The sequence below is a fragment of the Nocardia sp. NPDC057272 genome (genome assembly GCF_042668615.1).
Lineage (GTDB): Bacteria > Actinomycetota > Actinomycetes > Mycobacteriales > Mycobacteriaceae > Nocardia.
The window spans coordinates 1-82,158 of record NZ_JBHUYK010000030.1; the positions used below are offsets into that span (position 1 = coordinate 1).

At 68.3% G+C, this 82,158-nt stretch carries 74 protein-coding genes and 1 tRNA gene; 35 read left to right on the plus strand and 40 right to left on the minus strand.

From position 1 onward, the window contains the following. Nucleotides 1-149: 149 nt before the first annotated feature. From ACFULV_RS29235 to ACFULV_RS29245, 3 genes are all read left to right on the plus strand, one after another. Nucleotides 150-851, plus strand: coding sequence for an enoyl-CoA hydratase-related protein (locus tag ACFULV_RS29235; RefSeq protein ID WP_378635533.1), 702 nt, complete (start codon nucleotides 150-152; stop codon nucleotides 849-851). 49 nt (nucleotides 852-900) lie between these two features. After that, a complete protein-coding gene (locus ACFULV_RS29240) occupies nucleotides 901-2,103 on the plus strand; it encodes a M20 family metallopeptidase (protein ID WP_378635535.1) in 1,203 nt (400 codons plus the stop codon). A gap of 125 nt (nucleotides 2,104-2,228) precedes the next feature. Next, a complete protein-coding gene (locus tag ACFULV_RS29245) occupies nucleotides 2,229-3,392 on the plus strand; it encodes a M20 family metallopeptidase (protein WP_378662364.1) in 1,164 nt (387 codons plus the stop codon). A 90-nt stretch (nucleotides 3,393-3,482) separates the two neighbouring features. Here the strand turns inward: ACFULV_RS29245 and ACFULV_RS29250 are convergent, their stop codons facing one another. After that, nucleotides 3,483-3,944: a gamma-glutamylcyclotransferase gene (locus ACFULV_RS29250; protein WP_056819179.1), complete on the minus strand. Its 462-nt coding sequence runs from the start codon at nucleotides 3,942-3,944 to the stop codon at nucleotides 3,483-3,485. A 222-nt stretch (nucleotides 3,945-4,166) separates the two neighbouring features. Here ACFULV_RS29250 and ACFULV_RS29255 point away from each other — a divergent pair, with 222 nt between their 5' ends. From ACFULV_RS29255 to ACFULV_RS29270, 4 genes are all read left to right on the plus strand, one after another. After that, the gene (locus tag ACFULV_RS29255) at nucleotides 4,167-5,567 is read left to right on the plus strand and encodes an NAD(P)H-quinone dehydrogenase (RefSeq protein ID WP_378635538.1); all 1,401 of its coding nucleotides are present in this window, start codon (nucleotides 4,167-4,169) and stop codon (nucleotides 5,565-5,567) included. Between the two features lie 289 nt (nucleotides 5,568-5,856). Beyond that, nucleotides 5,857-6,885 carry a hypothetical protein gene (locus ACFULV_RS29260; RefSeq protein WP_378662251.1) on the plus strand — a complete coding sequence of 343 codons (1,029 nt, stop codon included), beginning with the start codon at nucleotides 5,857-5,859 and terminating at the stop codon, nucleotides 6,883-6,885. A gap of 69 nt (nucleotides 6,886-6,954) precedes the next feature. Next, nucleotides 6,955-8,412 (plus strand): hypothetical protein, encoded by a 1,458-nt coding sequence (locus ACFULV_RS29265; RefSeq protein WP_378662253.1) that lies wholly within the window; start codon nucleotides 6,955-6,957, stop codon nucleotides 8,410-8,412. 91 nt (nucleotides 8,413-8,503) lie between these two features. Beyond that, complete coding sequence (locus ACFULV_RS29270) at nucleotides 8,504-9,679, plus strand: PLP-dependent aminotransferase family protein (protein ID WP_378662255.1); 1,176 nt, start codon at nucleotides 8,504-8,506, stop codon at nucleotides 9,677-9,679. 42 nt (nucleotides 9,680-9,721) lie between these two features. Here ACFULV_RS29270 and ACFULV_RS29275 read toward each other — a convergent pair whose 3' ends face one another. Together ACFULV_RS29275 and ACFULV_RS29280 are read right to left on the minus strand one after the other, a co-directional pair. Then, on the minus strand, nucleotides 9,722-10,195 hold the full coding sequence (locus ACFULV_RS29275; RefSeq protein ID WP_378635547.1) for an NUDIX domain-containing protein: 474 nt from the start codon (nucleotides 10,193-10,195) through the stop codon (nucleotides 9,722-9,724). Then, on the minus strand, nucleotides 10,179-10,940 hold the full coding sequence (locus ACFULV_RS29280) for an XRE family transcriptional regulator (RefSeq protein ID WP_378662258.1): 762 nt from the start codon (nucleotides 10,938-10,940) through the stop codon (nucleotides 10,179-10,181). Before ACFULV_RS29280 ends, ACFULV_RS29275 begins: the two co-directional genes overlap by 17 nt. Nucleotides 10,941-11,081: 141 nt before the next feature. Here ACFULV_RS29280 and ACFULV_RS29285 point away from each other — a divergent pair, with 141 nt between their 5' ends. After that, entirely contained in the window at nucleotides 11,082-11,342 is a 261-nt protein-coding gene (locus tag ACFULV_RS29285) for a hypothetical protein (protein ID WP_378662261.1), read from the plus strand. Next, nucleotides 11,339-11,653 (plus strand): hypothetical protein, encoded by a 315-nt coding sequence (locus ACFULV_RS29290; protein ID WP_378662264.1) that lies wholly within the window; start codon nucleotides 11,339-11,341, stop codon nucleotides 11,651-11,653. Before ACFULV_RS29285 ends, ACFULV_RS29290 begins: the two co-directional genes overlap by 4 nt. Nucleotides 11,654-11,781: 128 nt before the next feature. On the opposite strand, the gene glpK is transcribed toward ACFULV_RS29290, so the two are convergent. Next, nucleotides 11,782-13,278: a glycerol kinase GlpK gene (gene glpK / locus ACFULV_RS29295; RefSeq protein WP_378635556.1), complete on the minus strand. Its 1,497-nt coding sequence runs from the start codon at nucleotides 13,276-13,278 to the stop codon at nucleotides 11,782-11,784. A 201-nt stretch (nucleotides 13,279-13,479) separates the two neighbouring features. Between glpK and glpD the strand changes: the two genes are divergently transcribed. Further along, the gene (gene glpD / locus ACFULV_RS29300) at nucleotides 13,480-15,270 is read left to right on the plus strand and encodes a glycerol-3-phosphate dehydrogenase (RefSeq protein WP_378662267.1); all 1,791 of its coding nucleotides are present in this window, start codon (nucleotides 13,480-13,482) and stop codon (nucleotides 15,268-15,270) included. Nucleotides 15,271-15,321: 51 nt separating this feature from the next. Here glpD and ACFULV_RS29305 read toward each other — a convergent pair whose 3' ends face one another. Beyond that, the gene (locus ACFULV_RS29305; protein WP_378662270.1) at nucleotides 15,322-16,095 is read right to left on the minus strand and encodes an Fpg/Nei family DNA glycosylase; all 774 of its coding nucleotides are present in this window, start codon (nucleotides 16,093-16,095) and stop codon (nucleotides 15,322-15,324) included. 4 nt (nucleotides 16,096-16,099) lie between these two features. Beyond that, on the minus strand, nucleotides 16,100-20,965 hold the full coding sequence (locus tag ACFULV_RS29310) for a DEAD/DEAH box helicase (RefSeq protein WP_378662273.1): 4,866 nt from the start codon (nucleotides 20,963-20,965) through the stop codon (nucleotides 16,100-16,102). 10 nt (nucleotides 20,966-20,975) lie between these two features. On the opposite strand from ACFULV_RS29310, the gene ACFULV_RS29315 reads away from it, so the two are divergent. Continuing rightward, a complete protein-coding gene (locus ACFULV_RS29315; protein ID WP_378662276.1) occupies nucleotides 20,976-21,650 on the plus strand; it encodes a histidine phosphatase family protein in 675 nt (224 codons plus the stop codon). 43 nt (nucleotides 21,651-21,693) lie between these two features. Here the strand turns inward: ACFULV_RS29315 and ACFULV_RS29320 are convergent. After that, a tRNA-Met gene (locus tag ACFULV_RS29320) sits at nucleotides 21,694-21,767 on the minus strand. Nucleotides 21,768-21,820: 53 nt separating this feature from the next. Continuing rightward, a complete protein-coding gene (locus tag ACFULV_RS29325) occupies nucleotides 21,821-23,338 on the minus strand; it encodes an aldehyde dehydrogenase family protein (RefSeq protein ID WP_378662279.1) in 1,518 nt (505 codons plus the stop codon). Nucleotides 23,339-23,456: 118 nt separating this feature from the next. On the opposite strand from ACFULV_RS29325, the gene ACFULV_RS29330 reads away from it, so the two are divergent. Further along, a complete protein-coding gene (locus tag ACFULV_RS29330) occupies nucleotides 23,457-23,909 on the plus strand; it encodes an Lrp/AsnC family transcriptional regulator (protein ID WP_056818059.1) in 453 nt (150 codons plus the stop codon). A 66-nt stretch (nucleotides 23,910-23,975) separates the two neighbouring features. Then, a complete protein-coding gene (lat, locus tag ACFULV_RS29335) occupies nucleotides 23,976-25,316 on the plus strand; it encodes an L-lysine 6-transaminase (RefSeq protein ID WP_378635569.1) in 1,341 nt (446 codons plus the stop codon). Between the two features lie 105 nt (nucleotides 25,317-25,421). Here lat and ACFULV_RS29340 read toward each other — a convergent pair whose 3' ends face one another. The 4 genes from ACFULV_RS29340 to ACFULV_RS29355 all read right to left on the minus strand — a co-directional run bounded on the left by ACFULV_RS29340 (nucleotide 25,422) and on the right by ACFULV_RS29355 (nucleotide 29,889). Beyond that, entirely contained in the window at nucleotides 25,422-25,766 is a 345-nt protein-coding gene (locus tag ACFULV_RS29340) for a hypothetical protein (protein ID WP_378635571.1), read from the minus strand. Nucleotides 25,767-25,795: 29 nt separating this feature from the next. Continuing rightward, entirely contained in the window at nucleotides 25,796-26,767 is a 972-nt protein-coding gene (locus ACFULV_RS29345; RefSeq protein ID WP_378635574.1) for a patatin family protein, read from the minus strand. A 243-nt stretch (nucleotides 26,768-27,010) separates the two neighbouring features. Next, nucleotides 27,011-28,810, minus strand: coding sequence for an acetyl/propionyl/methylcrotonyl-CoA carboxylase subunit alpha (locus ACFULV_RS29350; RefSeq protein ID WP_378662281.1), 1,800 nt, complete (start codon nucleotides 28,808-28,810; stop codon nucleotides 27,011-27,013). Nucleotides 28,811-28,998: 188 nt separating this feature from the next. Then, entirely contained in the window at nucleotides 28,999-29,889 is an 891-nt protein-coding gene (locus ACFULV_RS29355; RefSeq protein ID WP_378662366.1) for a sulfurtransferase, read from the minus strand. Nucleotides 29,890-30,037: 148 nt separating this feature from the next. On the opposite strand from ACFULV_RS29355, the gene ACFULV_RS29360 reads away from it, so the two are divergent. Continuing rightward, complete coding sequence (locus ACFULV_RS29360) at nucleotides 30,038-30,802, plus strand: helix-turn-helix transcriptional regulator (RefSeq protein ID WP_378635579.1); 765 nt, start codon at nucleotides 30,038-30,040, stop codon at nucleotides 30,800-30,802. On the opposite strand, the gene ACFULV_RS29365 is transcribed toward ACFULV_RS29360, so the two are convergent. The 3 genes from ACFULV_RS29365 to ACFULV_RS29375 form a co-directional block, all read right to left on the minus strand. After that, nucleotides 30,728-31,363 (minus strand): nucleoside triphosphate pyrophosphatase, encoded by a 636-nt coding sequence (locus ACFULV_RS29365; protein ID WP_378662369.1) that lies wholly within the window; start codon nucleotides 31,361-31,363, stop codon nucleotides 30,728-30,730. The two genes, ACFULV_RS29360 and ACFULV_RS29365, sit on opposite strands and share 75 nt — an antisense overlap. 64 nt (nucleotides 31,364-31,427) lie before the next feature. Further along, nucleotides 31,428-31,757, minus strand: coding sequence for an acyl-CoA carboxylase epsilon subunit (locus tag ACFULV_RS29370; protein WP_378662284.1), 330 nt, complete (start codon nucleotides 31,755-31,757; stop codon nucleotides 31,428-31,430). A gap of 129 nt (nucleotides 31,758-31,886) precedes the next feature. Beyond that, entirely contained in the window at nucleotides 31,887-33,527 is a 1,641-nt protein-coding gene (locus ACFULV_RS29375; RefSeq protein WP_378662287.1) for an acyl-CoA carboxylase subunit beta, read from the minus strand. A gap of 190 nt (nucleotides 33,528-33,717) precedes the next feature. Here ACFULV_RS29375 and ACFULV_RS29380 point away from each other — a divergent pair, with 190 nt between their 5' ends. Beyond that, entirely contained in the window at nucleotides 33,718-34,506 is a 789-nt protein-coding gene (locus ACFULV_RS29380) for a biotin--[acetyl-CoA-carboxylase] ligase (RefSeq protein WP_378662289.1), read from the plus strand. Between the two features lie 36 nt (nucleotides 34,507-34,542). Here the strand turns inward: ACFULV_RS29380 and ACFULV_RS29385 are convergent, their stop codons facing one another. After that, on the minus strand, nucleotides 34,543-35,511 hold the full coding sequence (locus tag ACFULV_RS29385) for an acyl-ACP desaturase (RefSeq protein ID WP_378662292.1): 969 nt from the start codon (nucleotides 35,509-35,511) through the stop codon (nucleotides 34,543-34,545). A 148-nt stretch (nucleotides 35,512-35,659) separates the two neighbouring features. Here ACFULV_RS29385 and ACFULV_RS29390 point away from each other — a divergent pair, with 148 nt between their 5' ends. The 3 genes from ACFULV_RS29390 to ACFULV_RS29400 are packed head-to-tail and all read left to right on the plus strand — an operon-like array spanning nucleotide 35,660 to nucleotide 38,248. Beyond that, nucleotides 35,660-36,193 (plus strand): PH domain-containing protein, encoded by a 534-nt coding sequence (locus ACFULV_RS29390; RefSeq protein WP_378635591.1) that lies wholly within the window; start codon nucleotides 35,660-35,662, stop codon nucleotides 36,191-36,193. Nucleotides 36,194-36,234: 41 nt separating this feature from the next. After that, the gene (locus ACFULV_RS29395) at nucleotides 36,235-36,933 is read left to right on the plus strand and encodes a response regulator transcription factor (RefSeq protein ID WP_056818039.1); all 699 of its coding nucleotides are present in this window, start codon (nucleotides 36,235-36,237) and stop codon (nucleotides 36,931-36,933) included. Nucleotides 36,934-36,940: 7 nt separating this feature from the next. Continuing rightward, nucleotides 36,941-38,248 (plus strand): sensor histidine kinase, encoded by a 1,308-nt coding sequence (locus ACFULV_RS29400; RefSeq protein WP_378662295.1) that lies wholly within the window; start codon nucleotides 36,941-36,943, stop codon nucleotides 38,246-38,248. 1 nt (nucleotide 38,249) lies between these two features. Here ACFULV_RS29400 and ACFULV_RS29405 read toward each other — a convergent pair whose 3' ends face one another. Next, nucleotides 38,250-38,792, minus strand: a complete 543-nt coding sequence (locus tag ACFULV_RS29405; RefSeq protein ID WP_378635597.1) for a GtrA family protein — start codon at nucleotides 38,790-38,792, stop codon at nucleotides 38,250-38,252. Between the two features lie 39 nt (nucleotides 38,793-38,831). On the opposite strand from ACFULV_RS29405, the gene ACFULV_RS29410 reads away from it, so the two are divergent. From ACFULV_RS29410 to ACFULV_RS29430, 5 genes are all read left to right on the plus strand, one after another. Then, entirely contained in the window at nucleotides 38,832-40,055 is a 1,224-nt protein-coding gene (locus ACFULV_RS29410) for a 5-(carboxyamino)imidazole ribonucleotide synthase (protein WP_378635599.1), read from the plus strand. A gap of 43 nt (nucleotides 40,056-40,098) precedes the next feature. Continuing rightward, a complete protein-coding gene (purE, locus tag ACFULV_RS29415) occupies nucleotides 40,099-40,605 on the plus strand; it encodes a 5-(carboxyamino)imidazole ribonucleotide mutase (RefSeq protein WP_378635602.1) in 507 nt (168 codons plus the stop codon). A gap of 56 nt (nucleotides 40,606-40,661) precedes the next feature. After that, on the plus strand, nucleotides 40,662-41,324 hold the full coding sequence (locus ACFULV_RS29420; RefSeq protein WP_378635605.1) for a TetR family transcriptional regulator: 663 nt from the start codon (nucleotides 40,662-40,664) through the stop codon (nucleotides 41,322-41,324). A gap of 169 nt (nucleotides 41,325-41,493) precedes the next feature. Next, nucleotides 41,494-42,654 (plus strand): acyl-CoA dehydrogenase, encoded by a 1,161-nt coding sequence (locus tag ACFULV_RS29425; protein ID WP_067447997.1) that lies wholly within the window; start codon nucleotides 41,494-41,496, stop codon nucleotides 42,652-42,654. Nucleotides 42,655-42,742: 88 nt separating this feature from the next. Next, the gene (locus tag ACFULV_RS29430; RefSeq protein ID WP_378662298.1) at nucleotides 42,743-43,234 is read left to right on the plus strand and encodes an SgcJ/EcaC family oxidoreductase; all 492 of its coding nucleotides are present in this window, start codon (nucleotides 42,743-42,745) and stop codon (nucleotides 43,232-43,234) included. A gap of 3 nt (nucleotides 43,235-43,237) precedes the next feature. Here the strand turns inward: ACFULV_RS29430 and ACFULV_RS29435 are convergent, their stop codons facing one another. Then, the gene (locus ACFULV_RS29435; RefSeq protein WP_378662301.1) at nucleotides 43,238-43,522 is read right to left on the minus strand and encodes a GNAT family N-acetyltransferase; all 285 of its coding nucleotides are present in this window, start codon (nucleotides 43,520-43,522) and stop codon (nucleotides 43,238-43,240) included. Nucleotides 43,523-43,542: 20 nt separating this feature from the next. Continuing rightward, nucleotides 43,543-44,916: an FAD-binding oxidoreductase gene (locus tag ACFULV_RS29440; protein ID WP_378662303.1), complete on the minus strand. Its 1,374-nt coding sequence runs from the start codon at nucleotides 44,914-44,916 to the stop codon at nucleotides 43,543-43,545. 339 nt (nucleotides 44,917-45,255) lie between these two features. Between ACFULV_RS29440 and ACFULV_RS29445 the strand changes: the two genes are divergently transcribed. Continuing rightward, a complete protein-coding gene (locus ACFULV_RS29445; protein WP_378662306.1) occupies nucleotides 45,256-45,567 on the plus strand; it encodes a hypothetical protein in 312 nt (103 codons plus the stop codon). Nucleotides 45,568-45,632: 65 nt separating this feature from the next. Continuing rightward, nucleotides 45,633-46,133, plus strand: a complete 501-nt coding sequence (locus ACFULV_RS29450; protein WP_378635617.1) for a GtrA family protein — start codon at nucleotides 45,633-45,635, stop codon at nucleotides 46,131-46,133. 24 nt (nucleotides 46,134-46,157) lie between these two features. Here ACFULV_RS29450 and ACFULV_RS29455 read toward each other — a convergent pair whose 3' ends face one another. Genes ACFULV_RS29455 through ACFULV_RS29465 form a run of 3 tightly spaced genes read right to left on the minus strand, consistent with a single transcriptional unit; the run spans nucleotide 46,158 to nucleotide 48,087 of the window. Further along, complete coding sequence (locus ACFULV_RS29455; RefSeq protein ID WP_378635620.1) at nucleotides 46,158-46,799, minus strand: Type 1 glutamine amidotransferase-like domain-containing protein; 642 nt, start codon at nucleotides 46,797-46,799, stop codon at nucleotides 46,158-46,160. Further along, nucleotides 46,799-47,638, minus strand: a complete 840-nt coding sequence (locus ACFULV_RS29460; RefSeq protein ID WP_378662309.1) for a maleylpyruvate isomerase N-terminal domain-containing protein — start codon at nucleotides 47,636-47,638, stop codon at nucleotides 46,799-46,801. Before ACFULV_RS29460 ends, ACFULV_RS29455 begins: the two co-directional genes overlap by 1 nt. Continuing rightward, nucleotides 47,635-48,087 (minus strand): HIT family protein, encoded by a 453-nt coding sequence (locus ACFULV_RS29465; RefSeq protein WP_378635626.1) that lies wholly within the window; start codon nucleotides 48,085-48,087, stop codon nucleotides 47,635-47,637. Before ACFULV_RS29465 ends, ACFULV_RS29460 begins: the two co-directional genes overlap by 4 nt. A 405-nt stretch (nucleotides 48,088-48,492) precedes the next feature. Here ACFULV_RS29465 and ACFULV_RS29470 point away from each other — a divergent pair, with 405 nt between their 5' ends. From ACFULV_RS29470 to ACFULV_RS29485, 4 genes are all read left to right on the plus strand, one after another. Beyond that, nucleotides 48,493-49,635, plus strand: coding sequence for a Re/Si-specific NAD(P)(+) transhydrogenase subunit alpha (locus tag ACFULV_RS29470; protein WP_378662312.1), 1,143 nt, complete (start codon nucleotides 48,493-48,495; stop codon nucleotides 49,633-49,635). Next, nucleotides 49,635-49,937, plus strand: coding sequence for an NAD(P) transhydrogenase subunit alpha (locus ACFULV_RS29475; protein ID WP_056818017.1), 303 nt, complete (start codon nucleotides 49,635-49,637; stop codon nucleotides 49,935-49,937). Before ACFULV_RS29470 ends, ACFULV_RS29475 begins: the two co-directional genes overlap by 1 nt. A gap of 17 nt (nucleotides 49,938-49,954) precedes the next feature. Further along, nucleotides 49,955-51,373 (plus strand): NAD(P)(+) transhydrogenase (Re/Si-specific) subunit beta, encoded by a 1,419-nt coding sequence (locus ACFULV_RS29480; RefSeq protein ID WP_378662372.1) that lies wholly within the window; start codon nucleotides 49,955-49,957, stop codon nucleotides 51,371-51,373. Between the two features lie 165 nt (nucleotides 51,374-51,538). Next, nucleotides 51,539-52,642 (plus strand): mechanosensitive ion channel family protein, encoded by a 1,104-nt coding sequence (locus ACFULV_RS29485; protein ID WP_378662315.1) that lies wholly within the window; start codon nucleotides 51,539-51,541, stop codon nucleotides 52,640-52,642. Between the two features lie 24 nt (nucleotides 52,643-52,666). Here the strand turns inward: ACFULV_RS29485 and ACFULV_RS29490 are convergent, their stop codons facing one another. From ACFULV_RS29490 to ACFULV_RS29505, 4 genes are all read right to left on the minus strand, one after another. Then, nucleotides 52,667-52,840 (minus strand): hypothetical protein, encoded by a 174-nt coding sequence (locus ACFULV_RS29490; RefSeq protein WP_378662318.1) that lies wholly within the window; start codon nucleotides 52,838-52,840, stop codon nucleotides 52,667-52,669. A gap of 105 nt (nucleotides 52,841-52,945) precedes the next feature. Next, a complete protein-coding gene (locus ACFULV_RS29495; protein WP_378662320.1) occupies nucleotides 52,946-53,614 on the minus strand; it encodes an isochorismatase family protein in 669 nt (222 codons plus the stop codon). 33 nt (nucleotides 53,615-53,647) lie between these two features. Further along, on the minus strand, nucleotides 53,648-54,781 hold the full coding sequence (locus tag ACFULV_RS29500; protein ID WP_378662323.1) for an isochorismate synthase MenF: 1,134 nt from the start codon (nucleotides 54,779-54,781) through the stop codon (nucleotides 53,648-53,650). 9 nt (nucleotides 54,782-54,790) lie between these two features. After that, nucleotides 54,791-55,576, minus strand: a complete 786-nt coding sequence (locus tag ACFULV_RS29505) for an SDR family oxidoreductase (protein WP_378662325.1) — start codon at nucleotides 55,574-55,576, stop codon at nucleotides 54,791-54,793. A gap of 87 nt (nucleotides 55,577-55,663) precedes the next feature. Between ACFULV_RS29505 and ACFULV_RS29510 the strand changes: the two genes are divergently transcribed. Beyond that, nucleotides 55,664-57,313, plus strand: coding sequence for a (2,3-dihydroxybenzoyl)adenylate synthase (locus tag ACFULV_RS29510; RefSeq protein WP_378662328.1), 1,650 nt, complete (start codon nucleotides 55,664-55,666; stop codon nucleotides 57,311-57,313). A gap of 115 nt (nucleotides 57,314-57,428) precedes the next feature. Here ACFULV_RS29510 and ACFULV_RS29515 read toward each other — a convergent pair whose 3' ends face one another. From ACFULV_RS29515 to ACFULV_RS29550, 8 genes are all read right to left on the minus strand, one after another. After that, nucleotides 57,429-57,644, minus strand: a complete 216-nt coding sequence (locus tag ACFULV_RS29515) for a phosphopantetheine-binding protein (RefSeq protein ID WP_358061797.1) — start codon at nucleotides 57,642-57,644, stop codon at nucleotides 57,429-57,431. A 3-nt stretch (nucleotides 57,645-57,647) separates the two neighbouring features. Further along, nucleotides 57,648-58,487 carry a siderophore-interacting protein gene (locus ACFULV_RS29520; RefSeq protein WP_378662330.1) on the minus strand — a complete coding sequence of 280 codons (840 nt, stop codon included), beginning with the start codon at nucleotides 58,485-58,487 and terminating at the stop codon, nucleotides 57,648-57,650. Continuing rightward, nucleotides 58,484-59,713, minus strand: a complete 1,230-nt coding sequence (entS, locus tag ACFULV_RS29525; protein WP_378662333.1) for an enterobactin transporter EntS — start codon at nucleotides 59,711-59,713, stop codon at nucleotides 58,484-58,486. The genes ACFULV_RS29520 and entS overlap by 4 nt, the downstream gene beginning before the upstream one ends. Beyond that, nucleotides 59,710-60,708 (minus strand): ABC transporter substrate-binding protein, encoded by a 999-nt coding sequence (locus ACFULV_RS29530; RefSeq protein ID WP_378662335.1) that lies wholly within the window; start codon nucleotides 60,706-60,708, stop codon nucleotides 59,710-59,712. The genes entS and ACFULV_RS29530 overlap by 4 nt, the downstream gene beginning before the upstream one ends. Before the next feature lie 56 nt (nucleotides 60,709-60,764). After that, complete coding sequence (locus tag ACFULV_RS29535; RefSeq protein ID WP_378662338.1) at nucleotides 60,765-68,084, minus strand: amino acid adenylation domain-containing protein; 7,320 nt, start codon at nucleotides 68,082-68,084, stop codon at nucleotides 60,765-60,767. Between the two features lie 96 nt (nucleotides 68,085-68,180). Next, nucleotides 68,181-68,987, minus strand: coding sequence for an ABC transporter ATP-binding protein (locus ACFULV_RS29540; RefSeq protein ID WP_378662341.1), 807 nt, complete (start codon nucleotides 68,985-68,987; stop codon nucleotides 68,181-68,183). A 12-nt stretch (nucleotides 68,988-68,999) separates the two neighbouring features. Further along, the gene (locus tag ACFULV_RS29545; RefSeq protein WP_378635657.1) at nucleotides 69,000-70,055 is read right to left on the minus strand and encodes a FecCD family ABC transporter permease; all 1,056 of its coding nucleotides are present in this window, start codon (nucleotides 70,053-70,055) and stop codon (nucleotides 69,000-69,002) included. Then, entirely contained in the window at nucleotides 70,052-71,050 is a 999-nt protein-coding gene (locus ACFULV_RS29550) for an iron chelate uptake ABC transporter family permease subunit (RefSeq protein ID WP_378662344.1), read from the minus strand. Before ACFULV_RS29550 ends, ACFULV_RS29545 begins: the two co-directional genes overlap by 4 nt. 156 nt (nucleotides 71,051-71,206) lie before the next feature. Here ACFULV_RS29550 and ACFULV_RS29555 point away from each other — a divergent pair, with 156 nt between their 5' ends. Next, on the plus strand, nucleotides 71,207-71,923 hold the full coding sequence (locus ACFULV_RS29555; RefSeq protein ID WP_378635661.1) for a hypothetical protein: 717 nt from the start codon (nucleotides 71,207-71,209) through the stop codon (nucleotides 71,921-71,923). A gap of 119 nt (nucleotides 71,924-72,042) precedes the next feature. Here the strand turns inward: ACFULV_RS29555 and ACFULV_RS29560 are convergent, their stop codons facing one another. Then, nucleotides 72,043-73,608, minus strand: coding sequence for an MFS transporter (locus tag ACFULV_RS29560; protein WP_378662347.1), 1,566 nt, complete (start codon nucleotides 73,606-73,608; stop codon nucleotides 72,043-72,045). Between the two features lie 97 nt (nucleotides 73,609-73,705). Between ACFULV_RS29560 and ACFULV_RS29565 the strand changes: the two genes are divergently transcribed. Then, nucleotides 73,706-74,863 (plus strand): DUF5925 domain-containing protein, encoded by a 1,158-nt coding sequence (locus ACFULV_RS29565; RefSeq protein WP_378662373.1) that lies wholly within the window; start codon nucleotides 73,706-73,708, stop codon nucleotides 74,861-74,863. Nucleotides 74,864-74,880: 17 nt separating this feature from the next. On the opposite strand, the gene ACFULV_RS29570 is transcribed toward ACFULV_RS29565, so the two are convergent. Beyond that, a complete protein-coding gene (locus tag ACFULV_RS29570; protein ID WP_378635667.1) occupies nucleotides 74,881-75,456 on the minus strand; it encodes a TetR/AcrR family transcriptional regulator in 576 nt (191 codons plus the stop codon). Between the two features lie 104 nt (nucleotides 75,457-75,560). Between ACFULV_RS29570 and ACFULV_RS29575 the strand changes: the two genes are divergently transcribed. Beyond that, nucleotides 75,561-77,255 carry a nitroreductase family deazaflavin-dependent oxidoreductase gene (locus ACFULV_RS29575; RefSeq protein ID WP_378635669.1) on the plus strand — a complete coding sequence of 565 codons (1,695 nt, stop codon included), beginning with the start codon at nucleotides 75,561-75,563 and terminating at the stop codon, nucleotides 77,253-77,255. Here the strand turns inward: ACFULV_RS29575 and ACFULV_RS29580 are convergent. Beyond that, nucleotides 77,245-78,498 (minus strand): MFS transporter, encoded by a 1,254-nt coding sequence (locus tag ACFULV_RS29580; protein WP_378662350.1) that lies wholly within the window; start codon nucleotides 78,496-78,498, stop codon nucleotides 77,245-77,247. The genes ACFULV_RS29575 and ACFULV_RS29580 overlap by 11 nt on opposite strands. A 65-nt stretch (nucleotides 78,499-78,563) precedes the next feature. Then, on the minus strand, nucleotides 78,564-79,409 hold the full coding sequence (locus ACFULV_RS29585; RefSeq protein ID WP_378662352.1) for an NAD(P)H-binding protein: 846 nt from the start codon (nucleotides 79,407-79,409) through the stop codon (nucleotides 78,564-78,566). 94 nt (nucleotides 79,410-79,503) lie between these two features. Between ACFULV_RS29585 and ACFULV_RS29590 the strand changes: the two genes are divergently transcribed. Continuing rightward, complete coding sequence (locus ACFULV_RS29590) at nucleotides 79,504-80,436, plus strand: AraC family transcriptional regulator (protein WP_378662355.1); 933 nt, start codon at nucleotides 79,504-79,506, stop codon at nucleotides 80,434-80,436. A 7-nt stretch (nucleotides 80,437-80,443) separates the two neighbouring features. Further along, nucleotides 80,444-80,860 carry an acyl-CoA thioesterase gene (locus ACFULV_RS29595; protein WP_378662358.1) on the plus strand — a complete coding sequence of 139 codons (417 nt, stop codon included), beginning with the start codon at nucleotides 80,444-80,446 and terminating at the stop codon, nucleotides 80,858-80,860. A gap of 67 nt (nucleotides 80,861-80,927) precedes the next feature. On the opposite strand, the gene ACFULV_RS29600 is transcribed toward ACFULV_RS29595, so the two are convergent. Beyond that, a complete protein-coding gene (locus tag ACFULV_RS29600) occupies nucleotides 80,928-81,143 on the minus strand; it encodes a hypothetical protein (RefSeq protein ID WP_358179757.1) in 216 nt (71 codons plus the stop codon). Nucleotides 81,144-81,269: 126 nt separating this feature from the next. Next, nucleotides 81,270-82,073 (minus strand): SDR family oxidoreductase, encoded by an 804-nt coding sequence (locus ACFULV_RS29605; RefSeq protein ID WP_378662361.1) that lies wholly within the window; start codon nucleotides 82,071-82,073, stop codon nucleotides 81,270-81,272. Between the last annotated feature and the right edge of the window lie 85 nt (nucleotides 82,074-82,158).

Below are 82,158 nucleotides of genomic sequence, written 5' to 3' on the forward strand. Positions count from 1 at the left end.
TTCGTCGCCTACGCAACGGCACCTGATCGTCGGGACGGCCGCGAACCGCCGCTACGCGGCGGACCCTCCTCGGGGTCGGGTCGTGCGGGGCGGGGAAGGTGCCTACCCGCGAGTAGGGGAGGGTTCAGGTGCGGACTATTCTCCCCTGCATGCCGTATTTGGAGCGCTCTGGTGATGTTTTCGTCCTGTACCTCGGCAACGAGGGTGAGACAGACAACGAGAACCGTTTCTCGCCGGGCTGGATCGATGCCTTCCACGCCGCACTCGACAAGGTCGAGGCGTCCGAGGGCGCTGCCGCGCTGGTCACCGTCGCGACCGGCAAGTACTACAGCAACGGCCTCGACACCGATTACGTCTTCGGCAACCTGGACAAGATCCACGGCTACCTCGACCGGGTGCACTCGCTCTACACCCGCCTGCTGACCTTCCCGATGCCCACGATCGCCGCGGTCAACGGCCACGCGTTCGGCGCGGGCGCCATGCTGGCCACGTCCCACGATTTCCGCGTGATGCGCGGTGACCGCGGCTTCTGGTCGCTGCCCGAGGTGCACCTCGGCATGCCGTTCACGATCGGCATGAACGGCTTGCTGAAGGGTCGCCTGAGCAACCAGGTGTGCGTCCAGGCGATGACCACCGGCCACCGTTTCGGTGCCGACGAGGCCATCGCCGCCGGGATCGCCGATGCCAAGGCCGACGCCGACGAGGTGCTGCCCGCCGCGATCGCTCGCGCCGCCGCGCTCACCAGCCTGCGCAAGCCGATCACACCGATCATCAAGACCGCGCTGCACGCCGAGACTCTCGCCGCGCTGGCCACGCCGGTCACCCCGGAGAACCTTCCCTTCGGCAACTGACCTCGCTCGCCGGTGCGCCGCTGTCGGGCACTGATGCAAGACTGGGGGTATGGCACCCTCGCGCACCGGCGAACTCACAGCCACCGCCTCCGACGCCGCGATCGTGGCTGCCTCGGACGAGCTGATCGGGCTCTCGCACGCGATTCACGCCGAACCGGAGCTGGCCTTCGCCGAAACGCGTAGCGTCGCCAAGGTCCTCGCGCCGCTGGTCGAGCGCGGATTCGCCGTCACCACGGGCGTCGCCGGGCTGTCGACGGCGTTTCGCGCGGTGTACGGCAGCGGCCCGCTCACCGTCGGCATCTGCGCCGAATACGACGCGCTGCCCGAGATCGGGCACGCCTGCGGGCACAACATCATCGCCGCGTCCGCTGTCGGCGCGGCCATCGGGCTGGCCGCCGTAGCCGACGCGCTGGGCCTGACCGTGGTGGTGCTCGGCACGCCCGCGGAGGAGAGCGGCGGCGGCAAGGTGCTCATGCTGGAAGCGGGCGCCTTCGACGACATCGCGATGGCGATGATGGTTCATCCTGGGCCCACCGACATCGTCGGCGCGCGCTCACTGGCACTGGCCGACCTCGCCATCGTCTTCCACGGCCGCGAGGCGCATGCCAGCGCCGCGCCCGAACTGGGCCGCAACGCCGGCGACGCGGTGACCCTGACCCAGGTTGCTGTCGGCTTGCTACGTCAGCATTTGCGTCCCGGCCAGCAGCTGCACGGTATAGTGTCCGACGGTGGCGTAGCCCCCAACATCGTGCCCGGACGCGCGGAGTTGCTGTACTACCTCCGCGCGGCGGATTCCGGCTCCCTCGACGACCTGATGCGGCGAGCGAAGGCGTGTTTCGAAGCGGGCGCCCTGGCGACCGGCTGCACCCACGACATACGGACGCTCGCGCCCACCTATACCGAGCTCACCCCCGATCCGGTTCTTTCCGCTGCCTACCGCGCGCAGATCACCGGACTGGGACGGGTGCCGATCGCGCCCGAGCTCGAGGTGTTGCGACCGCTCGGCAGCACCGACATGGGCAACGTCACCAACGTCATCCCCGGTATCCACCCGGTGATCGGCATCGACGCGGGCGGTGCGGCAACCCACCAGCCTGCGTTCGCCGCCGCCGCGGTGAACGCCTCGGCGGACCGGGCGGTGCTCGACGGAGCGCTGGCGCTGGCGCGTACCGCTGTCGCTATCGCGGGCGATGAAGTACACAGGGACAGGTTGTTGCAACGGCTGATCGAACGACAGGAGGACATTCGGTGACCATTTCCGGCCATCCGGGCACCGCACGCGCAGGCTCCGACGCGCTATCGATGGGTGTGGGTACCCACTCGATGGCGCGCGAGACCGCAGCGTGTCCGACCACGCCGGACACCGAACCAACTCTGATGTCGGGAACCGAGATCGTTGACGCATGGCTGGCCGAGCACACCGGCGACCTGGTGCAATGGCGCAGGCATATCCACGCCAACCCCGAGTTGTCGCGGGCGGAGTTCACCACCACCGAGTTCGTGTCGGGCTGGCTCACCAAGGCCGGGCTGACCTGGGAGGTGCTGCCGGGCGGCACCGGGCTGATCTGTGACTTCGGCCCCACCGATCGGCCGCGGATCGCCTTGCGCGCCGATATGGACGCGCTGCCGATGCAGGAGTTCACCGGTCTGACCTTCGCCTCGACGGTGCCTGGCGTGTCGCACGCCTGCGGGCACGACGCGCACACCACGGTGCTGCTCGGTGCCGGTCTCGCGCTGGCCGAGGCGCAGGACAGGCTGCCGGTCGGGGTGCGGTTGGTGTTCCAGCCTGCCGAGGAAGTGATGCCCGGTGGTGCGCTCGATGTGGTCGCGGCCGGTGGGATGACCGGGGTCGACCGGATCTTCGCGCTGCACTGCGATCCGCGTCTGGAGGTCGGCAAGGTCGGGGTGCGGACCGGGGCCATCACGTCGGCGGCCGACACTGTCGAGTTGGTGCTCGATTCGCCCGGTGGGCATACCTCGCGGCCGCATCTGACCAGCGACCTGGTCTACGCGATCGGAACTGTCATCACGGGGTTGCCCGGATTGCTGAGCCGCCGCGTCGATCCTCGAACCAGCACGATCATGGTCTGGGGTGCGGTGAGCGCGGGCAAGGCACCCAACGCGATACCGCAGACGGGCATGCTCACGGGCACCGTGCGTACCGGTGATCACGCCACCTGGCTGCTGCTGGAACCGCTGGTCCGCGAGATCGTCGACGGGTTGCTCGCGCCGACGGGCGTGCGCTACCAGCTCAACTACAAGCGTGGTGTGCCGCCGGTGGTCAACGATCCGACGTCGGCGCTGATGTTCGAGAACGCCATCCTGGGGTTGGGTGAGGACGCGCTGGCCGACACCCCGCAGTCGGGCGGCGGCGAGGATTTCTCCTGGTACCTGGAGGAAGTGCCCGGCGCGATGGCGAGGCTGGGTGTCTGGTCCGGCGTCGGCGAGCAGCTGGACCTGCACCAGCCGACCTTCGACATCGACGAGCGCGCTTTGGCTGTGGGTGTCCGGACGCTGACGAACATCGTTCTGCAGGCATAGCGGTACGGGCTGACCCAGCCGACTCACGGCCGCCGACATGATGTCGGCGGCCGGCGAGTCCGGCCTGAATATTCGGGGAGGCGGAACAGCTCAGGCGCCGGGCCCGACGTTCTTGCTGTTGCGGGTGCGGAGGGCGTGGACGTAGTCCTCTGGGGCGCCTGCCTTTTCGGCCGCGTCGGCGATGACGCCGATGTAGCGGGCCGACGGGAGGCCGCCTTCGTAGGCGTCCAGGACGTAGAGCCAGGCCAGGCGGGACTCGCCCTGGGTGCCGGTGACCCGGATCCGGATCTTCTTGTGGATTCCGAAGTCGGAGCCCTCCCAGCGGTCGAGGCTGTCCTCGTCCTCGGGGGAGACGTCGTAGAGCACGACGAACACCCGAGAGCCGGGATCCTCGACGACGGTGGCCAACGGCCCTTCCCAGCCGATGTCGTCACCGGCGAAGGTCAGGCGCCAACCCTCCAGCCACCCGGTCCCGGACATGGGCGAATGCGGGCAGCGTTCCAGCATCTGCGTCGAGTCCATGTTGGACCCGTAGGCGGCATAGATCGGCACCATGGAACTGTAGCCAATAACCACGGTGGAATTCCTGTCTCCCACCCAGATCGGCTGACGGTCACACTTGCCGGTGGTGCCGAACGTGGCACAGAACACGCGCACCGTTGTTCACCGATCCGACCCGGGCACGTCACAGAGCACCTGAAATGATGGGGCGACAGCACGGACGAGCCCTCACAAGGGGCAGGTCCGATCAGGCGAGCACAAGGAGCGTGACTGGTGGCACGGATTGCGATCATCGGCGGTGGACCGGCCGGATACGAGGCGGCGCTGGTAGCCGCTCAGCACGGGGCCACGGTGACCCTGGTCGACGCCGACGGTATCGGTGGCGCCTGTGTGCTGTGGGATTGCGTGCCGTCGAAAACCTTCATCGCCTCGACGGGCCTGCGCACCGACCTGCGTCGCGCGCGCGACCTCGGCATCAATATCGATGCCGACCAGGCCAAGGTGCATCTGCCCGAGGTGAACGCGCGAGTCAAGGCGCTCGCGCTGGCGCAGTCCTCCGATATCCGCGCCAAATTGCAGGCCGCGGGGGTGCAACTACTTCCTGGCTATGGCGAATTGGTCGGGCCCGCACCGGGTTTGGCGCATCGCGTGCGCGCGAACCTGGCCGACGGGAGCTCCGAGGAGTTCGAGGCCGAGGTCGTGTTGATCGCGACCGGCGCGAGCCCGCGGGTGCTCGCCGGCGCCGAGCCCGACGGCGAGCGGATCCTGAACTGGCGCCAGCTCTACGACCTGCCTGAGCTGCCCGAGACGCTGGTCGTCGTCGGATCCGGTGTCACCGGCGCCGAATTCGTGTCCGCCTACACCGAGATGGGTGTGCGGGTGAAGCTCGTGTCGAGCCGCGATCGCGTGCTGCCCGGCGAGGACGCCGACGCCGCCCTCGTGCTCGAGGAAGCCCTGGCCGAACGCGGCGTCGAGCTGGTCAAGCACGCTCGCGCCGACGCGGTGGAGCGCACCGCCGACGGCATCGTGGTGAAGCTGTCCGACGGCCGCACCGTCACTGGTTCGCACGCCCTGATGACCGTCGGTTCCACCCCGAACACCGAGAACCTGGGCCTGGACCGGGTCGGTATCGAACTCGACCGCGGCGGATACCTTCGTGTCGACCGGGTTTCACGCACGTCGGTGCCCGGTATCTACGCCGCGGGCGACTGCACGGGTCTGCTGCCGCTGGCTTCGGTGGCCGCCATGCAGGGCCGGATCGCGATGTATCACTCGCTCGGCGAGGGGGTGAGCCCGATCAGGCTGAAGACGGTGGCCTCGGCGGTGTTCACCCGCCCGGAGATCGCGACCGTCGGTGTCAGCCAGACCGCCATCGACAACGGTGAGGTCCCCGCGCGCACAGTGATGTTGCCGCTCAACACCAATCCGCGCGCGAAGATGTCGGGGCTGCGGCGCGGCTTCGTCAAGATCTTCTGCCGCCCGGCGACCGGTGTGGTGATCGGCGGTGTGGTGGTCGCGCCGATCGCGTCGGAGCTGATCCTGCCGATCGCGCTGGCGGTGCAGAACAATCTGACGGTCACCGATCTCGCGCAGACGTTCTCGGTGTATCCCTCGCTCACCGGCTCGCTCACCGAAGCCGGACGTTTGCTGATGCGCCACGACGACCTCGACTGAGCCCCTGACACCGTATTGTGAAACGAATCACAACGCGTTTCAGGTTTCGAATTGTGTTGTTCGCCAACGGCGCTCGTCGCTTCTCGGCAACCGCCACACCAGGTGTTTGCGCAGGCGGAGCCCGGTGAAAGCGAAACCTGGTGCTGCGTTGCCTGTCCCGCGCTCATGTGGTTGACTCACCGCCGAGGCGCGATCAGTTGTGATCGCGTGGTGGAGCAGTGGGGGATTCCCTCCGGGAAAGGGATTACGAAAAGTGAAGCATCGTAAGCCGAGTCGGGCGCAGCGAGCGATGGCAAGCACGTCGTTGCCTTTGGCCGCCGCGGCAGCCGTGGCAACCCTCCTCGCGGCTCCGGCCGGCGCGGTCCCCAGTGACCAGCCGACCACGCCCGCGACTCCGGCTCCTGCGCAGCCGGGCCAGCCTTCGGGTGAAGTAGAAGCTCCGGAGACCCCGGAAACGGAAACCCCGGAGAACGTCAAGCCGGGTCAGACGAAGCCGGGCGAGACCAAGCCGACGCCTGCCCAGCCGGGTGTCACCAGCCCCGCGCCCGGTCAGCCGGAGCAGGGCACCCCCGCCAAGCCGACGCCGAGCCAGCCGGGCGTCACCAGCCCCCGTGTCGCGCCGCTGCCGGTCCCCGGTCAGGCGCAGCCTGCGGTCCAGCCGGAGCGCGCGGGCGCGACGCCCGACCAGCCGGGCACCACCAAGCCGGAGACGGGCACCACGCCGACCCAGCCGGGCGCCACGCCGGGCCAGCAGCAGACGCAGCCCACCGTGCCGTCCGGTCAGGGCACCGGGACCGGCACCGAGACCGAGGTCGAGTCTCCGGACACCCTCGTCCAGGAGCCGAAGGAGCCGGCCTGGCAGGCGCCGCGCCTGGCCAACGCGCCCGCCGCGCCCGTCGTCGAGATGGAGGGCCCGCGTCAGGAAATCGGCGTCACCGTCGACGGTGCCGGAATCCTGGCGAACACCCACCACTACAACAACGCCTCGGGCTACGTCGGCACGGTCGGCTACCGGACGCCGGGTGGCGGTTTCGGTGACGCCGGTATCTCGGTCGAGTACGTCGGCGCGAACGAGGTCAAGGTCACCACCTTCAACGGTGGCGACGGCCGCAGCGACAACACCACCGTGACGGTGCTCGACACCACGCAGGCCAACCTGGCCAAGGCCGCGGTGGAGAACTGGATCAAGGCGCAGCCGGGCGGCAACGCCGCGCTCGATGCGGCCGCGAAGGCTACACTGCCCGTGCCGGGTGAGCTGCTTCAGACGGTGAACGTCGCGGGTGTGAACACCCAGTGGGGTGGCTCGATCCAGTACTGACACGCAGTATGTCGTGTGGGGCGGTCGCCTTCGACCGCCCCACACGTGTGTCCCGGGAAAGGATTGGACTTGGGCACCGAGGGCGACGAGAACGAACGCGGCGATCGACAACGATCGGCCGCGGATTTCGGCTCTCCCGTAGGAGATTTCGGGCCGCCGGTCGATGACGCCGGCTTCGGTGGGCCCGTTCCCGCCACGCCTCCGCCCGCGCCGTCCGGGGTTCCGGAGCGGGGTTGGCGACCGGCCGAACCGCCTTCCGGCGCACCCACGCCGGGCCCGTTCGGTCCGCCGGCCGGTGCGCCCGCGCCGGGTCCGTTCGGTGGGCCCGTCGCCGGTCAGCCGCCCGTCGCTCCGCCGCCTGCCGGTCCGTTCGCCGGCCCGGTGCCGCCCGGTCCGCCCGCGCGGCTCTCGGCTCCGCCTTCGGGCTCCACGCCGACCGATCAAGGCTCGATGCCGGGGAGCGGCCAAGCGCCGCCTCGCTTGCCCGACGGTCGCCGTTCCGCGCCGACCTCCGTCTTCGGTGACGCGGTAGCGACGCCACCGCCCGCTCGTCCGGGTCCTCCCGCGCCGTTCGGCGGACCCACTCCTGGTGGTCCGCCCGCCGCCGACCCGACTGTGCGTTTCGGTGGTGAGCCGCCGCGCGGTGAGAGTTCGGTCTTCGGCGACTCGGTCTTCGGTGATTCCGTGCCGGTGACGTCCGGCCGCGAACTCACCGAGGTGATCCGTCGCGGTCGCCCCGGCTCCAAAGAGCCTGCGCCGCAGCCGCCGTCACGCGACAGCGGTCCCGCCGCGGACACGGTGCGGCCGCCCGAGGGCTCCCGCACTCCGCTGGTTCCCGACAAGCCGAGGCCCGCCGCCGACAAGGCGTGGTGGGACAACCCCGACGATGACGGCGGGATTCCCAAGCCGCCGTCCGAACCCGGCCTGTCGTGGGCCGACGACCCGATCGCGCGCCGTCTCGCGCCGAAGACGCCGGCCACCCCGGCGCCGGTGGAGAAGGAACCCGACAACAAGCGCCTGCGCTGGATCATCGGCGGTGTGGCCGCGGCGGTTCTGCTCGTGGTGGCTCTGGTCCTGACGATCGGGCTGGTCAAGCGCGGTGGCGGCGCCGATCCCGGTGTCACGGCCGCGCCGGTTCCCTCGATCGCGTCGGGCACCGAGTGCCCGTCCGTCGCCGAACAGTCGGTGACCGTGGGCAACGGACCGGGCGACACCAGCACCGGCGCCAGGGCCATCCTCGGCTTCCAGTACGCCTTCTACACCGACCGTTCCGGGGCGAAGGTGCGTGAGTTCGTGGCGCCCGATGCCGAGAACATCTCACCCGCCGAGACCATCCAGCAGGCGATCGACGGTCAGATCCCCGCGGGCACCACGCACTGCGTGAAGATGCGCGAAACCAGCGTGGGCCGTTACGACGTCGAACTGCGCGAGATGCACCCCGATGGCTCGGCCGTGGTCTACAAGCAGGAGATCATCACCACGAACACCGACGGAAAGTGGCAGGTCAAGTCCATCACCGCGCGGTAGGGTCTCATTGTATGAGACAACAATTTCACATTCTGGTGGACGATATGCAATCGTAGGATGATTGCTTCTCTCGGCGTCCCCGGAGGTTCCCATGTCGCTGACAATTCCAGCATTGGCGGGCAAGCTCGCCGGTCTACAGAGCTCGGCGATCAGGGATCTGCTCAAACTCACGGCCCGCGACGACATCATCAGCCTCGCCGGCGGGCTGCCCGACGCGGCCCTGATGCCGCGTGAACGCATCGCCCTCGCCGCCGAGACCGCACTGAGCGACCCCGCCGTGCTGCAGTACACGGAGTCGTCCGGCTGGCCCGCGCTGCGCGAGGTGATCGCGGCCCGGGAATCCGCGGCGATCGGCCGCTCGGTGCCCGTCGCCGAAGTCTTCATCACCCACGGCTCCCAGCAAGCGCTCTCGCTCCTGGCCGAAGTGCTTCTCGACCCCGGCGCCCTCGTGATCGTCGAGGATCCCGCGTATGTCGGTGCGCTGCAAGTGTTTCGAGCCGCAGGCGCCCGAATCGTCGCCGTCCCTCTGGATTCCGGCGGCATGCGGCTCGACATCCTCGAGGACCTGCTGGCCGCGGGCGAACGTCCCGCGCTCGTCCACACCGTCTCGAACTTCCACAACCCCGGCGGCGTCACCCTCGCACCACAACGCCGCCGCCGGCTCGCGGAACTCGCTGAGGCGCACGGCTTCTGGGTCATCGAAGACGACCCCTATGGCGAACTGTGGTTCGACCAGCCCGCCCCCGCGCCGGTGGCCTCGTACTCACCCCAGGTGATCCGCCTCTCCAGCGTCTCCAAGATCCTGTCTCCCGCCCTGCGCGTCGGCTGGATGATCGCCCCCGAAAGAGTCTCCCGCGCAGTGGAACTCCTCAAACAAGGCGCCGACCTCTGCGGCTCGTCGCTCACCCAGCAGATCACCACCGACCTGCTGACCGACACCACATGGCTGGCAGCCCACATCGATGCGATCCGCGCCACCTACGGCACCAGAGCCCGCGCCCTGACCACCGCCCTCCGCGCCACCTTCGCCGACCGCCTCCAGTGCACCGACCCCACCGGCGGCATGTTCATCTGGGCCGAATTCACCGACAACACCAACACCGCCGCCCTCCTCCCCGCCGCCCTGGACTCCGGCGTCGCCTACGTCCCCGGCGCAGCCTTCGCCGTCACCGATACCGCCGACAATTCCCTGCGGCTGTGCTTCACCACCTCCGACGAGGCCACCCTGACCGAAGCGGTCGACAGGCTGTCGTCGGCGATCGGCTAGCGACCGGCGCGCACCGGAACAGAACTTCCCACACCCGGTGACTCAACCGAGGTACGGGCGTGGCCGTCGTTCGGCGAAATGCTCTAGTCGCAGGCGGACGGTGGGATGCATCGGTAGATCATTCAGCTCGTCCGGTCCGACGAAGCGGACCTCCGTCGATTCGCTGCTGACAGCGAGCTCGCCGCCCACCACTCGACCGAAATAGGTGACGGCGAACTCCTGTCGCACCTCGCCGTCCGAGTACTCGATGACATGCTCCGGGTCGGTGTAGATGCCCAGCAATCCTGTGATCTCGGTGTCGAGGCCGGTCTCCTCTTTCGTCTCGCGTACGGCGCACTCTTCGAGCGTCTCGCCGATCTCCATCACGCCACCCGGCAGTGACCAATTGCCGGAATCGCCTCTACGCTGCATCAGGATTCGGCCTTTGCTATCTGCGACAAGCATGGAGCCGCCGGGTGCCAGGCTGTTCGCTTTCGGCGCGCGGGGATCGCGGTAGTAGTCACGCCGAGAGCCCACGCGAGATTCCTTCCGGGTAATGGGTCGCCGAACCCCAGATCTGTTCGAATTGCTCGGCGAACGAGGTGAATATTCCGTGGGGGGAAAGCTTCCGCAGGTGTAGCGCCGGGTGTTGGTATCCGCGGGCTCGAATGAGATAGGGGGTCACGATCATCTGGTCGTCGAACCGGAATACCGAGTTGTAGAGATGGGCGGTGTGCAGACCGATATCGCACCCGGGGGTGTCGGTCAGCTCACCCAACATGTTCAGCGCATTGCGGATCCGGCCGGGGAGAGTCCCGCTCATCTGCTCCAGCGCATCGCGTTCGGCGACATGGGGGCAGTCAGGGTCTGCGAAGGCCATTCGAATACGAGTTCCGTTGCGGCACTTCGATGCGAGTATGTCCGCGGCATTCGGAAGGAGTTCCAGCACAAATGGGTAGGCGTACCCGGCTATGTCGATCTGTTCGTCGGCGCCGAGCAGCAACGAAGTCCACAGCTCGTTGGGAATGTCGGCCCGATGTGCGTAGGCAGACTGAACTTCGGCGGTGGCCGAGGCCCCGGGTGTGAGGTCTGGCCGTGTCTGCGGCCACAGGAGGTCTTCCGACTCGTTGAGAAGCCGCGCGACCGCTGCTCGCGTACGACGATGCGGAACCCTGCCCGACAGCCATCGGTTGACGGTCTTCGCGTCGACGTCGACGGCCTCGGCCAGCGCGGCCGAGTCCATCCGCGCGCGCAGCATCGCCGAGTGCAAACGCTGGGTCATTCCTGAACCATACGGCGCATTTTCGGGACGTGCAGGACCTTTCAAATGTCCACTGAACCGTCCTAGGCGTGGTTCAGGTGCGCACCGTATTCCCATAGTTTCGGCTTCAGCGCGGACCTGATCCCAGCGAAGGAATGACAGATGACTACATTGTTCGACCAAGCGCTCGTCCTGCGAATCCTGCACCCGGGCGGACAGCTCACCGACCGCCAGATCACCGCCGAGACCGCTGTCCCCCTCCGTCGAACACGACGCGCTTTGCGCACGTTGCACGGCAACGGACTACTCCGACAGGTCTCATACCGGCAGGCCTGGGAACTGTCGCCCTGTGGACGCGCTTACGTGACCACGCCTGCTGGTCGAGCCATGCTCGACGTTCCCCGCTCGGCGCTCGCCGAATGAAGGCAATCGCGATCGGATACCTACGCTCCGACATCTCCGGCCCGGCACAGAACTGGGACGAGATTCGAATCCGCTCACTGGCGAAGCGGTACGGCTACGACCTCGCGAAGACGATCGTGTTCAGCGGAGGGACCCAGAATCCGATCTCCCGATTGATCGACGTCGCACGGCGGGCCCAGGCTGAGGCTGTCATCACTCCTCGTCGAGATCATCTCGGTCTCGAGGTTCCTGAGCGTTTGGTTCGTATTTGCGACGTCATCACCGTCGATGACCAGAACACACTTTCGAGGTCCTACGTCATCGGAGAATGATCCCTCGGCGCGGTCTCCGGTCCGGTGATGGGCGCGAAGCCTGGATCGCGTAGCTCGATTCAGATGACCGGGCATCGGGCGGTGGCTGAAATTCGAGATTTCGCGGAAGTCGCGGTCGAGTGGAATCCTCAGACCCAGTTGTAGGTGCGTTCTACGGCCTTGTTCCAGTCGGCGTAGCGGTGGGTGCGTTCCTCTTCCGACATCGAAGGGGTCCAGGTCTGGTCGGCTATCCAGTTGGCTCGGAGGTCTTCGAGGTCGGACCAGTAGCCGACGGCCAGGCCGGCGGCGTAGGCGGCGCCGAGGGCGGTGGTTTCGCGGACCACCGGGCGGACTACGGGGACGTCGAGGATGTCGGCTTGGAATTGCATGAGGAGGTTGTTGCCGGTCATGCCGCCGTCGACCTTGAGGGTGGTGAGTTCCAGGTCGAGGTGCTGGGCGGCGGCGTCGGCGCGCATGGCGTCGACTACCTCGCGGGTTTGGAAGGCGGTGGATTCCAGTGCCGCCCTGGCCAAGTGGGCCTTGGTGACGAAGCGGGTCAGGCCCGCGATGACGCCGCGGGCGTCGGGGCGCCAGCGGGGGGCGAACAGGCCGGAGAAGGCGGGGACGAAGTGGGCGCCACCGTTGTCGTCGACGCTGCGGGCCAGGGGTTCCACCTCTTCGGCGGAGGAGATGATGCCGAGGTTGTCGCGCAGCCATTGGACCAGGGAGCCCGTGACGGCGATCGAGCCTTCGAGGGCGTACACCGCCGGCGTGTCACCGAGTTGGTAGCAGGCGGTGGTGAGCAGGCCGTGCTTGCTGAACACCGGCGTGGTGCCGGTGTTGAGCAACATGAAATTGCCTGTGCCGTAGGTGTTCTTGGCTTCGCCCGGGGACAGGCACGCTTGGCCGAAGGTGGCCGCCTGCTGGTCGCCGAGAATGCCCGCGACCGGGATGCCCTCGAACGGACCGGCGGTGATGTCGGCGTAGACCTCTGACGAGCTGCGGATCTGCGGGAGCAGCGACATCGGAATGTCGAAATCTGCGCAGATCTGTGGATCCCATCGCAGGGTGCGAAGATCCATCAGCATGGTGCGTGAGGCGTTGGTGACGTCGGTGAGGTGTTCACCGGTCAGCTTCCACAGCACCCAGCTGTCCATGGTGCCGAAACACAGGTCGCCTGCCTCGGCGCGCGCCCGTACGCCGTCGACATTGTCGAGGATCCAGCGCAGTTTCGGCCCGGCGAAATAGGTCGACAGCGGCAGGCCGGTGCGGTCCGCATAGCGTTGCGGCCCTTGCTCACCCGCGAGTTCGGTGCACAGCTGATCGGTGCGCGTGTCCTGCCACACGATCGCGTTGTACACCGGATCGCCGGTCGCCCGATCCCACACCACGGTGGTCTCACGCTGATTGGTGATCCCGACCGCGGCCAGATCGCCTGCCGAACACCGGCTGTTGCCCAGCGCAGCACCGAGCACCGACTCGGTATTGCGCCACACCTCCGCCGGATCGTGCTCCACCCAGCCGGGCTTGGGAAAGATCTGCCGATGCTCGCGCTGCGCGGTTCCGACGATCCGACCCTGCCGATCGAAGATGATGCACCGACTCGAAGTCGTGCCCTGATCGATGGCAGCCACATAGCGACGCATTGATGCAGGTTACCGAAAGCGGAGCCGGCGACCGCAAGATTTGTGGTCGGCGACGAATTTCGGGCCCACGCCTCGCCGCGCACGTCCCCAGCGACGAGTGCGGACTACGTTTAGCCTGTACGCAGCGGCGCCGGGAACGCGGCGTTTGCCCCAACTGTCGGCTGGGACCGGCCGGAATCGGCCGGCGGCGAGGAGTCGAGCATGTCGCAGACACCGGAGTTTCCGTTCCTGCACCCGGGAGAGCTGGTCGCGGGCGGGAAAAGGGATCGGCTCGGACCCGGCGATCTGGGGCCCGAACATCGGCGGACCGCCTGGGAACGGCTGGGTAAGGATCAGTTCGACGTCCTGGTCGTCGGCGGCGGCGTCGTGGGCGCCGGTATCGCGCTCGATGCCGCGACACGGGGTCTGTCGGTCGCGCTGGTCGAGGCCCGCGATCTCGCGTCGGGCACGTCGAGCCGTTCGTCCAAGATGTTCCACGGTGGCTTGCGCTACCTCGAACAGCTCGAATTCGGCCTGGTCAGGGAAGCGCTGAAGGAGCGTGAGCTGGCGTTGTCGACGCTCGCACCGCACCTGGTGAAGCCGCTGCGGTTCCTCTATCCGCTGACACATCGCGTGTGGGAGCGGCCCTACGTTGCCGCGGGCCTGACCCTGTACGACACCATGGGCGGCTCGAAATCCGTTCCAGGACAGCATCATCTGACCCGGCACGGCGCGATGCGGCTCGCCCCCGGCCTGCGCCGGGATTCGATGATCGGCGGCGTCACCTACTACGACACCGTCGTCGACGACGCCCGCCACACCATGACGGTCGCCCGCACCGCCGCGCACTACGGTGCGGTCATCCGCACCTCCACGCAGGTCGTCGGGTTTCTGCGCGAAGCCGACCGGGTCGTGGGGGTGAAGCTGCGCGACACCGAGGACGGGCGCACCGGCGAGGCGCGCGCGAATGTGGTGATCAACGCGACGGGCGTGTGGACCGATGAGGTGCAGAGTCTGTCGCGGCAACGCGGCCGATTCCATGTGCGCGCGTCCAAAGGTGTGCACATCGTGGTGCCGCGCGACCGCATCGTCAGCGATGCCGCGATCATCCTGCGCACCACCACCTCGGTGCTGTTCATCATCCCGTGGGGCGCGCACTGGATCGTCGGCACCACCGACACCGACTGGAATCTCGACCTCGCCCATCCCGCGGCGACCAAGGCCGATATCGACTATCTGCTCGACCGGGTCAACGAGGTGCTGGTCACCCCGCTCACGCACGCCGATATCGACGGCGTCTACGCGGGCCTGCGCCCACTGCTGGCGGGGGAGAACGACGACACGTCCAAGCTCTCGCGCGAGCACGCCGTGGCCAGGGTCGCGCCCGGACTGGTGAGCATCGCGGGCGGCAAGTACACCACCTACCGGGTGATGGCGGCGGACGCGATGGACGAAGCCGCACAAGACATTCCGGCACGCGTCTCGCCGTCGATCACCGAGAAGGTGGCGCTGCTCGGCGCCGACGGCTACTTCGCGCTTGTCAACCAGACCGTGCAGCTCGCCGAGCACTACGGCATCCACCCGTACCGGATGACGCACCTGCTCGACCGCTACGGCTCGCTGGTCGACGAGGTGCTCGCGATGGCGGCGGGCAAACCCGAACTCCTGCAACCGATTACCGACGCCCCGGCCTACCTCCAGGTCGAAGCGGTCTACGCCGCGGCCGCGGAAGGCGCGCTGCACCTCGACGACATCCTGGCCCGTCGCACCCGCATCTCGATCGAATATTCCGATCGCGGCGCGAACTGCGCCGAGCAGGTCGCCCACCTCGTGGCACCCGTTCTCGGGTGGGACGCGGAGGATATCGACCGCGAGGTGTCCACGTACCAGGCGCGCGTACGGGCCGAGATCGAATCGCAGACCCAACCCGACGACACATCGGCCGACGCGCTGCGGGCAGCCGCTCCGGAGCCGCGTCCGCAGTTGCTGGAACCGGTGCCGCAGGACCGCTGAGCCATCGGACCGGGGCGCTGCGGGCTGTGAGCAAACACGGGCGAGGTGAGCTCACGGGCTGGGCTGGCAGCGTGGGCAGAAGAAGATGCCACGTTCGCGCTGAGTGATGCGGTCGGCGGGGTCGTCTTCGCCGAGTAACTGGGACGCGATCGGAGTGCCGCAGCGGGGGCAGGAACGGCGAGTGCGGCCGTAGACCATGGCGCGCCATGGTGGTTGGTGTGCGGCTTTGCCGAGAACACGGTGAGCTTCGTCGACGAGCGCCACGAGATCGGGGATGTCGCCGACCGGGGTAACGGGGTGGACTTTGCGCAGGAAACAGATCTCGCTGCGGTAGATGTTGCCGATGCCCGCCAGATTCCGCTGGTCGAGCAGGGCCAGACCGACGGCGCGACGCGGGTACTCGGTGAGCCTGCGCAAAGCCTCGGCCGCATCCCAATCCGGGCCGAGGAGATCGGGGCCGAGGTGGTCGATGACCGTGTGTTCGTCGGCGCGCAGCAGCACCTGAACCTTGCCGAGCGAGAAGCCGACTGCCTCGACCTCGTCGTTGGCGAGCACCACTCGCGCGGTGACCGCGGGTTTGGTCCAGCGCTGGCCGCGGTGGAACACCCGCCACACGCCTTCCATCTTCAGGTGGGTGTGGACGCTCACGCGGTCGGTGCGGATGAACAGGTGCTTGCCGTAGCTCACGACCTCCTCGACCCGTTCGCCGACCAGATCCACGGTGGCGTACCGCGGAACCCGGAAATCGCTGCGGGTGAGCGTTTTACCGGCCAACGCCGTGCGTAGGCGCTGCGCGGCGCGGAAGACGGTGTCGCCCTCGGGCATTCGGCTACACCTGCCTGCGCAGCCGCAGACCGCTGGGGGTCATCGAGAAACCGGCTTCGATCAGTACTTCGGCGAAGAGGTTGCCGTGCACAGTGTCTCCGTTGATCTTGTCGATCACCAAGCTGTCGACCCGGCGATCGCGTACCAGCCCGGCCAGCGCGAACGCTGCCGCCCGGCGCAGGCCGACGTCCTCGGTGAAGCTGAGCAGAGTCTTGCCGCCGCGCTCGGAGTAGAGCACCAGTTCGCCGCCGACCAGAACCACCAACGCGCCCGCTTTGCGGCCCGGCCGGTGACCGCCCTCGGCGTCGCCCTTCGGCCACGGTAGCGCGGCGCCGTAGGGGTTGGCGGGGTCGCATGCCGCGAGGGCGAGCGCGACGCCCGCTCTGGTGGTGTCACGGTCGGTGTCGAACGAGCGCAGGCGGTCGACGGTGTCGGTGGTGGAGAACTGGGCGCCGCCGAGCGTGTCGACGAAATAGCCGCGCCTGCACCGGCCGCGGTCCTCGAACTCGGTGAGCACCCGGTACATCAGCTGGAAACCGCCGGATATCCCTTCGTTCTGTACCGAACCGCGAGTCAGCACGCCGTAGCGTTCGATCAGTTGATCGGCGGTGGCATGGGCGCGAACGGTGTTGTCCTGCACGCGTTCGGGCAGGATCGACCAGCGTCCCGCCAGTGTGGGCGGACCGGACCGGGTCGGCATCGCTGGTCGTGGCAGGTACGCGCGGCCGCGGGGCGAGCGGCGCGGGGTGCGGTGCGCGGTGGTGGCGCGGGCGGTGCCGGACAGCAGGGCGCGCACCGGGGCGAAGGTGTCACCGGAGACATAGCCGGCCCAGACCAGCTGCCACAGGGCCTCCCCGGCGACCTTGTCGTCGAGCAAGCCCGCGGAGTCGGCGAGTTGGCGAAAGAAATAGGCGCCGCCGCCGCGCAAGGTGGATGGCAGCCGCTGGACACGGTTCGCGGCGCCGGGATCGGGTGCGTCGAGATCGACCACCGGCCACGGTTCCAGATTCGCGCCGAGTGCGGCCAGGAGACCGAGCTGGATGTCGGTGGGGTCGATCTCGTCGGCGGGAGGCAGGGTGAAGGGTGCCTGGTCGGCGAGGTGGAGGGCGACCCAGCCGTCGCGGGCGGTGATCGCGCCGTGGCCTGACCACACCACCTCACCGGTCGCCATCAGCTCGTCCAGCATGGCGGGGGAGTAGTCGCGCACTCGGGTGGGCAGAATCAGTGACTCCCAGGCCGAGGCCGGGATCGGTACGCCCGCAAGCTGTTCCACCACTGTGGCCACGCCGTCGACACCGCGTAGCTCGCCGGACCCGACGTGTTGCCAGGACGGCAGGAACCGCGCGAACGCGGCGGTGGACACCGGCTCGACCTCGTGCCGCGCGGCAGCCAGTGAACGGCGGCGCAAACGGCGAAGGACCTGGGCGTCACACCACTCGCCACCGGCGGTGTCCGGCGTGAATTCACCTTCCACCACGCGTTTCTCGGCGAGCAGGCGGTGCAGCGCTGTCGCGGCGACGGCCGTTCCGAGGCCGAAGCGGTCGGCGACCGCGGCGGTGGTGAACGGTGCGTGAGTGCGCGCGTAGCGCCCGACGAGGTCGCCGAGCGGATCGGGGACCGGTTCGATGAACGCCGCGGGCACTCCGATCGGCAAGGGCACGCCGAGCGCGTCCCGCAGCCGAGCGGCGTCCTCCACCGCCACCCACCAGGTACGACCTGCGAACGAAACCTCCAGCGCCCGGCGCGAATCCCGCAGTTCCGCGAACCACGCCGGTGCGTCGGAATCGGCGAGCAGGTCGCCGCGGGCGGACTCGAGTTCCTCCTCCGGCGTGCTGTGTGAGGGTTCGTCGGGTGAGTGGGCGCCGGTGTCCATCGCTTCGGCGTGGCGCGCGGCGGATGCGGTGCCGGGGCGGGGAACGCAGCGTGCTGCGGCTTCGGTGGGCGTGAGGGGACCGAGTAGACGGAGCAGGTCGGCCAGACCTTCAGCATCGCGGGCCAGGCGCTCGGGGGTGAGGCGCTGGAGTTCTTGTTCGGTCAGGGTGATGACGGCGGGGTCGAGGAGTTCGCGCAGCTCGACGCGGCCGAGGAGTTCGGCGAGCAGGCTGGAGTCCAAAGCCAGCGCGGCTGCCCGGCGTTCGGCCAGTGGGCTGTCGCCGTCGTAGAGAAATTGGCCGATGTAGGAGAACAGCAGGGCGCCGGCGAAGGGCGACGGGCTCGCGGTCTCGACCTCGATCAGGCGGATCTCGCGACGGGCTACCTTGGTGAGCAGGTCGCGCAGGGCGGGCAGGTCGTATACGTCGCGCAGACATTCGCGGACGGTTTCCAGCAGGATCGGGAACTGCGGGAATTTGCGTGCCACGTCCAGCAATTGGGCCGAGCGCTGCCGCTGCTGCCACAGCGGTGCGCGCTTGCCGGGGTCGCGGCGCGGCAGGAGCAGCGCTCTGGCGGCGCATTCGCGGAAGCGGGACGCGAAAAGGGCTGAGCCGCCCACCTGTTCGGTGACGATGTCGTCGATCTCGTCGGGTTCGAAGGCGAACAGTTCGGCGCCGGGTGGTTGGTCGGTCGTATCGGGCAGGCGCACCACGATGCCGTCGTCGGAGGCGGTCGGGGCGGCGTCGATGCCGAACTGTTCCTGCAGGCGCGCACCCACCGCCAGCGCCCACGGTGCGTGTACCGGGGTGCCGTAGGGCGAGTGCAGCACCAGGCGCCAGTCGCCGAGCTCGTCGCGGAATCGTTCCACGACCAGGGTCCGATCGGTCGGCAATTGGCCGGTGGCACTGCGCTGTTCCTCGAGCAGACCGACCAGATTCGCTGTCGCGTTCTGATCGAGTCCGGCGGTGCGCACCAACTGCTCGAGCCGTACCGCGGGCTTGCTCTGCTCGGCGGTGCGCCCGGCCTTCTTCGAGCCCGGGGCCGGCTTCGTGGGTTCGGTCAGTGGCTCGGGCACTTCCGACGTGGCGTCGGCCGTGGTCAGTACGGCGCCGGACCCCATGTCCGCCACGATCCGAGACAACTCGTCGGCTGATACCTGACCGGCCGTGCGAACGAATTCGCCCAGCGCGGCGCCCAACTCAGCGGGCCGGCCCAACCCGTCACCGTGCCAGAACGGCAATCTGCCGGGCAGCCCGAACGCCGGTGACACCAGCACCCGATCGAAGGTGATCTCCTCGATCCGCCAACTGGTCGCACCCAGCGCGAACACATCGCCCACGCGCGACTCGTAGACCATCTCCTCGTCGAGTTCGCCCACCCGCGAAGCCTTTTCGCCCACCATGAACACCGCGAACATCCCACGGTCAGGGATCGCGCCGCCGGAGGTCACCGCCAGGCGCTGGGCGCCGGGGCGGCCGGTGATGGTGCCCGCGTCGCGGTCCCACACCACGCGCGGACGTAGTTCGGCGAACTCGTCGGACGGATAGCGCCCGGCCAGCAGGTCGAGCACCGATTCGTAGGCCGAGCGGGGCAGGTTCGCGTAGCTGCCGGTGGAGCGGACGAGATCGAACCAGGCGTCGACGTCGATGGATTCGAGCGCGCAGGCCGCCACCGTCTGCTGGGCGAGGATGTCGAGCGGGTGCGCGGGGATCTGGAGCTTCTCGATCTCACCGGTGAGCATGCGCTGGGCGGCGACGGTGCAGTGGATCACGTCGGTGCGGTGTTTGGGGAACAGCACGCCCCGCGAGATCTCACCCACCTGGTGCCCGGCCCGACCGACCCGTTGCAGACCACTGGCCACCGAGGGCGGCGCCTCCACCTGGACGACCAGGTCCACCGCGCCCATGTCGATGCCGAGCTCGAGACTGCTGGTGGCCACCACACAGCGCAGCCGACCGGTCTTGAGGTCGTCCTCGATGATGGCGCGCTGTTCCTTGCTGACCGACCCGTGATGGGCGCGCGCCAACAGGTGCTCGGCCCCGTGGATCACCTCGGTGGACGGCCCGAGCTGGGCGGGTGGCTTGTGCTCGGTCTCCACCGGCTCGCCGAGACGGGCGGCATAGGTCTCGTTGAGCCGCGCGGTCAGCCGTTCGGCGAGCCGCCGGGAGTTGGCGAACACGATCGAGGACCGATGCTCGAGCACCAGGTCGACGATGGCCTCGTCGACATGCGGCCAGATCGAACCCGGCTGATCGGAGTCGCCTCCCGGATCGGTCATATCGGCCACCGGCACCCGTACCGACAGGTCGAAGGTCTTCGGTGCGGGCGGCCGCACAATGGTGATCGGCGCGTTCCCGACCAGGAATCGCCCGACCTCCTCGGGCGGGCGCACCGTCGCCGACAACCCGATCCGTTGCGCGGGCTTGTCGGTGAGCTGATCCAGCCGGGCCAGCGACAATGCCAGGTGCGCACCACGCTTCGACCCGGCGATGGCGTGCACCTCGTCGACGATCACGGTGTTGACCTGGGCCAGCGTCTCGCGAGCGGCCGAGGTCAACAGCAGGAACAACGACTCGGGGGTCGTGATGAGAATGTCCGGTGGGGTGCGCAACATCGCCCGGCGCTGGGCGGGCGGGGTGTCGCCGGAGCGCACCCCCACCGAGATATCCGGTGGGTCCAGCCCCAGCCGTTTCGCCGTCTGCGTCACTCCTACCAGGGGCGCCCGCAGGTTGCGTTCCACATCCACAGCCAGCGCCTTCAACGGCGACACATAGAGCACCGACGTGCCCCGGGACGCTCCCGGCTCGGGTGGGTCCCGGTGAGCCAGCTGATCGATGGCCCACAGGAACGCGGACAGGGTCTTGCCCGACCCCGTCGGCGCGATCACCAGTGTGTTCTCGCCCGCGGCGATCGCGTCCCACGCGCCGAGCTGGGCCGACGTGGCAGCAGGGAAGGCGCCGTCGAACCACTGTGCTGTCGCGGGGGAGAACCGATCCATAGCACCAAGTGTGCACCGACCCACCGACAACTTCGTCGTCATCATGCGCCCCGACCAGCGCGAACACGCCGATGACCGGGGAGGCGCCCGGCCCGGGTTGTGGCGTGGATCGCATTCGTCGCTACCCTCGACTCTCGTGCAAACGGTGCTGAGAGTCGACCTTGTCGGCCATGGCCTTACCGAGGCGGTACGTAAGGCGCGATTTCCTGTCGATGAACCCCTCGACGAGTCGGGGCGGGCCGCTGTGCGTGCCTGCGTGCCGCTCGATGAAGCGTTGGTGCGGACAGGACCGGAGCGGCGGGCTCGCGAGACGGCGGAAGAATTGGGCTTGGTCGGCGAACAGGACGTGCGATTACGGGACCTCGATGCCGGGTCGTGGCGGGGCAGTGAGATGGGCAAACTCGCTCAGGACCAGTTGTTCGCCTGGCTAACCGATCCCGAATTCCGTGGGCACGGTGGGGAATCCATCACCGATCTGGTCGAGCGGGTGCGCTTCTGGCTGGCCGAGATCGCCTCGTCGGGTCGTAACACCGTGGCGGTGACGCACCCGGCCGTGGTGCGCGCCGCGCTGCTGGTGGTGCTCGACGCACCGGCGAAGTCGTTCTGGCGCATGGATGTTCCGCCCGCGAGCGTCACCCGGCTGCACTATCGGGGGAACTGGACCCTGCGACTCGGCAACGGATAACGAAGAAGGCCCCGGAGTCGAAACTCCGGGGCCTTCTTCGTAGTAGCGGGAACAGGATTTGAACCTGCGACCTCTGGGTTATGAGCCCAGCGAGCTACCGAGCTGCTCCATCCCGCGTTGCAAATACCACTTTACACGGGGTGGGTCGGAAGGCGAAATCGCCTGCCTGATCAGCCGAAATGGATGCCTTGCGCGAGCGGGAGTTCGGTGGAGTAGTTGACGGTGTTGGTGGCCCGGCGCATGTAGGCCTTCCAGGAGTCGGAGCCCGACTCCCGGCCGCCGCCGGTGTTCTTCTCCCCGCCGAAGGCACCGCCGATCTCCGCGCCCGATGTCCCGATGTTGACATTGGCGATGCCGCAGTCGGAACCGGCGAGGAACTGTTCGGCCTCGCGCTGGTCGAGGGTGAAGATCGACGAGGAAAGTCCCTGGGTCACATCGTTGTTCAAGGCGATGGCTTCGTCGAGTTCGTCGTAGGTCAGCACGTACAGAATCGGCGCGAAGGTTTCCTCGCGCACGAGCTCGGTCTGCGCGGGCATGCGGACGAGGGCGGGCCGCACGTAGTAGGCGTCGGGTCCGAGCGTCTCGACTCGCTCACCGCCGCAGATGATGTCGCCGCCCTCGGCCACCGATCCGACCAGCGCCTTCTGCATCCCGGCGAAGGCGCGCTCGTTGATCAGCGGCCCGACCAGGACGCCGTCGTCGAGTGGATTACCCACGGGCAGTTGGCTGTACGCCGCGGCCAGCCGTTCGACCAGCTGGTCGGCGATCGAACGATGCGCGATCAACCGTCGCAGGCTGGTGCACCGCTGGCCCGCTGTCCCCGCCGCCGCGAAGACGATGCCACGCACCGCCAGCTCCAGATCGGCACTCGGCGCGACGATCGCGGCGTTGTTGCCACCCAGCTCGAGCAGGCATCGACCGAAACGCCCGGCCACCCGCGGGGCGACGGTGGCGCCCATCCGCACCGAGCCCGTGGCGCTCACCAGGGCGACCCGGCCGTCGTCGACCAACGCCGAGCCGACGGTCGCGTCCCCTTGGATCAGCTGGTGCACTTCGGGATCCGCGCCCACGTCGACCGCCGCGCGACGCAGCAGCGTGTGGCAGGCCAGCGCCGTCAACGGCGTGGTCTCCGACGGCTTCCAGACCACCGTGTCGCCGCACACCAGGGCGATCGCGGTATTCCAAGCCCACACCGCGACAGGGAAATTGAACGCCGAGATCACCCCGACGACGCCGAGCGGATGCCATGTCTCCATGAGCCGATGGCCGGGACGTTCGGAAGGCATGGTGGCGCCGTAGAGCTGGCGCGAGAGCCCGATCGCGAACTCGCAGACGTCGATCATCTCCTGCACTTCGCCCAGCGCCTCGGGGCCGATCTTGCCCGCCTCCAGGGTCACCAGCTCCGCCAGCTCGTCCTGATGGGCCACCAGCAACTGGGCCAGCCTGCGCACCAGGCCCGCCCGCACCGGCGCGGGGACCGTGCGCCACGCTTCGAATGCGGTTGCGGCGCGGCCGATCGCGGCATCCACGTCGGCGGGGGCGTCGACGGCCAGCGGCAACAGGACACCGCCGGAGATCGGCGTGCGCGCCAGCAGCGGGCCGGGCTCCGGCGCAGCGGCGCCGAGGCCGTGCAGTAGCGCCCTGGCTCGCAGGGAGAGCTGCTCGGAGAAGTTCACGGTCTGCGTCATCGGTACTCTGCTCACCTTCTGCTGTTTGGTACGACTCACGGAAAAGTTCGGGAGAATTCGGTGGGGAACGGAAAGAAGTTTTCCCCGCGCGAGCCCCACGCTGCGTTAGCCTTCGCTGATGGCGGATACACCGGCTCGACCCCAGCTCGATGACATCGATCGACTATTGATCAAAGAACTGATGGCAGACGGCCGCGCCACATTGTCGAATCTGGCGGAGAAGGCCAGTCTCTCGGTCTCCGCGGTGCAATCGCGCGTGCGCAGGCTCGAAGCGCGCGGCGTGATCCGCGGATACGCGGCGCAGGTGGACCCCGAAGCGCTCGGGCACTTGTTGTCGGCGTTCGTCGCGATCACTCCTCTCGACCCGTCCCAGCCCGATGACGCGCCCGCCCTACTGCAGCACATCCCCGGCATCGAGGGGTGCCACTCGGTGGCGGGCGAGGAGAGCTACGTCCTGCTGGTGCGGGTGGCCTCGCCTCGGCATCTGGAACATCTGCTGCAGGAGATCAGGGCCACGGCCAACGTGCACACCCGCAGCACCATCATCCTGCAGACATTCTATGACAGGTAGTGATCTTCCGTAATTTGATTCGTGATTCCGTAGAACTTCCGTAAATATTTGCGTATCGTCGGTTTCATGACCATCGAACTGGAGCGCCCTGGCGCGGCGGTCATCCCCGCCGACCGGGTCCACGAGATCCTGTCCTCGCACATCCTCGCGGACGGTTTCGAGCTTGTGCTCGACCTACACGAATCGCACGGTCGCACGCTCGTCGACGAACGTGACGGCACCAGCTATCTCGACATGTTCGGCTTCTTCGCCTCCAACGCACTGGGGATGAACCATCCCGCGCTGGCCGGCGACGAGGGCTTTCTCGCCGAGCTGGCCAACGCCGCACTGAACAAGCCGAGCAACTCCGATATCTATACCGTCGAGATGGCACGCTTCGTCGACACCTTCGCTCGCGTGCTCGGTGATCCGCGCTTGCCGCACCTGTTCTTCGTCGACGGTGGCGCGCTCGCGGTGGAGAACGCGCTGAAAGTCGCTTTCGACTGGAAGAGCAGGCTCAACGAATCGCACGGCCGCGCACCGGAACTCGGTACCAAGGTGTTGCACCTGACCGGCGCCTTCCACGGGCGCAGCGGTTATACGTTGTCGCTCACCAATACCGACCCGGTCAAGACCGCGCGATTCCCGAAATTCGATTGGCCGCGCATCGACACACCGCACACTTTCGCGGGTGCCGACATCGCAGCCCTCGAAGCGCGGGCGCTGGCCCAGGCCGAACAGGCCTTCGCCGACAACCCGCACGACATCGCCTGCTTCATCGCCGAACCGATCCAGGGCGAAGGCGGTGACCGTCATCTGCGGCCGGAATTCCTCGCCGCCATGCAGCGGCTGTGTCACGCCAACGACGCGCTGTTCATCCTCGACGAGGTGCAGACCGGCGTCGGCCTGACCGGAACCACCTGGGCCTTCCAGCAATTGGATGTCGCGCCCGATGTGGTGGCCTTCGGCAAGAAGACCCAGATCTGCGGAATCATGGCGGGCGGCCGGGTCGACGAGGTGGTCGACAATGTCTTCCGGGTGAGCTCACGGCTCAACTCCACCTGGGGTGGCAACCTCACCGACATGGTGCGCACCCGGCGCATTCTCGAAGTGCTGGAACGGGATCGGCTGATCGAGGGTGTGGAACCGCTCGGCGCGTTCCTGCTCGACCGGCTCGGCACACTGGCCGTCGCGCACCCGGACATGGTCAGTGAGGCGCGTGGCCGTGGGCTGATGTGCGCGGTGACGCTGGCGACGCCGGAGCTGCGCGATCGGGTGGTGACGGAACTGCGCGAACGTGAGCATGTGCTGCTGCTCGGCACAGGAGAGCGCGGCATCCGTTTCCGTCCGCCGCTGACTGTCACCGAGGACGAGCTGAGTCAGGCCGTCGACGCCCTCGACGCGGTGCTCACGCGAGAACGCCGGTAACTCACCGGATTTCCGGGCTGGGCCGCCGGCACGATTGCCGTCGGCCCACTTCCGTCTTCACTCGTCCGTGATCGCAGGACCCGGTCGGCAGATGCGGCGCAGTGATCAGGCGGACACGGCGGTCAGTCCGAGCGCGCCCGTGACGAAGCGGTGGACCGAGGCCAGGCCGGCGGCCAGTGCCTCGTCCTCGCCGGGACGAGCCCAGCCGGTCACCGCCGCGGTGGCGTCGGGGCCGGGCGTCACACCGATCTCGGCGACCATCTCGGCCGTCGTCGGAACGCAGACCGCCCAGGAGAAGTGCGACTCATCCGCCCACTGCGCCGACCGGGTGGCCACGTAGCCGGGATCGGTGATGCCGCCGTCGGCCAGCGCGGGTCGGTCGTCGATGCGCTCGTCGGCGCGCAGCGCGCGCAGATACCAGGACCCTGCGTTGATCTCGATCGGTTCCACGCGAGCAGCCTAGTGGTTCGGCCGCCGGGTCATGCCGTGCGGAGGGTGCCGCCACCGAGCAGGGAATGAACGGCCGTGCGGCCGATGTCGAGGGCGCGGGTGAGCAGGTCGGTGTCGCGGGCCGCGCTGTCGATGGCCGGGGAACCGGCGGGTGGGTGGATCTGGAGGACGTGGTCGCCGAGGCCGTCGAGGTAGCTGTCCTCCATCGCCTGCTGACCCGGCCGCTTGTTCCACGCCCGGAACGCACCGGGGGCGATGGCACGCATGTACCCGCCGCCGACCACCCGATGCAGCAGCGGCGCGGGCGGGCGGACCTCATCGGTCCGGCGGGTGCGCAGGACCAGGGCGTGGGTGGTGCCCGCGGCCACGGCGGTGCGGATCGGGACGGTTTCGGTGAGGCCGCCGTCGAAATAGCTGCCACCCGCGAGGGCGACCGGTGGTCCCGCCAGCAGGGGAAGGCCCGCAGAGGCCCGTAGCGCCGTCATGAGGCTCTGTTTGTCGGTGATGTAGGGCCCGAGGTCCACCGACTGCCCGGTGCGGATATCGGTCGCGATGGGGTGGAAGGTGGTGGGGTTCGCCAGAATCGCGGGGAAGTCCATCGGTTCGATGCCGTCGTACACGCGATGCACGAGATAGTGCAGATCGAAGACGGGGCGACCGCGGAAGATGCGTACCGGATCGACCACGCGGCGCATGATCGCCGGATCGGTCCACGAACGCATCCCCGTCGCCGCGCGCCCGCACAGCAACCAGGCGCCGTTGATCGCCCCGGCCGACGTGCCGTACACGGCGTCGAACACCTTCGCCAGACCCAGCTCCTCGAGCGCCTGCACCATGCCGCTGGAATACACACCGCGGCTGCCACCGCCCTCGATCACCAGCGCGAGACGATTGCCGTCGGTGCGGCTACCGGTTTCCCGGCGAGCCTGGATGACCTCGGCCACCGTTGCCGAACCCGGCGTCGAGAGCGGGTCCAGATCGGTGTGCGCAGTACTGGTCACCCGATCCACGATACGACAGAAGCCGGTCGCTCAGCCGGGCGAGACGCATGATCTTCCGCGCCCGTTCACCGATCCGTCTCCCCGCTGCCCGGACGGGAATCCGTCAGCTCGGTTCCGCGCCCGTTCACTGATTCGTCTCACGCTGCCGGGCGGTAATCCGTCAGCTCAGTTCCTCGGGCCGCTCGACGAACGACAACGGACGCCGGTCCGTGGAGACCGACGCCCGTTGTGTACAGCTGTTACCTACTTGATCTCCGCCAGGACCGTGCCCTGGGTGATCGCCGCACCCGCCGCGACGGCGAGCCCGGTGACGACACCGGCCTTGTGCGCGTTGACCGGGTTCTCCATCTTCATGGCCTCGAGCACCACGATCAGGTCACCCGCCTCGACGGTCTGGCCCTCTTCGACCGCGACCTTCACGACGGTGCCCTGCATCGGCGCGGTGACCGCGTCACCCGACGCGGCGCCCGCACCGGCGCCGCCACGCTTGCGCGCCTTCGGCTTCTTGCGCACCACACCGTTGCCGGCCGAACCGGCCGCACCGCCACCGAGGGTGAACTGACCGGGCAGCGACACCTCGACGCGACGTCCACCGACCTCGACGACAACCTTCTGCCGGGGCAGATCGTCGTCGTCATCGTCGGCCGCGCCGCCGGCGGTGTACGGCTCGACGGTGTTCTTCCACTCGTTCTCGATCCACTTGGTGTAGACGTCGAACTTCTCACCGTCGCCGATGAACGCAGGGTCCTCGATCACCGCGCGGTGGAACGGGATCACCGTCGCCAGGCCCTCGACGTCGAACTCGGCCAGTGCGCGGCGGGCACGCTGCAGCGCCTGCTCACGGTTCTCGCCGGTGACGATCAGCTTGGCCAGCATCGAGTCGAACTGACCACCGATGACACTGCCCTGGACCACACCGGAGTCGACGCGCACACCGGGGCCCGAGGGCTCACGGTAGACGTTCACCGGGCCGGGAGCGGGCAGGAAGCCACGACCGGCGTCCTCACCGTTGATCCGGAACTCGAACGAGTGGCCACGCGGGGTGGGGTCTTCCTTGATCGACAGTTCGTCGCCGTTGGCGATCGCGAACTGCTGACGCACCAGGTCGATGCCCGCGGTCTCCTCGGTGACCGGGTGCTCCACCTGCAGGCGGGTGTTCACCTCGAGGAAGGACACGGTCTCGCCCTGCACCAGGTACTCCACGGTGCCCGCACCGTAGTAGCCCGCCTCGCGGCAGATGCGCTTGGCCGACTCGTGGATCGCGGCGCGCACCTTGTCGGACAGGAACGGCGCGGGCGCCTCCTCGACGAGCTTCTGGAACCGGCGCTGCAGCGAGCAGTCACGGGTACCGGCGACGACCACGTTGCCGTGCTGGTCGGCGATGACCTGCGCCTCGACGTGGCGGGCCTTGTCGAGGTACTGCTCGACGAAGCACTCGCCGCGACCGAAGGCGGCGATGGCCTCACGGGTCGCCGACTCGAACAGCTCGGGGATCTCCTCGATGGTGTGGGCGACCTTCATGCCGCGGCCACCGCCACCGAAAGCGGCCTTGATGGCCACCGGGACGCCGTATTCCTTGGCGAACGCGACGACCTCGTCGGCGTTCTTGACCGGGTCCTTGGTGCCCGCGGCCATCGGCGCCTTCGCCTTCTCGGCGATGTGGCGCGCGGTGACCTTGTCACCGAGGTCGCGGATGGACTGCGGCGACGGGCCGATCCAGATCAGCCCGGCGTCGATGACGGCCTGGGCGAAGTCGGCGTTCTCGGAGAGGAAACCGTAACCGGGGTGGATCGCGTCGGCGCCGGACTTGGCCGCGGCGTCGAGGATCTTGTCGAACACGAGGTACGACTCGGCAGAGGTCTGACCGCCGAGGGCGAACGCCTCGTCGGCGAGCTTCACGAAGGGAGCGTCGGCATCGGGCTCGGCGTACACCGCGACGCTGGTGATTCCCGCGTCCTTGGCAGCCCGGATCACGCGAACCGCGATCTCGCCGCGGTTAGCTACGAGTACCTTCGTGATCCGTGCGCTGGCATGGCTGGGCACTGAGCCTCCTGTGTGCAATCTTTGGTCGCGTCGGGGAACGGGTCGCCGGTTAGGCCCCGTGCCCGGTATCGACAACTTTCGTCTCGGGCGAGTGTAGGCAGTGTGCCAACCCTGCTCGAACTCGGCTAGCCCTACTGTCGAGTAGGTCGCAGGTCACACTACGCGGCGTCCAGTGATGTGAACATGTTTCAAATGATCCGATTCGCGACACCTGGTTCGGTGCCCGTCACGATCGGTACCCGCACCGAGTTGCCCCATTCGATCCACGATCCGTCGTAATTACGCACCGACCTGCGGCCGAGCAGGAATGTTAGGACGAACCAGGTGTGGCTGGACCGCTCGCCCACCCGGCTGTACACGACCAGGTCGTCGGCGGGAAGCGCGCCGTAGACCTCGTCCAGGTCGGCGCGTGAGCGGAAGCGGCCGTCGTTCGTGGCGGCCTCGGTCCACGGGATGTTCACTGCCGTCGGCACGTGCCCGCCACGCAGGGCGGCGTACTCCTGGTTGAGCGGCTTGTCCTCGAGTTCGCCGGAGTACTCCTGCGCCGAGCGCACATCGAGGAGGGGTTTGCCGAGTCTGGCGAGTACGTCCTCGCGGAACGCGCGGGCGGTCGTGTCGTCGCGCGTGACCTCGGGGTAGTCGCTGGGCGTGGGGTAGGGCTGGTCGAACGTGGTGTCGCGCTCCTCGGAGATCCAGGCGTCGCGGCCGCCGTCGAGCAGGCGTACGTCCTCGTGGCCGAACAGGGTGAAGATCCAGGCGGTGTGCGCGGCCTGGGCGTTGCCGCGGTCGCCGTAGATCACGATCGTGTCGTCGCGCTCGATACCCTTGGCGCGCATCAGCTCGGTGAAGTGCCTGCCGTCGACATAATCGCGGGTCACGGGGTCGCTCAGGTCGCCGCGCCAGTCGATCTTGACCGCGCCTGGAACATGGCCGATGTCGTAGAGCAGGATGTCATCGTTGGACTCGATGATTCGTAAACCACGCACGCCGATGTTTGCGGACAGCCATTCTGTGGTTACCAATCGATGCGGGACTGCGTAGGAACCGAAGGCGGGGTGCGGATCCGGGGCGACGGGCACGTTGTGGTCCTTCACGCGAGTTGGGTGGGTGCGACCACTGTGTGGTCGCAGCCGATGGTAAGTGTGTGGTGGCACATCACGAATCGACACAATGGGCGAATAAAGCGCACGGATGTCCGATAAAGTCTCTGGAGAGGAGGGGTGAGCTATGTCCGATTCTTGGCCGCGACGGCGACTGCTCGCGATCCTACGTGGCGCCACCGAGCCCCTCGATGCCCAGGAACTGGCCCGCATCACCGGACAGCACGTCACCACCGTCCGATTCCACCTCGACGTCCTCACCCGTGAATCGCTGGTTCGTCAGTTCCAGCAACCGCCACGCGGCCGCGGCCGCCCGCGCATCGGCTATCGCGCGGTGCAGCGCTCGGTGGGATATCAGGAGCTCGCGCAGGTACTGGCCGACCATCTCGGTCCCGACCCGGTCGCCCGTTCCGCCGCCGCCGTCGCCGCTGGTCGCGCCTGGGGTGCCCGGATGGACATCGGTACCCAGCCGGTGGAAACCCTCGCCGACGCCAGGGACATCACCATGTCGCTGATGTCGGAGCTCGGGTTCGCACCCGAGAAGGAACCCGCCGGTGAGACCTCGGAGCACGTCCAGATCAACCTGACGGCCTGCCCGCTGCGGGAACTGGCCCGCTCACACGCCGAGGTGGTGTGCGGTGTGCACATGGGCCTCATGCGGGAGGTGCTCGAACGCAACGGCGCCCGTGGCCGGGTGGACGTGCAGCTGCACCCCTTCGTCGAGCCCGAGCTGTGTACGGCCCGGCTCGATCTGACGATGACCGCGCCCGACCGCACCCCGGCCGTGGAGCCGGGGGATCAGCACGTGGTCGCGCCGTCAGTCCCGCGGGTCCCGCCACAGTTGCGTGACACCGACGCCGACGTCTTCGAGCAGTCGGCGCAACAGCGGTAATCCGATCCCGATGACGCTGGACGGATCGCCTTCGATCCGGTCGACGAACCAGCCGCCCAGCCCGTCCAGGGTGAACGCGCCGGCGACCTTCAGCGGCTCACCCGACGCGATATAGGTATCGAGCTCATCCGGCGTCGGCTTCGCGAAATGCACCGTGGTGCTGCTGCATTCGGCCGACTCGGCGACGATCTCGCCGTCACGCAGCCGCAACACGCAGTGCCCGGTGATCAGATCCGCGCTGCGGCCCGCCATCGTGGCCCAGCGCTCGCGCGCCACCTCTGGGGTGTGCGGTTTGCCTTGGAGCTGCCCGTCGACGAGCAGCATCGAATCGCAGCCGACGACGACACAGTCGGCGCCGAATTCGGGAATCGACGCGGCTACGTCGGCCGCCTTGGCGCGAGCCAGGGCGACGACGACATCGTGCGAGGAGGTACCGGCGGGCAGTGCCGCCGACACCGCGTCCTCGTCTACGCCCGAGACCCGCACCACGGGATCGATGCCCGCGGTGCGCAGGATCCCGAGCCGGGCAGGCGAGGCCGACGCCAGAACCAGCCTGGTCACCACAGCATCAGCTCCGGTGACCGCCGCACCAGCTTCGGTCACCGCCGCACCAGCTTCGGTCACCTCAGCGCAGGTGCGACAGCATCGGGTACACGTACGGCGAGAACGGGTTGGTGCCCCGATGCATCATCGTCGATGTGCCCCACGCGTCGGCCGGTTCGTTCGATCCGCCGACGGGTGCGCTGGCGGCCGCCGCGCTCAGGACGGCGACCAGCGCCGCGATGTCCTGATCGGTGGGCGAACCCTTGAGAATGCGGAACAGCGGTTCCCCCGCGGCATCGACGGGGGCTTGCGCCACCGTGCCCGCCGGCAGTTCGACCTCTTCGACGAGCGGTTCGACGACGAGCTCGAGCTCGGCGACTGTCAACACGTCTTCTTCTGCCACAGTTGTCACAGTGCCAGATCCTTCCTGCACTTACTTCGCTTCACAGCGCGGTTGCCGCGATCATTCCCGGTGCGGCCGCGCCGATCAATAGTTGTGTTCCACAACAAGTGTGCGCGGCCTATCCGGGATATCGCGTTTTCAGAGCGGAATGTTGCCGTGTTTCTTCGGCGGCATGGTCACCATTTTGCGCTCGAGGAGCCGCAGCGCCGATACGATCTGGCCACGGGTGTGCGAGGGCGGGATGACCGCGTCCACGTAACCGCGCTCGGCGGCGACGTACGGGTTCACGAGAGTGTCCTCGTACTCGTTTTGCAGCTCGAGGCGCAGCGCATCGACGTCGTCGCCGTTCTTGGCGGCTTCGAGCAGCTGCTTGCGGTAGACGAATCCGACGGCGCCGGAGGCACCCATCACGGCGATCTGGGCGGTGGGCCATGCCAGGTTCACATCGGCACCCATGTGCTTGGAACCCATGACGTCGTAGGCGCCGCCGTAAGCCTTGCGAGTGATGATCGTGATCTTGCCCACAGTGGCCTCACCGTAGGCGTAGAGCAGCTTCGCGCCACGGCGGATGATGCCGTTGTATTCCTGGCCGGTGCCGGGCAGGAAGCCGGGCACGTCGACCAGGGTGATGATCGGGATGTTGAAGGCGTCGCAGGTGCGCACGAAGCGCGCGGCCTTCTCCGAGGCGTCGATGTCGAGGCAGCCGGCGAACTGGGTCGGCTGGTTGGCGACGATGCCGACGCTGCGCCCGTCCACCCGGCCGAAGCCACAGATGATGTTCATCGCGCGCTCGGCCTGGACCTCGAGGAACTCGTCGTCGTCGAGCAGACGACGGATGACCTCGTGCATGTCGTAGGGCTGGTTCGGCGAGTCCGGGATGATCGTGTCGAGCTCGATGTCCTCGTCGGTCAGCGAATCTTCGATCGCCCCGTTGATCGGGTCGGTGGGCGCGTGGCGCGGGGACTCGGCGCGGTTGTTGCTCGGCAGGTAGCTCAGCAGGTCCTTGACGTAGTCGAGGGCGTCCTGCTCGCCGGAGGCGACGTAGTGGGCCACACCAGACTTCACCATGTGGGTGTGCGCGCCACCCAGGTCCTCCATCGAGACCTCTTCACCGGTGACGGTCTTGATCACGTCGGGCCCGGTGACGAACATCTGGGAGGTCTGATCGACCATCACCACGAAGTCGGTGAGCGCGGGGGAGTACACGTGACCACCGGCGGCGGCGCCCATGATCAGCGAGATCTGCGGGATCACGCCGGAGGCCTGCACGTTGCGGTGGAAGATCTCGCCGTAGAGGCCGAGGGAGACGACGCCCTCCTGGATGCGCGCGCCCGCGCCCTCGTTGATGCCGACCAGCGGACGGCCGGTCTTGATCGCCAGGTCCATCACCTTGACGATCTTCTCGCCGTAGACCTCGCCGAGGGAGCCACCGAACACGGTGACGTCCTGGGAGAAGATGCACACGTCGCGGCCGTCGATGGTGCCGTAGCCGGTGACGACGCCGTCGCCGAGCGGGCGGTTGTGCTCGAGGCCGAAATTCACGCTGCGGTGCTTGGCGAGGGCATCGAGTTCGACGAAGGAGCCTTCGTCGACCAGGGCGAGGATGCGCTCGCGCGCGGTCATCTTGCCCTTGGCGTGCACCTTGTCGACCGCGGCCTCACCCATCGGGTGTTGCGCTTCTTCCAGCCGATTCCGCAGATCAGCCAGCTTCCCGGCGGTGGTGTGGATATCGGGGGCGCCCGCCGATTCCGATGCGGGCTGCTGCTGGACACTCGTCATGGGTTGCGAGTGTAACGAGTGACACCTCCGCGCACCACGGCAGTCTCGCTTACCGGCCAGTAGAGAAACCCCAGCTAGGCGTACCTCCGCATTCGCTCCGGCCATGCGCAGTCTGAGGATGGGCTACGCCCACAGCGCCATTTCGGTACGGTCATGATCGTTCACAGAGAACTCCAGTAACGTGCCGAGAATGAACAGGCCACCCATCGATGTACCGCGTCTGCGCAGCTCGCAGGGACTGTCGTTCTACGACCGGATCGATGTAGTCGAATCGACCGGATCGACCAACGCCGACCTGGTCGCTCGCGCCGCCGACCCGTCCGCCGACCGTCAGGCTCTGCTCGCCGAGGAACAGGTGAGCGGTCGCGGCAGACATGCCCGCGCGTGGGTGAGTCCGCCCCGGGCGCAGATCTCGTTGTCGATCCTGGTGCGCCTGCCCGGCATCGATCCCGCCGCGCTCGGCTGGTTGCCGTTGCTCACCGGCATCGCGGTGGTCGACGCGCTGCGCGGCACGGCCGGTGTCGCACCGGAATTGAAATGGCCCAACGATGTCCTGCTCGACGGCCGCAAACTCGCGGGCATCCTGGCCGAGGTCGCCGCGACCGGAATCGCGCCCGCGGTGGTGGTCGGCATCGGGATGAACGTCGACCTCGCCGAATCGGAACTGCCTGTCGCCCACGCGACTTCGCTGAGCTTGGCCGGTGCGCAGAACGTCGACCGCACCGCGCTGGTCGCGGCGATCCTGGCCGAGTTCTCGCGCCGCTTCACCGCGTGGGAGCGGTCGGGCTGGGACACCGTCGATCTGGTGGCCGAATACCGTGAGCGGTGCGCCACCATCGGCATGGAAGTGCGAGCCGAACTCCCCGGCGGGACGGTGCTCACCGGGGTGGCGAGCGATGTCGACGACACCGGGCGGCTGCTCATCGGTGAGCGGGCGGTGTCGGCCGGCGACGTTTCCCACCTGCGCGGACAGTACTGACGACGGGCCCGCAGCCGGGCCCGTCGCCGAGACGGATCAGTGTGCGCCCGCACCCGCGGTCGCGCGCTCGGCCACCTCGCGCTCGCGCGCCAGCAGCCGGTCGCGCTGCTCCTCGAACCGCAGCACGTCCTTCTCCAGCTTGTCGATGAACAGCGCGAGTTCATCGCGCGCTGCCTCACCACGCGCACCGAAGTCGTTGCGGTCGAAGACGTTCCACTGCTTGAGCACCGGGCGTACCACCTCGTCGAGGTGCTGGCGCAGGTCGTAGATTCCGTGCTTGGCCATCAGCACGCCGTTGCGCCGCCAGTTGGGCATGCCCGCGCCCGGCATCTGGAAATTGGTGAGCACCTTGGTGATCGCGGGCATCGCCTGGTCGGGAGCCAGGTCGAGGGCCGCCGCGCACAGGTTGCGGTAGAAGATCATGTGCAGGTTCTCGTCGGTGGCGACGCGGGCCAGCATCTTGTCGGCGATCGGGTCGTCGCACACGCGACCGGTATTGCGGTGGCTCACCCGGGTGGCCAGCTCCTGGAACGTCACATACGCGACGTTCACCAGGAATCCACCCCAGTTCGCCGGTGCGTGCGCGCCCTGGGTCATGTGGACCATCCGCGCTTCCTCCAGCGCCACCGGGTCGACGCCGCGGGTGACGACGAGGTAGTCGCGGATCACGATGCCGTGGCGGTTCTCCTCGGCGGTCCAGCGGCCCACCCAGGTGCCCCACGCGCCGTCGAGGGAGAAGTTCTCGGCGATCTCGCGGTGGTAGGACGGCAGGTTGTCCTCGGTGAGCAGATTGGTGATCATCGCCGCCTTGGCGACATCGGTGAGCCTGGATTGTGATGGCTCCCAATCGGTTCCGCCCATCGCGGCGAAATTGCGGCCTTCCTCCCACGGGACGTAATCGTGCGGATTCCAGTCCTTGGCGATGGAAAGGTGCCGGTTGAGGTTCTGTTCGGCCACAGGTTCGAGGGCCGTGAGGATTTCGAGCTGAGTCAGATCTTCGGTCACGCGTGCCTCCACTGTCGGTGTCGAGCAAGCAGATAAGGACAAAACCTGGCATCTAGCGTGTAATCCACAGTATCGCCTCGGCAGTGGCATCGAGAAATGCGGTGTGACTGTCACCGGACTCGATGTGCCAGCGCGGTACTGTCGCATCATGGGTTACCCGGAGGATGTCCTCGCGCCCGACGAGCAGTTGATCCTGCACCGCCACCCGCACTGGAAAATGTTGGTGTGGCCCATCGTCACTCTCATCGTCGTGACCGCGATCGCCGGTTTCCTCGGCGGCCTGGCCTGGCGCAACACCACCGGTCACGTGCGCACGGTGTTGCTGATCCTGATCGGGCTGGCCTGGCTCGGGCTGGTCGCGTGGCGGGTCGTCGCGCGCGTGATCGCCTGGAAGTCGACGCATTTCATCGTCACCGGGCGGCGGGTGCTGGTGCGCCAGGGTGTGCTCACCCACACCGGCATCGATATCCCGCTCAGCCGGATCTCCAGTGTGCAGTTCCGCCACGGTCTGCTGGACCGGGCGCTCGGCACCGGCACCCTGATCATCGGCTCCTCGTCGGAGGAGCCGCTCGAGTACGACGACGTGCCCCAGGTCCAGCAGGTCCATTCGCTGCTCTACCACCAGGTCTTCGAGGCGGGACGTTCCGCCAACGAGCAGCACTGGGGCGGCGGCTACCGGTGAGCTGCCCTTCCTCGCTGATCAGAAACATTTAACCTGTGCAGATGACCGCTGTTCTGCTGGCCGAAGACGACGAGGCGATCGCCGCACCCCTGTCGCGTGCACTGGGGCGTGAGGGCTACACCGTCACCGTCGAACGCTTCGGCCCGGCGGTGTTGCGCCGCGCCCTCGAGGGCAACCACGACCTGCTGATCCTCGATCTCGGCCTGCCCGGCATGGACGGGCTGGAAGTGTGCCGGCAGGTGCGTGCGAGCGGGGCCGATCTGGCCGTGCTGATGCTCACCGCCCGCACCGACGAGGTCGACTTCGTGGTCGGTCTCGACGCGGGCGCCGACGACTACGTGGGCAAACCGTTCCGGCTGGCCGAACTCCTCGCCCGCGTGCGAGCCCTGTTGCGGCGCAGCGGGATCGGGGACGACGCGGTGGAGGTCGGCGCGATCCGGCTCGAACCCGCGGCGCGGCGCGTGCTGGTCAACGGGGCCGAGGTGAATCTGGCCAACAAGGAGTACGAGCTGCTCAAGGTCCTCATCGACCGGGCGGGCCAGGTGGTGGCGCGCGAGACCATCCTGCGCGAGGTCTGGGGCGACGCCGACCTGCGCGGCTCCAAGACGCTCGACATGCACATGTCCTGGTTGCGTCGCAAGATCGGCGACGAGGGCCCGATGGCGGAGCGTCGCATCGTCACCGTGCGCGGTGTGGGGTTCCGGCTCAATACCGACGGCCCCACCTCGCACCGAGGCTGACGCCGCAGTGCGCCGTCGCATCCTGCGCTCGATCCTGACCGTGCTGACCATCACCACGGTGGTGCTCGGCGTGCCGCTGATCTACACCGCGTGGCTGTGGGTCGAAGACATCACCCGCAACGATCTGCAGAGTCGCCTCGACCGGATCTCGACCGAGGTGATCGCCCAGGAACGGATCGACGGGACCGTCCACGACGGTCTCGACGTGCGCGCCATGAGCGCGCTGGTGCCCGAGGGCGGCAAGCTCACCATCGTCTATCCGGCGCCGCACGACAATGCCGCGCGCACCGATATCGGCGTCGCCGAGGTGGCTGATCCGCTGGTCGAATCGCTGTCGATGGGCACGTCCGGTTCGCTGCGGCTCGAGGTGCCCGCCGGGCCGATGCATTCCCGCCAGGAGCAGGCGGTGGCCGCGGTGGCGCTGGCCGTGCTCGCCTCGCTGGGTGCGGCGTTCTCGGTCGCGGTGGTGACCGCGCGCCGCGTCGCCGACCCGCTGCGCGATGTGGCCGCCAGGGCGGCCCGGCTGGCGATGGGTGACTTCCGGCCCGATCCGCGCCGCCACGGCATCGCCGAACTGGACCGGGTCTCCGATGTGCTCGATTCGGCGACCGTCGAGATCGCGGGCCGCCTGCAACGCGAGCACGCGCTGGTGGCCGACGTTTCCCACCAGCTACGCAGCCGCCTGACCGCCGTTCGCCTGCGCCTGGACGAGTTGTCCACCCACGCCGACCCGGAGGTGGTGCACGAGGCCGAGGAGGCGATGGCGCAGGTCGACCGGCTCACCGATGCCATCGACGACCTGGTCCGCGCGTCCCGCGACGAAGACGCCACCGACCGCGATCCGGTGCCGGTGATGGCGGAACTGCGCGGTGTCGTCACCGAGTGGACCCACCCGTTCCACGAGACCGGGCGCGAACTGCTGTTGCTCGGCGACGAGTCCCTGCAGGCCCCGATCACCGGTTCGCGGCTGCGCGAGGCCGTCGCGGTGCTGGTCGACAATGCCCTGATGCACGGCGGCGGCACCTGCACGATCTCGGTGCGCACCGTCCCGACGATGAGCTCTCGCGACCCGCTGATCTGTGTGGAGGTGTCCGACGAGGGCGAGGGGGTGCGCGACGAACTGGCGCCGCACATCTTCGATCGTGGTTTCTCCGCGGGCGGTTCGACCGGTGTCGGTCTCGCGCTGGCCCGCGCGCTGGTCGAGGCCGACGGTGGTCGGCTCGAGTTGCAGCGTCGCCGTCCGGCCCTGTTCGCGGTGTTCCTCGGTTCCAAGCTCAAAGGCCCGCAGAACGCGACCCTGACCGAGCCGCGCTGACTCAGGATTGACCGAGGGGCTCTTCTTCGATCAGTTCCTCGAACTCGGCGACGATCTCGTCGATCTCGTCGGGGAACACCCAGCGCCGCATCGCCCAGAAGCGGAACGCCATCTGCAGCAGGTTGCCGATGATGAACGCGCTGAAGAAATCGGCCACGTTCGCGACGACGAAGCTCACATGCGGTTCGCGGAGGTCGAGTCCATAGATCGAGATCCACAGCGGGATATTGGCCAGAACCACCCCGATCCCGCTCACCGCGAAGAACAGCAGCGCCTCGTGATGCTTCTCCCGGCCGCCTCGATTCTTGAACGACCATTCTCGGTTGAGGATGTAGGAAGCGATCACCGCCACCACGCCCGAGATGATCTTGGCGGTGAGCGGTTTGTCGGCGAGAATCGTCCATTTCAGGAGGTAGTACAGGCCGCTGTCGATCACGAACGTCGTGGCGCCGACGAGGGCGAATTTGATCAGCTCTTTATGCCTGATCGCGATTTCTCGCAGGCGCGGGGGAAGGACGCTGACCACGTCGTCGACGATTGACACGAGTTCTGAGTGTACCGGTCGCGAACATTCGCATTCGACATGACAACATTGCACGACGTGAGTGCACGTTCATTCGATCCGTCAGCCATGCCCACCGTCACGATGGTCGGTGGGGGCCAGCTCGCGCGTATGACGCACCAGGCCGCGGTAGCCCTGGGCCAGCGTCTACGGGTGCTCGCCGAGCGGCCGGACGACCCCGCCGCCCAGGTCACCCCCGACGTCGTGCTCGGCAGCCACGACGACCTGTCCGCGCTGCGAAAGGCCGCGCGCGGTTCGCACGCGCTGACCTTCGATCACGAGCACGTGCCGACCGAGCACCTCGACGTGCTGGTCGCCGAGGGCGTGAACGTGGCGCCGCCGCCGCAGGCGCTGATCTTCGCCCAGGACAAGCTGGCCATGCGGACGAAGCTGTCCGCGCTGGGTCTGCCGGTTCCGGCGTTCGTCGAGGTCGCCGCGCCCGCGGACGCGGTGGCCTTCGGTGACGAACACGGCTGGCCGTTCGTGCTGAAGGCCGTGCGCGGCGGGTACGACGGTCGTGGCGTGTGGATGCCCGCCGACGCGGCCGAGGCCACCCAGCTGGTCACCGACCAGCTCGCGCACGGCGTCCAGTTGCTGGCCGAGTCGAAGGTCTCCTTGAAGCGGGAGCTGTCGGCGATGGTCGCGCGGTCGCCGTTCGGGCAGGCCGCGACCTGGCCGGTCGTGGAGACCGTGCAGCGCAACGGTCAGTGCGCCGTGGTGATCGCCCCCGCCCAGGACCTGGACGAGGACCTCGCCGCGCGCGCCGAGACCATGGCGCTGGAGCTCGCCGCGGGTCTGGGTGTGGTGGGAGTCATGGCCGTCGAGCTGTTCGAGACCCACGACGGCGAACTGCTGGTGAACGAGCTCGCGATGCGCCCGCACAACTCGGGTCACTGGGGCATGGACGGTGCCTGCACCGGCCAGTTCGAGCAGCACCTGCGCGCGGTCCTGGACTACCCGCTCGGTGATACGACGCCGCTCGCCCCGGTGACGGTGATGGCGAACATCCTCGGTGCGGCCGAGGCTCCCGAGATGTCGATGGACGAGCGCCTGCACCACCTGTTCGCCCGCCTGCCCGAGGCCAAGGTGCACCTCTACGGCAAGGGCGAACGGCCCGACCGCAAGATCGGTCACCTCAATATCCTCGGTGACGACGCCGTCGAGGTCCGCGAAAAGGCCGAGCGGGCGGCGCACTGGATGTCGCATGCCGTCTGGACCGACGGCTGGGATCCGCACGGCGCGTGACACCACCTCCGCCACCACAGTTCTCGACCCCTAAGGAACCCACGTGAGCACCAACGGACCCCAGGTCGGCCTGATCATGGGCAGCGACTCCGACTGGCCGACCATGGAAGCCGCCGCCGAGGCCCTCGCCGAATTCGGCATCCGCTTCGAAGTAGGCGTCGTCTCCGCCCACCGCACCCCGCAGCGCATGCTCGACTATGCCCGTGAAGCCGCAGGACGCGGCCTGAAGGTGATCATCGCGGGCGCGGGCGGCGCGGCCCACCTCCCCGGCATGGTCGCCTCGGCCACCCCCCTGCCCGTCATCGGCGTCCCCGTCCCCCTGAAGTATCTCGACGGCATGGACTCCCTCCTCTCCATCGTCCAGATGCCCGCAGGCGTCCCGGTAGCCACCGTCTCCATCGGCGGCGCCCGCAACGCGGGCCTGCTGGCCGCCCGCATCCTCGGCACCTCCGACGACTCCCTGCGGACCCGCATGGAACAGTTCCAGGCCGGCCTCGAGAAAATGGTCCTCGACAAGGACGAAGCCCTGCGCACCAAACTCCTCGGCTGACGAGGTTCCCGACGTCAGGTGAGGCGCTTGCGGAGCAGTGACTACGGTTGACCCCCGTGGCACACGATGATGCGGCGCAGTTTCGGCTCACGGTGGTTGATCAGGCGTTGCGATTGTTCGCCGAGCGGGGGTACGAGGCGACGACGGTGGATGAGATCGCGGTGGCGGCGGGGATCTCGCGGCGGACCTTCTTTCGGCAGTTCCGGTCCAAAGAGGATGTGATCTTCGCTGATCACGAGTTCCAGCTGGCCTCGGCGCAGGAATTTCTCGAGGGGGTCGGCGACGGGGATCCGTGGGAAGCGGTGTGCGAGGCCGTGATCGGGGTGTTCGAGCGGTTCACGCAGTGGCGCGACATCGCGGCGCGGCGGTATCAGGTGGTGCGGCGGGTGCCCGCGTTGCGTGAGCGCGAGATCGTCACGGTGTTCCGGTACGAGCGGCTGTTCACCGAGTTCCTGCGCGGCCGGTTGCCGGAGGTGCCCGATCTGGTTCGGGTGCAGTACACAGCCGCTGTCACCGCCACGCACAACTACTTGCTGCGGCGGATGGTGCGCGGCGAATCGGGGGCGGCGGTCGCCGATCTGCGCACTGAACTGGCCATGATCCCGCGCGGCCGCAGGGCGCCGAGCGAGTCCGACGACATGGTGCTCGCCGTGTTCCCCCGCGACATGCCGCCGCGCAAGGTGGCCGATCTTCTCACCGCGCGCCTCGGTAACCTGTGAGCGCCACCCGAGCCGAAGCGCTCGACAGTGACACTGAGTGCCAACCATATATCCGCATGTAGCGATAGAGTGCCGCGCGTATAATCCTCGGTAGATTGGCACTGCGTGCCGACGCCACACGCGCTGTGAGACCGCAGCGATCACGACCACGACCAGGAGTGTGCCCCCGATGGCTGGTAACCCCGATTTCGATCTGTTCAAGCTCGAGGACTTCCACGACGAGCTGCGCGGCGCCATCCGCGGCCTCGCCGAGAAGGAAATCGCTCCTTACGCCAAGGACGTCGACGGCAACGCTCGCTTCCCGGAGGAGGCGCTCACCGCGCTGAACGCCGCGGGCTTCAACGCCGTGCACGTGCCGGAGGCCTACGGCGGCCAGGGCGCCGACTCGGTCGCCACTTGTATCGTGATCGAGGAAGTCGCCCGCGTCTGCGGCTCGTCCTCGCTGATCCCCGCCGTGAACAAGCTCGGCACCATGGGCCTGATCCTCAACGGCTCCGAAGAGCTCAAGACCAAGGTCCTGGCCGATATCGTCAACGGCGAGATGGCCTCCTACGCGCTGTCCGAGCGTGAGGCCGGTTCCGACGCCGCCGCGATGCGCACTCGCGCCAAGGCCGACGGCGACGACTGGATCCTCAACGGCTCCAAGTGCTGGATCACCAACGGCGGCAAGTCCTCCTGGTACACCGTGATGGCCGTGACCGACGCCGACAAGGGCGCCAACGGCATCTCCTCGTTCCTGGTCCACAAGGACGACGAGGGCTTCGTGGTCGGCCCGCTCGAGCACAAGCTGGGCATCAAGGGTTCGCCCACCGCCGAGCTGTACTTCGAGAACTGCCGTATCCCCGGCGACCGCATCGTCGGCGAGCCCGGCACCGGTTTCAAGACCGCGCTGCAGACCCTCGACCACACCCGCCCGACCATCGGCGCGCAGGCCGTCGGCCTGGCCCAGGGCGCGCTGGACGCCGCAATCGCCTACACCAAGGATCGCAAGCAGTTCGGCAAGACCATCGCCAGCTTCCAGAACACCGAGTTCATGCTGGCCGACATGGCCATGAAGATCGAGGCCGCCCGCCTGATGGTCTACACCTCGGCCGCCCGCGCCGAGCGTGGCGAGAAGAACCTCGGCTTCATCTCCGCCGCCGCCAAGTGCTTCGCCTCGGACGTGGCCATGGAGGTCACCACCAACGCCGTCCAGCTCTTCGGTGGCGCCGGCTACACCACCGACTTCCCGGTCGAGCGCATGATGCGCGACGCGAAGATCACCCAGATCTACGAGGGCACCAACCAGATCCAGCGCCTGGTGATGGCTCGTAACCTGCTCAAGGGCTGATTCCCGCACCGACCGGGTGTTCCACATCGCCTGCTCCTCCTCGTCCAGGCCGTTACGAGGGGCAGGCCGGAACACCCGGTCGATTGCTGTGCGGGGCACGCGGATTCGGGTCGGCAAAATACGACATACGTATGTTGGAACGATGACTGTTGACGCACCTGGCGCGCGCCCGAGGGCTGCCGTAGTCGCACAGGATCAGGACATCGCTCTAGCCGCGATCACCGGCGTGTTCGGAAGTCTCGAAGCCGCCCTCGCGGCAAAAGATGCCGACGCCTTCGACAGTGTCTTCACCGCCGACGTGGTTTTCATCAACCCGGCGGGCACTGTCTTTTCGAGCTGGGATGAACTGCACGCCTACCACCGGACCGCGATGCGCAACAGCCCGGACGCCGAAGCGAACTACACGATTCTCGCCGCGCGCTTCCTTTCCGGTGGACACGCGATCGTCAACGTGGAGCAGACACTACGCACCCCGAATTTCTCGGTAACCAACCGCGGCACATGGGTTTTCACCGAATACAACGACACCTGGTGGGTCAGTTCGGTACACAACACGAATGTGGCGGGCAGCGTCGAATAGCTGTTACGGGACGAGTTCGGCGTATTCGGGGTGTTCGGCGATGTATTTTTCGACGTACCAGCAGGTGGGGATGATCTGGTAGCCGTGTTCGCGGGAGTCGTCGAGCCCGTATTTCACTACTTCGGCAGCTACTCCTCGGCCCCGGAATTCGGGGAAGGTCATGGTGTGATGGAAGTCGCGGACCTTGGGGTCTTCGCGTTCGGCGTAGTCGGCGTATCCCGCGAGGACATCGTCGTGGTAGATCTCGTAGCGGGTGTCGGCGACGTTGTGCTCGAGCCTGGTGGTCATGCCTGGAGATGCTAACCCGGTCAGAGGACCGCGCCGGGGTTGAGGATGCCTTCGGGGTCGAGTGCGTCCTTGATGCGGCGGGTCAGCGCCATCACGTCGGGGCCGACCTGGTCGGGCAGCCAGGCCTTTTTCAAGCGGCCGACACCGTGTTCGCCGGTGATGGTGCCGCCGAGGGCGATGGCCAGGTCCATGATCTCGCCGAAGGCGCGGTGGGCGCGTGCGGTGTTGTCGGGGTCGGTGGGGTCGTGCACGATCAGCGGGTGGGTGTTGCCGTCGCCCGCGTGCGCGATGAGCGAGACGAGCACATCGTTGCGTTCGCCGATGGCGGTGACGCCGGCGATCAGGTCGCCGAGCCGGGGCAACGGCACGCCGACGTCTTCGAGCAGCAGCGGCCCGATCTTCTCCACGGCGGGAATCGCGAATCGTCGGGCGGCGGTGAAGGCCTCACCTTCGGTGGCATCGGCGGTGTGGAAAACCTCGGTCGCACCGGCCTTCTCGCACAGCCCCACCATCATCTGCGCTTCGTGCCCGGCGAATTCGCCGGGGGCGTCGGAGCGGGCGACCAGCAGCGCGGCGGCGGTGCGGTCCAACCCCATCCGCATCTCGTCCTCGACGGCGTTGATCGCGACGGTGTCCATGAATTCGAGCATGGCGGGGCGCAGGGTCGAGGTGATCGCCAGGATCGCGTCGGTCGCCGCGGTGAGCGAGCCGAAACTCGCCACGACGGTCGACTGCGGAGGCTGCGCCGGCAGCAGGCGCAGGGTGAGTTCGGTGATCACGCCGAGCGTGCCCTCGCTCCCGACGAACAGTTTCGTCAGCGACAACCCGGCCGAGTCCTTGAGTCGCGGGCCGCCGAGCCGCACCACGGTCCCGTCGGCCAGCACCACTTCCATGCCGAGCACATAGTCGGTGGTCACGCCGTACTTCACGCAGCACAGCCCGCCGGCGTTGGTCGCCGCGTTGCCGCCGATCGAGCAGATCTCGAACGAGGACGGGTCCGGCGGATACCACAGCCCCTCCGCGGCGACGGCCCGCTTCACCTCGGCGTTGAGCAGCCCGGGCTGGGCCACCGCGATCCGGGTCACCGCGTCGACGTGGATCTCCCGCATCAGCTCGGTGCTGAGCACGATCCCGCCGTCCACCGCGGTGGCCCCACCGGACAGGCCTGTCCCGGCCCCCCGCGGCACCACCGGGACCTTGTTCGCGTGCGCCCACCGCAGCGTGGCGGCGACATCGGCGGTGCCGCGCGCCCGCACCACCGCGAGCGGCGTGCCCGCGTCGGGATCGCGCGCCCAGTCCTGTCGGTAGCCCGCCAGCAGATCGGGGTCGATGACGACCGCCCCGTCCGACAACGCCGAAATCAACGAATCGAGGTCACCGCTGCGCTCGTCCACCTGTTCACGCTAACCCGCGCACCCCGTCCGTCGCGGGCAGTTCGTCCTGGCCGATCGCGGACCGGGCGCGCACGTGACCCACGCCAGGGCAGAAGAATGCCTGGTGATCGACCGGATGTGATGTGGGCCCGAACAAGGAAATCCACGCATAGGTGTGATCTGGCGCGCCCCGTTGGTATATACGCCGTCCAATCCGTCACAATGCCCTGACAGGGTGTGTTCGACGGTGAATCGCCTCGCCGCCCAGCGTGTTTCGAGTTCTGCTCCACGGGTGCGCTCCGCGCGCATCGATCATGCGACGTTGTTGCGCCGCACCGCTTTTCGTAGGGAGGACTGGCGATGATGAGGGAACCGCAGGACCGCGGCGAGCTGGTGGGTGCTCTGCTGGCCGCGGAGTTCGCCGACGCGGGCATCGACATCGAGGTGATGCGTTGTGTGCACACCGGCGCACATCACGAATGGCTGTCCGCGCTGGAATCGACCGGGATGTTCGATGCTCGTGCGCTGGCCGAGATCGCCGCACGCTGGGCGGCCGACCCCGCGTTGCTGCGGGACGCTCTGCTCGCCGAGGCCGATGAGCTCACCCGCCGCCGCTGCCTCGCCGCGTGGGCCTCGTTCGATACTCGCCCGATCGCGGCGGTCAGCCGCTAGCTGCTCGGCCCACCCGTTTGCCGGTTGCTCACCCTGGCTTCATCTGCCGCTGGCAGGCTGGCCGCGTGGAGCATCAGGCGAGCGTCACCGAATCGGTGGCCGATCGATTCACCCGTTGGTGTGAGGCGGTCGTCGCCCGGTTGCCGTGGGGGCTCGACCGGTATGTGCCCGCGACGTTCCTGGGCTTCGCGCTGATCAACAGCTTCACCTTCGGTGTCGACCTGCTGTTGCTCACACTGCTGCACGGCGGTTTCGGTGTGCCCGTCTGGCTGTCGATCACCCTCGCCTACATCGTGGCGTTCGGGCTGAGCTTCCTGCTCAACCGCACGTTCAACTTCCACTCCCATGCGCCGATGGGCAAGCAGGCGGCGGTGTACGTGGTCGTGGTCCTGGTGAACTACCTGGCGTTCATCCTCGGCGTCGGCTCTGGTCTCACCGCGCTCGGCCTGGAATATCACCTGGCCAGGTTGCTCGCGGGCGGTTGCGAGGCCGTGTACATGTACTGCGCGATGCGCTGGCTCGTCTTCCGCCGCCGGTCAGCGGTGGCGGCGACGACCGCCGCGTGATCGCGCGTCGGTGTGCCCGCGGCGTCAACCCCGGAGCACCTCGGTGCGATCGCCGTCGACCAGGACGACGTCGTTGTCGGTGAGCGCCCAGTGCGGAATGTCCTCGGCGACGCAGTGGGCCAGCATCGCGGCAGAGTCGCCATCCGGGTCGGTGGGGGAGTCGAGGTGGACGATCAGGCGACGATCGACCAAACCCAGTCCGTCCCACTGTGGTTCGATGCCGGTGGTGGGTAGCACCTCGGCGGGGTCGTCCATGGTTTCCAGCCCGTGCAGATCGGGTCCGAGCAGGCACGCGCCCGCGCTGTAGCCCGCGTAGACCAGCGCGTCCTCGCGCAACAACGCGGGCAGCACGGAATCGGCTCCACTGCGGGCGAATTGGGCGCGGAGAACGAATGTGTTGCCGCCGCGCACCCAGACCATCGGGAACCCGCGCAGATGCCGTTCCAGCCGCTCCGGCTGCCCGGCGTACTCGCGCAGATCCAGCACGTCCGGCGAATAGCCTTGTTGCTCCAGCGGTTTCACATCGCTCGTCACCGCCGACGACCAGGCATCAGGCCACGCGTCACACGCGTTCGGAATCACCGCGACGCGTCCCGGCGCACCGACGAGCCCGACGAGCCGATCGGCGAAACCGCCGAACCTGTACGACGCCAGGAAAAGCCGCATCAGATGGTGAACGCCAGATTCCGTACGAGCCGCTCACCGAGCGCGGTATCGCCCTCGACGACGACTTCGCCGGGGTGCCGGTCGGCGGTGGTGCGCCCACCGCGCAGTCGCGCGAAAAGCCCGGAGTTCACGCGGATCACGGTGGTCGGCTCGTCGGAAACCTCGTCGAGAACCGATCCGCGCCCACCGGCGACGGACAGGTGCACCTGCCTGGTCACCGGACCGGTCAGGTCCAGCCTGATCAGCGAACCATCCGGCGCCTTGGCGCCTTTCACCACCGCGCGGCCGAGACCGATGGTCAGTTCGGCGAACGCGGCCTCGGCCCGCGCGCCACCCTCGGCCACGCTGCGCCCGATCCCGTCGGCGAGGTCGAGTTCGTGCATCCAGCAATCGAACAGCCGCACCCGCATGAACCGCCCGTAGGGGACCTGCCCCACCGGCGAGACGGTCGGCGCCTGCCAGGCGTCGTCGTCCATGGCGGCCAGTGCCGCCCGGCGACGCTCGGTGGTCTCGTCGAACAGCGCGAGCAGCCGCTTGCCGGAGAGCGGGCGCAACCGGTCGACCCAGATCTCGTTGAGCACGGCCACTTCGTTGCGGACATGCGGCAGGGTTCGCACGTCGGTCTTGGGACGCAGGGGATCGTGCGGCGGCGGTGACTCGCCGAGTAACCACGACTCGGTGCCGATCACGTGCGCGACCACGTCGAACAGGGTCCAGCCGGGCAGCGGAGACGTTCGGCGCCAAGCCTTTTCGTCGAGGTCGGTGACCAGCAGCGCGATGGCTTCCCACTGCTCGGCGAGCAGGTCGGTGAGTTGTTCGCGCCCCGGCGTCTCGATCATCCCTGTGCTCCTTCTGCTTCGCTCTGGTCGAGCGCGGTGAGGCCGGCGCGGATCGCCGCTGCGGTCGAATTCGGTTCGTGCGGGCGACGCAGCAGGAAACCCTTGGCGAAGGTGAGTTTGTCACCGTGCTTGCGGGGGACCACGTGCAGGTGGACGTGGCCGACGGTCTGGAACGCGGCGGTGCCGTCGTTGAGGATGAGGTTGGCGCCGTCGCTCGCCAGCCCGCTCAGGCGCAGGGCACGGGCCAGACGGTGGCCGGTGCGGAAGATCCGGGCGCCGAGGTCGGGGTCGAGATCGTCGAGTTCGGTCGCGTGGACCTTGGGAACGATCAGGGTATGGCCACGGGTGATGGGACGGATGTCGAGGAACGCGCAGACCGCGTCGTCGGAGTAGACCATGGTTGCCGGTGCGGCACCCGCCACGATCAGACAGAAGGCGCAGTCGTTCACGGCCTCGACCCTACGGTGTGATCTGGGTCGCGCAACAGCCCGAACGGGTCACTACCATGACGCGCATCACGTCTCGTCGGATGCGCGGGCGTCCGGCCCGGAGTCGGACGTCGAGGTAAGTAACCGACGTGGATGTGCGCTCTTGCGTGTCCCACCTGCGGCGACGAATCTCGGTGCGGGCACCGACCGGTGTCTGCCGGGCCGGGAGCTGGTTGTCACTGCTGACGAGGGCCGCGGTGTCCGTTTTGTGGTCGTCAGTCCAGTTCTCCGTTGTGACGGGCATCTCCGCTAGGCTCACCGCGAGCCGAGTACAGTTGCCAGGATTTCAGTCGAACTTACTCACAGGTAACTTCGGCGCCCCGTTGTTCCCAGGCTCGAAGCCAGCACGAAAAGGAAGTCTGACTAGTGGAGACAACGCAAAACGTGGGCGAGGGTTCGCCGCGCGGAGCGCGTGTCGGAGTCGTTCGCGAGTCCGGCCCGGGTGAGCGGCGAGTCGCATTGGTGCCCAAGATCATCCCCGCCCTGTCCAAGCAGGGTGTCGAGGTGATCGTGGAAGCCGGTGCCGGCCTCGGCGCTCTCATTCCCGACGCTGCCTATGTAGAGGCAGGCGCGACCATCGGTGACCCATGGTCGGCCGAGGTCGTCGTCAAGGTCGCCCCGCCCAGTGATGCCGAGGTGGGCAAGCTGTCCTCCGGGCAGACCCTGATCGGTTTCCTGGCGCCGCGCAATGCCGAGAATCAGATCGGCGCGCTGAAGTCCGCCGGTGTGCAGGCTTTCGCCGTCGAGGCGATTCCGCGTATCTCGCGCGCCCAGGTGATGGATGCCCTGTCCTCGCAGGCGAACGTGGCCGGGTACAAGGCCGTGCTGCTCGCCGCGTCGGAGTCGACCCGGTTCTTCCCGATGCTGACCACCGCCGCGGGCACCGTGAAGCCGGCCACCGTGCTGGTGCTCGGTGTCGGTGTCGCCGGTCTGCAGGCGCTGGCCACGGCCAAGCGGCTCGGCGGCCGGACCACCGGTTACGACGTGCGTCCCGAGGTCGCCGATCAGGTGCGCTCGGTCGGTGCGCAGTGGCTGGATCTGGGGATCGACGCCGCCGGTGAGGGCGGGTACGCCCGCGAACTCACCGACGAGGAGAAGGCCCAGCAGCAGAAGGCGCTCGAAGACGCCATCAAGGGCTTCGATGTCGTGATCACCACCGCGCTGGTGCCGGGTCGCCCCGCACCGCGCCTGGTCACCGCGGCCGCTGTCGAGGGCATGAAGCCCGGCAGCGTGATCGTCGACCTGGCCGGCGAGACCGGTGGCAACTGCGAGCTCACCGAGCCCGGCGAGGTCGTGGTCAAGCACGAGGTGACCATCGCCTCGCCGCTGAACCTGCCCGCCACGATGCCCGAGCACGCTTCCGAGCTGTACTCGAAGAACATCTCGGCGCTGCTGGAACTGATGCTGGTCGACGGCAAGCTCGCCCCCGACTTCGAAGATCAGGTCCTGGCGGATTCCTGCGTCACCCGTGAGCGCAGCGAAAAGATCGAATCGAGCGTGGAAGCCTGATGTACACCGAACTTCTCGCCAACATCGCGATCCTCGTGCTTTCCGGCTTCGTCGGTTTCGCGGTGATCTCCAAGGTCCCCAACACCCTGCACACCCCGCTGATGTCGGGCACCAACGCCATTCACGGCATCGTCGTGCTCGGTGCGCTGGTGACCCTGGGCAATGTGAAAGACCCCTCGCTGCTCGTACAGGTGATCCTGTTCGTCGCGGTGGTGTTCGGAACACTGAACGTCATCGGTGGCTTCGTGGTCACCGACCGCATGCTCGGCATGTTCAAGGGTAAGAAGAAGGCGGCCGAGTGATGCACGCAGTCGACAACATGACCTACCTGGTCAACGGCCTCTACATCGTGGCCTTCTCCATGTTCATCTACGGTCTGATGGGCCTGACCGGCCCGAAGACGGCCGTGCGCGGCAACCAGATCGCCGCTGTCGGTATGGGTATCGCGGTGGTCGCCACCTTGATCTCGGTGCGGCACGCGGCCCTGCTCAACTGGATTCTCATCGCCGCCGGTCTGATCGTCGGTGTGGCACTGGGTGTTCCGCCCGCCATCCGCACCAAGATGACCGAGATGCCGCAGCTGGTCGCGGCGTTCAACGGCGTCGGTGGTGGCACCGTCGCGTTGATCGCGTGGGCCGAATTCGTCGACAGCGCGGGCTTCTCGCAGCTGCACGAAGAGCCGACCATCCACATCATCATCGGTTCGCTGTTCGCCGCGGTGATCGGCTCGGTCTCCTTCTGGGGCTCGATCATCGCCTTCGCGAAGCTGCAGGAACTCCTGTCCGGCAAGCCGATCAGCGTCGGCCGCTTGCAGCAGCCGCTGAACCTGATCCTGCTCGTCGGCGCGATCGTGTGCGCCGTCGTGATCGGCCTCGGTGCCGACAACGGTGGCGTTTCGCAGCTGTGGATGATCGGCCTGCTCGTGCTCGCCGGTGTGCTCGGCCTGATGGTCGTGCTGCCCATCGGTGGCGCGGACATGCCGGTCGTCATCTCGCTGCTCAACGCCCTGACCGGTCTGTCGGCCGCGGCCGCGGGTCTGGCGCTGAACAACACCGCGATGATCGTCGCGGGCATGATCGTCGGCGCCTCGGGCACCATCCTCACCAACCTGATGGCCAAGGCCATGAACCGCTCCATCCCCGCGATCGTGGCCGGTGGCTTCGGTGGCGGCGGCGCTGTGGCGGGTGCGGGTGACGGTGAGGCCAAGACGGCGAAGGCCACCTCCGCCGCCGACGCCGCGATCCAGATGGCCTACGCCAACCAGGTGATCGTGGTCCCGGGCTACGGCATGGCCGTGGCGCAGGCCCAGCACGCGGTCAAGGAGATGGCGCTGCTGCTCGAGGGCAAGGGCGTCGAGGTCAAGTACGCGATCCACCCGGTCGCCGGTCGCATGCCCGGTCACATGAACGTGCTGCTGGCCGAGGCCGAGGTGTCCTACGACGCGATGAAGGAAATGGACGACATCAACGGTGAGTTCAACCGTACCGATGTGGTCCTGGTCATCGGCGCCAACGACGTCACCAACCCGGCGGCCCGCGACGACAAGTCCAGCCCGATCTACGGCATGCCGGTGCTCAATGTCGACCAGGCCAAGAGCGTCATCGTGCTCAAGCGCTCGATGAACTCCGGCTTCGCCGGTATCGACAACCCGCTGTTCTACGCCGACCACACCTCGATGCTGTTCGGTGATGCGAAGAAGTCCGTCGGTGCGGTCACCGAGGAACTGAAGGCGCTGTAAGACAGCCGAATACAACCGCAAGAGGCTCCGCTGTTCGCGTTGAACAGCGGAGCCTCTTGTCGTTGTGCCGACCCTACGACTCGCAATCAGACGGTCATGTCTGTGGCCGGCGGGTGTGGGTATGCCGCAGCTGAGGCAAGCCGGCAACGAGAGGAGTTCGATCTCGTGGAGGAGATATTACGGCCGATCATCGTGCTGTTCGCTACGGTGGCGATCACGGTGTCGGTGGGTTTGCTGGTAGAGCGGGTGCTGCGCTACGCGGCGCGCCGCAGTCCCAGCGTCCATCTGCCGTCGCTGCGGCGACTGCAACTGCCGCTTCAGGTTCTGCTCGGGACGGTCACCCTGCACGCGGTCTACCCGCTTGCCGAGCTCGACCTGCGCCAGGACGTGGTGATCCGGAGCTTCCTGGCGACGGCGGCCATCATCGCCGCGGTGTGGTTGGTCATCCGGGCCACCGATGTGGTCGCCGAAAGCCTGCTGGGCCGCTATGCCCAACGCGCCAGCGAGGTTTCGCGCGTGCGCCAGTTGCGCACCCAGCTCGGGCTGGTGCGTCGCATCGTCACCTCGGTGCTGGTGGTCACCACCGCCGCGGTGGCCATCCTGCTGCTGTTCCCGAGTCTGCGGACCCTCGGCACGTCGATGTTGGCCTCGGCGGGCGTGATCGGCATCATCGTCGGTGTTGCCGCCCAGTCGACATTGAGCAATCTCATGGCCGGGTTGCAGATCGCCTTCGGCGACTCGGTCAAGATCGGCGATACCGTTGTCGTGGAAGGGGAGTGGGGAACTGTCGAGGAGATCACCCTGGCCTTCCTGACCGTGCGGATCTGGGACGACCGCAGGCTCACCATGCCGGTGTCCTACTTCAACAGCCAGCCCTACGAGAACTGGTCGCGGGGCGGCTCGCAGGTCACCGGCACAGTACTGCTGCACCTCGACCACAGCACCCCGGTGCCCGCGCTGCGCGAGCACCTGCACACCTACCTGCGCGAGTGCCGGGAATGGGACGGCCGCAACTGGAATCTGCTGGTGACCGACAGCACGCCGACCGACATCGTCGTCCGTGCGACGATGTCGGCCGCCGATGCCGACGACGCGTGGACCCTGCGCTGCGCGGTCCGCGAGGAGCTGCTCACCTGGATCGGGCGCCACCACGCCCACGCGTTTCCCAAGATCCCGACTTCGATCACCCACTCTGCCGAGCAGGCGGGTGATCGCGTCGACGACCAGACGGTGCGGGCCACCGAGCCCTGGGCTTCGTCGGCGCGCTAGGTCAGCGGGCCGCCGACGGCTGTCTCACTCGAAGCGCTCGGCCAACAGGTCGAGGGTCGCCATGGCGACCCGGTAGTCCGGCCGTTTGCTGTCCGCGGGCAGCTCGTAGACCTGACCCTTCTGGAAGGCCGGGAGTATCGCGAGCGCCGGATCTGCCTTCAGCTGGGCGATATCGCGGTCGTTGTCGACCGAGATCACGAACAGCACCGGAGCGTCGACGTCTCTTGGGCAGGTTCAGGGGTGACTCGGCGGGCAAAAGGCCCTGCCGTTGATCGGAACGGCAGGGCCTTTGGTCGGTACCGATCAGGCGGATCGGCGTTCAGTGGATTCCACCTTCGTGGCGTCGAGCTGACGGATCAGATCGTCGGTGCTGGTGACGGCACCGCAGCGGCGGGCGACGTAGTTCAGCGCCATGATGTGTTCGTCGCGGCTGAAGTCGGCGGTGGCATCGTGGACGAGGAAGGGGCGCACGTCGCCCATGAACGCTTCCGCGGCACTGAGCATGCAGCCCATGTGGGTGTAGACGCCGGTGATGAGGAGTTGATCGCGACCGTAGTAGCCGAGTAGCTCACGCAGATCGGTGCGTTGGAAGGCGGAGTAGCGCCACTTGGTGACCTGGATGTCCTGCGGGTCGGGGGCGATGGCGTTGATCACCTCGGTATCGGCGCCCTCGGACATGCCGGTGCCCCAGAAGTCGGCGAGTATTCCGCGCCGTGACGGATGCTGGTCGCCGGGCTGCATCGTGTAGATGACCGGGATGTCGAACCGGTGGCAGTGATCGCGCAGAGTGGCGATGTTGGCGATGAGGGTGCGCGCGGGATCGCGGTAGAGGTCGTAGGCGTCGAGGAAGTACTGCTGCATGTCGTGGATCAGCAGTGCGCTGCGGCCGGCCTCGGCGGTCCAGTCGACCTGGTCGGCGGTGAACTCGTCCGCGGTCGGCATGGGATAGGGCGCGATCGGGGGAATGGGCATGGGGAGTCTCCGTTGAGCGTTGGGTCGGCGGGGTCAGCCGACGGTGACGGGCAGGTCGGCGATACCGAGCGGCCCGAGGATGCGCTGGAATTTGCCGGTGGTCTCGGCCAATTCGGCGGCGGGGTCGGAGGCGGCGACGATCCCGCCGCCCGCGTGCGCGAGCAGGGTGGTGCCGTCGGCGGACAGCTCGGCGCAGCGAATGCTCACCATCCACTCACCGTTGCCGTCGGCGTCGCACCAGCCGACCGCACCGGCGTAGAAGCCGCGTTCGCCCTCGAGTTCGGCGATCACGCGGGCGGCCGCCGCGGTGGGTGTGCCGCAGATCGCGGGGGTCGGGTGCAGTGCTACTGCCAACTCCAGTGCCGATGGCCCGGCGAGCGGGACTGTCGCGGTGATCGGCGTGCCCAGATGCCACATCGCCGGTGTGGCCGTGAGTTCTGGTGCGGGAGTCTGTACTTCGGCGCACCGGTCACGCAGGACGGCGGAAACCTGGTCGGTCACGAAGCGGTGTTCGGCATGGTCTTTGGTGGAGGCGAGCAGTGCGTCGGCGGCGGCGCGGTCGGCGCCGCTGTCGTCGAGGATTCGCCGGGCCGAGCCTGCCAGCGGGTGGCTCAGGACCTGACTTCCGGTGCGGCGTACCAGGATCTCGGGGCTGGAGCCGACCAGGTGGCGGCCGGGATAGCGCCCGCCCGCGGCGGAGAGGTCGACCAGGAATCCGTTGGACATCGGGTCCGAGGCGACCATCAGGTCCAGGATATCCAGTGCTCGAACAGTTTTCGGCGCCCGAGCGCGAACAGCGCGGGCCAGCACAACCTTTCGCAACGGATGCGCGGGATCGGCGAGCAGTTCGACAGCGGTAGCGACGCGCTGGCGGTGCTCCTCCGGCGCGGGCAGCGCGGCATCGAGGTCGAAGCGGGGGAGCGCCCGGGAACCGGGCTGGTGCGGCGCCTCGGTGATCGTCACCGAGTCCGGCGCCCACAGCGCCGTCGGAGCACCGGGGGTGAACGGTAGCGCGCCGACGATGTGGCTGATCCGGCCGCTGCGCAGTGCGGTGATCGCGTCGTGTGCCGAGCGGAAGACGGTCCCGCCCGCGGTGGCGGACACGGTCCGCTGCGGGCGGGACAGCAGGAAAGCGGGGTCTGAGCTGTCGATACTGATGGTGATCATTCCTCTCGGTCACATGTCGAGCGTTGCGCCACCGTCGACCCGCAGGTCGTGCATCGTGATGTGGCGGGCGTCCTCGGACGCCAGGAAGTGGACTGAGCCCGCGATATCGGCGGGAGTGGCGATGCGGCGCAACGGAATTCCGAGGCGGTAGACACTCGGATCGCCGTCGAGCAGCGCATTCTCGGCCGCGTCGTCGACGGGGCCGCCGAACATCTCGCGCAGCATCGGGGTATCGGTGGAACCGGGCGAGACCAGGTTCACCCGCACGCCGAACGGCGCGACTTGCAGAGCCAGCGAGCGGGTGAAGGCGGTGGCGGCGGCCTTGGCGGCGCCGTAGGCGGCCATCGCGACGCGTGGCGTGGCGGCCGCGTTCGAGGAGACGACCACGATCGCGCCGCGACCGGCGCGGACCATTTCGGCGGCCGCGCGCTGGGTGACCAGCATCGTGCCGGTGGCGTTGACGGTCAGGCAGCGTGCCCAGTCCTGGGGGTCGAGTTCGAGTGCGGAGCCGCCGACCATGAGCCCGGCCGCGTGCACGACGACATCGGGGGTTCCGAATTCCGTGGTGAGCCGGTCGAAGGCGGCCTGTACTTGGGCGCCGTCGCTGACATCCAGTTCGATGCCATGAGCCGATCGTGCCGTCAGTTCGGCGGCGACCTTGTGGACGGCGGGGTCGCGGTCCCACAGTGAGAGAACTCCTGCTTCGCCGGCGAAACGGGCGGCGATCGCGGCGCCGATTCCCCCGGCGGCGCCGGTGACGACAACGATTCGCCCTCTGGACTCACCACTATGCATGAGGTTAGCCTAACCTGATTTCGTCGTCGGTTGGTTAGCTTCCCTTACAGCTTCCGGCGAGGAACTTCGACGATCCGCTGGAAAGAGGTGCTCGACTTGACCGATCCCGTGCTCCCCGGATTCACTCCGTGGCCCGCTGAGCTGGCACAACGATATCGAGAGCAGAACTGTTGGACCGGTGAGACATTCGGCGATGTGCTCACCGCGCGCGCGGTCGCGGTGCCGGACCGGATCGCGGTCATGGACGACGCGAACAGCTGGACCTACGCCGAACTCGAGCATCGTTCCCGCTCGCTCGCCACCGGTTTGGCCCGCCTGGGCATCGCGCCCGGTGACCGGGTGCTGGTGCAGCTCCCCAATCGCGCGGAGTTCGTCGAGGTGATCTTCGCGCTGTTCGAGCTCGGCGCGCTGCCGGTGTTCTGTCTGCCCGCCCATCGCAAGGCCGAGCTGGTGCCGATCGCCGATGCCGCCGCGGCGAAGGCCATGATCACCTGCGGCACTCACCAGCGTTTCGACTACGCGGCGCTGGCCGCCGAGGTGCGCGGCGAGGTCGAGAGCCTGCGTCACCTGGTGCTGGTCGATTGTGAGTCGCTGCCCGAGGACGCGCACGACATCGACGAATTCCGCGACACTCCCACCGAGTTGGCGGGCCCGTCGCCGAGCGATGTGGCGTTCCTGCAACTGTCCGGCGGGAGTACGGGTATCCCGAAGCTCATCGCGCGTACCCACGACGACTACCTCTACAGCGTGCGCCGTAGCGCCGAGATCTGTGAACTCGACAGCGCCACGGTCTATCTCGCGACACTGCCGGTCGCGCACAACTTCCCGATGAGTTCGCCGGGCATCCTCGGTGCGCTGTGGGCGGGTGGCGCGGTCGCGATGACGCCCGATCCGACTCCGGCGACGGCCTTTCCGCTGATCGAGCGATTCGGCGTCACCATCACAGGTCTGGTCCCCCCGCTGGCGCGGCTGTGGACCGAGCGCGCCGAGGCAGGCGAGACCGCGGATCTGTCCAGTCTGCGGGTACTCCAGGTGGGCGGGGCGCGGTGCCAGGACGAGCTCGCCCGGCGGATCGGTCCCGCGCTCGGTGTGACCTTGCAACAGGTGTTCGGCATGGCCGAGGGGCTGGTCTGCTACACGCGGCTCGACGACCCGATCGACGTGGTGGTCAGCACGCAGGGCCGGCCGATGTCGGAGTACGACCAGCTCGCCGTCGTCGACGACAACGGCGCCGAGGTGGCGCCGGGGTCCACCGGCAACCTGATCACGCAGGGCCCGTACACCATTCGCGGGTACTACGACAACCCCGACGCCGATGTCCGCAGCTTCACCGCCGACGGCTGGTACCGCACCGGCGACATCGTGTCCGTGCGCCCCGACGGCAATCTCGTGGTCGCGGGCCGCGCGGGCGACTGGGTGAACCGGGGCGGCGAGAAGGTATCGGCCGAAGAGCTCGAGGCGCACCTGCTCGAACACCCCGCGGTCCGCGACGCTGTCATCGTGGGAACGCCGGATCCTGTGCTGGGTCAGCGCATTTGCGCCTTCGTTCAGCCGATCGACCCGGCGCAGCGGCCCACGCTGATCTCGGTGCGCAAGTTCGTCCGCTCGCGCGGCGTGGCGGCGTGGAAGATGCCCGACACGGTCGTGGTCGTCGACGAATTCCCGGAAACCGGCGTCGGCAAGACCAGCCGCAAGGATCTGCGGCAGGCACTCGCCGACGGTGCGCACGGACCCTGACGGCCCCTGGCCTCGCGCGGGTGGAGCGTTCTCGCTGACGAGGCGCACGACATCCGGCCGGGCCCGCGGTGGCGCAGACGTACTGCCACCGCGGGCCCGGATCCGAACAGCGCGATCAGGCCAGCAGTTCGATCCACGACCCGAGCACGGGATCACCTGCGAGCGTGGGGAAGTCGATGTCTGCATGTCCGGCCGACCGCCATTTCTCCACGAGCGACATGATGCGAACCGAGTCCAGGCCCGCGTCGAGCAGGTCGGTGTCGGTGGCCAGTTCCGAGCGGTCGACGCCGAGCGCCGTTGCCACATCTGTGATGACTTGTTCGTCGGTCATCGCTCATTCCTCTCGATCGAAGTCGGCGACGCCGCGCTTCCAGTACCCGGCGATCAGTGAGTCCTTCGGCCCGATCCCGAGTTCGCCGCGCACGACCTTGCGGATGCCGCGCAGGCAGCCGGCCTCGCCGGCAACCCAGGCGTAAACCCGCTGTCCAGCAGCTACTTCCACACCACGTACGGCCTTCTCCAGTGCGTCACCGGTGCCCGGCTCGAGGTCGCCGCGGTGCAGCCAGCGCACCTCGATACCCGCGGGCGCATCGATCTCGATCTCTTCCTCTGGCCCGGTCACCTCGATGAACGCCCAGCCCTGCGCGCTGCGCCGCAGTCGTTCCAGCCAGCGCGCGATGGCGGGCAGCGCGGTGATGTCACCGACGAAGAGGAACTTGTCGTAGGACTCCGGGACGACGACGCCACCGGGAGGGCCCGCGATGTGGATCTTGGTGCCCGGGGTCGCCGCGCTCGCCCACTCCGAGGCCAAGCCGCCGGGGTGGATCGCGAAATCGATATCGAGTTCGTTGTCGGCGACGCTGTGGCGGCGCACGGTGTACTCGCGTGACACCGGGCGCGGGTTGCCCCATTCGAGCGACTGACCGTCGCGCGCGGGCAGTCGCAGTACCCCGTCCTCGCACGGAAAGACCAGGCGCACATGCTCGTCCGGCACATAGCTGTGGAAGGACGCGATATCGGGCCCGCCGAAGGTGATCCTGAGCAGCCCGGCCCCGACCGCGACCGTGCGGATCACCTCCACTTCCTGCAATCCGATCGGGTACGGGACCTTCGCGCCGTGCCCGCCGGCGAGCACTTCGGCGATGCGCGCGGCATAGCCACTGCGATCTGTCACTGCTGTTCCTTTCCGTGCAGCGGCCCGGCGGCAAGCGCCACCACGCCGGTGAGAACCAGGACCGCGACGCCGTAGAACACGAGCGCGGAACCCGGTGCGAAGAATTGGCCGACGAGTCCGGCGGCCATCGAACCGATCGCGGTGCCGGTCACCGACTGCACCATGAGAAGTCCGGCCATCCGGCCGCGCAGTTCCTCGGGCGCCTGCTGTTGCAGCAGGGTGTAGCGCAGCACGATGTTCACCGCCCTGGCCAGGCCGAAGCCGGCCAGTCCGAGGAACACCAGCGCCGCGTGCGACCACAGGCCGGCGGCGATCACACCCAGCGGCATGAGGGCCAGCGAGATCAGCAGGGCGAGCCCGTTGTAGCGGGTGCGGCTCATCCAGCCGCTGGTGAGCGAGCCGATGACCGCACCGGCGCCCGGCGCGGCGTAGAGCAGGCCGAGGGTGCCGGGGCCCGCGCCGAGTTCGACTTCGGCGAAGGCGGGCAGCAGCACCAGCGGGCCGCTGACCAGCATGGCGAGCAAGCCGGTGAGCAGGATGATGCGAATGGTTTTGTGCTGCACCGCGAATCGAATGCCGATCGCCAGCTCGCGCACCGGGTTCTGCAGGTCGCGGGCCGGTGGCGGCGCGGGCCCGATCGCGGTGATCAACCCGACCGTGGCGACGGTGGCGCCCGCGCACAGGAAGAACGCGGCCGACACCCCCGCCTGCGCGACGAGCACACCGGCGATCGCGGGCGTGATCATGGTGCCGAGGTCGGTGGTGAGCGCGGTCAAAGCGCCTGCCGCCGCGATCTTCTCGCGACCGACCAACATCGGGACCAGAGCCATCAACGCGGAGCCGCTGACGCCGCCCGCGAGTCCGTCGATGACGGCGGCCAGATAGATCACCGACAGCATCGGATCCGGCAGCACCGCGTTGATACCGAGGATCAGGAACCCGAAACCCGCGGCGCTGCGCGACCATTGGATCACGTTGCGCCGGTCGTAACGGTCGGCGATCACACCGCCCGCGAGGCTGCCGGCGAACAACGCGGCAGCGGTGGTTGTCGCGATGCCGGCGACCTGCAGGGTCGACCCGGTCAGTTGATAGACCTGCAACGGCAGGGCCACCATGAGCAGCCCGAGCCCCAGCACCGACACCAGCCGCGCCGCGAACGCGCACCGGAACGGACGCGAGGTCCGCAGCGGGCTGATGTCGATGAGCAGGCCGCCGACCGCTGTCACTTGAAGCGTTCCACGAGCAGATCGAGCGTGGTCATGACCGTGCGGTAGTCAGGACGTGAGCTGGTCGCGGGCAGCTCGAAGACGGTGTTCGCCTTGAACGAGGGCAGCGACGCGTACATCGGGTCGGCCCGCAGCTCGGCCAGGCTCCGGCCGCCGTTGAGCGGGATCATGAACAGCACGGGCGCGTCGACGGCGGTGTTCAGCAGCTCCGGGCTGAAGCTGATGAAATCGGCGCTGCCTTCGCGAGCGGGGTTGCCCGCCTTGGCTTCGAGCTGCTGGTCCAGGGTGAACCCGACCTCCGAGAGCAGCGTGGGCAGTGCGGCGGTGGGCACGAACGCGGTCGGCTTCTGGCTCTTGAGCGACTGCATGATGACGGTGTTGCCCGCGGGCGCCTTGATGGCGGCCTTGGCCTTGGCCAGCTTGTCCTTGTAGTTGGTGATCAGCTGGTCGACCTTGGACGGCTTGCCGACCACGTCGGCGATCACTCGCAGCTGGTCCTGCCAGTAGGTGGTCTCGGTCGGCACCAGCACGGTCGGGGCGATCGCGCTGAGCTGGTCGTAGGCGTTCACCGACTGCTGCGCCGGGTAGCCCTGGCCGCCGCCGATGATCAGGTCGGGGCGCTGGGCGGCGATGAACTCCAGGTTGATGTTCTCACCGGTGGGCAGGGCCTTGGTGCCCTGTTTCGCCGCGTCCTCGGCCCAGCCCGTCGGGAACTCACCCGGCTTGCTCGCGACGCCGAGCAGACGCGGGTCGGCGGCGACGACCGGCGCCTCGAGGTCGTAGAGGTAGCCCGCCAGGGTGCCGTTGAGCACGACGATGCGTTGCGGATCGGCGGGGACGGAGACCGGGCCCTTCGGGGTCTGGACCTCGCGGGGGCCGCTGGGTGCGGCGGTGTCGTCCGAAGAGGTGCCGCAGCCGGTGAGCGCTGCGATCAGCGCGAGAACCAGCAGGGCGAGGGTGGCGCGGAGCCTGCCCGATGATCGTGTGGTGAACATGGAAGGAGTTGTCCTCATCTTTCTTTTCGAACGGTGAAAAGCGGTGCGCTGCATGCTCAGCCGCCGATCACCGGGTCTGTGTCGAGAAGTGCCGCGACCTCGGCCCAGCCGGCGGGCGACACGATCTCGAAGTGGGAGTAGGGCAGTCGGCGCACCACGAGCCGGGCCCGTGCGGACCGCCAGCCCGCCAGTTGCGCCTCGGTGCGGCCCGGTGTGGTTCCGGTGTCGGCGGCGTAGAGCGCCATCGGGCCGTCGTAGTCGGCCGCGGTCGACGCGGTGACCATGCCGAGCAGGGTTGTGGCGGCCTCGCGGAGTTTCGTCGCCAGTTCTGGTGCGTCGTCCGGGATGCCGGGCAGCAACCGGTCCAGATCGGCGGGGTCGGTGAGGGCGCGGGTCGCCTGTTCGGTGAGATCGGACAGGGCGAACGCGTCGACCAGTCCGGTGAAGTCGACCTGCTCGCCCGCCGCGGTCAGTGCGGCGGCCATGGCGTGGGCGACGGTGCCGCCGAGGGAGTAACCGAGCAGGTGGTAGGGGCCGTGCGGTTGGATTCGGCGAACGGTGGCCACGTAGTACGCGGCCAGGTCGTCGATGGTCTCGGCACGGAAGGTGGTGTCGCTCAGCGTCGGGAGCTGTAGGCCGACGATCGGGCGGTCGGCTCGCAGCAGTTTCGCGAGCGGGCCGAACTGCCAGGCGGTACCGCCGACCGGGTGAACGCAGAACAGTGGCTCGCGCGATCCGGTGGTGCGGAGTTCGAGGACATGATCGAGTCGAGAGCCCCAGGCGTTGTCGGCCGTCGCGTCGTGTGCTCGGGAAGTCGTGCGAGAGGCATTGTCGCTCTGGGTGATCCGATCGGCGAGCGCCCGTGGGGTCGGTGCCTCGAAGACGTCGTCGAGGACGACCGCGAGACCTGCCCGCCGGAGCCTGCCCATCACGCGGACGGCGGTCAGGGAGTGGCCGCCTGCCTCGAAGAAGTCGGCGTCGGCACCGATGTCGGTGGTGGACAGGACGGCTGCCATCGCCGAACGAATGGCGCTGATCAGCTCGGCGCCCTGGTGCGGGCCGCTACCGGTCGCCGTCGCGGTGCCGACCGCGAAGTGGGAGCCGACGGCACCGTTGGCCGTGTTCGTTTCGGCTACCGGCCCACTGCTCGGGTCGGCGTCGTAGGCCGGGATCGGCAGGGCCTTGCGGTCGATCTTCTCGCTGGTCGTGCGGGGGATGTGGTCGAGCACGACGAACGCGGCCGGGACCATGTAGGCGGGCACCCGTGCTCGCAAGCCGGAACGGACCGCGACGATGTCGATGCCGGTGTCCGCCTTGGCCACCAGGTAGGCGGCGAGGCGCTGATCGCCGGGGGTGTCTTCGCGCAGGATCACCGCCGCGTGGGCGACGCCGGGGCAGCTCAGCAGGGCTGCCTCGATCTCGCCGAGTTCGATGCGCTGACCGCGTAGCTTCACCTGGCTGTCGGCGCGGCCCACGTAGTCGAGTTCGCCGTGCGGGCCCCAGCTCACGAGATCGCCGGTGCGGTACATGCGTTCGCCGTGTCCCAGCGGGTCGGCGACGAACGAACCCGCGGTCCGGGCCGGGCGGGCGAGGTAGCCGCGCGCCAATTGCGTTCCCGTGAGGTACAGCTCGCCGATCACACCGACCGCGACCGGGCGCAGTTCGGGGTCGAGAACACGCACATCGGCGCCGGTGGCGGGCAGACCGATCGGGACATTGCCGCGGTCGGCGTCGGAGGTCTCGTGGTGGGTGATGCAGACCGCGGCCTCGGTGGGCCCGTACAGGTTGTGGACGCGGGCGCCGGTGAGCGCTCTGATCCGCGCCGCGGTCGGCGGCGGTAGCGGTTCGCCGCCGGTGATCACGCAGCGCAGCGCGGTGCAGCCGCTCAGGTCGGCTTCCTCGGCGAGCACGGTGAGCATCGACGAGGTGAGCTGGACCATGCCGACCCGCTCGGTGGCCATCAGTTCGGCCAGGTAGTGCGGGTCGCGGTCGAGTCGACCCGACACCGGTGCCGCGACGACGCGCGCACCGACCAGCAGCGGCAGGAACAGCTCGAGCAGGGAGGCGTCGAACGTCGCCGCGGTGCGGTACAAGACGGTGTCGCCCGCGCCGAACCGGTGCCGTCGCTGCATCCACTCGAAGGTGTTGGCGATGGCCTCGTGCGAGACGCTCACGCCCTTGGGTTCGCCGGTGGAGCCCGAGGTGAACAGCAGGTACGCGGCGTTGCGGGGGAGCAGTGGCGCGAGTCGGTCGAGGTCGGAGACCGGGGTATCGGCGAAACCGGACAGATCCAATGTTTCGACCTGCGCCACAGGTGCGCGATCGGTCGTGAAGCCGTCGGCCGCGGTGGTGAGAACCAGCGCCGCGCGCGATGTTCCGAGGATCCTGTCGGCGCGCTGCGCGGGACTGAGTGGATCCAGCGGCAGGTAAACTCCGCCGGCCCGGCACACCGCGTGCGCGGCGACGATGGACTCGATGCCACGCGTCATCGCCACCGCGACCACGGTTTCGGGCCGAATGCCCTCGTCGATGAGCCAGCGCGCGAGCCGATGGACCCGGCTGTCGAATTCACCGAACGAGAGCGTCACGCCGTTCGCGGTGACGGCGGGCGCGTCGGCGGAGATCGTCGCCGTCACCGACCAGTCGGCCAGCGTGCTGCCGCGTGTTTCCGACGGCATCGCGGCAGCCATGGCTTCCTCGACGGAACCGTCGAGATCGGTCGCCAGCGTGGACAATACGGCGCCGAGGCGATCACTGAGCCGGGTGGCGACCGGGCCGGGCACTGCGGCCGCATCGTGGTGCAGCATCAGCGCGAACTCGGCGCCGGGCAACGCGGTCACCGTGACCGGGAAGTCGGTCAGCCCGTCCACATCGACGTCCACCACCTGAACACCACCGGGATCCGGCTGCAACAGACCGGCTTTCGGGAAGTTCTGGAACACGACGAGCGAATCGAACAGCCGTCCGATTCCCAGCGCCCGCTCGATGGTGGCCAACCCGAGGTATCCCCGGGCCTGGCCGTCGAACGAGGTCTGCTGCAATCGCCCGAACTGCTCGGCCACCGGCCGGCCGGCCGCGAGCGACACCCGCACCGGCACGGTATTGCTGAACAATCCGACCATCCCGCCGACTCCGGCGAGATCAGCGGGACGCCCGGAAACCACGGTCCCGAACACCACATCGGTGCGCCCGAAGTGATCCGCGAGCACCATCGCCCACGCGCCCTGCAGCACGGTATTCACGGTCAGCCCGTGCCGCCGGGCGTTCTCGGCCAAGGCTGTCGCCACGTCGGCGGCGAGCGGAACCCGCAGTCCGACCGGACGCTGTCGCTGGGCCGTCGTCGAATCCACCGGATCGGTTGCGGATGTAGGGGTGGCGGCGAGCAGGGTCGGTGTGCGCAGGCCGGTGAGGCTTTCGGTCCACCAGTGCAGGGTCGCTGTGGTGTCGCGGGTGGCGAGCCAGGTGAGGTAGTCGCCGAAGTAGACGGGGGGCGAGAGGGTCTCGCCGGTGTAGAGGGCGAGGGTTTCCCGGACCATCGTCGGTACCGACCAGCCGTCGGCCAGGAGGTGATGGGCGATCAGAACCAGCCAGTGCGAGGTGTCGGTGAGGCGGATCAGGAGGCCGCGGATCAGCGGCGGCTGATCGATGTCGAACGGTTCGGAGCCGGCGCGCCGCACCGACAGCCGTGCTCGTGCTTCGGGATCAGGTGTCTCGCGCAGATCCTCGACCTGCCACGAGACCCCCGGTACCCGCGGCACGATCTGCACCGGCTGGTCGAACTGTTCATAGCTGAACGCCGCGCCGAGGTTCGGATGCCGCCGCATCATGCTCGCGAACGCCGCACCCATGCGCTCCGGATCGACGACGCCGTCGAGGCTGAAGCGGGCCGTCATCGTGTACACGTCGTCGGCGCCGTCGCGCAGTGCGTGGAACAGCAATCCCTCCTGCAAGGGGGACAGCGGGAGCACGTCGGCGACCGGTCCGTAGGTAGCGCTGAACTCGTCCACGTCGCTCTGCGCGAGCGCTGCGATCAGGCGGCCGGGCGCTGTCGGGAGCGACGACGAGACAGCGGGTGCCGACTCGAATCCCACGGCGGTCGTGGGATGGTGCGGCTCGGGGGCCGCCTCCGCGGCCAGCGCGGCGAGGCTGCGCCGGGTCAGTAGTTGCTGGGGGAGGAGGGTGAGGCCCTCGGCGCGCAGGCCGCTGCTGACGGTGATGGCGGTGATGCTGTCGCCGCCGACGGCGAAGAAGTCGTCGTCCATGCTGACGGTGTCGAGGCCGAGGGTGGTCGAGATCGCCTGGTGGACAGCATGTTCGGCAGCGGTAGCCGGCGCGCGTCCGGACTCGTCCGTTGCCGGGTCCGGGAGCGCCGTGCGGTCGAGTTTGCCGTTGACCGTGGTGGGCAGGGCGTCGAGGACGACGAGTCGCGCAGGCACCATGTGCTCGGGGACCAGGTCGGCCAGGCGGGTCCGGGCGGCCGAGGTATCGAGCTCGCCGGTCGCGGCGACGACGTAGCCGATCAGGGTGGGGCGCCCGGCGATGTCCCGGATATCGGCTGCCGCGGTACGGATCTCGGTCAGACCTTCGAGTGCCGCAGCCACATCACCGAGTTCGACGCGGTGGCCGCGGATCTTCACCTGGTTGTCGACCCGGCCCAGGTATTCGTAGCCGAGCCCGGGAACCCAGCGCGCCCGGTCGCCGGTGCGGTACATCCGCGCTCCCGGCGGACCGTACGGATCGGCGACGAAAGATTGCGCGGTAGTGGCGAACCGGCCGAGGTAGCCCCGCGCGATCTGCGGACCGGCGAGGTACAGCTCGCCGACCTGTCCGTCGGCGACGATCTGCAATCCGTTGTCCAACAGGTGAGCCCGTGAGCCCGCGACCGGCATCCCGATCCGTGGACCAGCGCCGTCGATCGGCGCCCCGATCACATCCACCGTCGCCTCGGTCGGGCCGTACAGATTGACCGCCGCGAACCCGCCGCGATCGATCGCGCCCCACAGCTCCGCCGAGCAGGCATCGCCGCCGATCACCAGCGTCAGTGGCGGGCGCGCTGTCTCATCGGCGCTGTCGGCGGTCGCGAGATCGGTCGCTGTCGAGATCTGCCCGATCCCCTCGGTGCTCGCTGTCGCCGACTTCCGGCCGACCGGGCTCGACTGTGCCGACGACGGTAGTTCGCTGGTCAAGCCGTGTGCCAGCAGGGCGGCGACCAACGACGGAGTGCCGTCGACGACGTCGATACCGTCCTGGGCGAAAGCCTCGACCAAGGCGGCCGGGTCACGCCGGGTATCGCTGTCGTACACGTGGATTCGATGTCCGGCGGTCATCCACAGCAGTGGGTCGAGCGAGGCGTCGAAGGCGAAGGAGGTGGTGTGCGCGATGGTCAGCTGACGGTCGCCCGCGCGCCTCGCGGCGGCGGCGTGGATCCCGGCGCGGTGCGCGGCGACGAGTGCGGCCAGGGAGCCGTGCTGTACGACAACGCCTTTCGGCTGTCCGGTCGAGCCCGAGGTGTAGATCACGTAGGCCGCGTGCTCGGGCCGCACCGCGAGAGCGAAATCGGTGTCCGCGTTGTCGTCGAGCCGCGCACGGAAGTCGGCGTCGTCGATCGCGATGGCGTCGGCGCCGAGCTGGGCCGCCAACTCACCGGCGCTGAGCACCACGGCGGGGCCCGCGTCCGCGATCGTGGCGCGCAGCCGGGCGACCGGATGTTCCGGATCCAGGGGCAGATAGGCGCCGCCGGCTCGCCAGACGGCGAGCACCGCGACGACGAATTCCACATCGCGGGGTAGCGCGAGGCCGACGATCACGTCCGGCCCGACCCCGGCCTCGCGCAGCAAGCGCGCGAGCCGGTTCACCCGGAGCCGAAGTTCGGCGGCGGTGTACTCGGCCTGCGCCGAACTCAGCACCACGGCGTCTCGTTGCTCGGTGAGCACCTGTTCGAGAAGGTCGGGGACCATCGCGACCGACTGCTCGTCGTCGTGAAGAGCCCGGGTTTCGGTGTCCGGCAGCTGCATTGCCGTCGAGCGCGCGGCCAGCAGCCGCGTGCGCTCGGCCGGATCGAGCAGTTCGAGCGCACCCACCGCGATCTTGTCCGACCCGGTGAAGGACTCGATCACCCGGGCCAACCGGCCGATCCGCCCGCGCACCGTGTCCGCGTCGTTGGTTCGCGCATCGGATTCGAATCCGAGCAGCACCGTGCCGTCGGGCAGCGGAGTGACGGTCAGCCCGAGGTCCTCCGGGGGCCCGCCTGCCACATTGCGCAGCACACCACGCGCGCCGTCGAAATCGAGGGTGAAGTCGAAAACCTTGAGGTTGATGCCGATTCCGTGCAGGAGTTCGCCCGCACCGTGGCCGTGGAAGTCGCGGGCGAGGTCGTCGCCGCTGTAGCGCTGGTGCTTGCGGACCTCGCGCAGGATGTCGGCGATGCGGGGACCCAGCTCACCGAGCCGGTCGCCCGCGCTCACCGTGACCCGTAGGGGAAGCACGTTCACCGCCATGGCGGGTGTGCGCAGGGCGGCACGGCCGACCCGGCCCATCAGCAGCATCGACACCACCACATCGGCGGTGCCGAGCTGGCGGTGCAGGAACGCGGCGTAGCAGGCGACGAGCGCGTCGGCCCACGTGATGCCGTGCCGTTCGGCGCTTTCGCGCAGTGCCGCGAGCAGTTCGGTGGACAGGGTGGCTTCGGCGCGGATCGTCCGCTCGACCGCACCGCCCAGGTGGCGACCGCGACCGTCGAGATCCGGCCACGGGGTGAGCTGGTCGCGCCAGTAGGCGCGGTCGGCCTCGAATTCGGACCCGGCCCGGTAGGCCTGCTCCTCGGCGACCAGCTCGGCGATGGTTCCGAAAGTTTGTTTCGGCGACGGCGTTCCGCGTCGGAGGGAGGTGTAGTGGGCGGCGACCCGGCGCGAGAGCAGCGCCGCGCTGTAACCGTCGACGATGAGGTGGTGGTAGAGCTGCACGCACCAGACCACGCAGTCGGAGATGCGGATCAGCGTGTAGTTGTAGAGCTGCCGGTCGACCATGCCCCGGCACCGTTGCGCGGCCTGCTCGCGCTCCAGCGCGACGGCCTCGTAGGCCAAAGCCATCGGCTCCGCAGCCGCCCGGAGATCGACGGTCGGTCGCAGCACCGCTTCGGCATTGCTCACGAATTGCCTTGGCCCGTCAGCGGTTTCGGTGAACCGCAGCCGCATGTTCTCGGCCTCGGTGACGGTGCGACGGATCGCCTCGCTCAGCAGGCCGACATCGATCGGAGCGTCCCCGGTGATCTCCAGGACCTCGCCGACCAGGTAGCGCCCGGACTCGGGATCGAAGCGCTGGGCATTCCAGATGCCGAGCTGCGGTCCGGTCAGCGGCAACTCGAGACCATCTGTCACGGCAACTCCCTCCCTCGTCACATTCACAATCAGTTAGGTTAGCCTAACTTAACTAATTGCGGAATACCTATGTTCGGCTGCCGCATCGCCGCAGGTCTAGCGCACCTTGGCGGCATCCTTCGCCAGCGGAATCACCAGTGGCGTACCGGTTTCCGGGTCGTCGACGATTCGGCACCGCAACGAGAAGACCTCGTCGACGAGCTCGGCGGTCACGATGTCGGCGGGCGCACCCGTCGCGACCACCCGCCCGTCGCGCATGGCGACGAGGTGATCGGCGTAGCGGAAGGCGTGGTTGAGGTCGTGCAACACGGCCACGACGGTCCGCCCGGATTCGCGGTTCAGTGACCGGCACAGATCGAGCAACTGGATCTGATAGGCGATGTCGAGATAGGTCGTCGGCTCGTCGAGCAGGATCAGCGGGGTGTCCTGGGCGAGCACCATCGCGATCCACACCCGCTGGCGCTGACCGCCCGAGAGCTCATCGACCATCCGCGCCGACAACTCGGTGACACCGGTCGCCGCCATCGCCGAGGTGACGGCTTCCTCGTCGGCCTTGGACCACTGCCGCAGCAGCGTCTGATGCGGATAGCGGCCGCGGGCAACGAGATCGGCGACCCGGATGCCGTCCGGCGCGGTGGAGGTCTGGGGCAGCAGACCGATCTGCCTGGCCACCTGCTTCGCCGGGTAGGAACTGATCGGTTTGCCGTCGAGCAGCACGGTTCCGGACTCGGGGGTGAGCAGCCGGGCCAGCGCGCGCAGCAGCGTGGACTTGCCGCACGCGTTCGGGCCGATGATCACCGTGAACTTGCCGTCCGGGATATCCACCGACAGCTGGTCGCTGATCGTGGTGCCCTTGTAGCCGAGGCGGACCCGGTCGGCGCGCAGCCGTGAAGTGTCGTTCATCTTTTCGCTTTCCTAGTTCCGTCGCGCCTCGGCGACCAGCAGATATGCCAGGTACAGGCCACCGACCGAGACGGTGACGAGGCCGACCGGCACGGTGGTCGGGGCGAACGCGTGCTGGGCGATCCAGTCGCAGGTGATCAGCAACATCGCTCCCATCGCCGCCGAGGGCGCGAGCGCGATCGACGGTGTGCGGGCCAGCTTGCGCGCCAGATGCGGTGCGGCGAGGGCGACGAACGCGATCGGGCCCGCGACCGCCGTCGCCACCGCGGTGAACGCGACGCTGAGCACGATCAGCCACAGCATCGCCCGGCTGACATTCAGACCGAACGCCCGGGCGGTGTCGTCACCGAGTTCGAGGATCTGCAAGCGGGGTGCCGCCGGGATCAGCGCGATCGCCAGCAGCGCGAGGATCACCACCGCAGGACCGACCTGCGGCCACGAGAGTCCGTTGAGCGTGCCCGCACCCCAGGCCGCCGCCGACATCGCCGCGTCCAGGTCGGCGCGCAGGATCAGCCAGGTGTTGATCGAGGCGAGCATGGCGCTGACGCCGATGCCGACGATGATCAGCCGGAACCCGGCCACGTTGTGCCGGAACGCGAGTAGGTGGATGACCAGGGCAGCGCCGAGCCCGCCGATCACCGCACCGGTCGCGGTCTGCAGGTGCCCACCGCCCAGGGTCAGGATGGCGATCAGCGCGCCGGTGTAGGCGCCGGTGTTGAACCCGACGATGTCCGGGCTGCCCAGCGGATTCCTGGTCACCGATTGCAGAATGGCGCCGCTCACGCCCAGCGCGGCGCCGAGGATCAGGGCGAGCAGGATGCGCGGCAGCCGCCAGTCCCACACCACCAGCCGGTCGAACCGCTCGTCGCCGATCACCAGCGCGCGCAGCACCCGCAGTGGCGGGATCAGGTAGTCACCGCTGCCGAGGGCCAGCACCGCCGTCACCACCGAGATCGTGAGCAGGACAGCGCAGACCACCAGGGTGCGCACGCCGATCCGGGCGGAGAAACGTGTTCCGCGCGGCCGGACCACCAGCATCGCGCGGCCGAAATCGATCGTCGAACTCATGCGGCGGCACCTACTCTTGCGCGACGGGCCAGCCAGATCAGTACCGGCGCCCCGAGGAACGCGGTGACCAAGCCTGCGGGGACTTCATCGGGACGAATGACGAGGCGGCCCACGATGTCGGCCGACAGCACCAGGATCGGTGCGAGCACCAGCGAATAGGCGAAGATCCAGCGCTGGTCGGGTCCGATCAGCCAGCGGGCCACATGCGGAACCGCGAGACCGACGAACGCGATCGGGCCCACCGCGGCGGTGGCGGTGCCGCACAGCAGCACCACCGCCAGCGCGGTGAACAGGCGCGTGCGGCCCACGTGCACACCCAGCGAGTGCGCCAGATCGTCGCCGAGCGCGACCGCGTTGAGCGAGCGCGCGCACAGCGCCGCGATGATCAGACCCGCCGCGATGAACGGGGTTGCGCCGTAGAGGATCTCGAATCCGCGTCCGGTGAGTCCGCCGGAATCCCACTGACGCATTTCGTCGAAAGCCTTGGGGTGCATCAGGATCAAGCCCCTGGTCAGGCCGCCGAGAACCGCGGTGGCGGCGACGCCGGCCAGCGTCAGCCGCACGGGGTCGGTACCGGATCGGCCGGCGGTGCCCACGCGGTAGACGACCACCGACACCAGGGCGGCGCCGAGGAATCCGAACCAGACGTACGAGGTGATCTCGCTCACGCCGAACATCGCGACGGCGATCGTGATCGCGAAGGCCGCTCCCGCGTTGACGCCGAGCAGGCCGGGGTCCGCCAGCGGGTTGCGGGTCAGGCCCTGCATCAAGCAGCCCGCGACGCCGAGCGCGAGCCCGACCAGCAGCCCGAGCAGCGTGCGTGGCACGCGGTACTCGGTGACGGTCACGTGATCGGGAGTAGTGCTCACGCCGAACAGTGCCTGCCAGACATCGCCGATCGCAATGGCTTTCGTGCCGACCAGCAGGCTGAGAGCACATACTGCGACCAGCGCGAATGCGGCAAGAAGCCACCCGCACCAACGCGGATTTCTCATCAGGTGTTCTCTCTCGCGGCGAAACTGGGTCGTCTTGGAGGTTAGCCTAAGCAAGGTCTTGATAGGTGAGGCTTACCTCGCTATGGTCACATCTCGCCCGGACCGCAGCTTGTGCGCCGCGCATCTCACCACGAGGAACACGAAAGGTTCACCCCCGTGAAAATCACCAAGTTCGCCCTGCTGGCCTCCACCGTCAGCGTTGCCCTCGGCATCGCTGCCGGAACCAGCCACGCAGCACCTGCCGCGGATGAGCCGATCAACTTCACCTCCACCACCACCGAGACCTCGACGATCATCGGCACCGACGCGGGCTCGATGGTGGTCGAGGACGGCGTCTTCAAGATCAAGGCCGCCAACGGCACCACCGTCGCGGGTACCGAATTGGCCTTCCGCGTAGACGAATTCGTGTTCCCGATCGCCGCCGACATCTCCGGCCGCACCGCCACGCTGACCCCGCAGTTCGACCTGGCGCACGCCACCTACAAGCCGGTCGCGCTGCCCTTCGAGGACAAGGCGCCGTGGAAGAGCGAGTACGACCGTGAGCAGGCCGCCTGGAGCCGCATGACCGGCACCATCTCCCTGGGCGCCAGCATCGCCACCCTGGTCGGCGGCCTCGGCGGCGGCGCGGTCGGTTGTGTGCTCGGCGGCATCGCGGGCGCCACCATCGCCTCGGCCACCATCGTCGGCATGTTCGGCCCGTTCATCCCGGCCGCAGCCGTGGGCTGCGTCGCCGGCATCATGGCCATCGGCGCGCTCGGCACCCTCGCGGGCCAGATCTTCATCACCGCCCCCGTCGCGATCATGGCCGCGGTGCAGTACTTCACCACCATCAACTCGCCGATGCCGAACAACCCCGCCCCGGCTGCCAAGTAGGCGATCAGGACCTCGGCCGAATCGGCCGAATACGAACCTCGCGGAGGGGACAACTCAGCGAGAGACAAATCCCGCCCGGTCAGCATCGGGCGGGATTCGTTGTGTCCGAACCACTTCGGTCAGTTGGTCTCGGACGTCTTCTCGTTCGGCGCGGGGATCTGCCGCAGCAGCCCCATGACCAGCCCGGCGGCGATGGCGGTGAGCCCGATGCCGACCACCGAGTTCACCTGCAGCGCTTGGGTGTAGGCCTCGCGCGCCACGGTGGGCAACTCGGCGCCCAGCGTTTCGGGCAGTGTCGTCGCGACGTGCAGGGCGCCCGCGAGGGTGTCCTCGGCCACCTGCGCGACCTCCGGTGGGAGTCCGGCGGGCAGCTGCTCCGACATCTGCCCGCGGTAGACGGCGGTGCCGATGCTGCCGATCACCGCCACGCCCAGCGCCGCCGACAATTCCTGACCGGTCTCGGAGATGGCCGAGGCGGCACCGGCGCGTGCCGGGTCGACCGCGCCGACGATCAGGTCGAGGCCGAGGACGAACATCGGGCTCAGACCGAGGGAGAACACCACCATGCCGGTGACGATCAACGCCAGGTCGTCGGCGCCGGAGAGCTGAGTGAACAGCGCGTACCCGGCCATGGCGATGATCAGGCCGCCGGTCATCAGGTAGGCGGGCCGGATCTTGGGCGCGAGCACGCTCACCACACCGGCCGCCACCACCATCGCGGCCGCTTGCGGTACGGTCCACAATCCGGCCTCGAATGCCGAAAGGCCCAGCACCAGTTGCAGATACTGCGAGAGCAGCAGGAACAGCCCACCCATCGCCAGCATGGCCACCATCAACGCGACCAGCGAGCCGCTGAACCGGACATTGCCGAACAGGTGCAGGTCGATCAGCGGGTTGGTCAGGCGCTTCTGGCGCAGGACGAACACCGTGCCGAGTACCAGACCGCCGACCAGCACGCCGATGGCCTCGATCGACCAGCCGTCCTTGGCCAGCTCCTTGATGCCGTAGATGACGCCCATCACCGACAGCAGTGACAGGACCGCGCTGAGAATGTCGAGCTTGCCCGGATTCGGGTCCTTGTACTCGGGCAGCAGGAACGGGCCGGTCGCCAGCAGCAGCACCATCGCGGGCACCGCCACCAGGAATACCGAACCCCACCAGAAGTTCTCGAGCATCGCGCCACCGACGAGCGGTCCGATCACCATGCCGACCATGAAACTGGTCATCCACACACTGATCGCGGCGGTGCGCTGGCGGTCGTCGTGAAACATGTTGCGGATCAGCGCCAGCGTGGACGGCATCAGCGTCGCCCCCGCGATGCCGAGCAGCGCGCGGGTGCCGATCAGCATGTTGGCGCTGGTCGAATACGCGGCGATCACGGAGGCGACGCCGAAGGCCAATGCGCCGATCATCAGGAGTTTGCGCCGGCCGATGCGGTCGCCGAGGGTGCCCATGGTGATGAGGAAGCCGGCGACCAGGAAGCCGTAGATGTCGAGGATCCACAGCAATTGGGAGCTGCTGGGTTCGAGTGCTTCGCTGATGCGCGGGATCGCCAGGTAGAGCACGCTCAGGTCCATCGAGATGAGCAGTGTCGGCAGGGCGAGGACGGCCAGTCCGATCCACTCCTTGATCCCGGCCGTCGTGGTGGATTCCGGCGGGGACTGGTCGCGCTGGGTGGACGTCACCCTACGACCGTACCGACGGATTCGCCTTCGGTGCCAGCGAGTTTTCCGGCGGTGCGCCCCGTAAGTCATTGGACATTCCGGACCGATGACCACGATCATGGGCTCGGTGTCCACACGTAATGAACAGCTCAGGCTCGTCGATTCGCCGCGTCAGCCGCAGGATCAGGGCGAGCCGTTTCCGTGGTCGGCGACCATCGACTCGACCTATTCGACCCGCGACGCGATCGACGCGCTCGCCCTCGCCCCGTTCCTGCGCGGCGACCAGCCGTTCGCCCGCCAGGCCCACCTCGACCGGGTGCGCCCCGACGCGGCGCTGCGGCCCACCGACTCGCGGATCGTGCGCTCGGTCGCCGACGACGACAGCAGTGCCTTGCTCGCGGCCGGTGACGGCTGGGCATTGCGGGCAGTGCGGTGGGCGAGCGGTTCGGCCACGATCGAGGTCACCGCGGTGAGCGACGAACTCGCCGTCGACGTGCTGGCACAGGCCACCGATGGGGCTTCACTGTCACGTGACAGTGAAGCCACGGTCGAGATGGGATTCTGGCACATGGACGTCCGGCGCCCCGCGCGCAGACGACGCCAGATCGCGGCGCCCGCGTGGGCGGAGATCCGTGGCAACTACACCGGCTCGGTGTCGGCGAGCATGGAGCGATTGATGGGGCTCGGCGTCGCCGATATCAAGGGACGGCTGGTGCTGCTGCACGGTGAGCCCGGTACCGGCAAGACCACCGCGCTGCGTGCGCTCGCGCGGTCGTGGGCGCCGTGGTGTCAGGTCGACTGTGTCGTCGATCCGGAAGAACTGTTCAGCAATCCCGGCTACCTGATGGAAGTCGCGGCGGGCGCCGACGGCGACGACGAGGACGGCCGCTGGCGGCTGCTGGTGCTGGAGGACTGCGACGAACTGATCCGCGGCGAGGCGAAAGAAGCGGCGGGGCAGAAGCTTTCGCGTCTGCTCAATCTCACCGACGGCATGCTGGGCCAGGGCCGCAACGTGTTGATCGCGATCACCACCAACGAAGACCTCTCCCGGCTGCACCCCGCCGTGGTGCGGCCGGGCCGTTGCCTGGCCCAGCTCGAGGTCGGCCGCCTCTCGGCGACGGAAGCCGACGAGTGGCTGGCCCGCCACAACGGCGCTCCCGTCGAGTCGAGCTTCCCGGACGGTGCGACCCTCGCCGAACTGGTCGCCCACCGCGACGGCGGGATCCAGATCCGATCCACCATCGACCACTCCACCGACGTCGGCATGTACCTCTAGCGCTGCGGGCGTGCTGGTCAGGGCGTGCCGACCGGGCGGATGTGCGCCCTGACCAGCTCGGTGAGGTGACGGCCGACGCGGTCGAGCGGCTCGGTGCTGTGCTTGGCCAGCGACATCACCACCGCGCCCTCGATCGTGGCGATGACGGTCGTCGCCAAGGAACTGGCGGTGTCGGGGTCGATGTTCTCCGCGCGCAGCCGGGTCTCCAGTGTCCGCTCCCAGTCGTCGAACGCCTCGCCTGCCGCGTCGGCCGCGGCGGGTGACTCCGAGCGTCCGAGTGCCGCGGCCACGATCGGGCAGCCGGCGAGGAAGTCGCTGGACTCGACGACCTGTTTCCACGCGTCGGCGAACGACGCGATGGTCTCCTCCGGCTTGGTGTTCTTGCTGAAGGTCTCGATCAGCGTGGTCATCGCCCGGCCCGCGACCCGGGTGGCCTCGGTGATCAACTCGGACTTGCCGCCGGGGAAGTTCAGGTAGATCGTCCGGCGGGAGAGCCCGCTGTGGTCGAGCAGGTTCGCGACACCGGTCCCGGCCACGCCGTTGCGGCGCACGAGATCGATCGTGCTCTGGACGAGTCCGTCGCGTGCTGCCATCGACATCCTTTCGATCGGTCCGATTGAAGTATACCGATCGGTGTACTACCGTCGGGTAAGTACACCGATCGGTGTACTCGACGTGATCCGCGGAGGAGCCGACGATGACAGCCCTGAGCGATCCGCTCGCCCTGCCGTGCGGCCAGGTACTGCCCAACCGGCTGATGAAAGCCGCGCTCAGCGAGGGGCTCGGTACCGCCGCCGGCGCGCCGGACGAACGGCTCGAGCGGCTCTACAGCCGGTGGGGCACTGGCGGTTTCGGTCTGGTGGTCACCGGCAACGTGATGGTCGACCACGACCATCTCGGTGAGCCGGGCAATGTCGTGATCGCCGACGAACGCCACCTCGACGACCTGCGCCGCTGGGCACGAACCGCCAAGGACGGTGGCACCCGGCTCTGGATGCAGATCAATCACCCCGGGAGGCAAGCTAATCCGCTCGCGACCCGGTCGCAGCCGGTAGCGCCCTCGGCGATCGGGCTGGGTCTGCCCGGTATCCCGGCGCCGCGCGCGCTCACCGACGCCGAGATCGTCGACATCGTGCACCGATTCGCCACCACCGCGCGGATCGCCGAGCGCGCGGGCTTTGACGGCGTGCAGATCCACGGCGCGCACGGCTACCTCGTCTCACAGTTCCTCTCGCCGCTGGCCAATCAGCGCGACGACCGCTGGGGTGGTGACCCGCAACGGCGCGCGCGATTCGTGCTGGAGGTGGTGCGCGCGATCAGGGCCGAGGTATCGACGTCGTTCGCCGTCGCGATCAAGCTCAACTCCGCGGACTTCCAGCGCGGCGGCTTCACCGAGGACGAGTCGCGCGAGGTGGTGCGCCGCCTCGCCGCCGAGCAGCTGGATCTGATCGAGATCAGCGGCGGCAGTTACGAATCGCCCGCGATGATGGGCAGGCCTGCGGCGCGTTCGGCGAGCACCGTCGCGCGCGAGGCGTACTTCCTCGAGTACGCCGAGTCGGTCCGGGCGGCCGCCGGGTCGGTGCCGCTGGCCGTCACCGGCGGATTCCGTTCCCGCGTGGCCATGGTCGACGCGGTCGAGTCGGGAGAATGCGATGTCGTGGGCCTCGGCAGGCCCAGTGCGGTGTCACCCGACGCCGCGGGCGACATCCTGCACGCGCGCACAGCCCGGCTGCATTCGCCGCAGATCTCGCTGCGCCTGCCCGCGCGCGTATCCACACTGTCCAACGTCAAGAGCCTCGAAGGTGCCCTCGACCTGCAGTGGCACACCGATCAGCTGCATCTGCTCGGGGCGGGCGACGAGCCCGACCCCGACCGCACACCGTGGCTCACGGTAGCGGCCATGCTGAAACATCACGGCGTCGACGCGTTCCGTAGCAGAAGGGGATCGACAATGAACAACAAGGACCCGAAGCGGCGCAAGTTCGAGGTCGAGCGGGCGGTGGGTCGCTATGTCGCCAACCCGGCGGTCCGCGCGCTGAGCCGGATCGGCATCCGCACCTCGTTCGCGACCGAGCTCGAGACGATCGGACGCAAGTCCGGGCAGGCCAGGGTGGTGCCGGTCTCGGTGGCGTTCGACGACAGCGGCGCGTGGGTGATCAGCCAGCACGGGACCAGGTCGGGGTGGGCCGCCAATATCGGCGCGGAACCGAAAGTACGCGTCCGCCAGGGGAAGCGGTGGCGAACCGGGACCGCTGAGCTGCGCCCGGACGACGATGTCGTCGCGCGGGCTCGCGCCTTCGCACCCAATCCGGTGTTCGCCGGGCTGACCGCGGCGAGCTTCCGCGCGTTGCAGAGCACGCCGGTCTCGGTCCGGATCACCTTCACCGACTGACGACCTTCGCCGTGGCCGCGCAGGCCAGGGTGAGTACCAGCGGAACGGCCAGTGCCGCGGTGAGCGGGATCACGGCGGTGAGCCAGCCGATCATCGCGGGGCCCGCGAGCAGGCCGAGGTAGCCGATGGTGAAGACGCGCGACATATCCGTGGCCGCTGTCGTGCCGCCGAGATTGCCCGCGGTGGAGAAGATCTGGGGGACGCCGCCCGCCAGGCCGAGGCCGCACATCGCCCAGCCGAGAAGGGTGAGTGGCAACCACGGCGATCCGATGACCACCGCGAATCCCGCTGCGGCGAGCAGGCTTCCGTAGCGAACCATCGCGACGGGGCCGACGGCCGCGCTGATCCGGTCGGCGATGAATCGGCCGAGGGTCATGGTGGCGGAGAAGGCGCCGAAGGCGAGGGCGGCACTCGCCTCGGACGCGTCGAGGTGTTCGCGTACCTGCAGCGCGCTCCAGTCGGCCGCGACGCCCTCGGCGAGGAGAAGGACGAACGCGATACACCCGAGCGAGAACACTTTGCGTGACCGCCGGCGCCGCTCGCTCCGCTGATCGATGCGGAGGCGAGTCGTGTCGGCGGGAACGACGGATGTCGCACCCTGGCTCGCACCGTCAACGGCTCGGCTGTCGGCACTGTCGTAATGCTCTGCATGCGAGGGTGATTCGGCCTCGCTGTGGCCGAGCAAGTGCGGCACCAGCAGTGCGGTGACGCACAATCCGCCGATTCCGGCGCAGAGCAGCGTCAGCTGGGATGCCCACCCCGCGTGCTGGGCGGCCGCCCCCACCAGCGAACCGGCGAACGCGCCCGCCGAGAACATCGCATGGAACGCCGACATGATCGGTCGGCGGTACGCACGTTCGACGTGGACCGCCTGGGTGTTCATCGACACGTCGAGCGCGCCCATGCCGAACCCGAAGCAGGCCAGGGCAATCGCCAAGGTGATCGGACCGGTCGCCAGGCCCGGGCCGATCACTGTCACGGAGATGGCCGATGCGGCCAGGGCGACCAGCGTGCGGCTGCCGAACCGGTCGGCGGCGGGGCCTGCCAGCCGCATGCCGACGAGCGCGGAGCCCGACATCAGCAGCACGAGCACGCTGAGCGTCGAGGGTGACACCCCGGTCCGGTCGGTGATCGCCGGAATGTGGACCACCCACATCGCGAGCAGGAACCCGTTCAGCGTGAAAGCCGCGAATACCGCGGCCCTGGCCGGCAGAAACCCGCGGTCGATCGTCGCTGCACTCACCACTTCGACGGTACCGGCCACGAGATCCCGGTATTTCGAGATCACCGGGCCCTGGTGGTCGACTGCTACGGCTGGGGTGTCCAGGCTCCGGTGGCGGCGGTCTCCTTGGCGTAGTCGGTGAAGTCGCGCGCCTCGCGGCCGAGGGCTCGGCGGACACCGTCGGCGGTGGGGGTGTTGCGGCCGTCGAGGATGGTGCCGAACAGGTAGTCGAGCAGGCTGATCACGTCATCGGGAACCTGGTATTCACTCAGGGCCGCAACGAATTCCGGCCTCGAGACGGGAACGAAGGCGATCTCGCGACCGGTGGCCGCGGCGATCTCGCCGACCGCGTCGGCGAAGGTCAGGGCGCGCGGGCCGGTGAGCTCGTAGAGCTGACCCGCGTGGCGCGAGTCGGTGAGCGCGGCCGCCGCCACCTCGGCGATGTCGTCGACGTGTACGAACGGTTCCGGCACATCACCGTTGGGCAGCGCCACCGCACCGGCGAGCACGTCGTCGACGAAGGCGCCTTCGCTGAAGTTGTGCGCGAAGAAGGCGCAGCGCACGATGGTCCAGCTCAGACCCGAATTCCGCACGATCTCTTCGCATTCGAGCGCTTCGGGTTCGCCGCGACCGGACAGCAGCACCACCGAGCGCGCGCCCGCGGCTCGGGCGGCGGCGGTGAACGCGCGGATGATGTCCGGGGCCCCGGGCACGGCGAGGTCGGGCTGGAAGGCGAGATAGACGGAGTCGACACCGGCGAGCGCGGGCGCCCAGGTCTGCCGGTCGGTCCAATCGAAGGGGATCGCCGCGGTGCGCGAGCCGTGGCGGACCGGCCGGCCCGCGGCTTCGAGGAGGGCCGCCACCCGGCTGCCGGTCTTGCCGGTAGCGCCGGTGATGAGGGAAAGCTGCTGGTGAGAAGCGGTGTTTGTCATGAGATAAGTACACCGTCGCGCGGCCCGCGGCGACATCGTCGTGCCGCTCACGAACATGCGTCGTCGTCTACGGGTTGTCGTCTACTGTGGAGTGGTGGATGCGTTAGCCGGTCTGCTCGAAGGTCCACGCGCCCGCGGTGCGTTCCTCATGTGTTCGCTGCTGAACCCACCGTGGTCGCTGCGCGTGCAGGACGAAGCCCCGCTCACGGTGCTCGCGATGATCCGCGGAAAGGCTTGGGTCAGTACCGATTCCATGCCGCCGCGGCAACTCGGCGCGGGTGATGTCGCGGTCTTTCGTGGGCCGCAGCCGTATACGGTGGCCGACGATCCGGCGACCGAACCCCAGGTCGTCATCCAGCCGGGGCAGGTCACCACCACGCCCGAGGGCGAGATCCTGTGCGAGACACTGAGTCTCGGTGTCCGCCAGTGGGGCACCGATATCGACGGTGAGACGCTGATGGTCACCGGAACCTACGAATCCACGGGCGCGGTGAGCAGACGATTGCTGCGTGCGCTGCCGCGGGTCGCGGTGCTGCCGCGCGGCGAGCTCGATACCCGCCTGCTCGATCTGCTCGTCGACGAGGTGACCAAGGACCTGCCCGCGCAAACCGCCGTTCTCGACCGCCTGCTCGACCTGCTGCTCATCGCCGCCCTGCGTGCCTGGTTCGCCCGCGACGACGCCCCCGCCTGGTACCACGCCTACAGCGATCCGCTGGTCGGCAAGGCCCTGCGCCTGCTCCAGCACAATCCGGCCCATCCGTGGACGGTGGTCGCGCTGGCCGAAGCGGTCGGCATGTCCCGTGCCGCGCTGGCCCGCCGGTTCAGCGAGCTGGTCGGGGAACCGCCGATGAGCTTCCTGACCGAATGGCGGCTCTCGCTCGCCGCCGATCTGCTCGCCGAATCCGACGCGACCGTGGAATCCATCGCTCACCAGGTCGGATACGGCAGCGCCTTCGCCCTCAGCACCGCCTTCAAACGGCACTTCGGGGTGAGCCCGCGCGACCACCGGCAGGGGAGCGCGGCATGATGGCCCGATGAGCTATCCCGTCCTGTGGCCGATGCCGACCCGGTGGGCCGACAACGACCAGTACGGCCACGTGAACAACGTGACCTACTACTCCTACTTCGACACCGCCGTGAACGCCTGGCTGATGCGCGCCACCGGTACCGACATCACCGAGCTGCCCGCGCTCGGCGTCGTCGCGCAGACTTCGTGCCGATTCCACGGTTCGGTCAGCTTTCCCGACCAGCTCCAGGTGGGCCTGCGGATCGCCCGCCTCGGCACCTCGAGCATCACCTACGACCTGGCGATCTTCCGTGCGGGCGAGGACGGTCCCGAGCTCGCCGCCACCGGCGAATTCGTCCACGTCTATGTCGACGCCGACACCCGCAAACCGGTGGCGATCCCCGAGGTGGTGCGGACCGCGGCCGCGGAGCTCGTCACCGACTAACGCTCAGGACGCTATGACGCCTACCTCGGGGCGATGTCCGCTCTGAAGCCCGTCGCGGTACAGCGTTTCAGGACGCTATGACGCCTACCTCGGGCCACTCGCTGCCGCGCCGGGCGCGCAGGATGATCTGGCCGGCGGGCGAGTCGGGTGGTCCGGGTAGGGCGGCGAAGGTCGTTTTGTCGATCACCAGGGACGAGTCGAGTTGTTCTCGGCTCGGCCCCCAGAGGTACTCGACCTCGGTGAGCTCGTCGCGAATCTTCTTGAAGTACATCAGGTGCGCCATCGCCGGATCTCCGCGTAGACCTCCGCCGATCAGCGGATCGTGACCGGCAGCTAGGGACCATCGTGGCAGGAATCGAGCGATCTCGCCGCTACCTCGCCGAATTTTTTCGGGCGCACCGTCCGCTGTTCACGCGCGCAGCATGGTCTGGAACCGACGCATACCGGAAATCCACCGGTCGTAGTCCGAACCCTTGTTGCGGTACATCTGCAGTACCTCGGGGTGCGGCAGGATCAGGAAGTGTTCGGCGGCCATCGCCTCGACGACGGTGTCGGCGACCTCCTCGGGGGAGAGCACCGCGCCCGCCGTCTTCACGGCCTTGATCGCCAGCGCGCCCGCCTCCGGGTCGTCGGGGATGAGCGCGCCGGTGAGCAGCTGGGTGTCCACACCCATCGGACACAGGCAGCTCACGCGAATTCCCCTGTCGCCGTAAGTAACCGAGAGCCATTCCGCGAAGCCCACCGCGGCGTGCTTGGTCACCGAGTAAGGGGCGGAACCGATTTGGGTGAGCAGCCCCGCGGCGGAGGCGGTGGAGACGAAATAGCCGCTGCCACGCTCGAGCCAACCGGGAACGAGTAGTTTCGCGGCCCGCACGTGGGCCATCACATTCACCTCGATGGTGCTCGCCCACTGGGCCTCTGTACTGTCCAGACCGGGACCGCCGCCGATGCCCGCGTTCGCGAAATACAGGTCGACCGGACCGAATTCGCGTTCGGCGGTGGCGATCAATTCCGCCACGACCTGCTCGTCGGCCACATCGCCACCGACCGCGATCGCGTTGTCGCCGAGGTCGGCCGCTACCTTCGCCGCGCTGTTCGCATCGAGATCGGCGACGACGACCCGCGCGTCGCCGGCGACGAGGCGATAGGCGAGTGCGGCACCGATACCCGCACCCGCGCCGGTGACGATCGCGACCTTGCCTGCTATCTCCATCCCCGCACAGTAACTTTTGGAGCGCTGGCGCGCTCGAGTTCGCGCCCCTGGCGGTCCCGTCGATCAGGCACCGTTGCTTGCTCCC

Excerpts from the sequence above, each read along its gene's own strand:
- ACFULV_RS29270 (WP_378662255.1), top strand. The coding sequence starts at position 8,504 with ATGTCGCTGACAATTCCAGCATTGGCGGGCAAGCTCGCCGGTCTACAG.
- ACFULV_RS29565 (WP_378662373.1), top strand. The coding sequence starts at position 73,706 with ATGGGCTCGGTGTCCACACGTAATGAACAGCTCAGGCTCGTCGATTCG.
- glpK (WP_378635556.1), bottom strand. The coding sequence starts at position 13,278 with ATGCGTCGCTATGTGGCTGCCATCGATCAGGGCACGACTTCGAGTCGG.
- ACFULV_RS29445 (WP_378662306.1), top strand. The coding sequence starts at position 45,256 with ATGATGAGGGAACCGCAGGACCGCGGCGAGCTGGTGGGTGCTCTGCTG.
- ACFULV_RS29390 (WP_378635591.1), top strand. The coding sequence starts at position 35,660 with ATGGGTTACCCGGAGGATGTCCTCGCGCCCGACGAGCAGTTGATCCTG.
- ACFULV_RS29280 (WP_378662258.1), bottom strand. The coding sequence starts at position 10,940 with ATGACCCAGCGTTTGCACTCGGCGATGCTGCGCGCGCGGATGGACTCG.
- ACFULV_RS29505 (WP_378662325.1), bottom strand. The coding sequence starts at position 55,576 with ATGCATAGTGGTGAGTCCAGAGGGCGAATCGTTGTCGTCACCGGCGCC.
- ACFULV_RS29600 (WP_358179757.1), bottom strand. The coding sequence starts at position 81,143 with ATGGCGCACCTGATGTACTTCAAGAAGATTCGCGACGAGCTCACCGAG.
- ACFULV_RS29545 (WP_378635657.1), bottom strand. The coding sequence starts at position 70,055 with ATGAGTTCGACGATCGATTTCGGCCGCGCGATGCTGGTGGTCCGGCCG.
- lat (WP_378635569.1), top strand. The coding sequence starts at position 23,976 with ATGACCATCGAACTGGAGCGCCCTGGCGCGGCGGTCATCCCCGCCGAC.
- ACFULV_RS29500 (WP_378662323.1), bottom strand. The coding sequence starts at position 54,781 with ATGATCACCATCAGTATCGACAGCTCAGACCCCGCTTTCCTGCTGTCC.
- ACFULV_RS29605 (WP_378662361.1), bottom strand. The coding sequence starts at position 82,073 with ATGGAGATAGCAGGCAAGGTCGCGATCGTCACCGGCGCGGGTGCGGGT.
- ACFULV_RS29575 (WP_378635669.1), top strand. The coding sequence starts at position 75,561 with ATGACAGCCCTGAGCGATCCGCTCGCCCTGCCGTGCGGCCAGGTACTG.
- ACFULV_RS29495 (WP_378662320.1), bottom strand. The coding sequence starts at position 53,614 with ATGCCCATTCCCCCGATCGCGCCCTATCCCATGCCGACCGCGGACGAG.
- ACFULV_RS29475 (WP_056818017.1), top strand. The coding sequence starts at position 49,635 with ATGTACACCGAACTTCTCGCCAACATCGCGATCCTCGTGCTTTCCGGC.
- ACFULV_RS29310 (WP_378662273.1), bottom strand. The coding sequence starts at position 20,965 with ATGGATCGGTTCTCCCCCGCGACAGCACAGTGGTTCGACGGCGCCTTC.
- glpD (WP_378662267.1), top strand. The coding sequence starts at position 13,480 with ATGTCGCAGACACCGGAGTTTCCGTTCCTGCACCCGGGAGAGCTGGTC.
- ACFULV_RS29260 (WP_378662251.1), top strand. The coding sequence starts at position 5,857 with ATGGCAAGCACGTCGTTGCCTTTGGCCGCCGCGGCAGCCGTGGCAACC.
- ACFULV_RS29425 (WP_067447997.1), top strand. The coding sequence starts at position 41,494 with ATGGCTGGTAACCCCGATTTCGATCTGTTCAAGCTCGAGGACTTCCAC.
- ACFULV_RS29235 (WP_378635533.1), top strand. The coding sequence starts at position 150 with ATGCCGTATTTGGAGCGCTCTGGTGATGTTTTCGTCCTGTACCTCGGC.
- ACFULV_RS29515 (WP_358061797.1), bottom strand. The coding sequence starts at position 57,644 with ATGACCGACGAACAAGTCATCACAGATGTGGCAACGGCGCTCGGCGTC.
- ACFULV_RS29435 (WP_378662301.1), bottom strand. The coding sequence starts at position 43,522 with ATGACCACCAGGCTCGAGCACAACGTCGCCGACACCCGCTACGAGATC.
- ACFULV_RS29460 (WP_378662309.1), bottom strand. The coding sequence starts at position 47,638 with ATGATCGAGACGCCGGGGCGCGAACAACTCACCGACCTGCTCGCCGAG.
- ACFULV_RS29410 (WP_378635599.1), top strand. The coding sequence starts at position 38,832 with ATGACAACATTGCACGACGTGAGTGCACGTTCATTCGATCCGTCAGCC.
- ACFULV_RS29325 (WP_378662279.1), bottom strand. The coding sequence starts at position 23,338 with ATGACGCAGACCGTGAACTTCTCCGAGCAGCTCTCCCTGCGAGCCAGG.
- ACFULV_RS29585 (WP_378662352.1), bottom strand. The coding sequence starts at position 79,409 with ATGACAAACACCGCTTCTCACCAGCAGCTTTCCCTCATCACCGGCGCT.
- ACFULV_RS29305 (WP_378662270.1), bottom strand. The coding sequence starts at position 16,095 with ATGCCCGAGGGCGACACCGTCTTCCGCGCCGCGCAGCGCCTACGCACG.
- ACFULV_RS29540 (WP_378662341.1), bottom strand. The coding sequence starts at position 68,987 with ATGAACGACACTTCACGGCTGCGCGCCGACCGGGTCCGCCTCGGCTAC.
- ACFULV_RS29480 (WP_378662372.1), top strand. The coding sequence starts at position 49,955 with ATGACCTACCTGGTCAACGGCCTCTACATCGTGGCCTTCTCCATGTTC.
- ACFULV_RS29380 (WP_378662289.1), top strand. The coding sequence starts at position 33,718 with ATGAACAGGCCACCCATCGATGTACCGCGTCTGCGCAGCTCGCAGGGA.
- ACFULV_RS29360 (WP_378635579.1), top strand. The coding sequence starts at position 30,038 with ATGTCCGATTCTTGGCCGCGACGGCGACTGCTCGCGATCCTACGTGGC.
- ACFULV_RS29285 (WP_378662261.1), top strand. The coding sequence starts at position 11,082 with ATGACTACATTGTTCGACCAAGCGCTCGTCCTGCGAATCCTGCACCCG.
- ACFULV_RS29570 (WP_378635667.1), bottom strand. The coding sequence starts at position 75,456 with ATGGCAGCACGCGACGGACTCGTCCAGAGCACGATCGATCTCGTGCGC.
- ACFULV_RS29395 (WP_056818039.1), top strand. The coding sequence starts at position 36,235 with ATGACCGCTGTTCTGCTGGCCGAAGACGACGAGGCGATCGCCGCACCC.
- ACFULV_RS29455 (WP_378635620.1), bottom strand. The coding sequence starts at position 46,799 with ATGCGGCTTTTCCTGGCGTCGTACAGGTTCGGCGGTTTCGCCGATCGG.
- ACFULV_RS29330 (WP_056818059.1), top strand. The coding sequence starts at position 23,457 with ATGGCGGATACACCGGCTCGACCCCAGCTCGATGACATCGATCGACTA.
- ACFULV_RS29550 (WP_378662344.1), bottom strand. The coding sequence starts at position 71,050 with ATGAGAAATCCGCGTTGGTGCGGGTGGCTTCTTGCCGCATTCGCGCTG.
- ACFULV_RS29290 (WP_378662264.1), top strand. The coding sequence starts at position 11,339 with ATGAAGGCAATCGCGATCGGATACCTACGCTCCGACATCTCCGGCCCG.
- ACFULV_RS29240 (WP_378635535.1), top strand. The coding sequence starts at position 901 with ATGGCACCCTCGCGCACCGGCGAACTCACAGCCACCGCCTCCGACGCC.
- ACFULV_RS29595 (WP_378662358.1), top strand. The coding sequence starts at position 80,444 with ATGAGCTATCCCGTCCTGTGGCCGATGCCGACCCGGTGGGCCGACAAC.
- ACFULV_RS29375 (WP_378662287.1), bottom strand. The coding sequence starts at position 33,527 with ATGACGAGTGTCCAGCAGCAGCCCGCATCGGAATCGGCGGGCGCCCCC.
- ACFULV_RS29245 (WP_378662364.1), top strand. The coding sequence starts at position 2,229 with ATGTCGGGAACCGAGATCGTTGACGCATGGCTGGCCGAGCACACCGGC.
- ACFULV_RS29530 (WP_378662335.1), bottom strand. The coding sequence starts at position 60,708 with ATGTTCACCACACGATCATCGGGCAGGCTCCGCGCCACCCTCGCCCTG.